The organism is Tahibacter aquaticus (genome assembly GCF_004363655.1).
GTDB lineage: Bacteria > Pseudomonadota > Gammaproteobacteria > Xanthomonadales > Rhodanobacteraceae > Tahibacter > Tahibacter aquaticus.
In genome coordinates this window covers 116,135-231,477 of the sequence record NZ_SNZH01000009.1, presented here as the reverse complement: position 1 = coordinate 231,477, position 115,343 = coordinate 116,135, and the positions used below count along the sequence as shown (strand labels likewise).

At 67.5% G+C, this 115,343-nt stretch carries 57 protein-coding genes (1 of these 57 cut by a window edge); 40 read left to right on the top strand and 17 right to left on the bottom strand.

Translation table 11 applies throughout. The annotated features are described in order from the left end of the window. Nucleotides 1-427: 427 nt before the first annotated feature. Complete coding sequence (locus DFR29_RS15815) at nucleotides 428-718, top strand: hypothetical protein (RefSeq protein WP_133819583.1); 291 nt, start codon at nucleotides 428-430, stop codon at nucleotides 716-718. After that, entirely contained in the window at nucleotides 678-2,168 is a 1,491-nt protein-coding gene (locus DFR29_RS15810) for a PA domain-containing protein (protein ID WP_133819582.1), read from the top strand. The genes DFR29_RS15815 and DFR29_RS15810 overlap by 41 nt, the downstream gene beginning before the upstream one ends. Nucleotides 2,169-2,591: 423 nt before the next feature. Here the strand turns inward: DFR29_RS15810 and DFR29_RS15805 are convergent, their stop codons facing one another. Next, nucleotides 2,592-7,154: a carboxypeptidase regulatory-like domain-containing protein gene (locus DFR29_RS15805; RefSeq protein ID WP_133819581.1), complete on the bottom strand. Its 4,563-nt coding sequence runs from the start codon at nucleotides 7,152-7,154 to the stop codon at nucleotides 2,592-2,594. 1,032 nt (nucleotides 7,155-8,186) lie between these two features. Here DFR29_RS15805 and DFR29_RS15800 point away from each other — a divergent pair. The 5 genes from DFR29_RS15800 to asnB all read left to right on the top strand — a co-directional run bounded on the left by DFR29_RS15800 (nucleotide 8,187) and on the right by asnB (nucleotide 32,360). Beyond that, nucleotides 8,187-8,522, top strand: a complete 336-nt coding sequence (locus tag DFR29_RS15800) for a hypothetical protein (protein WP_133819580.1) — start codon at nucleotides 8,187-8,189, stop codon at nucleotides 8,520-8,522. A 169-nt stretch (nucleotides 8,523-8,691) separates the two neighbouring features. Then, the gene (locus DFR29_RS15795) at nucleotides 8,692-24,114 is read left to right on the top strand and encodes a type I polyketide synthase (RefSeq protein ID WP_133819579.1); all 15,423 of its coding nucleotides are present in this window, start codon (nucleotides 8,692-8,694) and stop codon (nucleotides 24,112-24,114) included. After that, nucleotides 24,107-28,393: a non-ribosomal peptide synthetase gene (locus tag DFR29_RS15790; RefSeq protein WP_133819578.1), complete on the top strand. Its 4,287-nt coding sequence runs from the start codon at nucleotides 24,107-24,109 to the stop codon at nucleotides 28,391-28,393. The genes DFR29_RS15795 and DFR29_RS15790 overlap by 8 nt, the downstream gene beginning before the upstream one ends. Before the next feature lie 212 nt (nucleotides 28,394-28,605). Continuing rightward, nucleotides 28,606-30,279, top strand: coding sequence for a serine hydrolase domain-containing protein (locus DFR29_RS15785; protein WP_166654129.1), 1,674 nt, complete (start codon nucleotides 28,606-28,608; stop codon nucleotides 30,277-30,279). Nucleotides 30,280-30,503: 224 nt separating this feature from the next. Then, a complete protein-coding gene (gene asnB / locus DFR29_RS15780) occupies nucleotides 30,504-32,360 on the top strand; it encodes an asparagine synthase (glutamine-hydrolyzing) (RefSeq protein ID WP_133819576.1) in 1,857 nt (618 codons plus the stop codon). Here asnB and DFR29_RS15775 read toward each other — a convergent pair. Genes DFR29_RS15775 through DFR29_RS15760 form a run of 4 tightly spaced genes read right to left on the bottom strand, consistent with a single transcriptional unit; the run spans nucleotide 32,325 to nucleotide 43,510 of the window. Then, nucleotides 32,325-33,215 (bottom strand): prohibitin family protein, encoded by an 891-nt coding sequence (locus tag DFR29_RS15775; RefSeq protein WP_133819575.1) that lies wholly within the window; start codon nucleotides 33,213-33,215, stop codon nucleotides 32,325-32,327. The two genes, asnB and DFR29_RS15775, sit on opposite strands and share 36 nt — an antisense overlap. Before the next feature lie 51 nt (nucleotides 33,216-33,266). After that, on the bottom strand, nucleotides 33,267-34,910 hold the full coding sequence (locus DFR29_RS15770) for a cyclic peptide export ABC transporter (protein ID WP_133819574.1): 1,644 nt from the start codon (nucleotides 34,908-34,910) through the stop codon (nucleotides 33,267-33,269). Further along, complete coding sequence (locus DFR29_RS15765) at nucleotides 34,911-41,393, bottom strand: type I polyketide synthase (RefSeq protein WP_133819573.1); 6,483 nt, start codon at nucleotides 41,391-41,393, stop codon at nucleotides 34,911-34,913. After that, nucleotides 41,390-43,510: a beta-ketoacyl synthase N-terminal-like domain-containing protein gene (locus DFR29_RS15760; protein ID WP_133819572.1), complete on the bottom strand. Its 2,121-nt coding sequence runs from the start codon at nucleotides 43,508-43,510 to the stop codon at nucleotides 41,390-41,392. Before DFR29_RS15760 ends, DFR29_RS15765 begins: the two co-directional genes overlap by 4 nt. 1,158 nt (nucleotides 43,511-44,668) lie before the next feature. Here DFR29_RS15760 and DFR29_RS15755 point away from each other — a divergent pair. Beyond that, entirely contained in the window at nucleotides 44,669-46,267 is a 1,599-nt protein-coding gene (locus DFR29_RS15755) for an SDR family NAD(P)-dependent oxidoreductase (RefSeq protein ID WP_133819571.1), read from the top strand. A 14-nt stretch (nucleotides 46,268-46,281) separates the two neighbouring features. On the opposite strand, the gene DFR29_RS15750 is transcribed toward DFR29_RS15755, so the two are convergent. Further along, nucleotides 46,282-47,445, bottom strand: a complete 1,164-nt coding sequence (locus tag DFR29_RS15750) for a hypothetical protein (protein ID WP_133819570.1) — start codon at nucleotides 47,443-47,445, stop codon at nucleotides 46,282-46,284. Nucleotides 47,446-47,668: 223 nt separating this feature from the next. Here DFR29_RS15750 and DFR29_RS15745 point away from each other — a divergent pair, with 223 nt between their 5' ends. The 5 genes from DFR29_RS15745 to DFR29_RS15725 all read left to right on the top strand — a co-directional run bounded on the left by DFR29_RS15745 (nucleotide 47,669) and on the right by DFR29_RS15725 (nucleotide 59,734). Beyond that, entirely contained in the window at nucleotides 47,669-48,193 is a 525-nt protein-coding gene (locus DFR29_RS15745) for an ECF-type sigma factor (RefSeq protein ID WP_133819569.1), read from the top strand. After that, a complete protein-coding gene (locus DFR29_RS15740) occupies nucleotides 48,190-50,973 on the top strand; it encodes a serine/threonine-protein kinase (RefSeq protein ID WP_133819568.1) in 2,784 nt (927 codons plus the stop codon). The genes DFR29_RS15745 and DFR29_RS15740 overlap by 4 nt, the downstream gene beginning before the upstream one ends. 309 nt (nucleotides 50,974-51,282) lie before the next feature. Then, entirely contained in the window at nucleotides 51,283-51,738 is a 456-nt protein-coding gene (locus DFR29_RS15735) for a VOC family protein (RefSeq protein ID WP_133819567.1), read from the top strand. Between the two features lie 188 nt (nucleotides 51,739-51,926). Continuing rightward, nucleotides 51,927-52,508 (top strand): hypothetical protein, encoded by a 582-nt coding sequence (locus tag DFR29_RS15730; protein WP_133819566.1) that lies wholly within the window; start codon nucleotides 51,927-51,929, stop codon nucleotides 52,506-52,508. Next, nucleotides 52,505-59,734 carry an Ig-like domain repeat protein gene (locus DFR29_RS15725; protein ID WP_133819565.1) on the top strand — a complete coding sequence of 2,410 codons (7,230 nt, stop codon included), beginning with the start codon at nucleotides 52,505-52,507 and terminating at the stop codon, nucleotides 59,732-59,734. Before DFR29_RS15730 ends, DFR29_RS15725 begins: the two co-directional genes overlap by 4 nt. Nucleotides 59,735-60,089: 355 nt before the next feature. Here DFR29_RS15725 and DFR29_RS15720 read toward each other — a convergent pair whose 3' ends face one another. After that, entirely contained in the window at nucleotides 60,090-60,608 is a 519-nt protein-coding gene (locus DFR29_RS15720) for a hypothetical protein (RefSeq protein ID WP_133819564.1), read from the bottom strand. Nucleotides 60,609-60,714: 106 nt separating this feature from the next. Here DFR29_RS15720 and DFR29_RS15715 point away from each other — a divergent pair, with 106 nt between their 5' ends. From DFR29_RS15715 to DFR29_RS15705, 3 genes are all read left to right on the top strand, one after another. Then, nucleotides 60,715-61,302 (top strand): hypothetical protein, encoded by a 588-nt coding sequence (locus tag DFR29_RS15715; protein WP_133819563.1) that lies wholly within the window; start codon nucleotides 60,715-60,717, stop codon nucleotides 61,300-61,302. Then, on the top strand, nucleotides 61,299-68,831 hold the full coding sequence (locus DFR29_RS15710) for a fibronectin type III domain-containing protein (protein ID WP_133819562.1): 7,533 nt from the start codon (nucleotides 61,299-61,301) through the stop codon (nucleotides 68,829-68,831). The genes DFR29_RS15715 and DFR29_RS15710 overlap by 4 nt, the downstream gene beginning before the upstream one ends. Before the next feature lie 153 nt (nucleotides 68,832-68,984). Continuing rightward, a complete protein-coding gene (locus DFR29_RS15705; RefSeq protein ID WP_166654127.1) occupies nucleotides 68,985-70,553 on the top strand; it encodes an NHL repeat-containing protein in 1,569 nt (522 codons plus the stop codon). 95 nt (nucleotides 70,554-70,648) lie between these two features. Here the strand turns inward: DFR29_RS15705 and DFR29_RS15700 are convergent, their stop codons facing one another. Next, nucleotides 70,649-71,179: a dihydrofolate reductase family protein gene (locus DFR29_RS15700; protein ID WP_133819560.1), complete on the bottom strand. Its 531-nt coding sequence runs from the start codon at nucleotides 71,177-71,179 to the stop codon at nucleotides 70,649-70,651. A gap of 402 nt (nucleotides 71,180-71,581) precedes the next feature. Between DFR29_RS15700 and DFR29_RS15695 the strand changes: the two genes are divergently transcribed. Continuing rightward, nucleotides 71,582-74,035 carry a hypothetical protein gene (locus DFR29_RS15695; RefSeq protein ID WP_133819559.1) on the top strand — a complete coding sequence of 818 codons (2,454 nt, stop codon included), beginning with the start codon at nucleotides 71,582-71,584 and terminating at the stop codon, nucleotides 74,033-74,035. Between the two features lie 24 nt (nucleotides 74,036-74,059). Here the strand turns inward: DFR29_RS15695 and DFR29_RS15690 are convergent, their stop codons facing one another. Both DFR29_RS15690 and DFR29_RS15685 read right to left on the bottom strand, forming a co-directional pair. Then, nucleotides 74,060-78,442, bottom strand: coding sequence for a glycosyltransferase (locus DFR29_RS15690; RefSeq protein WP_166654126.1), 4,383 nt, complete (start codon nucleotides 78,440-78,442; stop codon nucleotides 74,060-74,062). A gap of 74 nt (nucleotides 78,443-78,516) precedes the next feature. Next, nucleotides 78,517-79,467, bottom strand: a complete 951-nt coding sequence (locus DFR29_RS15685; RefSeq protein ID WP_133819557.1) for a UDP-glucuronic acid decarboxylase family protein — start codon at nucleotides 79,465-79,467, stop codon at nucleotides 78,517-78,519. 100 nt (nucleotides 79,468-79,567) lie between these two features. Between DFR29_RS15685 and DFR29_RS15680 the strand changes: the two genes are divergently transcribed. Genes DFR29_RS15680 through DFR29_RS15670 form a run of 3 tightly spaced genes read left to right on the top strand, consistent with a single transcriptional unit; the run spans nucleotide 79,568 to nucleotide 83,992 of the window. Beyond that, nucleotides 79,568-82,324, top strand: coding sequence for a hypothetical protein (locus DFR29_RS15680; protein WP_133819556.1), 2,757 nt, complete (start codon nucleotides 79,568-79,570; stop codon nucleotides 82,322-82,324). Continuing rightward, complete coding sequence (locus DFR29_RS15675) at nucleotides 82,261-83,199, top strand: prenyltransferase (RefSeq protein ID WP_133819555.1); 939 nt, start codon at nucleotides 82,261-82,263, stop codon at nucleotides 83,197-83,199. The genes DFR29_RS15680 and DFR29_RS15675 overlap by 64 nt, the downstream gene beginning before the upstream one ends. A gap of 16 nt (nucleotides 83,200-83,215) precedes the next feature. Next, nucleotides 83,216-83,992 (top strand): glycosyltransferase family 2 protein, encoded by a 777-nt coding sequence (locus DFR29_RS15670; protein WP_208113613.1) that lies wholly within the window; start codon nucleotides 83,216-83,218, stop codon nucleotides 83,990-83,992. Between the two features lie 112 nt (nucleotides 83,993-84,104). Here DFR29_RS15670 and DFR29_RS15665 read toward each other — a convergent pair whose 3' ends face one another. Then, a complete protein-coding gene (locus DFR29_RS15665; RefSeq protein ID WP_133819554.1) occupies nucleotides 84,105-84,470 on the bottom strand; it encodes a hypothetical protein in 366 nt (121 codons plus the stop codon). A gap of 291 nt (nucleotides 84,471-84,761) precedes the next feature. Further along, nucleotides 84,762-85,103 (bottom strand): hypothetical protein, encoded by a 342-nt coding sequence (locus DFR29_RS15660; RefSeq protein WP_133819553.1) that lies wholly within the window; start codon nucleotides 85,101-85,103, stop codon nucleotides 84,762-84,764. Nucleotides 85,104-85,315: 212 nt separating this feature from the next. Between DFR29_RS15660 and DFR29_RS15655 the strand changes: the two genes are divergently transcribed. Beyond that, entirely contained in the window at nucleotides 85,316-86,182 is an 867-nt protein-coding gene (locus tag DFR29_RS15655; RefSeq protein ID WP_208113612.1) for an ATP-binding cassette domain-containing protein, read from the top strand. A 1-nt stretch (nucleotide 86,183) separates the two neighbouring features. Continuing rightward, nucleotides 86,184-87,737, top strand: coding sequence for a hypothetical protein (locus DFR29_RS15650; protein WP_133819551.1), 1,554 nt, complete (start codon nucleotides 86,184-86,186; stop codon nucleotides 87,735-87,737). Nucleotides 87,738-87,778: 41 nt separating this feature from the next. Here DFR29_RS15650 and DFR29_RS15645 read toward each other — a convergent pair whose 3' ends face one another. Then, nucleotides 87,779-88,408, bottom strand: coding sequence for a TetR/AcrR family transcriptional regulator (locus DFR29_RS15645; RefSeq protein ID WP_133819550.1), 630 nt, complete (start codon nucleotides 88,406-88,408; stop codon nucleotides 87,779-87,781). Between the two features lie 84 nt (nucleotides 88,409-88,492). Between DFR29_RS15645 and DFR29_RS15640 the strand changes: the two genes are divergently transcribed. Both DFR29_RS15640 and DFR29_RS15635 read left to right on the top strand, forming a co-directional pair. After that, nucleotides 88,493-89,158 carry an O-methyltransferase gene (locus DFR29_RS15640; RefSeq protein WP_133819549.1) on the top strand — a complete coding sequence of 222 codons (666 nt, stop codon included), beginning with the start codon at nucleotides 88,493-88,495 and terminating at the stop codon, nucleotides 89,156-89,158. Between the two features lie 104 nt (nucleotides 89,159-89,262). Beyond that, on the top strand, nucleotides 89,263-90,144 hold the full coding sequence (locus DFR29_RS15635) for an SDR family oxidoreductase (protein ID WP_133819548.1): 882 nt from the start codon (nucleotides 89,263-89,265) through the stop codon (nucleotides 90,142-90,144). A 172-nt stretch (nucleotides 90,145-90,316) separates the two neighbouring features. Here DFR29_RS15635 and DFR29_RS15630 read toward each other — a convergent pair whose 3' ends face one another. Then, on the bottom strand, nucleotides 90,317-92,305 hold the full coding sequence (locus tag DFR29_RS15630) for a matrixin family metalloprotease (RefSeq protein WP_166654125.1): 1,989 nt from the start codon (nucleotides 92,303-92,305) through the stop codon (nucleotides 90,317-90,319). A gap of 457 nt (nucleotides 92,306-92,762) precedes the next feature. Between DFR29_RS15630 and DFR29_RS15625 the strand changes: the two genes are divergently transcribed. Together DFR29_RS15625 and trmY are read left to right on the top strand one after the other, a co-directional pair. Further along, nucleotides 92,763-93,536, top strand: a complete 774-nt coding sequence (locus DFR29_RS15625; RefSeq protein ID WP_133819546.1) for a DUF11 domain-containing protein — start codon at nucleotides 92,763-92,765, stop codon at nucleotides 93,534-93,536. Between the two features lie 100 nt (nucleotides 93,537-93,636). Then, nucleotides 93,637-94,245 (top strand): tRNA (pseudouridine(54)-N(1))-methyltransferase TrmY, encoded by a 609-nt coding sequence (gene trmY, locus DFR29_RS15620; protein ID WP_243746074.1) that lies wholly within the window; start codon nucleotides 93,637-93,639, stop codon nucleotides 94,243-94,245. A gap of 142 nt (nucleotides 94,246-94,387) precedes the next feature. Here trmY and DFR29_RS15615 read toward each other — a convergent pair whose 3' ends face one another. Further along, the gene (locus tag DFR29_RS15615; protein WP_133819545.1) at nucleotides 94,388-94,771 is read right to left on the bottom strand and encodes a helix-turn-helix domain-containing protein; all 384 of its coding nucleotides are present in this window, start codon (nucleotides 94,769-94,771) and stop codon (nucleotides 94,388-94,390) included. A 105-nt stretch (nucleotides 94,772-94,876) separates the two neighbouring features. Here DFR29_RS15615 and DFR29_RS15610 point away from each other — a divergent pair, with 105 nt between their 5' ends. The 13 genes from DFR29_RS15610 (at nucleotide 94,877) to DFR29_RS15555 (ending at nucleotide 110,821) form a co-directional block, all read left to right on the top strand. Next, nucleotides 94,877-95,623 carry a glucose 1-dehydrogenase gene (locus DFR29_RS15610; protein ID WP_133819544.1) on the top strand — a complete coding sequence of 249 codons (747 nt, stop codon included), beginning with the start codon at nucleotides 94,877-94,879 and terminating at the stop codon, nucleotides 95,621-95,623. A gap of 299 nt (nucleotides 95,624-95,922) precedes the next feature. Next, nucleotides 95,923-96,315, top strand: coding sequence for a BlaI/MecI/CopY family transcriptional regulator (locus DFR29_RS15605; RefSeq protein ID WP_133819543.1), 393 nt, complete (start codon nucleotides 95,923-95,925; stop codon nucleotides 96,313-96,315). Continuing rightward, on the top strand, nucleotides 96,315-97,688 hold the full coding sequence (locus DFR29_RS15600) for a M56 family metallopeptidase (protein ID WP_243746078.1): 1,374 nt from the start codon (nucleotides 96,315-96,317) through the stop codon (nucleotides 97,686-97,688). The genes DFR29_RS15605 and DFR29_RS15600 overlap by 1 nt, the downstream gene beginning before the upstream one ends. Nucleotides 97,689-97,825: 137 nt before the next feature. Continuing rightward, nucleotides 97,826-99,688 (top strand): serine hydrolase domain-containing protein, encoded by a 1,863-nt coding sequence (locus DFR29_RS15595; RefSeq protein WP_208113611.1) that lies wholly within the window; start codon nucleotides 97,826-97,828, stop codon nucleotides 99,686-99,688. A gap of 35 nt (nucleotides 99,689-99,723) precedes the next feature. Next, nucleotides 99,724-99,882, top strand: coding sequence for a hypothetical protein (locus DFR29_RS29215; protein WP_166654124.1), 159 nt, complete (start codon nucleotides 99,724-99,726; stop codon nucleotides 99,880-99,882). A gap of 468 nt (nucleotides 99,883-100,350) precedes the next feature. After that, nucleotides 100,351-103,284 (top strand): TonB-dependent receptor, encoded by a 2,934-nt coding sequence (locus tag DFR29_RS15590; protein WP_166654123.1) that lies wholly within the window; start codon nucleotides 100,351-100,353, stop codon nucleotides 103,282-103,284. 66 nt (nucleotides 103,285-103,350) lie between these two features. Further along, complete coding sequence (locus DFR29_RS15585) at nucleotides 103,351-105,078, top strand: IlvD/Edd family dehydratase (protein WP_133819539.1); 1,728 nt, start codon at nucleotides 103,351-103,353, stop codon at nucleotides 105,076-105,078. Further along, nucleotides 105,078-106,019 (top strand): 2-dehydro-3-deoxygalactonokinase, encoded by a 942-nt coding sequence (locus DFR29_RS15580; protein ID WP_133819538.1) that lies wholly within the window; start codon nucleotides 105,078-105,080, stop codon nucleotides 106,017-106,019. Before DFR29_RS15585 ends, DFR29_RS15580 begins: the two co-directional genes overlap by 1 nt. After that, entirely contained in the window at nucleotides 106,012-106,665 is a 654-nt protein-coding gene (locus DFR29_RS15575) for a 2-dehydro-3-deoxy-6-phosphogalactonate aldolase (RefSeq protein ID WP_133819537.1), read from the top strand. Before DFR29_RS15580 ends, DFR29_RS15575 begins: the two co-directional genes overlap by 8 nt. Before the next feature lie 3 nt (nucleotides 106,666-106,668). Next, the gene (locus tag DFR29_RS15570; protein WP_133819536.1) at nucleotides 106,669-108,228 is read left to right on the top strand and encodes a sodium/sugar symporter; all 1,560 of its coding nucleotides are present in this window, start codon (nucleotides 106,669-106,671) and stop codon (nucleotides 108,226-108,228) included. Nucleotides 108,229-108,237: 9 nt separating this feature from the next. Further along, nucleotides 108,238-109,098, top strand: a complete 861-nt coding sequence (locus DFR29_RS15565) for an SMP-30/gluconolactonase/LRE family protein (protein WP_133819535.1) — start codon at nucleotides 108,238-108,240, stop codon at nucleotides 109,096-109,098. Continuing rightward, nucleotides 109,095-109,850 carry a FadR/GntR family transcriptional regulator gene (locus DFR29_RS15560; RefSeq protein WP_133819534.1) on the top strand — a complete coding sequence of 252 codons (756 nt, stop codon included), beginning with the start codon at nucleotides 109,095-109,097 and terminating at the stop codon, nucleotides 109,848-109,850. Before DFR29_RS15565 ends, DFR29_RS15560 begins: the two co-directional genes overlap by 4 nt. Continuing rightward, nucleotides 109,847-110,821, top strand: a complete 975-nt coding sequence (locus DFR29_RS15555) for a Gfo/Idh/MocA family protein (RefSeq protein WP_133819533.1) — start codon at nucleotides 109,847-109,849, stop codon at nucleotides 110,819-110,821. The genes DFR29_RS15560 and DFR29_RS15555 overlap by 4 nt, the downstream gene beginning before the upstream one ends. 189 nt (nucleotides 110,822-111,010) lie before the next feature. Here DFR29_RS15555 and DFR29_RS15550 read toward each other — a convergent pair whose 3' ends face one another. Both DFR29_RS15550 and DFR29_RS30110 read right to left on the bottom strand, forming a co-directional pair. Beyond that, nucleotides 111,011-112,369: an aminotransferase class III-fold pyridoxal phosphate-dependent enzyme gene (locus DFR29_RS15550; RefSeq protein WP_243746073.1), complete on the bottom strand. Its 1,359-nt coding sequence runs from the start codon at nucleotides 112,367-112,369 to the stop codon at nucleotides 111,011-111,013. Beyond that, nucleotides 112,362-113,372, bottom strand: coding sequence for a phosphotransferase (locus DFR29_RS30110; protein ID WP_243746072.1), 1,011 nt, complete (start codon nucleotides 113,370-113,372; stop codon nucleotides 112,362-112,364). Before DFR29_RS30110 ends, DFR29_RS15550 begins: the two co-directional genes overlap by 8 nt. A gap of 102 nt (nucleotides 113,373-113,474) precedes the next feature. Between DFR29_RS30110 and DFR29_RS15540 the strand changes: the two genes are divergently transcribed. Beyond that, on the top strand, nucleotides 113,475-115,343 hold the 5' portion of the coding sequence (locus DFR29_RS15540; protein ID WP_243746071.1) for a beta-galactosidase. The gene runs 255 nt beyond the window's last position; the window shows 1,869 of its 2,124 coding nt (coding positions 1-1,869); the start codon lies at nucleotides 113,475-113,477; its stop codon lies off the right edge, out of view.

The window sequence follows — 115,343 nt, the reverse complement described above, 5'->3', positions numbered from 1 at the left end:
CCTAGCGACCTGGCGCAATTGGCCGCGTTTGCGCGCACCGACATCCGGCCAGGTGCACCGGGCCTTGCAGGCCCCGGGTGATTGCGGCCACGAACCCTCTGCATCACGCACTGCGACACCCTGCGGTGGCTGCCAGACCGCTCACGCACTGGTGCGCGATCGGCCACCGAGCCGATGCGGTTGCGATGGAGCCCAAAATTTTCTTGGGCATAGGGGGCGCAATTCCGGTCGTTCTGTCGTTCAAGCCGATACAGACGCCGCGAATGGGAGTGCGTGATGAGTCCTCGAGCGCGAAGCGCCGCCGGGGAAGCCTTGAAACCCGTGCGAGGCATCACCGCTGACTGCGGTGGGAAGCACGCGGCCGTCTCAAGAAACGTGGACGAAGGTCTACGCCGGTTTTCCTACCTCACCCATCGTCGAGCCAACTATGTCCAGCCTCCTTCGAATCGTTGTCTGCTGCCTTTCGCTGAGTGCCGCCTGCGGCGTGCTGGCCGCGGATTCCGCGCCAGCCGCCGCGCCGGCGAATTCCCGCCCGCAGGCGCCCCTCCCTGCCGCAGCGGAGCGCGCGCCGCCGCTGCTGCAGCGGCCCAACGCCAGCAAGCTGAAACACGTGGATACGCGCTACGCCATGCCCACGGTTGCGCACCGCCGCGCCGACGGCAGCCTGGAAATTCGCAATGCAGGACCGCTGCAGACGGAGATGCAAAATGATCGCTAATGGCTTGCGTCGTTGGGCGGTGCTGATGCTGCTGTGTGCCGCGCTGCAGGCACACGCTGGCGCGAACTTCGTCATCGTTGCCGGCCAGGGTTTCGACGACGACACGCCAGCGGACCCCGTGGCGGGCAATCCCGGTACCACATTGGGTGCGCAGCGCCAGTACGTGTTTCAGAAAGCCACCGATCAATGGGGCGCTGTACTGAACTCCATCGTCCCCATTCGCGTCGAGGCAAGCATGGAACCCGACCAGTGCAGCGGCAACAGCGCCGTGCTGGGTTCGGGCTTTCCCCTCAGTCTCTACGCTGACTTCGCCCCCGAGGCCCTTGCCGACACCTGGTACGTCATCGCCCAGGCCAATGCCATGGCGTTCGGCGACCTGGATCCGACCCACAACGACATCACCATCAGCATGAACTCGGATATCGACAACGGCTGCCTGACGGGTACTACCGGCTGGTGGTACGGCGTGGATGCTGCCGTGCCTGTACCGGGCGACAAGATTCCGCTGTTACCGCTAGTGGTGAAACGGCTGGCGCATGGCCTGGGCTTCATTTCGCTGACCGATCCGAGCAGCGGCGAGTTTTGCTGCGATGACAATCAACGCCCGGATGTCTGGTCCTGGTACATGCGCGATGCCGCGACGGGCAAGCGCTGGGTCGAGATGGACGGCTCGGAGCGCTTCGACTCGGCGTCGAACGACCCGAATCTCACCTGGGTGGGGAAGAACGCCAATCGCATGCAAGGCGCCTATCTGGGCGCCGCGCTCTTGCTCACGGTGAATTCGCCGGCGGCTATCGCCGGCAGCAATCCGGTCGCCATGCCGGACTTCGGGCCAGGGCTGCCCAAGAGCGGCATAACAGGCAGCCTCGTGTTGGTGACGGACGGCGACACCAGTGGTGGCGGCACCATCAATGACGCTTGCCAGCCTTTGACCAACGCGGCGCAGGTGACCGGCAAGATCGCGCTCGTCGAACGCGGCGCTTGCCAATTTGTAATCAAAGTAAAGAATGCACAGAACGCGGGCGCACGAGCCGTGATCGTGCAGAACAATGTCGATCCCGACCTGCCCCCGCTGGGCGGCACCGATCCCACCATCACCATTGCGACCGTTGGCATCACCCAGGCGCTGGGCACGTCGCTTCGCGCCAATCTCGCCGGCGGCGTGAACCTCACGGTAGGCGATCCCACCAAGCTGGCGGGTACGCAGGGCGGTTTTCTGCGCCTGAACGCGCCGAATCCCGCAAACTTCAAATTGGTGAACTCGATGTTCACGGCCGACATGTTTCCCAATCTGCTGATGCAGGAAAACCGCTATATCAGCCGCAGAATGCTCACCGGTTTCGATATCACCCTGGACCTGCTCAAGGACATCGGCTGGAGTACCAACCCCGATCAGATCGTGCATGCCGACGGTTTCGACGCGAACCCTTGTCCTTTTGTAGTGCCCTAGCGTGGCTTGACGCCAGCCGCCACGGGCCGCAGGCCCGTGGCTTTGCCGGGGCGTAACAATGCCGTGAAATGCGTCGTTTCGACAACAAGCTGAGCTCTCTTTAAGTCAGGGAGCAGACTGCATCTTCTGTAAAAACAACCAGTCGCAGCATCCGAGCAACGATTCTTACTGATGCCTGGCGACAATTGCTGTTTTTTCCATACATCCGGATGCCGAGCCGGTACGATGCCGCGATGCGCGGGAACCAGGCAGGCCCCCACCGCTGAACCCGCACGGGACTGATGTACGAGGCGCCGGCGGCGGAAGCCGCTTGCTCGCCTGCGCTACAGACTGTTGATTCGTAAATCAGTGGGCGGCTTGAAAAAGAACGACGCCAGCGGGCCCGGCACATGCCGGACCCGCTGGCGCTACCCGCAATGACAATCAGTGGGCCAGCAAGACCAGCCAGGGCACGTCATTTTCTGCCGTTATCCAGAGTTCGGTCAGTGGCCGGGAAGCGCTGGCGTCCAGAACGAAGGCCGCATCGCCATTGATGGTCAGATAGGCGGCGTTTCCATCGGCAGCCAACTGCCAGGCGAACGACAGCAGACGCTGATCGAGATTGATCGTTCGCCATGCCGATCGTTCGCCTGCGCCGAGGCTGTCGGTGGTGGAGATGCGCAGGGCTATCTGGTTGCCCAGGCGCGCGAATTCCACCGTGAACAGCGCGCTGCCATCGGCAGCTCGCCCGCTGGCAATCACGCTCGGTGCGATGCTCAGTGCATGCAGCAGCCTCGCGTCGATGCGCAGCGTTGCCGCGACGAAATCGCTGCCCTCGCCGATGGCTTTCGGCTGCAGGGACGACGGACCATCGAAGCCGTCCCGGAAGATCGGCACGATGGTGGTATCGCTGGCCGAATTGTTGGCCGGTGCCGGGTCCGTGCCAACCAGCGGCGCGACCGATGCGGTGTTGACGATCTGGTCGTTGGCACCGCTCGCCACGAGCGTGGCCGAGTAGAGGTACGAGGCCTGGCCGCCCACCGGCAGGGTGACCGTGTCGCTGAGCGTATTGCCGGAGCCGCTGGCGCAGACTGCTCCGCCCGTGCCGACGCAGGTCCAGCTACCGCTATCCAGTTGCGGCGGCAGCGCATCGGTCACTGTGGCTGTCGCGTTGCTTGGTCCGGCGTTGGTGACGGTGATGACGTAGTTCAGCGTGGAGCCCAACTGCGCGAACTGCCGGTTGTCGGTGAGCGTCAGCGCGAGGTTGGCCACCGCCACGAGGCTGTCCGTGTCGGTCGCCGAATTGTTGCCCGGTGTCGGATCGGTCGCGCCGGCCGGCGCGCTTATCGTCGCGGTGTTGCTGAGCAAGCCCGAAGCAGAACCGGACACTGTACAAATTGCCGTATAAACCACAGTTGCACCAACCGGCAGATTGACGCTGTCGTTGATAGTGCCGGAACCGCTCGCCGTGCAACTGCCACCGCCCGCCCCCACGCAGGTCCAGGTGCAGGTCAGCGCAGCCGGGAAGGTGTCGGCTACCGTCGAGCCCGGAGCAGGACTCGGTCCGTTGTTGGATGCCTGGATCGTATACGTCGTGGTGCCGCCCGGGTTCACCTGGGTCACGCCATTGGTCAGGCTGATCGCGAGATCCGGCGGCGGCATAGCGGTGACCGCGATCGCAGCGGACGGCGTGCTCGAACAGCCGGAACTGCTGACCGTGACGCTGTAGTTGCCGCTCGCTGTGGCAACGTACTGCGTGTTGGTTGCGCCGCCGATCGGATTGCCGTCGAGATACCACTGGTTGCCGCTGGCGCTGGACGAAGTGAGCGTGACGCTGCCACCGGCATAGAACGTGGTCGGGCCGCCGGGCGTGATCGTCGGCGTGGGCGGTAACGCATTGACGGTCACCGTCGTGATCGCCGACGACGCGCTAGCACACAGGAAGGCATTGGTCGTCGTGGTCGTGTAGTCGCCCGACGCGGTGGCGATGTAGGTCTGCGACGTGGCGCCGCCGATCGGACTGCCGTTGAGGTTCCATTGGTTTCCGCTGGCGCTGGACGACGTCAGCGAAACGCTGCCACCGGCGCAGAACGTCGTCGGCCCGCCCGGCGTGACCGTCGGTGTCGGCGGCGGGATGCAGGGGTTGGTATGGCACATCGTGACGTCGTTGAGCGTCGGCGATACGGTGCTGTCGGTGGTCGCCAGGAATGCGCGATAGCGCAGGTAGCGGTTGTTGTCGAACTGACTCAGCGACGCACCGCTCGTGGTGAAGAACGTGGCGGCGGTGCCGTCCGGCCCGACGAATACAAACGGCCCCGAGAAGGAATTGCTCGCGGCAACCTGGAATCGCAGGCTGGTATTCGTCGGGACCGTCGCGTTCCAGGACAGTGTCGACCAGTTCGGCACGTGTCCCGGAGCGGGATTGGCGTCCTTGATCGACGAGATCAGGTCGCCCGACGCGCGATAGCCGGTATCGATGTAGACCTTGAATCCCGTATCGGTATTGATTCCCCCGGTCAGCGGTATCGACCAGACCGTTCCGCTCGTCGCGCCGGCGATGCGCGTGCCGCCGGCATAGACATCGGCGCCCGCGGTTGCCGTGCCGCTGCGCGTCAAGGCATAGGTGCCCGGCGACGGGTTGGCCGTCGGACGGACAATGAACGCGTACTGCGTCCCGGCGTTGAGTACGATGGGTGTCGCCAGATTCGCGGTGTAGTACGCACTGGCGCCGCCGTTGAATCCGGCGATCGTTCCGGAGGCGAGATCCGCGCCCGTCGGCAGGCCGCCACTGGTGGCGCGGATGCTCAGGGTGAGATTCGGCACGGTGCCGGTACAGCCGCTGCAGAACAGATTGACATCGACCCGTTTGATCAGGCCGGTGACCGACGGCGTGAACGTCTGCCCACCCCAGGTCGTCACGGTAATGCCGACGCCGCTCGTGCCCAATGACGCGTTCTGCTGGTCGACATTGGCCCCGCCGGCGAGAAGGAGATCGCCAGGGTTCGTGGCTGCATCGACGTTCGTGAGCACGCCCGCCTGGAAGTCGGACTGCGCCGTGTCGGTCAGGCAGGCGGTTTCGGCCGCCGCGCTCAGTGCGAAATCTTGCGTTGTGGTGTTTCCGTCGTTTACCACAATGTTGCTCGCCGCGCCCGTAACGCAACCGGGGAAGCTCGCGCTGATGCCCGGATAGGTTCCGGCCGGAATGGCTGCAAACGAATACCCACCGGCTGCATCGGTCGTCGTGGTGCGGCTGCCTAGCGAAACGGTCGCGCCATTCAGCGGAGCGCCGCCGATGGCGGCCGTCACGGTGCCGGATACGGTACCGCCCGCCCCAACCGGCGTGCACGACGGATAGGAAAACGATCCGATCCGCGTCTGATAGTTGAGTCCGTCGGCAGCGTAGTACTCGCCCGTCATCCAGAACGTACAGCCGTCCGGATCCAGCGCCATCGCGCTGTACTCGCCCCATCGCGTGCAGGTGCCGCCGGCGCAGGTGCCGGTCTGCGTGCCGGTGCCCTGAATCAGCAGCTGCTCGGTCTGGCTGAACGTATTGATCGGGTCTGCGGCGAGTCGGCCGGCGTAATTGAGCGCCGGCTTGGTCGTGCTGCTCGACGTGCTGTAACCGAGCGCCATGTCGCCCGCACGATTGATGGCAAGGCTCGGAATGAAGCGATGCATCACGTTGGCGCCGTCCGGATCCCAGGTCGCCGACTGCGGCAGGTTTGCCGCGACCGTGCCGCCGGTGACATTCACCTGATACCAGCGCGGCGCGGCGAAACCGGTCGTGTTGGCGCGCCGCACAGTGTGCGTCGCCCATACCGATTCGGCACCGCCCAGGTTGGTGTATTGCGCCTGCGCCATCGCGCGGATCTGTACCACATCGAGCGTGTTGCCGCCCAGCGACGGTGCATTGGCGACGCTGGCATTCGGCCAGCTCGTCGCCGCCAGCGGCACGTCGGGGCCGGTAAAGCTCGACAGGCCAATCCGGTCCCAGTCCACGTGGAATTTATAGACGGTCAAACCGTTGAGAAATTGCCATGTGGACACGTAGTAATTAGGCGTGCCGGCCGTTGGCGTGCCGGTCTGCAGCCGGGCGTTGCTCGGCAGCAGCGAGAAATCCGCCGACGGCGCGTCGAACGAGACGATCTGCACGGACGGCTGCCCGGCATACATCTGCGCCTTGTTCAGCGCGTAGACGCGCGGCGCGATGAACGCGTTCGGCGACTGAAGGTTGAGCAGGTTGGCCGACATGTAGATGCCGTCGGGCCAGATGCCGAGCTTTGGCGAGTCGTTGATGCCGCCCGCGATCGGGATCGAGTAGTAGTTCCAGCCGCCCGAGACCGGATCGCCGGTTTTCGACACCGCAAAACACTGGAAAGCCCCCGGCGGACTGATGACATTGCCCGAGCCGTCGAGCGTGAACGCGATGTCGGTAATGACCCAGCGGTCCTCGAACGTGTCGTAAAGCACGACCGCATCGCCCCGGTTGTTCGTGTCGCACAGATTGCCGAAGCTGCCCTGGCTCATGAACGTATCGAGGGTGAACGCCGCGACGCGAAAGCCATCCGACTTGCGGAAGATGCCGATCGACGCGTTGATGGCCTGGATATAGTGGACCGGGCCGACATCGCCGTTGGCGTCCGGCGGATAGGTCGCGCCGAAGTTCGCGAAATCCAGGCCGTCGAAGTTGGCGATCGGCGCGGGCGCTGCCGCGCCGACAACCGGTACGGCATTCGCGGGATCCGAGCTTACGGCGCCAGTCAGCTGGCGCGGCGCGAATTCGGGATCGTCAGGCTTTGCGGCATCGCGCCTGACCGGGGAGCCCTTGGCCAGGTTGCGCAGATCGATATTCGAGGTGCCGGACAGACGCATTCGCGTCTCGGTCGGCTTGCCTGCCGATGCCGAAGCCGGCCGGGTCGCATCGTGTTCCGAAAGGCCCTGCTCCGTCGCACCGACGGCAAAAGCGGACGACAGCGTAAGGAAGAGTGCTGCAAGCGTGCGGTTCATTGGATTTCTTTCCCCCTGAGAAAGAATGGACAGTCATGCATCAAAGGTGCCACTGAGGCGCAGAAAAGAGGAATTGGCCTGTGTTCGCGGACTTCGCCCGGCGAATTTCGTCTCCACCGCCTACGAGCCATCGCCGGGCGTCTGGCGCCCGACCCGCTGTGTTGCCTCTCGATTGCGGCATTCCGGCTAGCGCAATGCCGCGTCCTGGCACATCACTTCCGGCCTGACGACGCAGTCGGCGCATCGGCCTGACCCGAACGGCCCCGGGTTTGATGGCTGGCTGGCGTGAGCGCGGGGCGGGCCGCCCGGTGGCTCGGCGGGCCTGAAACGGTGCCGTCACCCCCCTGTGACAGCTTTGGCCCCCGGTTTCCGCTTTGTATCCCCTGCAGGCGTCATGCGTGGCTCCGGGACCTGATCGGGGCCACGCGCGTAGCCGGGGCAAGTCCGCCCACGGGAGGATTTCGCTCAATCCTGAGTTCAGGCAGCAACCTCACCCGGGCTTCTGGCTGACCGCGGGATTCCGTGGCGGCAAGGTTGCGCTTTCGGGAAGCTTCGCGGCACCCGGGGAGCAGCCCTGCAATGCGATGCGTCGGAATTACTTTTTATACTATGTATAGCATTGCCCCAGGGGTTCGCTGTTCGTTCCGAATCCCGGGCGGCATGACCAGACAACGCCCAGGCAGGCGTGGCGTGTCTTCTTGTCTGTTGAATGCCTGCGATCGCGTTTCCGGTACAAAAAACGCCTATTTTGCGGCCATTTGAAAGTCTTTTCGGCAACGGCCGCGCCACGAATCGACGGGCGAATCGCCATGCCGTCGCGGTTAGTGCGGCCTGTTGCCGGCGCGTTGCGGGATGGCGTCTCCGGCGTGATCTCCAAGCCGTCCTCGCGCCGGATACTTGTCTAAAATTGCTTGTTGCATTTTATCTTTATCCCGCTATTATCCACCACGAAAGTGTAGTGACTTCTACAGTTATCGTTGCGATTGCATGACTCCGCGAAAGACTCGTCGAACTCTTCGGAAAGGACAGCAGATGCAAACCACACAGACTACAGACGGCAATACCGCGCTCGCCAAGACCGCGCTGGTGGCAGCCGAGGTTCTGGTTCCCGGAGCTTCGAATATCGTTGCCGGCAACCTCGGCGTCGGCGTGGCCACGCTCGTCGGCACCTTTGCGGCAGTGGCGGTGCTTGCACCGACGATGCCGATCCTCGGCGCGCTCGCTGCAATCGGCCTGCGCGTCAATTCGTACAAGCTGGCGACCACCGGTTCGAGCCTGATGACCGATGCCAGCGCCGCGTTCAATGCGGCCAACGAAAGGATCAACAAGACGCCAGCGGCACCGCCGACCGCGTCGGGCAAGGCCTGAGGCTAAGCCTTTTCTCCAGCCGGTGCGCGCCGCGCGCCGGCTGGCCATTCAGAGACTAGGTTCCAGGTGCTGGGCCTGATCGCACGCGTTGTGATCCGGTATCGCGGCACGCTTTCGCGTGTCCGATGTACGCCATTTTCGACCTGGATGCTTGTCCGCCGGGGGCGCAGTGCGGATCGAAACCGAAACATCAGAGCAGAACCCCTATGTCGAAGCGCTGCGGCGCGCCTCGACTCAGATCCGCGCGCTGCGTGACGAGAATGCGGCACTGCGCGCGAGCAGTCCGATCGCGGTGGTGGGCATGGGCTGCCGCTATCCGGGCGGTGCCGACGATCCCGAGCGTTTCTGGCAGTTGCTCGCCGAAGGCCGCGACGCCGTCGCCCCTATCCCGCGCGAGCGTTTCGACATCGACCGCTGGTATAGCGCAAATCCCGCCGACCCCGGCCGCATCTATGTCCGCGAAGCCGCACTGATCGGCGACGTCCGTGGGTTCGATCCGGGCTTCTTCCGCATTACCCCCGCCGAAGCCGAGGCGCTGGACCCGCAGCAGCGCCTGCTGCTCGAAGTGAGCTGGGAGGCGTTCGAGGACGCGCGCATCGACACACGTCGCCTCGCCGGCACGCGTGCGGGCGTGTTCATCGGACTGTCGAACTACGACTACATCCAGGCGCACGTCCATTCGGGCGATCCGACGCGGATTACGCCTTATTCGGGCAGCGGCGTGATGTTCAGCACCGCGGCCGGGCGTCTTTCCTATTTCTACGATTTGCGTGGGCCGTGCGTCACGCTCGACACCGCCTGCTCGTCGTCGCTGGTCGCGCTCGATGCGGCGATCAAGGCGCTGCGCCGCCGCGACTGCGATGCGGCGCTGGCAGGCGGGATCAGCCTGATCCTCTCGCCCGACAGCACGGTCGCGCTGTGCAAGGTCCAGGCGCTCGCCGCCGACGGACGCAGCCGCGCGTTCGACGGCCGGGCCTCGGGCTATGGCCGCGGCGAAGGCTGCGGACTGCTGGTGCTCAAACGGCTCGACGATGCGCTGCGCGACGGCGATCCGGTGCATGCGCTGCTGGCCGGATCGGCCGTCAACCACGACGGGCGCAGCAACGGGCTTACCGCGCCCAACGGGCTGGCGCAGCAGGCGGTGATCCGCGCCGCGCTTGCCGACGCGCAGCTCGCGCCGGATGCCGTCGACTATATCGAGGCGCACGGCACCGGCACGCCGCTGGGCGATCCCATCGAGTTCGGCGCACTCGACGCGGTGTTCGGCAAGCGCTCCCCCGAGCGCACGCTGCTGCTGGGATCGGTCAAGACCAACATCGGTCATACCGAAGCCGCGGCCGGCGTGGCGAGTGTTATCAAGACGATACTGGCGATGCGCCACGCGACGCTGCCGGCAAGCCTGCACTTCGAAACGCCTAACGATCATATCGACTGGGCGGCGGCTTCGATCGAGGTCGTCGCGACGCCGCGCGCCTGGCCGGCGCAGGCGGCGGGTATCAGTTCGTTCGGCCTGAGCGGCACCAACGCGCACCTGATCGTGGCGGCAGCGCCGGCGTACGAAGCCGCCGGACAGACGCCTGCCCTGCCCCATGTCCTTGCGCTGTCGGCGGCGACGCCTGCGGCGCTCGCGGCGATGGCCGCGGCCTGGGAAGCGCGTCTGGCCGAAGCAACGCCTGTCGACATCGCCGCTCTCTGCGCCACCGCTGCGCGGCGGACACCGCTGGCCGAGCGCCGGGTCGCGGTCGGCGCCGACGCGGCGGAACTCGTGGCCGATCTTCGCGCCGCTGCGACGCGCACGAGCGCACCCGCGCGCCAGGCGGGCACGGCGTTCCTCTTCACCGGCCAGGGTGCGCACCATGCCGGAATGGGTCGTGCGCTGCTGGCGAGCGAGCCGGTGTTTCGCGCGGCGTTCGAGCGCTGTGCCGCAGTCGCGGGCGACGCGCTGGGCATGCCGCTCGCCGCATTGCTCGACGAAGGCGACGCGCTGGCACGCAGCGCGATCGCACAGCCGGTCACGTTTGCGCTGCAATGGGCGCTGAGCGAGCTTTGGGCCAGTCGCGGCGTGCTGCCCGACGCCGTGGCCGGGCACAGCGTCGGCGAGTTCGCTGCCGCTGCCGTCGCCGGTGCGTTGACGCCCGAGGCGGCGATGGCACTGGTGATCGAGCGCGGGCAGCGCATGCAGGCCTTGCCCGAAGGTGGTGCGATGGCGGCGGTGTACGCAGCGCGCGAGCGGGTGGAGCCCGTGGTGCGGGCGCATGCGGGCAAGCTGGCCATTGCCGCGGTCAACACGGCCGAGACGATCACGGTGTCGGGTGATGCGGCGTCGCTGGACGAAGCGCTGGCGACGCTGGCCAGGGACGGGGTCCAGGCCATCCGGCTGAAGGTTTCGCACGCGTTTCATTCGCCGCTGATGCAGCCGATGCTCGCGGGTTTCCGCGCCGTCTGCCAGGCCAGCCCGGCGGGGTCGCCTCGGCTGCCGTTCTATTCGACGGTGACGGGCGCGAGGCTGGCGACCGGGCGGCTGCTGACGCCGGACTACTGGATCGAGCAGATCAGCGCGCCCGTCCGCTTCGCCGATGCGCTCGCCGCGCTGCGTGCCGACGGATTCGAGCGATTCCTCGAAATCGGGCCTGGCGATGTACTCGCCGGCTTCGCGCGCAGCGGCGGCGCGCGGCTGGCCACGGCGTCGCTCAAGCGCGGCGTCGAAGAGCGCGTGCAGATCGCCCGGGCCAGCGCCGCCCTGTGGTGCGACGGCGCCGATGTCGATTGGGCCGCGATCATGCCCGCCCCCGGGCGCTTCGTCGCCGCACCGCACTACCCGTTCCAGCGCAAGCCTTATTGGCTGGAGGTGGCGCCCCTGCGTCCCACCGGCTGGTCCTCCCTTGACCCAATCCCCTCCGGCGCCGAGCCGGCCGAGAAAACCATCATGAACACTGCGGTAATCGTCGACCATCTGATCGAAACGCTGGCGTCGATCACGCGGCTCGAACCGGCCGAGATCAGCCCCGTGCAGCACCTCACCGACATGGGGCTGGATTCGCTGATGCTGCTCAAGCTCGGCCAGGCCGTCGAGCGCGACTATGGCGTCGAACTCAAGATGAGCCAGCTGTTCAAGGAGCTGGGCACGCTCGCCGAAATCGAGGTCTATCTGCAGACGCACGCCAGCCGCCGCCCCGGCGCGCCGGCGCCGCTTGCCGTGCTGCCCTCCCAACCCGTCGCTCCGCCCGCAGCACCCGCCGTGGCAATCGCTCCGCTGGCAATGGCCACGCTCGCGGCGGCACCCGTTGCATGGGTCAGCGACGGCGGTCTGTTCCAGCAGCAGCTCCAGGCGATGGCCGCGCTCGCGGCGCAGAATCTGGCCAGCCTCAATGAGCTGAGCCGGCTGCAGCTGTCCGTGGCGGGCCAGGCGCCTGCCGCACTCCCCGCTCCCGTCGCCGCCGCCGCGCCGGCGGTGCGCGCGGCGGAGGCTCCCGTGGCCAGGGCCGAGCAGCCCAAGGCGCCCGTCGCCGTGCCGGTGGCGCAGATCCGCGGCATCAACCTCGCCGGCGTCAAGCTCAATGCCGAGCAGCAGGCCTATGTCGACCAAGTGGTCGCTGTGCATGTCGCGCGCACCGGCGGCTCGAAGGTGCGCACGCGGGAAAGCCGCGCGGTGCTGGCCGACTGGAAACACACGCTGTCCTTCTGGGGCCAGCTCAAGGAAGCCAAATATCCGATCGTCTCGGCAGGTTCGGACGGCCCGTACGTCACCGATGTCGACGGCAACCGCTATATCGACATCGCCATGGGCATGGGCGTGCATTTCTTCGGCCACAAGCCCGCCTTCATCCATGACGCGCTCAAGACGCAGATGGACCGCGGCATCGAACTGGGCACGCAATCGCCGCGCGCGGCCGAGGCGGCGCAGCTGATCGCCGAGCTGACCGGCACCGAGCGCGTCGCTTTCAGCAACACGGGCTCCGAAGTGGTGATGGTCGCGTTGCGCCTCGCCCGCGCCGCGACGGGGCGCAAGACCATTGTGCTGTTCAAGAACAGCTATCACGGCATCTTCGACGGCGTGCTCGCGACCGAAGTCGACGGCGAGCGAGTGCCCATCGGGCTCGGCACGCCCGAGGGGATGATCGAAGACCTGGTGGTGCTGCCGTATGACTCGCCGGCGTCGCTGGCCTATATCCGCGCGCACGGCGACAGCCTGGCCGGGGTGCTGGTCGAGCCGGTGCAGAGCCGCGATCCCGACCTGCAGCCCCAGGGCTTCCTCAAGGCGCTGCGGCGCCTCACGCGCGCGTCGGGCACGGCGCTGATCTTCGACGAGATGATCAACGGCTTCCGCGCCGGACCGGGCGGCGCGCAGGCCTGGTTCGGCATCGATGCCGACATGGCGCTCTACGGCAAGATCGTCGGCGGCGGCATGCCGATCGGCGTGATCGCCGGCAAGGCGCGCTTCCTCGACTACATCGATGGCGGCGACTGGGACTACGGCGACCGGTCGGGCCCGCAGTCGGCCATGATCTATTTCGGCGGCACCTTCTGCCGCAACCCGGCGACCATGACGGCGGCGCATGCCGCGCTCACGTATATGAAGGCCGAGGGCGCGGCGCTGCAGGACCTGGTGACAACGCGCACCGAGGCATTCTGCGACCGCCTGAATTACTGGTTCGAGCGCGAGCGCGTGCCGCTGCGCGCCAAACATTTCTCGTCGCAGTGGCGCATCGTGCCGATCGGCGCGCAGGACCGCGAGCCGATCGAGCTGGAATTGCTCTACCTCTCGATGCTGGTCCGCGGCGTCTATACCTGGGAACGGCGCATCAACTTCTTCTCGACCGCGCACAGCCAGGCCGATGTCGACGCGGTGTTCGAGGCCATCACCGGCGCAATCGCCGACATTCGCGCTCACGGTTTCGACTGGTCGACCGACACCTATCCCGCTCCGCAATTCAGCGCGCTGAGTTCGCCCGAACGGCGGCTCTACGCGCTCGCGCAACGCGAAGGTGGCGAGGCGCCCTATCACCTGCCCCAGGCTTTCACCATCCAAGGGCCGCTCGACACCGACCGGCTTGAGGAAGCGTTCCGCGCAGTGATCCGCCGCCACCCGGCGCTGCGCACCGCCTTCGTCACCATCGATGGCGAGCCGCTGGCCAAGTGCATTGCCGAGCCGCGCTTCGCCGTCGAGCGCGTGGATGTCGCAGCCGGCGAGGAAGACGCGTTCATCGCGGGCTTCATCCGCCCGTTTGACCTGGCGCAGGCGCCGCTGATCCGCGTCGCGGTCGGCCGCCTCGCGCCCGAGCGGCACCTGCTGCTTGCCGACACGCACCACATCGCGGTGGACGGCCTGTCGTTCGACATCATCGCGGCCGAGCTGATGGCGCTCTACGCCGGCGAGACGCTGCCAGGCGTCGACTACGATCTTGCCGCGGCGCGGCGCGCGGCGGCGGCCGGCGGCGAAGGCGCGCGCGGCGAAGCCAACGCTACGTTCTGGCGCGAACAGCTCGCCGCCCTGCCCCAGCTCGACCTGGCCGGCGATCGGCCACGTCCGCTGCAGCGCGATTTCCGCGGCGATGCGGTCATTGCTCATGTGCCCAAGGCGCTGCTCGACCGGCTCAAGGCACTCGGCCGGGCACGCGGCGGCGCCTCGCTCTACATGGTGCTGCTTGCCGCCTGGAGCGGCTTCCTGCACCGGCTGAGCGGGCAGGACGATATCGTGATCGCGGGTGCCAGCTCGGGTCGCGAACACGTGGCGGTGGCGCGGGCAGTAGGCATGTTCGTCAACACGCTCGCGTTCCGCACGCGGCCGGGCGGGTCGCTGTCGTTCGCGGCGCATCTCGACGCGGTCGCGCAGGTGGCGCTCGCCGCCTATGACCACGGCGACTTCCCGTTCGAAGCCGCCGCGGCGCTGGCCGGACCGCCCGCGCCGGGGCGCAACGCGGTGTTCGACACGATGCTGTCGTACGAGAACGCCACCGCGCGCGCGTTCCGCATCGCCGATCTCGACTTCACCAGCCGCGAGATCGCCCTGCAGGCGGCGATGTTCGACCTGGCGCTCGACATCACCGAGATCGACGGCGCGCTGACCTTGCGCTTCGGCTTTGCCACGCAATTGTTCGACCGCGCCACCATCGAGCATTGGGCGGCGGCCTTCGGCCAGATGCTGGCGGCCATTGCCGACCATCCCGACGGCCCGATCGGCGGCATCGACCTGGTGACGCCGGGCCAGGCGGCCGTGATCGCCGCGCTCAATGACACCGCTGCCGACTATCCGCGCGAAGCCACGCTGGTCGACCTGTTCGACGAGGCTGCTGCGGCGCATGCCGGGCGCGTCGCAGTGGTGTCGGGTGACACCGCGCTCACCTATGCCGAACTCGCCGCCGCAGCCGATGCGCTGGCGGCGGCCATCGCCGGGCGCGCAGCGCCGGGCGCCTGCGTGGGCATGTTGCTGCCGCGCTCCGAACGGTGTGTCGTGGCCGAGCTGGCCATCCTCAAGGCGGGCTGCGTGTTCGTGCCGCTCGATGACGGGCAGCCACCGGCGGTGCTCGCGCATATCCTCAGCGACAGCGCCTGCGCGGCAGTGATCGTCGACGCCACGACAGCGGCGCTACTGCCCGAGTCGAGTCGCGAACTGGCGCTCGACGTAGGCGAACGCGCCGCAGCGCGGCCGGCTGTCGCACGCACGCCCGACGACATCGCCTACATCATCTACACCTCGGGCTCGACCGGCCTGCCCAAGGGCTGCCAGGTCAGCCACCGCAACGCGGTGCGGCTGCTCATCAACGACCGCATGCCCTTCGCGTTCGGACCGTCCGAGGTCTTCGTCTGCGCGCACAGCTTCGCGTTCGACTTCTCGATCTGGGAAATCTGGTGCGCGATCGCGAACGGCGGAACCGTGGTGATCGCCAGCGCCGCGACCGCGCGCGACCCGGCGGCGCTGCTCGCGCTGGTGCGCGCGCACCGCGTCACCGTGCTGAACCAGACGCCGGCCGCCTTCTACGGGCTGATCGACGCCGAACGCGCCGTCGCGACGCACGATCTGGCGGCTCACCTGCACACCGTGATCTTCGGCGGGGACCGGCTGGAACCCACCTATCTGCGTGCCTGGTCTGCGCTCTACCCGCTCGCGCTCGTCGCGCTGGTCAACATGTATGGCATCACCGAGACCACGGTACATGTCACCTGGCACCGCCTGGCCGAAGCCGACCTGGCGAGTGGGCGCAGCGCCATCGGCCGGCCGATTCCGGAGACGCAGGTGCTGCTGCTCGACGCGGCCGGCGCCACAGTGCCGCTGGGCGTGCCGGGCGAAATGTGGGTGGGCGGCAGTGGCGTCTGCGCGGGCTATCTCAACCGGCCCGAGCTGACCGGCCAGCGTTTCGTGGCGCGCGAAGGCCAACGCTACTACCGCAGCGGCGATATCGGCCGGCTCGGCGCGGACGGTGTCCTGACCTATCTCGGGCGCAACGACCATCAGGTGCAGGTGCGCGGACACCGCGTCGAGCTGGCGGCCATCCAGCATTGGCTGCTGGCTCACCCGGCGGTCGAAAAGGCTGTCGTGACGGCTACCGACGACGCGCTCGCTGCCTATGTGGTGAGTGAGAAAGCGCTGACGGCCGAGGCGCTGCAGGCGCATCTCGCGCGTTACCTGCCGATGCATGCGATCCCGTCGCGCTTCATTCGCCTCGCTGCGCTGCCGCTGACGGCCAATGGCAAGATCGATCGCGCCGCGCTGGCCGCCGCCGACGGGTCGGCGCTGCCCGCCAGCGCTGCCGCACTGGCGCCGCGCACAGCGGCCGAAGCGACGATCGCCGGCATCTGGGGCGATGTGCTGGGCGGCGGCGCACCCGGCGTGGAGCAGGATTATTTCGCCCTCGGTGGCGACTCGATCAAGGCGCTGCAGATTGTCAGCCGGCTGCACCGGGCGGGGATCAGGGTCAGTCTCGCGCAGATCCTCACGGCGCGCACGGTCGCCGCGCTGGCGGCGGTGGCGGGTGATGCCGAGGCGGCTGCCGGGTTGTCGAGAGCCGACACTGCGCCGCTCACGCCGATCCAGCGCTGGTTCGTCGAGACGCATGGCACGGCACCGGAACATTTCAACAATGCGGTACTGCTCGCCGCGGACGCTGTCGATACGGATGCGCTGGCTCGCGCCGTGGCGGCGCTGATCGAGCGGCATGACGGGCTGCGGCTGTCGCTGGACCTGGCGCACGGCGTGCAGCGCGTCGCCGCGACGCTGGCGGTCCCGGTCGAGACTATCGAACTCGCCAGTGCCGCGGCGCTGACGGCGCACGCCGCCACGCTGCAGGCGCGTTTCGACGTAGCGCGGCCGCCGCTGCTGCGCGTGGTGCATTACCGCCTGCCCGACGGCGAGCGCGTGCTGCTGCTTTGCCATCATCTGGTGATCGACGGCGTTTCGTGGCGCATCCTGCTGGAAGATCTGTTCGCCGCCTATGCCGCCGAATGCGCTGGCGAGGCCGCGACGCTGGCAGCCGCGGGATCGTGGCTGGACTGGCCGGCGGCGCTGGCCCAGGCCGCGCGCGATCCGGCGCTACTCGCCGAGATTCCCTATTGGCAGGGCATCGAAGCCGCCGAGGCGACGGCGCTGCCGCGCGACTACGACGACGAAATCAACGCCGTGGCCGATGCGCGCAGCATCGCGCTCGAACTCGATGCCGACGCGAGTGCGGCGCTGCTGCGCCGCGCCGGGGCGAACGAGGGCGGCATGGCGGCGCTGCTGCTCGGTGCACTGGCACTCGCCTTCCGCGAAGCCTTCGGCATGCCGCGCATCCGCATTCGCCTCGAAGGCCATGGCCGCGAAGAGCTGGTTCCCGGGCTCGACATCAGCCGGACGATCGGCTGGTTCACTTCGCTGTTCCCGGCTGTGATCGAGGTCGGCGCTGCGGTCGGACTCGACGCGGCGGCAGCGCGCGCCGGTGCGGCACTGGCGGCGATCCCGCGCAAGGGCGTGGGCTACGGCCTGCTGCGCTATGCGACCCCGCCCGCGCTGCGCCCCGGCCTGGTCTTTGCCGAGCCGCCCGAGATCGGCTTCAACTACATGGGCCAGTTCGACGCCGAGCTGGGCGGCGGCTTCCGCCTCGCCGACGAACCGATCGGACCGGTGCTGGGCGCGACGCTGCGCCGGCCCGAGCTGATCGACATCGAGTCGGCAATCGTCGGCGGCAAGCTGGCGCTGAGCATCGGCTACGGCGAACGCATCCATGCGCGCGCGACGGTGCAGAAGCTGGCGGATGCGCTGCGCAGCGCGCTGCTCGGCGCGTCCGCGCCGTCGCCCGGTGCAGCGAAAACCGATACGGTGCGCAACGCGCCCGCCGCATCGCCCGCGCCGTCGAACGATGCCACGGAAGTGAATGGTGCCGAAGTCGATGCGCCCGGCGTGGAGGCCGTGCTGCCGCTGTCGCCGCTGCAGCAAGGCATGGCCTTCCATGCGCTGAGCGGCGATCGTCAATCCTATCTGCAGCAATTCGCCTTCACGCTGCGCGGCAGGCTGGATCACGAACGGTTCGCCGCCGCCTGGCAGGCCGTGCTCGCGCGGCACCAGGCACTGCGCGCCGCAATCGTCGCGCCGCCGGGCGAAGCGCTGTACCAGATCGTGCTGGCCGAGCGGCCGGGTCCGGTCGCGGTCGCAGACCTGAGCACGCTCGCCGCCGGCCGCCACGCCGAGGCGGTCGAGCGCCACGCCGCGCAGGAGCGCGCGCAAGGCTTCGACCTGGCGCGCGATCCGCTGCTGCGGCTGTTGCTGCTGCGGCTGGGCAAGACGCAGACACGCGTGATCCTGACCCTGCATCACATCGTCGCCGACGGCTGGTCGCTGGGTATCGTCTTCGCCGAGCTGATGGCGCTGTATCGCGGCGCACAGCTGCCGCCCGCACCGCCCTTCTCCCGCCACCTGGAGTGGCTCGCCGCGCAGGATTCCGCCGCCGCGCGCCGCTACTGGATGGCGCGGCTGCGCGATGCGCCCGAGCCCGTCGCGTTGCCGGGCTTGCGCACCGTCGCGGACGGCGGCTATGCGATGCGCGAGCTGAGCTTCGCGTTCGACGGGGCGACGACGCAGGCACTGGCGGAGCTGGGCGTGCGGCTGGGCGTGACGCTCAACACGCTGGTGCAGGCGCAATGGGCCGTGCTGCTCGCCGGGTTCGCTGGCGGCGCGGATGTGATGTTCGGCGCGATCACCTCGGGCCGTCCCGCCGAGCTGGAGGGCGTCGAGGCGATGGTCGGGCTGTTCCTGCAGCCCGTGCCGGTGCGCGTGCGCGTCGCGGGCGAGCAGGGTTTCGCTGCGCTGGCGCGTTCGATCCAGCACGACGCCGGCGAGGCCGCCCCGTTCCACCATTTCCCGCTCGCCGAGATGCAGCGGCTGGCCGGCAAGCGCCGCACGCTGTTCGATCATGTCCTCGTCTTCGAAAACTATCCCTTCGCCAGCCTGGGCGACGCCGAACTGGCGATAGCCGACGTGCAGGCGATCGAACAAATGCATTTCCCGTTCAGCATCGTCGTCGAGCCCGGCGAGACGCTGGCGATCAAGTTCACTTTCAATGCATTGGCGATAAACGAGGCCGACCTGCGCGCGATCGAGGCGCAGTGGCGCCGGCTCGCCGAAGCCGTGCTCGCCGATGCGGACCGGCCGCTGGCAGAGATTGCGCTCGGTGCGCGCACGGCGCCCGTGGCCGGCAGCGCGATCGAAGGCACGGTGCTGGACCGGTTCGAGGCCCAGGTCGCTGCACGCCCCGATGCGATCGCGATCGAGGATGACGGCGAGGCGCTGAGCTACCGCACGCTGGACGCCCGCGCCGAGGCGCTGGCGCGCGCGCTGGTCGCGCTGGGCGTACGGCACGGCGACCGTGTCGCATCGTTCCAGCCTGCCGGGATCGGGCATGTCGCCACCCTGCTCGCGGCGTGGAAGGCGGGCGCGGTGTTCGTCCCGCTCGATATCGAGGCGCCCGCACGCCGGCTCGCGCTGCTCGCCACGTGCGTAGAGCCCAGGGCCTGGGTTGTCGCTGCCGCACTGCGCGACCGGCTGGCCGCGGCGGTCAGCCCGCCGGCGGAGCGCGTCGTGGCGTGGAACGCGTCAGGTGCGTTCGGCACCGCAGGCGTCGCGCTCGACACGCGCCGGCGCCCCGGCCCTGCCGACGCCGCCTATGTGATGTTCACGTCGGGATCGACCGGCACGCCGCGGCCCATCCTCGCCGGCCATGCGGGGCTGCGCCATTTCATCGATTGGGAAGCGCAGGAACTGGCCGTGCAGCCGGGCGTGCGCGTGAGCAACCTCGCGTTGCCGACCTTCGACGTTTCGCTGCGCGATATCTTCCTGCCCCTCGCGACCGGGGGCACGGCCTGCATCGCGCCGCTGGAAGTCCGGCGCGACGGTGCGCGGCTTGCGGCCTGGCTGGCGCAGGAGAACATCGCAGTCGCGCATGTCGTGCCCAGCATCTTTCGCCTCGCGCTCAAGGCGCTCGAAGAGCAGCCATGCCCGCTGCCCGCGCTCAGGCACCTGCTGTTCGCGGGAGAGATGCTGTGGAACACGGATGTCGCGCGCACGCGGGCCGCACTCGGCCCGGCGGTTGCGCTGCGCAATCTCTATGGTCCTTCGGAGACCTCGCTCGCCAAATGCTGCCACCGCATCGACGGCACGGGCGACCCGGCGCGCGCGGTGCCGGTCGGGCGGCCGCTGCCGGGCACCCAGGTGCTGGTGATCAAGGAAGGCCGGCTCGCCGCGCCCGGTGCGATCGGCGAGCTGCACATCGCCCCACCGTTCGCCATGCTCGGCTATCTGGGCGATGTGGAGGCAAACGCAGCGCGCTTCATCCAGGCCGAGCTCGAATGGGGCGTGGAAGGCATGGTCTATCGCACCGGCGACATGGGCCGGGCGCTCGCCGACGGCACGATTGAGCTGGGCGGGCGGCTCGACGGCCAGGTCAAGATCAACGGCGTGCGCGTCGAGCTGGGCGAAATCGAAGCCGCGGCGATGGCGCACGAGGCAATCGAAACCGCGGTCGCCATCGCGCACAAGCGCGCCGACGGCGAACTGGCCATCGCCTGCTATTTCACGGCGGCGCGCCCGATTTCGACCGATGAATTGCGCGCGCACCTCGCGCTCGATCTGGCGCGGACAGCGATGCCGCACTTCCTGATCGCGCTCGATGCGCTGCCGCTGGGACTCAATGGCAAGGTCGACCGCCGCGCCCTGCCCAAGCCCGAGGAGCTGGTGAGCGGCCGCTCCGCGTTCGTCGCGCCCGAGGGGCCGGTCGAGACGCGCATCGCCGCGATCTGGGGCGAGGTGCTGGGCATCAAGCGCGTCGGCGCCTGCACCGGGTTCTTCGACGTCGGCGGCGATTCGCTGCGCGCGATGCGCGTGCTTACCCGCGCCAACCCGGAGTTCGGCGGCAGCGTGACGATCGCCGATTTCTTTGCAGCACCGACGGTGCGCGCAATGGCCGCCGCACTCGCGCCCCGGCCGCAGCGCGCCCAGCGCATTCCTGCGGCGCCGCCCGCAGCCGACTATCCCGCCTCGCGTGCGCAGCGGCGGCTGTGGGTTCTCGACCAGCTCGGCGGCAATCCGGCGGCCTATGTACTCAGCGCCGCCTATCGGCTCGACGGCGTGCTCGACCCGGACGCGCTCGCCGCCGCGATCGAGGCACTGCCGGCGCGGCACGAGGCGCTGCGCACGGTGTTCGTGGAACGCAATGCCGACCTGCGCCAGCGCGTGCAGGTGCAGGCCGATTTCGCCGTCACGCGCATCGACCTGAGCGACGAGCCTGATCCCGACGCCGCGGCCCGGCACCGCGCAGAAATGCTGGCGCGCGACGGTTTCGACCTGGCGCAGGGCCCGCTGCTGCGCGCGAGCCTGCTGCGCCTTGGCGCCGACCGCCACGTGCTGCTGTTCGCTGTCCATCACATCGTCAGCGATGCCGAATCGGTGTCCGTGATGGTCGAGGAGATCCTGCGCGGCGCGCGCGGCGAGGCACCGCCGCCGCTACGCATCCACTACAAGGACCATGCCGTCGCTGAAGCTGCCTGGCTCGCTTCGCCTGCGGCGGCTGCGATGCGGCACTGGTGGCTGGCCCGACTCGCCGCACTGCCGCCGCGGCTGGACCTGCCGTTCGACCATGTCCCGGCCGGTCCGCCGAGCTACGACGGCGACCGCGTCTCGGCGACGCTGGACGCCGCGACCACACAGGGCCTGCGCGCGCTGGCGAGCGCCGCGGGCACGAGCTTCTTCGCCAGCCTGGTCGCGCTCACGGCGGCGCTGGTGCAGCGCCACACCGGCTGCGACGAGGCGGTGCTGGGCATGCCGGTCACTTGCCGCGACGATCCCGAGCTGGAGACGCAGCTGGGCTTCTACGTCAATCTCCTGCCGCTGCGCCTCGCGCTGGACGACGCCGACGATGTCGCGGCGCTGCTGCGCCGCACGGGCAGTGTCCTCGCCGAGGCGATGGACCATCGCGCCTATCCCTTCGATCTGCTGGTCGAGCAGTTGGACCTGCCGCGCGACGAGAGCCGCCCGCCGCTGTTCGATGTCGCGGTCGTATTCCAGGACCGGCGCCAGCGCAGCCTGACCCTGGACGGCGTCACGGTGTCGCGCTTCGGCGGCGAGCCGCGCGTTGCCAAATATCCGCTGACGTTCGAGTTCGTCGAAAGCGACGACGGCGTGACGCTCAACCTCGAATACGCGAGCGACCTGTTCGAACGCGAGCGCATCGCGCGCATGGCGGATCACTATGCCCGGCTTGCCGCGGCGGCCGTAACCGCACCGGATCGCGCCGTGGCGCGGCTGCCCCTGTTGGGTGCGCAGGAACTGGCGCTGGTCACGGCGCCGGGGCCGGTCATCGCCCTGCCCGGGCACGCGACCGTTCCCGCGATCTTCGCCACCTGGGCGCAGCAGCAGCCCGACGCCGATGCCGTGGTCTGCGCCGGCACGACGCTCAGCTACGCCGAACTCGACGCGCGCGCCCGGATGATCGCCGGCGCGCTGGCGTCCAGCGGCGTGGCGCCCGGCGCCGTGGTGGCCGTGCTGCTGGACCGCTCGGAGCGGCTCGTCGCGGCATTTCTCGGCGTACTGATGGCCGGTGCGGTCTATCTGCCGATCGACCCCGGCTATCCCGCCGAACGCATCGCGCTGATGCTGGCCGATTCGGGCGCGGCTGTGCTGCTGACCGAACCGGGGCACGGCGAGACGGAGCCGGCTGCCGCGCTGCGCAGCATCGACGTCACGGCACTGGTCGAAACAACCGGCTCGCTGCCGCCCGCGCCCGGCCCGGACGATGCTGCCTATCTGATCTACACATCCGGTTCTACCGGGCGGCCCAAGGGCGTGCTGCTCGATCATCGCGGTGCGGCGAACCTGGCGTTGGCGCAGCACCACGGCCTGGGCATCCGCTCGCATCACCGCATCGTCCAGTTCGCGCTGACCTCGTTCGACGCGTCGGTGTGGGAGATGGTGATGGCGCTGCTCAACGGCGCCTGCCTGCTGGTGGCCCAGCCCGATGACGTACGCGATCCCTCTGTCTTTGCGGCGCTGCTCGCGGCCGGGCGAGCCTCGGTCGCGACGCTGCCGCCGTCCTATCTCGCCGAGCTGAGCGACGACGCGCTCGCGCCGCTGGAAATCCTCGTGACGGCGGGGGAAGCGCCCGATGCGCCGCGCATGACCCGCCTCGCTGCGCGGCTGCGCGTGTTCAATGCCTATGGCCCGACCGAGACCACGGTCTGTGCGAGCTGGCACCGGGTCGATGCGCAGGCTGACGCGACGCAGGGCGTGCCGATCGGCCGCGCGATCGCCAATGGCGAGATATTCGTACTCGACCGCTGCGGCAATCCGGCGCCGATCGGCGTGCAGGGCGAGATCGTGATCGGCGGTGCCGGTCTTGCGCGCGGCTATCACGCGCGGCCCGAACTGACCGAGGCCGCCTTCGTGCCGCACCCCTGGCGCGACGGTGCGCGCGTCTATCGCAGCGGCGATCGCGGCGCGATGGGAACGGACGGCGCAATCCGCTTCGCTGGACGCCGCGACCGCCAGGTCAAGTTGCGCGGCTACCGCATCGAGCTGGGCGAAATCGAGCGCGCCATCGCCGCGTTGCCGGGGGTGCGCGACGTGGCCGTGACCGTGCACAAGGGGCCGTCCAGCGACGAACTGCTCGCCTATGTCGTCGGCTGCGCGCCCGATGCGCTCGCCGAGGCACTCGCGCGCACGCTGCCTGCGCACATGCTGCCTGCGCGCTGGATCACGCCCGCCACGCTGCCGCTGACGCCCAACGGCAAGACCGACTACGCCGCGCTGCCGCCGGTCGAGGCTGCGCCGGCGCAGGCACCGATCGACGATCCGCGCGAGGCGCTGGTCGCGCAGGCATGGCGCGCCGTACTCGGCCATGCCGGATTCGGCCGGCACGATCGCTTCTTCGCGGTCGGCGGCGATTCGATCCGCGCGATCCAGGTCGTGGGACGGCTGCGCACCGCCGGCCACCGGATCGAGATGCGTGCCTTCCTCGGCACGCCCACCGTTGCGGGCATCGCCGCGCTGCTGGTCGAGGCCGCGCCGGCACCCGACGCCCGCGGCGGCCGTGTCGCCCTGGCCGAACTCGAGGGGCTCTACGAAAATGGATAAGCCCAGCCTGTCCCGCGACGCCGTCGAGCGCGTCTATCGCCTGACTCCGCTGCAGGCGGGGATGCTGTTTCACGAGCTTGAGTCCCCCGGCGCCTCGCCCTACCACCGCCAGGTGCGCTTCGAGATCGACGGCGAGATCGACGCCACCGCCTGCGAGGCGGCGTGGAACGGCCTGCTCGTACGCCACGCCCTGCTGCGATCGGTGTTCGACTGGGAGCGCACCGCGCAGCCGCTGCAGATCGTGCTCAAGCAGCAGCGCGTCGCATTCGAGGCGCGCGACGCCGATGCCGCGGCCATCGCCGGCTGGTGCGCGGCCGATGCCGCGCGCGGCTTCGACCTGCGCCGGGACGCGTTGATCCGCGTCGCGCTGTTCCGCCTGGGCCCGGCGCGTTTCGAGCTGGTCTGGAGCCATCCGCACATCCTGCTCGACGGCTGGTCGGGCGCGGTGCTGATGGAGGAATTCACGGCGCTGTATGCCGCGGCGCTGCGCGGCGCACCCGCCGCGCTCGCAGCCGCGACCGATCCGGACGGCTTCATGGCCGAAGCGGCCTTGCGCGACGAAGCAACCGCCCTGCCGCACTGGCGCACGCTGCTGGCGGGCTATGACACGGTCGCCACGCTGCCCCGACTGGCGCGCGGCGGCGCGCCAGCGCAGATGGCCGAACAGGGCGTGCGGCTGCCCGCGCCCGACTCCAGCGCGCTGCGCGAACTGGCGCGGCGCAACGGCGCGACGCTGGGCGTGCTGCTGCAGGCGATCTGGGGGCTGATCCTCACGCGCTGGAGCGGGCGCGACGACGTGGTGTTCGGCATTGTCACGTCGGGACGCAACATCGCCACGCCGGGGATAGAGCGGCTGGTCGGCATGTTCGTCAACACGCTGCCGGTGCGCGTACAGCTGGAAGACGGCGACACGCTCGCCGCGCTGCTCGCCCGGCTGCAGCAGCAGTCCGACGCGGGCAGCGCGTACGACCATGTCGGGCTTGCGACGATCCAGGCGGCGTCGGCGCTGCCGGCCGGGCTGCTCGATCATCTGCTCGTACTGGAGAATTTCCCCGCCGGCGATACGGCGACCGACACCGGCTTCCAGGTGGTGGCGACGCATGCCGCCGAGCGCGCCAACTACGATTTCGGCATCCTCGTGCATGACGACGCGGAGCTGCGCGTCACGTTCCAATTCGATGCGAGCCGCATCGACGCCGCGCTGATGGCGCGCGTGGCGACGCACTGGCAAACACTGGTGGCGGCGCTGCTCGCTGCGCCCGACGCGCTGCTTTCCGACATCGACCTGCTGCCGGCCAGCGAGCGCGCGCAACTCGATGCCGCTGCGCGCGGCCCGGCCATCGCGCGGGATGCCGCGGCGACGCTGGTGTCGCTGTGGCACAGCCAGGTCGATCGCACGCCCGACGCCCCCGCGCTCGCCGATGCCAGCGTCGCGCTCAGTTTCCGCGCGCTCGACCGTGCCGCCGAAGGCGTGGCGGCGCGGTTGCGCGGCGACGGCATAGTCCGCGGCGACGTGGTCGGGCTGCTCTGCGCGCGCAGCGCGGCGCGGATCGTGGCCTTGCTCGGCATTCTCAAGGCCGGCGCGACCTATCTCCCGCTCAGCCCTGCGCTCCCCGATGCGCGGATCGCGATGATGCTGGCGGATTCGGGCTGCCGGCGCGTCCTCGCCGACGCGGCCGGCCTGGCGCGCGCCGAAGCGCTGGCGCCGGGTCTCGCCGCGCTCATTGCCCGCGCGGACACGTTGGCGGGTGCGGACGCGGTGGAGCGCGCGCCTTCACCGGCCGCGCCCGACGATGTGGCCTATGTCATCTACACCTCGGGCTCGACCGGACAGCCCAAGGGCGTGGCGGTGCCGCATCGCGGCTTCGTCAACATGATCCTTGCGCAGATCGACGGCTTCGGCGTGCAGCCCGGGGATTCGGTGGTGCAGTTCGCCTCCTGCACATTCGATGCATCGCTGTCCGAGATTTTCATGGCGCTGCTCGCCGGTGCGCGGCTGGTCATCGCCCCGGATGCGGCGATCCGCGATGGCGCGGCCTTGCTGGCCCTGCTCGAAGCCGAGCGGATCACGGTCGCGACGCTGCCGCCTTCGTATCTGCGTGCGCTCGACGGGGCCTCGCTGGGCCCGGTGCGCGTGCTGATCACCGCCGGCGAGCCACCCGACAGTGCCGACATGCGCCGCCTTGCGCGCACGCTGGCCGCGTTCAATGCCTATGGCCCGACCGAGGCGTCGGTCTGCGCGAGCTGGCACCGCATTGATGCGCAGGCCGGCTATGCCCAGGGCATTCCTGTCGGCCGCGCCATCGCCAATACAGCTATGTCGATCCGCGACCGCCGCGGCCGGCACATGCCGCTGGGCGCGCCCGGCGAAATCTGGCTGGCGGGCGACGGGCTTGCGCGCGGCTATGTCGGGCGGCCGGAACTGACCGCCGAGCGTTTCCCCGAGGTCGGCGGCGAGCGTTTCTACCGCACCGGCGACACGGGCGTGCTGCGCGGCGACGGCGAGGTCCTCTATGCCGGACGCATCGACGGGCAGATCAAGCTCAACGGACACCGAATCGAGCTGGGCGAAGTCGAGGCCATGCTGCGCGCACTGCCGGGTGTGGTGCAGGCGGCGGTGGCGGTCGTGCAGGGCCGGCTGATCGGCTTCGTCGTTGCCGCTGCACCGATCGATGGCGATGCGCTGCGCCGGCAGCTGGCGCAACTGCTGCCCGGCTGGATGGTCCCGGCCGCCGTCGTGCCAGTGCCGGAGCTGCCGACCACCATCGCAGGCAAGGTCGACCGGCGCGCGCTGGCCGCCCTGTACACCCGCCAGACACCGGCAGCGCGCGCGCTGACAGGCGAGGAAGCGCGTATCGCCGACGCCTTTGCCGCGATCCTGGGCGGTGGCCCTTATGCGCCGGACAGCGGCTTTGCGAGCAGCGGCGGCGATTCGCTGCGCGCGATCCGCCTGCTTGCGCGACTGCGGCGCGAGGGCATGGGACTGACGCTGCCCGCGCTGCTTGCAGCGGACAGCATCGCCGCAATTGCGCGACTGGGGAGCGGCACCGCCGCGGCGCCGGCCAGTTCGGTCGCGGGGCCGGTCCCGCTCACGCCGATCCAGCTTCGGCATTTCCAGTCCGATCCCGACGGCCGCGCGCGGCTGACGCACCAGGTGCTGCTGCGCATGGGCTCGGCCGAGGCGCTGGAAGAAGCGGTGACGGCACTCTGGCAGCGCCACGATGCCTTGCGGCTGCGCTTCGCGCACAGCGCAACCGGTTGGAGCGCCGAGATCCAGCCTGCCGCTACCCCGCTCGCCTGGCGCAGTGTCGATCTGCGCGGCGCTGGCAAGGCGGCACTTGCTGCCGATGCCCAGGCGCATGCACCGGGCGGTGCTGGCGGGGCCGCGCCGCTGTTCGTCGCGACGCAGTACCGGCTCGACGACGGCGACTATCTGCTGCTGGCGGCGCACCACCTGCTGGTCGATGCGATGAGCTGGCGCATCCTGCTGGAAGACCTGGCCGATGCGCTGGTCGGCGTCGCGCCGCCGGTCAGCGCCAGCTGGCGCGACTGGGCGCAGGCCCTGCCAGCGTCGGATGTCGGGCGGGAACGCGCCTATTGGAAATCCATCGCCCGCACACCGTCGTGGCCTGCGCCCGAACATGGCTATGACGAGACTGAAATCGTCACCCTCGACCTCGGTCCGATGCCAGCCGGCATGTCCGAACGCGGCGTGCTCGCAGCGCTGCTCGCGCGCCTGGGCCCGGCGCTGGCGGACCGCGATGACTGCGACGAGGCGTGCGTCACGCTGATGAGTCACGGCAGGCATGTGCCAGGCGGCACGCTCGACCTCAGCCGCACCGTCGGCTGGTTCACGGCCGAATATCCGTTCCGGCTCGCCTGCGGCGCTTCGCCCACGGCAATCGAGGCCGCGCTGCGCGACGTGCCGTCGCAGGGCGTGGGCTGGAGCGTGCTGCGCTGGCTCGCCACCGATCCGCTCGCGCCCGCCGAGCCCGCGATCGCCGTCAATTACCTCGGCGACGTCGATCCCGCCGCCGATGCCCCCTTCGCTCTCAGCGACCGCCTTGCCGGCGTCGTCGTCACGGGCCTGCGCCGCACCCGCGCGATCGAGATCGAAGCGTGGCGCAACAGCGGCCGGCTGGCCGCCGCCATCCGCTACACGCCGCGCTGCGATTCGCCTGCGGCGATCCGGCGCTTTGCCGAATTGATTTCGAGCACACCCGCAGCGCCATCGCCGCGGGTGCGTATTTCCCAACCGACAGAAGGACAGCACGCATGAACACCCGCTTCCGGAATCGACTCCGCCATCCCGTGCTTGTCACCCTGCCCCTGATTGCGCTGGGTGTGGCCGCGCCGCCAGCGCCTGCCCAGCACACCGTACCGCTGAGGCAGTTGAAACAAATCCCCGCGGCCGCGCCGCCACCGACGCTGACGGCCGCGATGCCTGCCCAGGAAGCTGCGCCGGCCCAGGAGGCAGCGCCGACGAGGCAGTTGAAACAGGTCCCGGCGGTCGCGCCACCGCCGACGCTGCCGACTCCCATCGGCTACCCGCCGGCGGTGTGCCAGCCGCCGCCGCCGACGAGCGCGAAGGCGCTGCTGCGCCGCAGCTCCAATGCCATTCCCTACAGCCCCTTCCCCGCGACCTGGCAGAAGACCATCGACACGCTGGTGGCCAATGGCGGAATCCCCGGCGCGGTGATCATCGTGCGCTCGCCCGACTGGGGCATACGGGTAGGCGTCGGCGGCGTCGCCAATCTCGCCACCAAGCAGCCGATGTCGCCCGACCTGCATTTCCGCGTCGGCAGCGTGAGCAAGGCGTTCCTGGCCCAGGCGATCCTGCGGCTGGAGCAGCAGGGCAAGATCCAGCTGACCGCGCCGGTGCTCACCTATCTCGGCGACAACGCCACGGTGAAGGGCATTCCCGGCATCGGCAGCCTGACTGTTTCCAACCTGCTGCAGATGACGTCCGGCGTGGCCAATTATCTGGGCTGGGACAATGTCGGCTTCTCGCCGCAGATCACGCCGCAGCGCAGTTTCAAACCCGAGGAGCTGATCGCGGCCGTCTCGACCACCGGCGTGCCCAAGGATCAGAAACCCTATGGCGTGCCGCCCGTGGCGCCGACGTTCGCACCCGGCGCGACCTACCCCAATCCGTATTGGATCTCGGTATTCGCGAGCGCGCCGCCGGCACCGCCGCAATATCCGGCCTGGGATTATTCGAACACCAATTACATCCTGCTCGGCCTGATCGCCGAAAAAGTCACCGGGCTGAGCGCAGAGGAAGTGATCAAGCGCGAAGTGTTCGACGTCGCCGGTCTCAAGGACACCTATTTCGCGACCGACACCAAGAATCTGCCGACCATGCACGGCTACACCAAATGGGGCTCCGTCCCCTATCCGGCGCAGGTCTACAGCGACTGGTGCGATGTCACCGACACCAACCCGACCTATGCCTGGACCGCCGGCGCGATCGTCTCCACGCCCTGGGACCTGCTCAAGTTCGAGGATGCGATGTTCCGCACCGACACGCTGCTCAACCAGGGCACCAAGAACAAGTGGTACACGTTCGTTTCGGCAGACATCCATATCGGCTGGCAGCCGATGCAATACGGCGTGGGCGGCCTGATGCAGCCTGAACGCAGCTATGGCACCGCGCGCGGCCACGGCGGCGCGTTCCCGGGCTACAAGACACTGCTGTATTACTTCTACGACCAGCAGACCTCGTTCGTACTGGCGACCAACACCTGGGACGACACCTGCGTGCTGCCGCGCGACCCGGCGATCTCCACCGCCGAGGCCGGCCAGTGCGAAGCGGTAATGCTCGACGCCATCATGCCGCAGGTCAGCTCAGCCGTTACCACGCCGTCGCCGGAGCGCGATGCCAAGGCGGCGCGCGTCGAAGGCGGCAAGGTCGCCGTCAAATGGCAGGCAGGCCGCATCTACGGCAAGAGCTACGATGTCTACTGGGGCACCGACCAGGCCGCGGTCGATAGTGCCAGCGCAGAACATCATCCGGGCACCGAGCGCAGCACGGTGAGTGGCGTCAGCGCCGAGCTGGCAGTCAAGCCCAACACGACCTACTACTGGCGCGTCGACACGGTCGCCCCGGACGAGAAGATCATGCCGCTGGTGATCGGACCCACCTGGAAATTCCAGACGAATTAGTAAAGGTATGTACAAGTATCCACATCACAGCTGCTGTGCCCAGCCGCATTTCTCCACAACCGCGCCAAATGCTTGCTGCGCAAGCATTTGGCCAACCGACCCGTCGGGCATCAGAACCTGCGGTTGTGAGCCGTCGCTCTTCACCCCCTAGTCTCAAGGGGGCTCAACCATCCAGATCCAGACTTCGATTTATTGACGGAACACAATACGAGGGTGACCCATAAGTGTGTGGCATTGCAGGAATCTTCAGCGCCGATCGTTCGCGACCGGCGCAAGTCGCAGCGTGCGCCGCCATGGCGGCGGCGCTGCGCCACCGCGGTCCCGACGAGGGCGGCAACTTCGCCGCCCCCGGCGTGGCGATGGGGTTCACGCGCCTGTCGATCATCGACCTGGCGACGGGCAACCAGCCGCACAGCAACGCCACGGGCGAGATCGTCTCGATCGTCAATGGCGAGATCTACAACTACCGCGAGCTGCGCGCGCAGCTGGAGGCGCGCGGCCATCGCTTCCGCACACGCTGCGATGTCGAAGTGGTGGTGCATCTGTACGAGGAATACGGGCTGGATTTCGCCAACCGGCTCAACGGCCAGTTCGCCTTCGCGCTGTATGACGCGCGCACGCACCGGCTGATTCTCGGTCGCGACCAGACGGGCATCGCGCCGCTGTTCCACGCGCGCGTCGGCGATGCGCTGCTGTTCGGCTCCGAAATCAAGGCGCTGCTCGCCCATCCGAAAATCGAGCGCCGCCTCAACCTGCGCGCGCTCGACCAGATCCTGACCTTTCCCGGCATGCGCAGCCCGACCACGATGTTCGAAGGCGTGGAGGCACTGCCGCCAGGCCATCTGCTGGTCGCCGACGCGTCGGGCACGCGGCTGCGCCAGTATTGGGACCTGGTCTATCCCACCGACCCGGCGCCCGCCCCCGCGGATGCCGGCGACCATGTCGAACAGGTCGACGCCTTGCTGCGCGCTGCGGTCGCGCGCCGGCTCGCGGCAGATGTTCCAGTCGGGCTCTATCTCAGCGGCGGGCTCGATTCGAGCCTGATCGGCGCGCTGGCGCGCAAGGCCGCGCCCGACCAAGTGTTCCACAGTTTCTCGATCACTTTCCCCGATGCGACGATCGACGAGCGCGCCCCGCAGCGGGCGATGGCGGCGGCACTCGGCACTGTCCATCACGAAATCGAATTCTCCGCCGACGAGATCGCGCGCCGGCTACGCGACGCGGTGGTCGCCGCCGAGGCGCCGCTGAAGGAGTCCTACGACACCTGCTCGCTCGCGCTCTCGCAGCTGGTGCGCGACAGCGGGCACAAGGTGGTGCTGACCGGCGAAGGTGCCGACGAATTGTTCGGCGGCTATGTCGGCTATCGCCTGGATGCCGCCGGCGAACCGCGGGGCGTGGCCGAGGGACTGGAAGCGATGCTCGAAGACGAGCTGCGCGCCGAACTCTGGGGCGATGCGGGCTTCTTCTACGAGCGCGACTATGCGCTGTTCCGCGAAACCAAGTCGGGCCTGTACAGCGCCGACGTCGCCGCGCGGCTCGCCGATTTCGACGCAACGCGCGAACCCGCGGTCGATCATGCACGGATGATCGGGCGCAACCGGCTGCACCAGCGCTCGTATGCCGATTTCAAGCTGCGCATGGCCGATCACCTGCTTGCCGATCATGGCGACCGTGTTGCCTATGCGCATTCGGTCGAGGCGCGCTATCCGTTCCTCGACGCCGAACTGATCGACTTCATGACGCGAGTTCCGCCCGGCCTGCTGGTGCGCGACGGTACCGAGAAATGGCTGCTGCGCCAGGTCGCACTGCGCCACTTGCCGCCGGAGCTGGCACGGCGCGAGAAGTTCGGCTTCGTGGCGCCTGGCGCCGCCTATCTGCTGCAGCAGCGCATTCCCTGGGTGGAAGAACTGCTTTCGCCCGAGACGATCCGCCGGCAGAACATCTTCGACGCGGATACGGTGCAGCGGCTGCGCGCGCAACAAATGCAGGGCGGCGCACGCCCCAACGCGACCTTCGACACCGATGTGCTGATGCTCGTGCTGACCTTAGGGCTGTTTCTCGACGCCTTTGGTTTCGACTGATCCGGCATCCAGAACGAAGGGCATCTCCTTGCCGCCGCCCAGCACCACCACCTTGGCGTTGGGCGATTGCGCGAGCTTTTCCAGCGCGTCGATGCTGCGCCATTTGACCAGCGGAGTACCGCTGCGGGCCTGGAATTCGCGCGCACCCTCGGCCTCGATCGACCAGGTCTGCCGCTTCAGGTTTGCAGAGAGCAGCTTCTGCTCGTCGGCCAGCTTCTCCTGGATCTGCACCTGTACGCGCTCTGGCAAGGTGACGCGCGTGATCAGCACGCGATCCAGATCGACCCAGCGCCGCTCGATCGAGCTGCGCGCCAGGGCCTCGACGCGCTGGGCCAGATCGGTCTCGCCAGACACGGTCAGCTCCTCGGGCTTGAAGCCGCCCACGATCTGCTGCAGTGCGGCGATCGTGTCGGGCCACAGCACGGTCTCGCGATAGCGCGGACCCACGGCCTGGTGCAGCATCGGCAGGTCGTCGGCGCGCGGGCGATAGCGAATGGTCACGTCCATTGCCACATGCAGCCCGTCGCTGGTCCGCACATCGGCCTTGCCATGCATTTCCTGGTAGCGCAGGTCGTAGACCGCCATCCGGTTCCAGGGCCAGATCATCCAATAGCCTTCGGTATAGCGCCGATCCATGATCGTGCCGTCGCCGAGGCGCGACCAAAGCACGCCCGATTCGCCCGAGCCGATCGGAATGAAGATGCGGTGCCACAGCAGCAGCAGCAGCAGCACGGCGAGCAATCCGCTCACCCAGAGGCGGAACCGGCGCTTGGAAACGCCCAGATAGGCAGCGACCCCTGTATCGACGCGGCTTTCGCGCGAGGCAGTGAGCGGCGGCAGCGTTTCGTCGGACACGTCAGTTCTCCGGGATCTGGAACGCGCGGGGCAATCGCGGCAAACGCTGTTTCATGACTTGGCCTCTCCTCGCCGCTGCGTCGAGACGAGACGGCCCAGCTCCATTTTCACCACCATGTCGGCGATGTCGAAATAACGGTCGTCGTGAGTGGCAACGAGCAGCGTCTTGCCCTTCGCCTTCAGCCTCGGCAGCAGTTCCTCGTAGAAATGCGCACGGAATTCGGGATCCTGCTCGGCGGCCCATTCGTCGAAGATCAGGATAGACCGGTTCTCCAGCATGGCGACGACCATCGCCACGCGCTTGCGCTGGCCGGTCGACAAGTCGCGCGTCGAGAAGCCCTCCTCGGAATAACTGAGCTTGTCGGTCAGGCGCATCGCCTCGAACTCGGCCGCGATCGCCGCATCGTCCGCCTCGATACCGTAGAGCTTCGGGAACAGGTGGAAATCGCTGAAGATCGCGCCGAACGTTTCGCGCTGGCGCTGCTGTCCGTCCGGCGGCACGGGCTTGCCATCGAACAGCAGCTGGCCTGCGCTGGGCTTGTACAGTCCCGCGATCACCTTGAGCAGCGTGGTCTTGCCGCTGCCGTTGCCGCCGACGAACATCACGATCTCGCCCTGGGGCAGCTTCAGGTCGATCGGTCCGATGCTGAAGGTCTCGCCCGCTTCACCGGGATAGTGGAATTGCAGCCCGCGGCACTCGATGGCCTGGGTCATGCCCAGCGGCCTGGGCACCGGCCCGGGCGCGGGCGGCGGTGTTCCGGCGCGCCCGATCTCGGCTTCGAGCTGGAGCAGCGACGCCGCCGCGCGGTCGGCGCGGCCGATCGATGGCACTGCCGTGATCAGCGTCGACAGCGGCCCGAAGATGAAAAGTACCGAGGAAAGCAGTTTCGGCGCCTGGGGCGCGAAACTGTCGATCAGCGCCGGCAGCACGAACACGATCACGGCGAGCAGGGCGTAGAAAAAGGACTGCGAGAAGATCGCATTGGCGTTGTACACGCTGGTGGTGCGCACCTTCACCTCGCACAACTCCTGGCCGACGCCATCGAGTTCGCCGAGCAGCGCCTCGCGCCGTGCGGTACTCAGTTTCACTTCCGGCAGCCCCTTGATCATGTCGCTCATCTTGCCGAGGAAACTGGCTTCCAGCCGCGAGCTGCGCGCGGCAAGCTGATCGAGTTCTTTGCTGCGGGCGAGATAGAGCACTGCGCCCGCAGCGATCACCACGACCACGATCAGGAAAGCCGGCCAGGACACGGTGAGTACGTAGACGCCGGTCATCGCCACCATCAGCGCCGAGTGCGCGGCCGCCACGAGCAGCCCCTGCGATTCGGAAATGACGATCGTGTCCTGCGAGATCGACTGCAGCAGGCGTCCTTCGCGCAGCCGGCGCAGCGCCAGCAGATCGGCATGCGCAATGCCCCGCATGAGACGCTGGCGAATCTGCGCGAGCATGCTCTCGACCGCCCGCGTGGCTACGCCGAAGGTAAAGCGCAGCCCGACCACGTAGAGCGCCATCGCCACGATGAACATGCCCAGCAGGCGCAGGTCGCCCACCCCTTCGGCGGCCGAGGCGGAAGCCTGGTTGATGATGACCAGGATTCCGGTGTTCGCTGCAGCCGAGATCAGCAGCGCGATGAGCAGATCGCGCCGGATGTCGCCGGTTTCGCGTGCGAGCAGCGATAGCAGTGTCTGTGGCACCTACGATTCCGCCGCGGTGTGCACGGACGATCGCCCGATCAGGCTCTCGATCTCGTCGAGGATGTCCGCCGCACTCGGCGCGGCGGCGGCCACCTCGGCTGGCAGCAGGCTGTCGAGCAGGTGCCGGCCGATGCGGTCCAGCGTCGGATAGTCGAACAGCAAGGATGCCGCAAGCTTGCGCCCCAATGCGCGATTGAGCCGATTGCGCATCTCCACCGACATCAGGCTGTCGAAGCCCTGCTCGGCGAGCGGCTTGTCCGGGGCGATCGTCTCGCCGCGGCCATAGCCAAGCGTCTGGCGCGCCAGTTCCTGCAGATAAGTGCGCATCACGCCCTCGCGCTGCGCGGGTAGCGCAGCCGCAAGCTCGGCCAGGATGTCGCGCGCGGCCGGCCCCTCGGCGGACGCGGTGGCAGCGGCGTCCGGTGCGTCCACCACGGCGGCGAAAAGTCCGCTGCCGCCGGCGATTCCCTGCGCCCTGCCATAGGCGGCCCAGTCGATTTCCGCCACCACGGCCTGCATCGGCGACTCGCCGATCAGCCGCAGCATCGTGCGCAGTCCCTGCGCCGGAGCGAGCTGGCGAATGCCCATCGCGGCGAAACGATCATTCTTGAGCGCCGCCGCCATGCCTGCTTCGGCCCAGGGCCCCCAATTGAGGCTGGTCGCCGCCAGCCCGCGCCGGCGGCGCCAGCTGGCGAGGCCGTCGAGAAAGGCGTTGCCTGCGGCATAGGCGCCCTGCCCCAGGTTGCCGATGATCGCCGCGACCGAGGAAAAGAGCAGGAAGAAATCGAGGTCCAGCGTCTCGGTCGCGCGATGCAGATTCCACCCGCCCGCCACCTTGGGCGCCAGGACGCGCGCCAGCCGGTCGGCATCGAGATCGGCAATCATGCCGTCTTCGAGCAGGCCTGCGGCGTGGATCACGCCGGCCAGCGGTGGGCTGGACGCCGCTGCGACCATGCGCGCCGCATCGTCCGCCACGGCGACATCGCCCTCGACGATGGTCACGCGCGCGCCGGCGGCTTCGAGTTCGGCGATTGCCGAACGCGCCGATTCGCCCGGGCCACGGCGGCCGCTGAGTACCAGGTGCCGTGCGCCCTCCTCCACCAGCCGCTGCGCCACGCGCAGCCCGAGCGCGCCTAGCCCGCCGGTGATCAGATAGTGCGCGTCGCCATGTACGCCCCGCGTTGCCAGGCGTGTGCGCCGCGATTCTTGCTCGCGGCTGAGGACGATCTTGCCGATATGCCGCGCCTGCGCCATGAAACGGAACGCCTGTTCGGCATCGGCCATGGGGAAGACCGTGACCGGCAGCGGCACCAGCCGGCCGGCCGCCACTTCCTCCAGCAGCCCGTCGAACATGGCCACCAGCGTCGCCGGATCTTCCAGTGCGACGGCGGCGAGGTCGAACGGGCGATAGACCCAGCTCGGATCCTGCGCCTGCACACGCGCCTCGTCCCAGATGCCGATCTTGCCCATTTCGAGGAAGCGCCCGCCCGCTGCGAGTACGCCGAAGCTTTCGGTAATGAAGTCGCCGCTGAGCGAATTGAGCACCATGTCGACGCCCCGGCCGCCGGTGATCGCGCGGATCCGATCGGCGAAGTCGAGCGTGCGGGAACTCATCACATGCGCAACGCCCATGTCGCGCACGAACTGCTGCTTCTCGGGCGCACCGGCAGTGGCAAACACTTCAGCACCCGCGGCGAGCGCGAGCTGCACCGCCGCCATGCCGACGCCGCCGGCCGCGGCGTGGATCAGCACCCGGTCGCCGGCCTTGATGCCGCCCAGATGATGCAGCGCGTAATAGGCAGTGAGCAGCGCCGCCGGCAGAGCCACGGCCTCGGCCGCGCTCAGCGCCTCGGGCTTGCGCACCACCAGCGCGCGCCTGACCGTCACATGGCTGCCGATGCAGCCTGGTGCGGCGAGCGCGATCACGCTGTCGCCGATCGCCAGCCCGGCGACATCGGGCCCCAGCGCGGTCACGCGTCCGACGGCCTCGAAGCCGAGCAACCCGGCTTCGCCCGGATATTGGCCGAGTGCGTTGAGTACGTCGCGGAAATTGAGCCCCGCCGCGAGCACTTCGATCTCGACTTCGCCGGAACGCGGCGCGCTGCGCGCAAGCCGTTCGAAGCGCAGATCGTCGAGGGTGCGCCGCGGTCCCTTGTCGAGCCGATAGCGCTCGCTTTCGCCCAGCTCGGGCAGCGCAGGCGCCGGTACGGCGGGTACCAGCCGCGCGGCGAAGCACTGGCCATGGCGGCGGATCGCCAGTTGATCCTCGCCCGCGGGACTCAGTGCCGCGGCGACGATCGCCGCGGCGCCGGCATCGCTGGGCTTCGCCTCGACATCGAGCAGCCCGCCCCAGATATGCGGCATTTCGTTGGCGATCGCGCGGCCCATGCCCCAGAGCGCCCCGCCGTCGAGCAGCGGCAGCGCAGCGCCGCCATCTTCGGGCACCACCTGCTGGACCTGCCGGCTGAGCAGCCACAGCCGCGCGCGCAGCGGCGTTGTGCCGCTGCCCAGCGCCTGCACCGCGGGTAGCAGCGCCGCAAGCGTCCCGCAGGTCTCGGCCTCGGGATCGGCGCCAGCGCCGCCCCAGGCAAACAGGATGTTGGCACGCTCGACGCCGTGCCCGGCCGCCCAGGCGGTCGCGACCTCGGCGAACCTGGCCGGTTCCGCCTCGCCGCGCCTCAGTTCGAGGCACGGCAGCGCCGACTGCAGCAGCCGTGCAGCGACGGCGCTGCCCCAGCCATCCTGGTCAGCGAACACGATCCAGCCGTCCGGCGCCGCTGCGGGCGCGGCCAGCGTGATGGGCTGCCAGTCGATGGCATGGACCAGTGCGCGATCGCCATCGCCCAGCTCCTGGTAGAGCGTCGCCCGGTCGGTGCGCTTGAGCAGGAAGTCGCCGATCGCGAGTACGGGCACGCCGGCTTCATCGCACACGGTGAGCTGCGCCTTGACGAGTTCGCCCGCGACCGCCACCCGGCTGTGGCACCACAGCGGCTGATCGAGGCTGCCGTGAATCGCCACCTGCGCCATGTGCAGCGGAATCAGCACACTCTCGCCGTCGAGCATGTGCGCGGCATCGCTCTCGCAGGCCGGCAGCACGGTCTGCAGCATCGAATCGATCAATCCGGGGTGGATCGCACCGGCATCGATCGCGTCGACCGCGACAATCCTGCACAAGGCCTCGCCCGCGCTCTTGGCGATCTCGCGGATGCACTGGAAATGCGCTCCGGTCCGGTAGCCGAGCGTCTCGATCAGCGCATAGAAATCGGCCGGAGCCATCGTGCCGGAGCAGCGCGCCCGGATGGCCGCCAGATCCAGCGCCTCGGGTGCAGTGGCGGGTGCGGCGATGCGCCCGGCAGAATGCACGGTCCAGACATCGCCGGGCTTGTCCACCGGCTGGCTCGCCAGGCTGTAGCCGACGCCGTCGCCTTCGATTGCGAGCTGCACGATGCGCGCGGCCTCGGCGTCGACCACCAGCGGTGCAGTGAACGACACATCTTCCAGACTCGCGCCGCCGCCCGCGGCAGCGAACGCCATCGACAGATGCGCTGCGGCCGGCGAGATGATCTTGCCGAAAATCTGGTGCTCGACGAGGAACGCGGGATTTTCCGCGGTGAACAGCGCCTGGTGCAGCGCCGCGCCCTTGGGCAGCAGGCGCGAATGGATGCGCTGGCCGAGATAGGGATGTCCGCCGCTTGCCGCGCCCGCGGCACCCGCATGGCGACCGGCATCGACGATGGGCGCGCGATAGTAGCGCTTGCGCTGGAACGGATAGGTCGGGATCGCGGCACGCCCGGCGCGCGCCGGTGTGACCACGGCCTTCCAGTGGGGATCGAGTCCTTGGGCATACAGCCGCGCAAGACTGCCGAGCATCGCGCGCCGCCCGTCGCCGCCGCGCTGCAGCGAGCCGAGGAACTGCAGCCCTTCGCCCTCGACCGACTGCCGCGCCAGCCCGGCGAGCACTGCCGCGGGGCCATATTCGAGGAAGACGGTCGCGCCTTCCGCCGCCATCGCCTGCGCCGTCGCCGCGAAACGCACCGGCGCTTCGATCTGCGCGCCCCAATACCGCGCGCCGAGCTTGTCCGGCGCCATGCGCGCCGCGGAAACGGTCGAGAAGAAAGGCAGTACTGCTTCTCCTGCCGGACGTTCGGCGAGTCTCGCGAACTCGGCCACGATCGGGCGCATCAGCGCCGAATGAAACGCGTGCGACACGCGCAGGGACTGCACGCCGATGCTGCTTGCCGCGAGCCGCGCTACCAGTTCGGCGACGGCCGTCTCGGGCCCGGAGACCACCACATCGTTGGGCGTGTTGACGGCCGCGATCGAGACGCCACTGCCGGGCGCGAGCATGCTCGCGACCACACTCTCGCTGGCGAAAACCGCCGCCATGGTCCCGCCTGCCGGCAGGCTCTGCATGAGCCGTCCGCGCGCGCAGACCAGGTCGATTGCGTCCTCGAAGCCGAGGATGCCCGCGACATGCGCCGCGGCAAATTCGCCGATGCTGTGCCCGCAGACGAGATCGGGCACTACGCCCCAGCTTTCCCACAGCCGATAGAGCGCCAGTTCGACCGCGAAAATCGCCGGCTGGGCGAAGCCGGTCTGCTGCAATTCGGCATCGCTGGTGTCTGCGCCGTAGAGCAGGTCGAGCAGCCGCTTGCCGAGCCGGTCACCGATCGCGCCATCGCAGGCATCGATCGTCGCGCGGAACACCGGCTCGCTGTCGTAGAGATCGCGGCCCATGCCTGGATATTGCGAACCCTGGCCGGTGAACAGGCCGGCGATCTTGGGCCTCGTACCGGCGCTGCCGCTCGCCAGGTTGCGCGCCGGCTTGCCGTCCAGGAACGCGGCGATTGCCGCCGCGACTTCCTGCGTATCCGCGCCGACCACTGCCAGCCGCTGCGCCAGATGGCTGCGCCCCGCCGCCGCGGTGGCCGCGGCATCGGCCAGCGGCGCATGACCTGCCGCAAGCCAGTCGCGCCAGCGCGCGGCCAGCTCGGCCAGCCCCTCTGCGGTGCGCGCGGAAAGCGGCAGCAGCACCGGTCCCGACTCGGCCACGGCAGGCGTGGCAACTGCCTGGGCGGCAACTGCAGGCGCGGCCTCGGGCGCCTGTTCCAGGATCACATGTGCATTTGTTCCGCTGAAGCCGAAAGAGCTGACGCCGGCGCGGCGCGGTCCTTCGCCGACCCATGCCTTGCGCTCGGTGCGGACCTCGAACGGATAGGCGCCCCAGGGGATGTGCGGGCTGGGATTGTCCAGATGCAGATGCGCCGGAATCTCGCCGCGGCGCAGAATCTCGACGGCGCGGATCAGGCCCGCGATGCCTGCCGCAGCCTCCAGATGTCCGATGTTCGACTTGACCGTGCCGAGCACGACCGGGCGATCGGCGGGGCGGCTGGCCTGGACACGGCCGATCGCCTCGACTTCTATCGGATCGCCGAGCGACGTGCCGGTGCCATGCACCTCGATATAGCCGATGTCTTCGGGCGCCAGCCCCGCGCGATCGAGCGCTTCGCGGATGACGCGCTCCTGCGCGAGGCCGTTGGGCGCGGTCAGGCCGTTGCTCTTGCCGTCCTGGTTGACGGCCGAACTGCGGATCACCGCGAGGATGCGGTCGCCATCGGTGCGAGCGTCGGCCAGCCGCTTGAGCACGATCACGCCGCAGCCTTCGCCGCGGCCATAGCCGTCCGCCGAGGCGTCGAAGGTCTTGCACAGTCCGTCCGGCGAGATGGTGCCGAGCTTGGAGGAGGCAATGTGGAATACCGGCGAAAGGATAAGGTTAACCCCTGCCGCCAGCGCGACGTCGGTCTCGCCGCTGCGCAAGCTCTGGCAGGCGAGATGCACGGCGACCAGCGATGAGCTGCATGCCGTGTCGATCGCCATGCTCGGCCCTTCGAAGCCGAAGGTGTAGGACATCCGCCCGGCCGCCGGCGCGAGGCAGGTGCCGGTGAGCGAATAGCCGTCGATCAGATCGAGCCGTCCCGAATGGCGGTGCGCCTGGGCGTAGTCGTCGCTCGAAATACCGACGAACACGCCCGTCGGCGTGCCGCGCAGCGAGGCCGGATCGATCCCGGCGTCCTCAAGGGCTTCCCAGCCCAGCTCCAGAAGCAGCCGCTGCTGCGGGTCCATCGCCACCGCTTCCTTGGCCGAGATGCCGAAGAAGGGAGCGTCGAACGCATCGACATGGCCATCGAGGAAATGCGCGCGCGCGGCGTGGGTGCGGCCCGAGGCATCGGCCGACTGGCTGTAGAAGCTCTGCTCCGGCCAGCGGTCGGCGGGGACAGCGCGCGCGGTGTCGGTCTCGCGGCATAGCAGGTCCCACAGCGCAGCGGGGCTGTCGGCGCCGCCCGGCAGCCGGCAGCCGATGCCGACAATCGCGATCGGTTCGGCGCGCCGCGCTTCGAGTGCCTCGACGCGCGCCTGCGCGCGCTTGAGTGCGATGAATGTCTTCTTGAGCGTGTCCGCAGGCTTTTCAGGCAGGTCGGTCATAAACGATCCACTTCGCGGTCAATGAGATCGGCGAGTTCTTCGGCGGACAATCCGTCGAGAAAGTCGAAGTCGCTTTCGCCCGCCGCGGGTTCGGCGACCGTCGCGGCGCGACGCGGTGCGGGCATGGGCGCGTCGCCGCAGAGAAGCCCGGCGATGCGGGCTGGTGTCGGATAGTCGTAGAGCAGCCCGGCCGGCAGGCTGCGGCCGGTGCGCGCCTCCAGCACGCGGCGCAGTTCGAGTCCGAGCAGCGACGTGAAGCCCTGGTCGACCAGCGCCACATCGGGCGCGAGCGGCGCGGACGAAGGCAGGCCCAGCACCGTGCGTGCGTGCTCGGCAACGAGCGCCAGCCAGGCCGGGCGTGCCACCGGCAGCGGCGCCTCGACGCGGACGCCTTCGGCGCTGCCGACGGGCATCGCCGTATCGGGCCAGTAGCGCTGCGGATGAAACGGATGGCCGGGAAGTGCCGTCAGCCGGGCCGTGCCGTCGCGGAACAGCCGGCTCCAGTCGACCGGCTCGCCCGCCTCCCAGCGGCGCGCGAGTTCAACCAGCCGCTCGTTCTGCGTTTGCACCGGCTCGCCACGCAGCGCGCGGGCGAGCGCGGCGCAATCGTCGCCGGTCACGGCGCGCCGGTGGCCGAAGGCATTGCGCCCGACACAGAGCGTGAACGCCACGTCGCGCAGGTCGCGCGGCTCGGCCTCCAGCCAATCCGCCAGCATGGCGCAGCTTTCCGCCAGCGCCACCGCGCTGCGCGCCGAAACCGGCAGCACAACGCTACTCGTCGCTTCGGTGCCCATCGCCTCGGCACGCGGCGGCGGCTCGGGTGCGGCTTCCAGGATCACATGCGCGTTGGTCCCGCTGAACCCGAACGAGCTTACGCCGGCGCGGCGCACGCGCCCGGTCGCGGGCCAGCGCGTCGCGACGGTCGGCACGGCGAGGCCCGCGCTTGCCCAATCGAGATGCGGCGTCGGCGCCGAGAAACGCGGATGGCCCGGCACCATTGCCTGTTCGAGCGCCAGCAGCGTCTTGATCACGCCCGCAAGCCCTGCCCCGGCCTCGAGATGGCCGATGTTGACCTTGACCGACCCGATCAGCAGCGGTGCCACGCGGTCTGCGCCATAGCTGTCCGCAAGTGCGTTGAGTTCGATTGCATCACCCAGCGGCGTGCCGGTGCCATGTGCCTCGACATAGTCGATATCCGCGGGCGTCAGTCCGGCATCGGCCAGCGCGGCAGCGATCACCTTGCGCTGCGCCACGCCGCTGGGTGCCGTGAGGCTTGCGCTACGCCCGTCCTGGTTGACCGCAGAGCCGCGCAGCAGCGCGACGACGCGATTGCCGTCGCGCAGCGCCGCCGAATACGGCTTGAGTACCACCGCGCCGCAGCCTTCGGCGCGGACATAGCCGTTTGCCGCGCCATCGAAAGCGCGGCAAACGCCGTCCGGCGAAAGCAGGTTGAGCGAGCCCAGGCAGCCGAACAGATTGGGCGTGAGCAAGGCGTTCACCCCAGCGACCAAAGCCGCCTCGCATTCGCCATTCAGTATGGCGCGGCGCGCCTGATGCAGCGCCACCAGCGAGGAGGAACACGCCGTGTCGATCGCCATGCTCGGCCCGGTGAAGCCGAAGCTGTAGGAAAGCCGCCCGGCCGCAGCGGCGAACGACAGACCGGTCGCGGTGAACGGATCTACCCTGCCCGCACCGGGATTCCACAATTGCGCCCATTGATAGTCGGTGGTGCTGATGGCGACAAAGACGCCGATCGGCTTGCCCGCTTCGGGCTCGGTCGATATTCCGGCATCTTCCAGCGCACGCCAGCCGGTTTCGAGCAGCAGCCGCTGCTGCGGATCGAGCGCCAGCGCCTCGGCTGGAGAAAGGTCGAAGAACGGCGCGTCGAACGCCTGCGGATAGGCACCATCGACAAAACCACCGCGCGGCGGTACTGCGAACCAGCGCCCTGCCGGAGCGGGCCCGAGCGCGCTGCGGCCATCGATCGCCAGTCGCCAAAGCGACGCGATGTCGGGCGCGCCAGGATAGTTGCAGGCCAGTGCGACGATCGCGACGGGATCATCCTGCACTTGCGGCGTAGCCGACACCCGCCCGGCGATTGACTGAGTCTGTGTCATTGTCCCCCGGCGGAAATCAGGCCGAATCCTGCGCTGAGCGGCGGATCATCGCACGCGGAAAATATGTCGCCAAGTATTTTTTATTCACCTAGCCAATAGTAGTCTTTTGCCTTTCTCTACCGCTGAAAAAACCGGCAAGAAAGAACCGCCAGGCTCTGTTGTCAAGAAGCGGATCGGCACCATCGCGTGATTCCGGCCCGCTCCAAGAGGCAGCGATCACGCGGCGAAAGACACGCGTACGCGGCAACAGCACGCGCTGGATCGCGCGCGGCCGCCGGCACAATGACACTTCCTACCGCGACCTACCGCGGCTGATGGATGCGGCGGTATTCGGCGTACCCCTCGACACGTGCTGTGCTCAGCGTACAAACGGCCATTGCCCTATCAGTTCCCGCAGTGGACTGGGACGTGCCTGCGGATCGCCTGCTGCCGTCCATCGGCGGGCAAGCACAGGTGCCGGCTCCACTGCAGGCCTCGCTGGAATGAAGGGGTTACTCGACGACATGCGGGCTTCTTGGCTATCCGAGCACTGGAGCCGGGCCGAGCCAGCCCCCTGTCCCATGGGCGAGCGGAATCAGCCGCCGCCGTTGTGCTCGGCCTGGTCCATCTCAGGCGCCAGAGCGCCTTGCCATCAACACGTTCTTTGGCGTGCCGGCGCCGCGCGACGAATATCGATATCCCCTCCGGGGAGCGCAGTCCGGCCGCCCTCCCCTCGCGTTGAACGAGGCCTGTCGCCAACCGCCCGTTCTGGAATCGCGGCGGCCCGCACCGGAGCCGACGTTCGTGACATTCCCCCGGGCGCCGACATCATTTCGCAACAATGCTGCAGCCTGGGTATCGAGATTCAGACCGCGGCGGCACCCTGGCACGGTGCCGTGCGGCCCTTGCGGCGGCTCTCTGGCGAGTCGATACCGGTACGGCGGAACATGATCGACAGCGCCACCGGCGCAGGCCTGGTGGTACTTGCCGGCCAACACCTTGGGCCCATCTGTCCAGCAGTGACGGCCTGCAGCGGGCTCTCTTTTTGCTGCATCGCCAGGTTTTCCGTCAGACTATCGGGCTTGACCCTCGGCCACGGTGGCAGCTCGCCAGGCAGGGTAACCCGCCCTGCAGGCGGCGCCCCGACGGCCGCGCCTCTCTCACTACGGATCACCCGCTTTGAATACGACTGCTCCATCTCCCACCGCGGATATCGACGACCTTGCCCTACTGGACCGCGTGCGCTCGGCGGTGGCTGTGCTCGAACAGATTGCGACCGACGCTACGCTATTGAACAGGCTGCCGGCCGAAGATCAGCGGCGCCTGCACCAGGTTGCCGGACAGATATTTCTTCCCGATCCCGTCGCGCGCCGGCAGCGTCGCAAGACAGCGGCACGGGAACGCAGCAAAGCCGAGATTCGCAACGACGATGCCGTTCTGCATGAAACCGGCATCCGGGTGCTGCGGCGCAAGCCGGTATTCACGACGCCTAACGTGTTTCCACCGGACGATTTCTCGCCACAGGATGTTCACGGCGATGCCGCCGAATCGCGCGAGTCGATCAAGCCGCAGCATTGCTATGTGTGCAAAGAGAAGTACTCGCTGATCCACCATTTCTACGACCAGCTTTGTCCGGCATGTGCCGCATTCAATTTTTCCAAGCGCACCGAACTGGCCGATCTGCATGGACGCGTTGCGCTGTTGACCGGCGGCCGCGTGAAGATCGGCTACCAGGCAGGCCTCAAGTTGTTGCGTGCCGGCGCCGAACTCATCGTTACCACGCGTTTTCCGCGTGATTCGGCGGCACGCTACGCGCAAGAGCCCGACTTCGCGCACTGGGGGCACCGCCTCGAAATATTCGGCCTGGATCTGCGCCACACGCCCAGTGTCGAGGCGTTCTGCCAGCACGTGCTTGCAACGCGCCAGCGCCTGGATTTCATCATCAACAATGCCTGCCAGACCGTGCGCCGCCCGCCGGAGTTCTATGCGCACATGATGGCCAGCGAGACCTCCGCATTGCACGACGCACCGGCGCACGTGGGCAAACTGCTGGGCAGCTACGCCGGCCTGCGCAGCTACGGCATCCTGCCTGAGCACGGCGAGGCGGCTATCGGCAACGGCGCTGCCGCGCTGGCGGGCTTGAATCCTTCCCTGCACAACCGCGAAGTGACCGTCCTCGACTCGGCAAAACTGTCCCAAGTCCCCCTGTTGCCAGACGAGTTCATTGCACAGTCGCATTTGTTCCCGGAAGGACGCCTGGATCAGGATCTGCAGCAGATCGACCTGCGCGGGCGCAATTCGTGGCGCCTGCAGATGGCCGAAGTGCCGTCGGTGGAACTGCTCGAGGTGCAGCTGATCAACGCCATCGCCCCGTTCATCATCAATGCGCGGCTCAAGCCGTTGATGCTGCGCACGCCCGAGCGCGACAAGCACATCGTCAATGTGTCCGCCGTCGAGGGCCAGTTCTACCGCAACTTCAAGACAACCCGTCATCCGCACACGAACATGGCCAAGGCGGCGCTCAACATGATGACGCGCACCGCTGCAACCGACTACCACAACGACGGTATCCACATGAACAGCGTGGACACCGGCTGGGTGACTGACGAGGATCCGGTCGAGATCGCCGCACGCAAGACGATCGAGGAGCGCTTTCATCCGCCGCTGGATATCGTCGACGGCGCCGCGCGCATCGTCGACCCCATCATCGCCGGCATCAACAGCGGCGAACATCTGTGGGGCCAGTTCCTGAAGGATTATCGGCCCACCGACTGGTAAGTCAGTTGGCCCGGCTATTCGACCGGCACATTGCGGCGCAGATGATCTGCCAGCTGCACGATCGGCGTCTCGCCCTCGACATAGCGCCGGTCGTAGCGCGAGTCGGCGTACGCCACCATGGTCTCGAAGTTCGGATTGCCCGCGAGCCAGGCCAGCACGATCGGCCCTTCGGCGGACAGAAAATCGATGCCGTCGATGCGGCTGCGGTCCGCGTTCACGATGCGATCCAGCTCGCGGACGCGGCCGCAGCGCTCAATCAGCGCCGGCACTTTTTTGCCGAGGAACTTGATGAACGCCTCGATATGCCTGATCGACTTGATGTCGAAACCGTCGTGGCCTTCCAGCTTCGCCAATCGCAGATCGCAAGTCGACGAACGCGTGTGCTGCGGAATAACGCTCGCGATCAGCTGCTCGACGGTGTTCTGGCGTACGGAAATGAAAATGTCACAGGTATAGAAAGGATGATCGTCGTATCCGACGCCGTACACCGTCAGCGTCGTGTCGTCGCGGGTTCTGAAGAATTCGTCGCCACGGGGGTCGCGCCGCACGTCGAAGCCCAGCGGAACCAGTATCGCTTCCAGTGCGCGACCCAGCATGGCGGTCAGCTCGTCCCGTTGGTTTGGCCACTCGATGGCGATCTGTGCACTTCCGGCGACAATCGTTGCCTTGCGCGGCACCAGCCGCGTGAAGCGCAATCGGCGATCCTCGCCGTAGCGGAAGCCGGTGCACGACTTCGCCACGGCCGCGGCAACGCCGTACACGGCGTCGTAGCCCTCGGTGCGATGCCGCGCGATCGCCTGTTCGAGCAGCGACGCCGTTTGCGCGGGCGCGTCGCCTTCGATCTCGAGGTGCCCGGCGCCCTCGTCGAGCAGATGCGTGAGCTGCCAGATCCGCTCGCCGTCGCGCCAGAGAAACGCGGTCGACGCGTTGACGTTCTCGCTTTCGGCACAGCCGGCCACGGTCGCTTTGAGCGACAGCGCCGCCAGTTTCGCCGGGTGGATCAGCGCATGCCAGAACGCGTTGGCCACAACGACATAGCCGCCTTGCGGCAAAGCCGCGCCGGCAATCTCGCATTCGCCCGCGCCCACGGCAGCGCCGGTGTCTTCGAGATTCAATGCCGCAAGTACTTCCGCCGGCGGCAGCGTGGCCGTCGACACCCATGAAAACGCCGTCCCCATCCGGGTTGCTCCGTCCCACGCGGCGCGCGCCGCCGGAGAAGCCTAGCGCATCCGGGTGGCGCGGCCGACATCGGCCCCTTGGCCTGGACGACCAAGCCGGCGCGGCATTGCCGCCGGCTTTCGATGCAGCTGCAAACGCCGGGGCTAACCTGCTACCGACTCGGTGGAAAAACCGCGGCCTTGTCTGTACCGTGAGTTTTCCTTGCGCCCGAGCCCTCGATCCATGCGGCAAGTAGTCAATGCCAGCGGCGTGGATGAATGGGTCGATGGTCTGTACCTGCAGCTCCGCGCGCTGGCGCGTAGCGAGCGCCGCCGCAGCGGTGCGCCCGACACCCTGCACACGACCGCCCTGGTCAACGAGCTGTACCTGAAACTGGCAGATGCCGAGCGCCTGCGCTTCGGCGAAGCCCGGCAGTTTTTTTCCTATGCCGCGAAAGCCATGCGCCACATCCTGCTCGATCGCGCGAAGCTGCAAATGCGCCTGAAGCGCGAAGACCCGCGCCTGCGGGTAGCCCTCACCGATCCCGACGTGGAAACGCTCACGATCGATCCGGCACAAGCGCTCGAACTGGACGCAGCACTCGATGCCCTGCTGCTGCGCGACCCGCGTGCCGCCGAAGTGGTGGATCTGCATTTTTTTGCCGGCCTGGGACTGGATCAGGTGGCCGCGCTGCTGGGCGTGGCACCGCGCACGGTGGCGCGCGACTGGCGCTTCGCTTCCGCCTTCCTCAAAGCACGGCTGACGTGAGTGCCGCCTCACTGGGCTTGCGCGAGTGTTTCGATCAACTGATCGACCTGACGCCGCCGCAACGCGAAGCGTGGCTTGCAGCGCACGTCCTCGACGCGGAACTGCGCCAGGAATTGCTGGCCATGCTGGCTGCCGATCTCGACGACGCGCCGCTGCTGGCCACATCGGCCGCCGCGCTGGCCCAACAGTACACGCCGCCGCACGAAGACGGCGCCGGACTGGTGGGCAGCTGCATCGGGCCGTACCGGCTCACCGAAGTGCTGGGCCAGGGCGGCACGTCCGTGGTGTTCCGCGCGCAGCGCGCCAGCGGCGCAGGCATGCAGACGGTGGCACTGAAGCTGCTGCGCACCGGGCTGTTTTCTGCCGAGGGACAGCGTCGTTTCCGGCGCGAACAAGGGGTGCTGGCGCAGTTGTCGCACCCGCATATCTCCGGCCTCATCGAGGGCGGCATCAGCGATGCCGGCATACCGTACATCGCCATGGAATTCGTCGATGGCCTGCCGATCACCGAGTACGCCACTGCGCGCGCGCTGGGCCTGCGCGCGCGGCTGCAGTTGCTGGTCACTGTCTGCCGCGCCATCGACAGTGCGCACCGCACCCTGGTGGTACATCGCGACCTGAAACCGTCCAACGTACTGGTCAATACCGCGGGTGACATCAAGGTGCTCGATTTCGGCATCGCCCGCCTGCTCGATGACGACGACCATCACGCCACCCAGACCAACGCGATCTCGCTCACACCCGGCTACGCAGCGCCAGAGCAATACCTGCCCGGGCCGGTGACCACGGCAACCGACATCTACGCGCTCGGCATCCTGATGGGCGAGCTGCTCACCGGGCAACTGCTGCGGCGCGGCCATGGCCACGCCAATCTTTCGCGGGCCTGTGCCGGTGCCGCCGCGGCACCCGCCGGAATGCCTGCCGGAGTTGCCTTGACGCGCTTGCTGCGCGGCGACCTGGATGCGATCTACGACACCGCGAATGCGCCGGACCCGGGCCGTCGCTATCTCTCGGCGGCCCTGCTGGCCGACGATCTCGAACGCTATCTGCACAACCAGCCCGTCACCGCGCGCACGCCCTCGGCCTGGTATCGCCTGCGCAAAAGCATGCAGCGCAATCGCACCGCGTCGACGGCCGCGATGCTCGCCCTGTTCGCGATCGTGCTGGGTGTATCGCTGGCGCTGTGGCAGGCCCATGTCGCACGCGAACAGGCGCAGCGTGCCACCGCGGTACGCGATTTCCTGATCGAGCTGTTCGATGCATCGAAAGCCGGACAATTGCCGGACCAGCGATTGACCCTGGATCAACTCGTGCAGCGTGCCGGCAAACGCCTGCAGACACAGACCGACCTGTCCGTCGCCACGCGCGTGGAGTTGTTGCGCACACTGGGCGAAGTGCGGATGGCGGGCAGCGACTACATTCAGGCCGGGCAGTTTTACGACCAGGCCCTGCACCTGGCGCAAACGTTCTACGCACCGTCCGACACGGCCGTGACCCAGATTCGCCTGCTGCAGGCCAGCCTTCTGATCCATCAGTCGCGCTACGCCGATGCCAGCACTGCTTATGCCGCCCTGCTGCCGCAGATGCGCAAGGACAACAACGCCGCCAGCGTGGATGGATTGCAGAACTACGCCAGCGCGCTGATGTATTCGGCGCGCACCGAGCAGGCGCTGGCCATTTCCGCCGAAGCCGCGCAGCACGCCGCCGCCCTGTATGGCGCCGGCTCCATGGGCGCGGTACAGGCGGACCTGGTGCGCGGCAATCTGCTGGTGGGCTCGGGCCGCCATGCCGATGCTGCCCAGCTGCTGGAATCTGCCCTGCAGACCTGGCGCAGCAGCGGACGCGCGCCGACCCAGGATTTTCTGCAGGGCCTCACCGACTTGTCGCGCGTTCGCCAGACCCTGGGCGAGAGCGCCGCGGCCGAATCCTTGTTGCGCGAAACGCTGGCCACGGCCGAACGGATCTACGATGCGCCGCACGACCGCATCGCGCTGGCCTTGCTCAATCTCGGCGATGCGTTGAGCCTGCAGGCACGCCTGGACGAGGCGGAACCCGTGCTGGTCCGCGCACTGGCCATGATGCGGGCGGTCTACGGCGATGGCCATCTGCGCGTCGCCAATACCCTGAGCAGCCTGGGCAAACTGGAACTGCGCCGACGCGATCTGGCGGCGGCAACGCAGCACATCCGCGCCGCAGTGCAATGGTGCGAACGCCCCGACCTGCACGCCACGCGTTCCTGCACCGATATCTTTGCGAACCAGGCCGACCTCGCACTCGCCACCGGCGATCTGGCGCAGGCCGATGCCAGCAGCACACGCGCGCTGGCAATGGCGCAGGAAATCTTTCCCCAGGGCCACCACTGGATGGCCTATTTATGGCAGCTGCGCGCGGAGCTGAGCCTGCGCCGCAACGACGCAGCAGCGGCCCTGGCCCTGTGCGATCAGGCGCGCGAGCTGTTGCTGCGCCTGGACAAGCAGCATGGCACCACCGCCGAGATGGTGCTGGCACGGCGCGCCAGCGCCCTGACAGCGCTGGGCCGCCCTGCCGAGGCGCTGGTGGATATCCATCGCGCGCTGGCAATGTGGCAGCAGCTCGCGCCTGCGGGGTATTTGCATCAGATCGAGTTGCTCGATGTACTGGCGTCGATACAGACACGCCTGGGCGATGGTCGTGCAGCCCGCGATACGGCGCGCCGCGCGGTCGCGCTGGTGAAAGATCGCAGTTGGGTCGAGCCGGCGTTGTTGGCGCGGATCGACGCCCTGGCCGAATCGGGCCGCTAGCAGCCTGTCTCGCCATGGTGAAGAAATTCCGGATGGATTTCGCCGGGAGACCAGGCGCGATGAAGAGGTGTAGCAACGCTGCGGCGACGTATCGCAACGACGTATCGCGGCGGTTTTCAACAGCGAAGCTGGTCAAGACACCGGAATTGTTCACTGGTATTGGCGAGACAGGACACTCGTAGCCGGCGACATCGCGAACGAGTAGTCCGCCAAAGCCCGATTTCGCCTGCGCATCGAAAGACAAGGCGAGAAGCTGGCCGGCTCCGCTACTATCGACAGCGACGCCACCGCCAGAGAACAGCCGGAATCATGAGCAAAAGTCAATTGCTACGAATGGACAATGTGGGAATCGTGGTGGAATCCCTCGACCATGCCATCGCTTTTTTCACCGAGCTTGGCCTGAGGTTCGAGGGGCGTGCAACGATCGAAGGAGAGTGGGCCGGACGCGTCACCGGGCTGGGCAATCAGCGTGTCGAGATCGCCATGATGGTCACGCCCGACGGCCATAGCCGCCTTGAGCTTTCGCGTTTTCTCGCTCCGGCTGTCGTCGCCGATCACCGCGACAGTCCGGTAAACGCCCTGGGCTACCTGCGGGCGATGTTCACCGTGAGCGACATCGACGAAACACTCGCCAGGCTGCGCAAGCACGGAGCGCAGCTGGTCGGCGACGTGGTGCAGTACGAGGATTCGTATCGGCTCTGCTACCTCCGCGGCCCGGAAGGACTGCTGATCGGACTGGCAGAACCACTCGGTAGCAATCGGTAGCACAGCAGTCGGCGATGGCTGTGGGAGAGCCCTGCCCATGCCCGTGGACAGGGCTGCGCGCGGGCAAGGGATAGTCAGGTCGACCAGCAGGCAGGCGGCGAACATTTTCTGCCGGGATGACAGTCGCCACTGTCGAAATACGAAAGAGACACCGACGCCGTTCTCCTGCGGCGATTCCGGAGTCACTCATGTCCCGCCGCCCGACTTTCCCCTGGTGCCGACACGCCGCCGCCATCGTCCTGCTGCTGCCGCTCGCCGCCCCGGCCGCGACTGTCGCCTGCGCGGACTCGCCGCCGGCGGTATTCGAACTGTCCATCGACAGCGGGGTGATGCGCGACGGCAAGGAAAGCCGCATCGAAGTCCGCGCGCATGCCGATGGCTGTGTCGCTGTGCATCGGCCTTGGTTTCTGCGCGGCGCGGGCGACTACGAACTGCGCCTTGGCGCACAGGAATGGGCGGCCCTGCAAAGCGCAGTCGCGCCCCATGAGCTGGGCAAGGTCGATCAGCAGCGCCTTGGCGCGCAGACAGAGGGCGTGTGGAAAGAAGCGCCGACGGCTGCGGTCGTGTTTGCTGACACCGATGGCGACGTGTTCACACTGCGCTGGCGCGACGGCGATGCATCGCATCGGCTGGTCGCGCGCAATCCACAGCAGGCATCGGCACGCCAGCCCAAGTCCGCCGAGCTGAGTCGCGTCGCCACAGCGATCGGCGCCTTGCGTGCCCTCGCCACGCGCGCGGGCAAACGCGTCGGAACGGAGGGCGCGCCATGAAGCGCCTGCACCTGACCGCATTCGTCGCCTGCGCCGTGGCCATGCTGCCGCAGGTGGGCGGCGCCGGTGGCTTCGTGACCGTCAGCCAGGACGAGCCCGATCGCGTCGCGCACCAGAACTACTACGGCACCGGCGGCGAACTGCCGTCGATCCGCGTCTGCCTCGACAACTCGATCAATCCCGACCTTGCGACCGCTGCGGAGCCGGCCGTGCGCAACGTGATCGCCACCTATAACCGTTTCCGTTCGCTGCCGGACAACACCTTCGCCGCCGGCACCGATACCAGTGCTCCGGCCGACCAGGTCGATTTCGAAACCGTGCTGCTGCACGAGTTCATGCACGCGCTTGGCCTGGACCATCCCAATCAGGCCAACAACCCCGCCGGCGACGGCAGCTATTCCTATTACGACACCCGCAGCAGCGGCGGCGCGAATGGCGTGCTCGATCATCTCGGCGACGCCGACGGCATTCCCGGTTCGGCGGACGACCAGCGCGGCGACGATGTGAACCTGCTCTGGTACGCGCGCGGATCGAACGATCCCGCCGTCCTGCCTGCCGTCGTGGACACCACGACCATGGCGCGCACGCTCGACGCCTTGCCGCCGGGCCAGCACTTCGCCGCCAACGGCAATGCCGACGCGATGGCCGCGCTCGGCCATGCGAACAGCAAGGCGGTAGCCGTCCAGGGCTACGTGCAGGGCCGCGTCGGCCGCCACCTGCACAACGACGACATGGCAATGCTGCGACTGGCGCGGGCCGGCATCGACGGCATCGCCGGCACCGCCGACGACTATCGCAGCAGCGCGGTCTTCGCCGGCTATTACAACGACCCGCAAGGCGGCGAATGCTCGACCGTGGTGCGCTTCAGCGACGAAGTCGCCCTGGCCGCCACCCTTGTCGGCCTCACGCCGCTGGCCCCGAATCACTGGCGGCTGATCTATCCGACGCGGATGCGCTTCAACGCGGCCGTGAACTGGTATTTCACCCCGGGCGCTAACACGGTCATGCAGATCGATCCGGCCACGCCGGGCACCACGGTCGGCCTTGCGCCCTATGCCGTGCAGGTGACAGTAGGCAAGGCCGGCTACAACCCGATGAGCGGTACGCCGCGCGGCACCGTCGTCGTGCGCGACGGCGATCGCGGCGATCCGCAGACGGCGACCTGTTCCATCGAACTCGCCGCGCAATCCGGCGGCAGCGGCAGTTGCACCTTGACGCCGCTGGCAGCCGGCCACAAGACGCTGACTGCCGACTATCTCGGCTGGGGTGGCTGGGACGGCAACACGGCGACGGTGACGCACGAATCGAGCGGCGTGGTCGCGTTCTCCAACGTGACGTCCACGCCCTCCCCGTCCGCCATCGGCGTGGACGTTATGTTCGACTGGACGCTGGCACCAGCGCACAACGCCGCACCCGTGCAGGCCAGCGGCAACGTGGTGGTGAAGGCGGCCGCGGATTGCGCGTCCACACCGGCCGATCCTTCGCAGCAATGCTCGGTGACACTGCCGGTACACGCCTGTTCCATGCGCTTTTCCGGCGCCGGCACGCACACACTGCAACTGTGCTACAGCGGCGACAGCGCGGTGGCAGCTGCGCAGGCGAGCGTGACGCATGTGGTGCTCGCCGGCCACGCGACCACGACCAGCATCGTCGCGCAGTCGCCGGCGCAGACCCGGCCGTTCGAGCCGTACACCGTGCAGGTGCAGGTGCGCGAGACACCCGGCCAGGGCGGCCTTGTCCAGGGCGCCGTGATCGTGCGCGATGGCGACGAGAATGACCCGCTCAGCGCGCGCTGCACGGCGCTGCTGGCCGGCACGCCGAACGAGACCGCGTCCTGCCAGATCGCGTCGAACCGCGCCGGCACGCATCTGCTGACGGCCTCCTTCGCCGACCAGGGAATGTGGACGGGCAGCCATTCGGCCCAGGTCGCGCATGCGGTGCGCCACTTCGCCATCGTCAGCAACACCCCATCCAGCGTGCCGCTCGGACACGCAGCGAGCGTGGTGGTTGCACTGGAAGTCGCACCTTTCGGCGGCACGCCTGCGCCGACAGGAACCATCGTCGTCGGCAACGGCACCGACACCTGCGAGATCGTGCTGCCGGCCAGCCAATGCTTCTGGCATGGCAGCAGTGCCGGTACGCATCAGCTCACGGCAACCTGGAGCGGCGACGCGAACTATCCGGCCATGACCACGGCCGCGGTGACACAGACGGTTTCGCTGGCGGCGCCGTATCCGCGCTGGGTGTCGCAGGCGCGCAGCGGCTACCCGGAAAGCAACGATGCGTCGAGCGGGTCGAACCAGGGCCTCTCCGCGGACGGCCGCTTTCTGGTGTTCTCTTCCAGCGCGAACGATCTCGTCAGCGACGACAGCAACGGCGTCGAGGATGTATTCGTGCGCGACCAGCTCAGCGGCGCAGTGCGCCGCGCCAGCGTCGCCGCCGACGGCAGCCAGGGCAACGACGCAAGCCGCTTCGCCTCGATCAGCGCCAATGGCCGCTACGTGTCGTTCCAGTCGCAGGCAGGCAATTTCTTTCCGGGCGACAGCAACGACAGGGACATCTTCGTCAAGGATCTCTACAGCGGCGCGATCGTGCGCGCGACCACGCGCGCCGACGGCAGCGCAGCCAGCAGCCCCGAGCTTGCGCTGGCCGGCACGGCGCTGCGTTCGTCGCTGAGCGCCGACGGGCGCCATGTCGCTTTCTCCACTTATCGCACATTGGTGCCGGGCGATACCAATGGCCGCATCGATGTCTACGTCAAGGATCTCGCCAACGGTGCGCTGGATCTGGTCAGCAGCAACAGTGCCGACCAGCCGGGCGACAACCACAGCCAGTTTCCGGCCATCAGCGCGGATGGCCGCTACGTCGTCTACAACTCGACAGCCGGCAATCTCGTGCCGGGTTTCACGCCCAGCGCAGCCAGCAATCGCGTTTTCCTCAAGGACCGCCTGACGCGCGTCTCCTCGCTGGCCAGCGCAGCGGCGGACGGCACGCCGGCCAACGGCGCTTGCAACGACTACCCGGCCATCAGCGCCGACGGTCGCTTCGTCGCCTTCCAGTGCAGCTCGACCAACCTGCCCAGCAACGGCTGGAGCGGCAGCCGCGTTTTCGTCAAGGACTTGACGAACGGCGCGATCGAACTGGCCGCTACGGGCAGCCCGTACACCAGCAGCCTGACGCCTGCGCTCAGCGCCGACGGGCGCTACCTGGCATTCCAGGCCGGGGTCAACGCGACACCGGGCTACGTCGCCGTGTTCGTCAAGGATCGCCAGACTGGCCAGATAGTGAACCAGCACGTGACGCCGGGCGGCGTCGCTGCGCTCGACGAGCAGGTGTCGTGGGAGCCGCGCATGTGGCCTTCGCTCAGCGCCGACGGGCGCTTCGCCGCCTTCCAGTCAGTGTCGTCGGCGATTGCGCCGCCCGACCACAATGCCGCCGCCGACGTGTTCGTGCGCGACCGCACGCTCGGCCTCACTCAGCGCGCGAGCGGCGCCTACTCCGGTCTGCGCAACGACGGCGACAGCGAGACTATCGCGATCTCGCGCGACGGCAGCCTGGCCTTCTACGACTCCTGGAGCTCGCGCCTGATCGACGGCGACGCCAACGGCACGCGCGACGTGTTCGTCTACCGCGCCGGCAGCGGCGCGACGACGCGCATCAGCGCCGCCGCCGATGGCACGCCCGGCAACGGCGCGAGCTTCGCGCCGGCGCTGGCCGAAAGCACGGGCGACGTGTACTTCCTGTCGGCCGCGAGCAACCTCGTCGCTGGCGACACGAACGGCAGGATCGACGTCTTCCGCAAGCGTCTCGCCAACGCTGCCGTCGAGCGCGTGAACCTGTTCTTCGGCGCGCAGGCTACCGCCGATGCACAGGCACCGCTCGCGGTCAGCGGCGACGGCCGGCTCGTCGCCTTCGCTTCGCCCGACGGCGGCATTTCCGGCGACCGCAACGGATTCACCGACATCGTCGTCTACCGCGCTGACGGCAGCGGCGCTGCCGATCCGCTTACGGTGGCCGCCAACGGCAACAGCCTGCAACCGTCGATTTCCGACGACGGCCGCATCCTCGCGTTCGCCTCGGACGCCACCAACCTCGGCGTCAGCGGCAATCCGGTGCGCAACGTGTTCGCGCGGAACATGCGCGAGTACTTCAACGTGCCGCAGCCGATGCAACTGGTCAGCGCCGACACCGCCGGCGTGGCCGCCAATGGCAACAGCGAGCAGCCCGCCGTAAGCGCCGACGGACGCTACGTCGCCTTCGTGTCATGGGCGACCAATCTCGTGCCAGGCGACGACAACGGCGTTGCCGACATCTTCGTCAAGGACCTGCAGTCCGGCGCGATCGAGCGCGTCAACGCCAGCACGTCCGGCACGCAAGGCAGCGGCGGCGACTGCGCCTCGCCGTCGTTCAGTGCCGGCGCGCGCTTCGTCGGCTTCGTCTGCGCGCAGGGCAATCTCGTGGCCGGCGGCGCCAGCACGCCCGCGTTCTACGTGAAGGACCGGAGCAGCGGAACCCTCGTGCGTGTTTCGCAGACCGACACCGCAGTCGCCGCCGACGCCGCCAGCAGCGCGGGGGCGCATGCGCTCGCCGACAACGGCACGGCCGTATTCGCATCCGATGCCGGCAATCTGGCCGCACTCGATTCGCCGCTCGTCTCCAACGTGTTCCTGAACCGGTATGCGGCCACGTTCGCCGCAAGCACAGTCAGCATCGTGTCGACGTCGCCGGCACAGCCGCAGGCCGGCGGCGGCTATGCAGTCAGCGTGAGCGTGACAGGCTCGGGCGCGAATCCACCCACCGGCCGCGTGCGCGTATTCGATGGCACCGATCTCTACCCCACCTGCGTCGCCACGCTGACGCCCGGCATGCCCTCGACCGGCAGCTGCAACATGGCCACCGGCGTCAGCGGCAACGCAACGCTCACGGCCTACTACGGCGGCGACGACAGCAACGGCACGGCGAACTCGCAGCCCTATGCACTGGCCGTGCAGGATCCGACTGCGCCGGCCAAACCGGTCATCACCAGCGCCACACCCGGCAATGGCAGCGTCACGCTGCAGATCGGCTTCAGCAACATCGGTTCGCCGTTCACCGGCTATACCGCTACCTGCGGCACGCGCAGTCAGACCAGTACCAGCCTGCCGGTCAGCGTGACCGGACTGCAGAACGGCGTGGCGGTGGACTGCCGCGTCGTCGTGCACAACAGCATCGGCAACAGCCCGCCCTCGGACCCGCTCGCCGCGACGCCGAAAGCCGGCACGGTCACGAGCATCGTCGCGCAGGCACCCAACCCGTCGCGCGTGAACACCGCGTACAGCGTGAGCGTGGCGGTGTCCGGCGAAGGTACGCCGGTACCCGGCGGACAGGTCATCATCGCCGACGGCGCGGTGACGTGCGTGGCGGCATTGACGCCGGGCGCGCCCTCGAGCGGAAGCTGCGCGCTGGTTGCCACGGCACGGGGCAACAGGACGCTTACTGCAAGCTACGCCGGCGACGCCGCCAACACCGGCTCCAGCGGCACGGCCGTGCACGCGGTCGCCGACGTGCCTGCCGCGCCTGTGCTGACCCAGGCGACGCCGGGCAACGGCCGCGCCACGTTGATCTTCGGCGCGCCCGCTGACGACGGCGGCAGCGCGGTGCTCGACTACACCGCCACCTGCGGCGCGAACACCGCCGTCGGCACGGCTTCGCCGCTGATCGTGACAGGCCTGGCCAACGGCACAGCGGAGAACTGCACGGTGACCGCACGCAATGTTCTCGGCGCGGGTGCAGCGTCGAACGCGCTTGGCGTGACGCCGGCGACCACGCCGGGCGCGCCGGCCATCACCGGCGTGCAGCCCGGCGACGGCAGCGCCACGCTGTCGTTCACCGCACCCGCGAATGATGGTGGCAGCCCTATCGACTACTACCGCGCGGTCTGCTTCGGCAAGGTCGCGACCGGGCCGGCATCGCCGCTGATGGTGACCGGCCTGACCAATGGCAGCACCGTCGCGTGCAGCCTGTTCGCCCACAATGCCATGGGCCTCAGTGCGCTCGGCGGGCCGGTGTCAGTCACGCCCGCGGCCGCACCCGGTGCGCCCGTGCTGACCGCTGCACAACCCGGCGATACACGCGTCACGCTGGTCTTCGACGCGCCGGCCAGCAACGGTGGCAGCGCGATCCTCGACTACGCGGCGACCTGCGGCAGCCAGTCGGCCACTGCCGCGGCTTCGCCCGTGAGCGTGACCGGCCTGGCCAACGACGTCGAAGTGAGCTGCCACGTCAGCGCCCGCAACGCCGCGTCCACGGGCGCCGCATCGAACGCCCTGAGCGCGACACCGGCGCCGGCGCGGGTGCGCAGCACGCTGGCCCTGACCAGCGGCGTGCAGCCGAGCAGTTGGGGCCAGCCGCTGACCTTCACCGTTACGCTGGAACCCATTGCACCGGCGAACGCGACGCCGACCGGCACGATCACGTTCAAGGACGGCGACACAGCGATCGCCACCTGCAGCCAGCTTGCGCTGACGACGGCCGCGCCGGCCACGGCCGCCTGCACCGTTGCCGCGTTGAGCGTCGGCGACCACGTCATCACTGCGCGCTATGGCGGCGATGCGACCTATGCGGTGGACCAGCAGCCGGTGTCGAACGCCCTGAGTCACACCGTACGCCGCGTCGAAAGCACGGTGGACTTCGACACACTGGCTTTCGTCTACGACGGCAACGCCAAGACCATCGGCGCGCATATCCACCACGAACCGGGCACGACTTGCACCGTCGTGCCAGCCAGCATCGGCCCAAATGCCGGCAGCACGACGGTGTCAGCCAGCTGCGACGGCATCCACTACACCGCCAGCGGCAATGCCACTGCCGTCATCGCCAAGACCGCCACCACGCTCATGCTGTCGAGCAACTGCCTGCGCACCTTCGTCGAAGGCCAGCCGTACACGCTCGTCGCGAGGCTGAGCGGCGGCGTGAACGCGACCGGCAGCGTCGATTTCGACGACGGACAAAGTGCACTATGCGGCAAGGTTCCCTTTGACAAGGGTGCGGCCACCTGCCTGACGACGCTGTCGGCCTACCAGCAGCCGGCGGCGGCGCTCCTGCTCGGCGCCAGCTACGGCGGCGACAGCAACCATCAGTCGAGCCAGGCGAGTCCGTTCGCGGTCACCGTGCTGGCACTGATCGAGGCGGTCTTCCGCAACGGCTTCGACGCTGCGGGCAATCCGGATGCCTGCCCGATCGAGTGACGCGGCCAGCACCCGGACGCGCGCGCAATCCGCCAGTTTCCGCAACAGGGGCCAATGCAGCGCATCGCTTGGCTTATCGGTTCCTTCTCTCCCGATTGCAGCGGGGGAGAAGGTCGGCCGTTCGCGCACAGCCCGCGTGCGCGGCATTGCTGCGTCGCTGCCTATCAGCCGGAGCGCCGGCTGCACTCAGTTCGCGGGCTTCACGCGCGCCGCGGTGTTGTAGCCCTCGACGCGCAGCCAACAGCTGCCGAACGATCCGGCTTCGATGGTCACGGCGGGACTGTCCAGCGAGCGCGGGATCGACAGCGCGCTGTCGTCGCTGACGCGCCATGCTGTCCGTTCGCCAACGTCAGGGTCATGCCGGGGCGCCAGCACCGGCGATGCGGCTGGACACCGGTTCCGCGCTGGCTGCGGATTTCGTCCCGGCGCGTCGCTCGCGCGCCGATTCCGCGGCGACGACGGCGACCGCCGACGTGGCATCGGGTGCCGGCATCAACGCGCGAAGCTCGCCGGCATGCTCGATCATGAATTGCTCAAGGAGCGCGATCCCGGCCGGCGTAGCACGATCGAGTGCTGCCTCGCGGAATTTTGGACCCATCAGCGGTTCGAAGCGCGATTTCGCGGCATCGCCGACGGCAGTGCCGGCCAGGACGAGCACGCCCAGCACGATGCCGGCGGCGGAACGGACCAGGGCGCGGCGCCTCGTTTTTTCTTCGTGGGCCGCGTTGGCGCGGCGTGCGGATTCTTTGCCAAAGCGTGGCCGATCACCAGCCCCCTGGAGCGGCGCCGTGCTCATCGGCTGCCCGCGCAGATTCTCCCCGCCGCCTGACAGTTGCCCTGCTGCAAAAACGGTAATGGTTTCGACACTCCCCACGATGCTTCGCCGCGCGGGCTCGAGTGCTCATGGGGTGATTGCAAGAACTGTTGTGCTGCTCACCGGACGGGCGTTGCGCCTGTCCGCCAGCCGTGTCGGAGGGGTTATGTCTGTGAAAAGTGTTCGCTGCCTGGTTGCCGGGCTGCTGCTGTCGTATCTGGGCGGCGCGCTTGCCGCGAATGCCGCGCCAACCTGCGGGGCCGGCGACGGGCCGGCCATGGAGTTGCGCGTGCTCGCCGCGGCGCTGGCCGCCGACAGCGACCGCAGCCTGGTGGTCAGCGTGTTCGACGATGGCTGCGTGCAGCTGCACCGGCCGGCCTACCGGCGCGACGCCGGCGATTTCCGCCTGCAGCTGGCCCCGGCCGCGCTGGATACCTTGCGCCGCACGGTTGACCATCCGGCGCTGCGCACCTTCGATGCCAAGCGCGTAAAGGCCGACATCGCCGCAGCCCAACGCAAGTATGTCGGCGCCGACGGCAGGGCGGAACGCTACAGCGAGCTGGATGCGGACCGCTACGAAATCCACTGGCGCAGTGCGGGCAAGCGCGGCGTCGCGGCCTGGACCGGGTTGCCGGGCCCGGCGCAGACGTATTCGGACAACGAATCGCTGCAGGCCTTCCACAAGGCGGCCAGCGCACTGCAGGCGCTGGCCGAGCGCAGCGACGCCGTCCGCCTCGATGGAGGCCGGCCATGAGGCGCGCGATCCGTCTGCCGGTGCTCTGCCCCGCCCTGCTGGCCACGCTGTGCGCGCAGCTGTTCTGCGCGCAGGCCCAGGCCGGTGCCTACATCGTCGCCGACGAGAGCAATCTCGACGTGCGCAGCCACGCACGCAATTTCAACGGATGGGGCGGCGATCTGGAACCGATCCGCGTCTGCGTCGATATCGAGGTGAATGCGGCGCTGGCGATCCAGGCTGAGCCGGCCGTACAGAATGTCATTGCCACCTTCAACCGCTTCCGCTCGCTGGCGCGCAACACCTATGCCAGCGGTGCAGACGCCGATGTGCCGGCGGCCCAGTACGATTTCGAGAGCACGCTGCTGCACGAGATGCTGCACGCACACGGCGTTGCGCATCCGAACCACGCCGATGAATCGGGACTCAGCGGCAACGCGTATTTCGGTACCAAGAGTGCCGACGGTCCGAACAACAGCTGGAACCAGGGCGCGGGCGCGGACGGTGTACACGGTTCGGCCGACGACGTGCGCGGCGACGACATCAACCTGCACTGGTACCAGCGTGGCGTGAACGACCCGGGCGCCCTGCCCGGCGTGGTCGACGAAACCACCATGGCCCGCACGCTGGGCGCGCTGCCGGCCGGCGCGCTGTTCGCCGCCAATGCCAACCGCCAGGTGCTGGCCGGCCTTGGCTATGCCGATGCCGAAGCCGCCGCCGTGCAGGGCGCGCGTGCCGGCGAGGCGCAGCGCCATCTGCAGCATGACGACATTGCCACCCTGCGCCTGGCACGCGCCGGCCTGGACGGCATCCAGGGCACGCCGGACGACTACCGCAGCTCGCTGGTCTACGTGGGCCGCCAGAGCAATCCGCAGGGCGAGTCCTGCCAGATCGCGGTGCGCTTCGACAGCAGCACCGCCTTCGCCAGTTCGAGCATCGGCAGCTACCGCATAACCCCGAACCACTGGGGCATCATGTCGGCGCGCATGCGTTTCAACGCGGCGGTGAACTGGTACATGGCCACAGGGGCGAACACGGTCACGACCATCGTCTCCGACCTGCCGGATGCAAGCACCGGCACGCAGCCGATCACCGTGCGCGTGAACGTGGCCAAGGCTGCCGGCAATCCCGTCGCCGGCAATCCGCTGGGCGTGATCGAAGTGCGCGACGGCTTGCGCCAGGACCCGACGACGGCCTATTGCACCATCGCCCTGGCCGGCACGGCGAACGAGACGGGCGAATGCCTGCTCGCGCCGAACGCCGGCGGGCATAAAACCATCACTGCCGAATACCTCGGCTACGCCGGCTTCGACGGCAGCAGCGACACCGAGCAGCACACGGTCGCAGGCGCCGTGGAATTCAGCGCGATCGGCAGCAGCAGCGACCCGGTGGCAGTCGGCGCACCGCTGGCCCTGCAGTGGACGCTGGCTGCGCCGTTCGGCGCACCGCCGCTGGCGCTGACGGGGTCCGTCGTGGTGAAGGACGCGCCCGACTGCGCCTCGCCACCGTCCGATCCTGCACACCAGTGCAGCGTCGCGCTGCCCGGCAATTCCTGCAGCATCACCTTCAGCACGCCGGGCCAGCGCACGCTCAGGCTTTGCTATGCCGGCGACGGCGCCGCCGCGCCTGCGAGCGCGAGCTTCGCGCAGAACGTCAGCGCAGGCCGTCCGACCACCACCAGCATCGTCGAGGTGACGCCTGCCAACGCGGCGCCATTCGAACCGGTGACGGTCAGGGTCAGTGTCGACGAAACGCCGGCACAAGGCGGCCAGCCCAAAGGCGTGGTCGAAGTGCTCGACGGCCCGCCGGACGATCTGTACACATCGCGCTGCACCATCGTGCTGGAAGGCACGCCGGGCGAAACGGGCCAGTGCACGCTGACCCCGACCGACGCGGGCCTGCACAACCTGAGCGCGAATTTCGCGGTGCAAGGGCCCTGGAACGCGAGTACCGCCACTACCGCGGTCAGCGTGACGCAACTGCGCATCGCACGCGCGTCGCCGAGCGTGGCACGCATCGGCCAGGGCATATCGGTCATCGTCGATTTCGAGACGACGCGCTTCCTCGACCCGCCGCCCGGCGGCTATATCGACGTCAGCGACGGCACCGATTTCTGCCGTGTCTATACCTCAGGCAACGAATGCACCTGGACCAGCAATACGCCGGGCCTGCACACGCTGGTCGCGACATGGACCGGCGTCGCCGGCCAGCCTCCCCGCAGCAGTCCGCCGTTCGCCGTGCAGGTGGTCGATCCGAAGATCACGCTGGCCAGCGCGGGCAAGCGCGCCTACCCGGACAGTAACGGCGTGTCAGAAAGCAACCGATCGTCGCTGAGCGCGAACGGGCGCTGGCTGCTGTTCAAATCGCTGGCGACCAACCTCGTGCCGGACGACAGCAACGGCATCGCCGACCTGTTCGTGCGCGATGCCAGGACATCGCTGATCCGTCGCGTCAACACGTCGAGCACAGGCGAGCAGGCGAACGGCGAGTCCGGCGACTATTCCCTCAGCGCCGACGGCCGCTATGTCGTCTTCAGCTCGCTCGCAACGAATCTCGTGCCGAACGACACCAACGCGGTGCGCGACGTATTCGTGAAGGATCTCGTCAGCAACAGCACCGTGCGCGTGTCGATGAACAGTGACGGCACGCAGCCGACGACGAACAACGAGTTCGAAGGCATGCCGACGTCGATTTCCGCAGACGGCCGCCATGTGGCCTTCCTGACATTTTCCCGCCTGCTGCCGCGCGATACGAACATTCACAACGACGTCTACGTGAAGGACATGCTCACGGGTGAACTCGACCTCGTCAGCACGGCCAGCGACGAGACACTGGCCAATTTCCGCAACCACACGCCCTACATCAGCGCAAACGGCCGCTACGTCGTGTTCAGCTCGCAGGCATCGAACTTCGTGCCGGAAGACACCGATATCGGGCCGGACATCTACATCAAGGACCGCGTGACGCGGCAGATCCGCCTGGCCAGCGCGAACGCGGCCGGCGTACGCGCGAGCGAATCCAGCCTGAATCCCGTCGTCAGCGCCGACGGCCGCTTCGTCGCCTTCATGTCGTACTCGCGCGACCTGGCCCTGCCTGCCAACCCCGCCAACCCCGACGTCTACATCAAAGATATGCAGACCGGCGCGGTGGAGCGCGCCCAGGCGAATGCGGCAGGCACGCTGATCGGCGGCACCGCCGGCGCGCCGGCCATCACGCCGGACGGGCGCTACGTGGCGTTCCAGTTGAATTTCTATTCGGCATCGACGGGAACGATGACGCGCCTCTATCTGAAGGACCGCAGCACGGGAGAACCCATCCGCATCGACCGCACCAGCGGCGGCGTGCTGCAGACCACTGGCGCGGCCATCACGCCCGCGATCAGCGCCGACGGCCGCTTCGTCAGCTTCGCCTCGAACAACAGCAATGTGACGCTGTCCGACTTCAACGGCCTGCAGGACGTGTTCGTCTTCGACCGCAACTGGGTCACGGCGCAGCGCGCCGCCGTCACCAGTGGCACACGCTCCAACGGCGACAGCGGCGAGGGAATGATCTCGCGCGACGGCAGCCGCGTGATGTACACGTCGGATGCGAGCAACGTGGTCGACGGCGACAGCGATGGCAACCTCGTGCGCGACGCTTTCGTCTTCTACAACGGCAGCACGAACTTCGCCCTGCGCGCCGGCCCCACCCTCTCGCTGAGCCAGCGCGCCGATTCGCCGTTCATCAGCGCCGACAACGCCTGGGTCGCGTTCCGCTCGACGGCGACGAACATCGTCACGGGCGATACGAACGGCAAGCCCGACGTCTACGTCGGCAACCAGGAAAACTTCATCCTGTACCGCGCCAGCACTGCCTCGGGCGGCGCGCAGGTGACCGCCGGCACCGTGCTCGGGCCGGTGACGCTCAACTACGACGGCAGCCTCATCGTCTTCCGCGCCACCGACACCACGCTCACGGCCGGCGACAGCAACGGCTTCGAGGACGTGTTCCTGAAGAACCGCACCACCAACGTGACCACGCTGGTGAGCGCGACATCGGCCGGCACGCCCGGCAACGGCGACAGCACGCAGTCGATCATCAGCGACGACGGCTCGCGCGTGGCCTTCACCAGCCTCGCCACGAATTTCGCCGCCGACGACAGCAACGCCGTGAGCGACATCTATGTGAAGTGGCTCGGCGACGGCAGCATCGTGCGCGCCAGCAGCGCTGCGGACGGCACGCAAGGCAATGGTGCCAGCAGCGCGCCCTCGCTGAGCGCCGACGGACGCTACGTCGCCTTCGTCTCGGCCGCGAGCAATCTCGTTGCCGGCGACGACAATGGCCGCATCGACGTGTTCGTGAAAGACCTCGTCAGCGGCGCAGTCACGCGCGCCAACCTCAGCAGCACAGGCCAGCAAGGCAGCGGCGGTGATTGCAGCAGCGCGGCACTCAGCGGCGATGCCAGTTGGATAGGTTTCGTCTGCGCCCAGGCCGGACTCATTGACGGCGCCGGCGCGGACACCGCGCTGGCCTACGTGAAGAACCGGCAGAGCGGCAGCCTGCACCGGGTCTCCGTCGACTCGACAGGTGCGCCGGCCAATTTGCCGGTCACGGCCGGACCGCGCGCGGTGGCGAACGATGGCCGCATGACGTTCAACACCGCCGCCGGCAACCTCGTGCCCAACGACACGCAAGGCTTCCTGGACGTGTTCCGCACGCTGGTGCCCTCGGTGCCGTTGATCGCGACCTCGACGCGCATCGACTCGCACGCGCCAGCCCCTTCGCTGCCCGGCCAGGCGTATAGCGTGGCCGTCACGGTCACGCGCAGCAGTGGCAGCGCGGACATCAACGGCAGCGTCGCCGTCGGCGACGGCAGCGCCGTGTGCAATGCAGTGCTTTCAGGCAGCGGCACCAGCGCGAGCGGCAGCTGCGCACTGACCTCGGCTTCGCCCGGCACGAAACAGCTCACGGCGAGCTACGGCGGCAACACGATCTACGCCGCATCCATCGCGACGCCGGTCGCCCACGGCGTGCTCACGCCCGCCACGCCGACGGCCCCTTTCATCGGCGACGCCGTGCGCGGCAGCGGCCAGGTAAGCGTGAACTTCCTGCCGCCGGCCGATCCCGGCACCAGCCCCGTGGACGGCTATACGGCCGAATGCGGCAGCCAGAGCATGGCCGGCACTGCTTCGCCGATCGTCGTGAGCGGGCTCGCCAACGGCGTGGCAGTAAGTTGCCGCGTGCGGGCGCACAACAGCATCGGCTACAGCCCCTGGTCGGCGGCGTCGGCGAGTGTCACGCCGGCCGCACGCCCGGGCCAGACGCGCACTATCGTACTGACACCGGGCAACGCGTCGATCAGCGTGGCATTCGAGCCGCCCGCCAGCGACGGCGGCTCGCCGATCGTCGGTTACATCGCACGCTGCAGCACCTTCAGCGCCAACGGCACGGCTTCGCCGATCGTGGTGACGGGGCTTGCCAATGGCACGGCGTATCTCTGCAGCGTCGTCGCAGTGAACGACATTGGGCAGGGCATGCCCGACCTGATCGGACCAGTCACGCCGTCCACCGTGCCCGACCCGCCGACGAACGTAGCCGCCACGCGCGGCAACGGCCAGGTCAGCGTGATGTTCGCCGCGCCGGCCGGCAACGGCGGCAGTGCCATCACCGGCTACACCGCCGCCTGCGGCGGTCACAGTCAGAACGCGGCGGCACCGCCCATCGTGGTGGCCGGCCTCGCCAACGGCACGGCGGTGAGCTGTGTCGTCAGCGCCGCCAACGCGCGCGGCAACAGCGCGCCGTCGACGCCGTCGAACAGCGTGACCCCGGCCACCGTGCCCGATGCGCCGACGGGCCTTGTCGCCACGCGCGGCAATGCGCAGGTCAGCGTCGCCTTCGTGCCGTCAGGCGACGGCGGCAGCAGTGTCACGAGCTACAGCGCCACCTGCGGCAGCACGACGCAAAGCGGCGCGGCGTCGCCAGTCGTGGTGACCGGCCTGGCCAACGGCACGCCGGTGAGCTGCAGCGTGAAGGCAAGCAACGACGTCGGCGAGGGCGCCAGCTCCGCGCTTTCCAACACGGTGACGCCGGCGACGCTGCCCGGCGCGCCGACGGCGGTTGTGGCAACCCGCGGTAACGCCCAGGCCAGCGTGGCTTTCGTACCGCCGGCGGTCGACGGCGGCAGCGCAGTGACCGGCTATACCGCGCGCTGCGGCAGTGCCAGCCAGGCCGGCACGGCGTCGCCGCTGGTCGTGAGCGGACTGGTCAACGGAGTGCCAGTCACTTGCACCGTCGCCGCAACGAATGAAGTCGGCGAAGGCGCAGCCTCTGCCGCCAGCACCAGTATCACGCCGGCTACCGTGCCCGACGCGCCCACGGCTGTCGTGGCCACGCGCGGCAACGGCCAGATCAGCGTCGCGTTCACGCCACCGGCGGTTGACGGCGGCAGTGTGGTGACCGGCTATACGGTGCGCTGCGGCAGCGCCAGTACCAGCGGTGCGGCTTCACCGCTGGTCGTGAGCGGACTGACCAACGGCGTCGCGCTGACCTGTACCGTTGCCGCGGTCAACGCGGTCGGCGAAGGGGCCGCTTCCGCGCCCAGCGCCAGTGTCACACCGGCCGCCGTACCGGACGCGCCGACCGCCGTCGTCGCGACGCGCGGCAATGCCCAGGTCAGCGTGGCGTTCACGCCGCCGGCGGCCAACGGCGGCAGCGCAGTCACCGACTATACGGCGCGCTGCGGCAGCGCCAGCCAGACCGGCGCTGCCTCGCCCGTCGTCGTGACCGGCTTGAGCAACGGCGTCGCAGTAACCTGCACCGTGGCCGCGATCAACAAGGTCGGCGAAGGCACGGCATCCGTTCCCAGCGCCAGCGTCACGCCCGCCACGGTGCCCGCCGCGCCGGCGCTGAGCAGCGCCGTGGCGACCAGCAACGGCAGTGGTGTCACGCTGAGCTTCAGCACGCCGGACAACGGCGGCAGCGCCGTCACCGGCTACGAGGCCAGCTGCACACCGGGCACGCATGTCGCCAGCGGCACGGCTTCGCCGCTGACGGTGAGCGGGCTCAGCGCCGGCACGGTCTACGCCTGCACGGTCAGCGCGCGCAATGACCTGGGGCTGGGCACCGCGTCCAACAGCCTCAACGTCACGCCGCGCATTCAGGCCGATGTCGCCATCAGCAACGACAACGGCGTGGATTTCGTCCACGGCGGCAGCCGGCCGGGCTGGCTGATCGAGGTAGAGAACACCAGCGGCAATCCGGTCAGCGCGGCGCGTGTGCAGGCTGTGCTGCCGGCGCATCTGACCGACCTGGCCTGGGTCTGCAGCGCGGCAGGCGGCGCCAGCTGCCCCGCGCCCGCCGGCAGCGGCGCACTCGACGCCCTGGTCAACCTGACCGCCGGCAGCCGCGTGAGCTTCCTGCTCAATGCCAGCGTGCCGCACACACCGGAGCTGCCACTGCAGGTGTCAGTCTCGGTCGGCCTGCCTGCGGCGTACAGCGATCCGCAGACCGGCAACAACACCGCGGTCGACGGGCCCGATGCGGTAGGCATCTTCCGCGACGGCTTCCAGTGAACCTCGGGCAGTGCCGGACCGCGGGGTCCGGCACTGCCCGCCAGCTTTTCGGCCCGTTCCGATGAGGTGGCACAAAAAACCGGCCGGGGCAGCGTGTCAGGTATGCGGCGCAGTGGCGTACGTCCGGATACCGCCTCCTTGCGAAAATCCGCCATGCGCCATTTCTGCGTTCGTTCGTTTCTCGCCGCCAGGCGCGATGGGCATTGCCTGGCGGTTCGTCCACGGCCATGTCTCGCCGCGTACGCCCTCGCCGCCCACCTGCTCACTGTCGCCACCGCTGCCACATCTGCAGCGCCCGACAACGGCGACTTCGACCGAAGCTACGCCGGCCGTGGCTGGAACACGATCTTTGTCGATCCGCCCGGCCGCTCGCGCTACGACAGCGCCAGGATGCTGGTCGTGCAGTACGACGGCAGCATCGTGGTGGCGGGCCTGGCCGGCCGCGACCCGCAGTACAACGGCAATGGCCTGCTGGCCGCCGCGCGGCTCAATCCCGATGGCTCGCGCCATGTCCAGTGGGCCAGCGCCGAGGACACCTTCGGCGGCGTCTATCCGGGCCTGATCGTATGGCCTTACGAGTTCGATTTCGTCGCCTGGGCGGCCGCCGGTAACAATCCCAGCGGCAACCAGGGCATCGGTTTCGCCGGCTCCGGGCGCGTCGTCACAGGCACCTCGGTGAACTACGCCAAGCTGTTCGCCGTATCGCCCGCCGGCACCACGCTGAACGGAGGTCTGGGCAAGTGCGAAGTGATCGCCGGCGGCGCGCTGCGGGACTTTTACGCACTGGGCGCAGGCTCATACTCGGCCGATCAGGCCCACATCACCGGCTACGTGCGCCGCTACAGCGACCAGGCCTACGTCGCGGCTACCTGTGCCATCCAGCGCAACGAGCAAAAAACGGTGACGGTATCCGACAGCCTGCCCGCGGATCCGCCCGGCGTTATCGGCACGGTGGGCATTGCGCCGCATTTCTTCCGCGACGGCAGCACCAACTACAACCTGTCGCAGCGCGTATACCGCAACTTCAACAGCGCTGCCGACAACGATGTGAAGCTGTGCGATCCCGGCCGTGACTTCCGCACGAACCCGCCCGGCGTGTACACCAATTGCAAAGTGTTCGAACCCAACCTGGGCGGCCATCTCGACGACCAGCTGTGGAGCATCCTGCCCAACTACTACAGCATACGCACCACCGGTTTCAGCATGTCGCAGGTGCAGAACGCCGCTGGCGGCGGCGACGACCGCCGTGTGCTCACCGCCTCGCGGCCGTATTTCTACCAGGTGAACGACAGCGGTCAGTCGTATTCCGACCCGGAGGTATCGCGCAGCTACGTCCTTGGCGATGCCACCAGTCCATCGACCGCACTGTCGTTTCATTTCCCGCAAGGTGTGTACGACCCCAGGGGCGCCGGGCGCATCTGGGTAGTAATGGCGCTGCGTAACTATCCCGGCCCCGACGAGTACCGCGAAATCGCCGTTGTGCGCCTCAAATTCAGCGACCTCAGCCTCGATACCACCTTCGGCAATGGCACTGGCTGGCGCCGATACAGTCTCGACGGCGCCGAGGTGCGGCCTCACGCCATCGCCATCGACCAGCAAGGCCGCGTGCTCGTCGCCGGCGAGCGCCGCTACAACCCGGATAGCGACGACTGGGATTTCTTCGTCATGCGCCTCAACGACGATGTGCTGTTCCGCGATGACTTTGGGCAGGACACACCGTGATGCACCTGGCCCATCGCCCCGGATTTCAGCCAGCACGGCTGACGGCATAAAGAAAAATCTGGATAAACAGACAAAGCAGGTGGCAAGTCGCGGGATCAGGCAGGAACGTAAGTGAGCCTGATCACATCCTCGCCAATCCGGTCATGGGCGATCAGGCGCAATGGCGGCCGGGGCCCGGCGAAATAGGGCGTGCCGCGACCCAGCACGACCGGGTGCAGGTAGATTCGATATTCGTCGATCAGGCCGAGTTCGGTCAGGCTTTGCGCCAAGTCCGGGCCGGCCACTTCGATCTCCCCGTCGCGCTCGGCCTTCAGCTTGCGCATGGCACCCTCAAGATCGCCGTCGACCAGGCTGGCGTTGGGGCCGACCGGCGGCAACGAGCGCGAGACGACCCATTTCGGCTGCTTCCGCCACGCCGCCGCGAAGGCACGACGGTCTGCATCCCACTCGGGGTGATCGTCGTCCCAGTAACGCATCAGCTCGTAGATCTTGCGGCCGTACACACTGCCCGCCTGCCCCTGCGCCTCCTGGACGAAGTGGCGGAAGAGCGTGGGGCTTGGTACAAACTTCGTATGGTCGACGTAGCCGTCGAGGGACTGGTTCATTCCGAACACGAGCTTGGCCATATCCACCTCCTTATCCTTGCGCGGCACATCCACGCGGTTCTGGTTGCATTGTGCAAACGGCTAGTGTCCTGTCTCGTAACTACGGTAAAGAAATTCCGGATGGATTTCGCCGGGAGACCAGGCGCGGTGAGGAAGCGTAGCAGCGCTACGGCGACGAATCGCAACGACGTATCGCGGCGGTTTTCAACAGCGAAGCTGGTCAAGACAGCGGAATTCGTGAATGGTATTGGCGAGACAGGACACCCGATCGACTGATCTTGTAGCGCACTATTTTTTTGGCGTGCGCAGGAATGCAACACATCCGGCTAGCCAGCACGCCGCATGGCGGGCAACGGCGCTACGTCACGCCGTGGCCGGTCCCCGCTGCAGACGTCGTCGCAGTGCCTGCTCGAGGCTTCCGGCATGAGCGCGAAGAATCCTCGACCGACACCACATGCCCGCCCGGTCACGGCCGTGGACCTGGCAGCAGCGGCGCTCGCCGGCCTGCTGTTCCTCGTCGCGAGCGTGCGTTTCGGCGGCTCGGTCGCGGGTGACGAGCTGGACCCGTCCTGGACCATGGTGCTGCGCTGGGCGAGCATGCACGGCCTGCGCTGGGGCAGCGATATCGCGTTCACCTACGGCCCGCTCGGCTACCTCTCGCCGCTGAACGCCTGCGATCCGAACAGCTACGGCACCTTCGTCGCGACGCAGATTGCGCTCGCCGTTGCAGCCGCCTTCCTGTTCGCCAACGCGTGGCTGGTGCAGCGCTGGCCAGAACGCATTGTCCTGGCGGCGGCCGCCGTCTTCGCGGCGCCGCTGCTGGCCGCCGATCCGGTATGGCTGGCCATGCCGGTATTCGCCCTCGCCGGCATGCACGCACACGCCGCCGCCGGACGCCGGCGCGCGCTCTGGCTGCTGCTCGTCGTCGCGGCGCTGTACGCGTCCACCATCCTGCTGATCAAGATGAGCACCTTGCTGCTCATCGTGGCCTGGTGGCTGGCGGCAACCGTCGTACTGCTGCGGGCGCGCCTGCAGCGCCACGCGGCCGCCTGGCTGCTGCTCGTTCCGGCCTGTTCCCTGTCGCTGTGGATAGCGAGCGGCCAGCGCTTCAGCGACCTGCTTTCCTTCGTCGCCACGGTGTACGAAATCTCCCGCGGCTACAGCGGGGCGATGGGCTTTTTCCCGCCGCTGCGATTCGATCTCTACGGCCTGGCGGTGCTGGGCTGTATCGGCGGCATCGGTCTATGGGCGGCCTGGCGCGCCCGCCACGACCTCGCCCGGCTGGCCTGCATCGCGCTCTGCGGCCTCGCGATCTTCGTCGCCTGGCGTGCCGGCTTCACTCGCGCCGACACGCATATCGCCATCTTCGCCGTGACAGCCTGGCTGGTGCTGCCGCTGCTGCCGGCGATGACGACAGCCGCACCGCCGTGGCTGCGCGCGATGAGCCTGGGCCTGGCCCTGGCGGTTGTGCCGCTGGCCGACCGGACCGTCAATGCCGGCGCGAGTCACAAGCCCGGCGACATGGCCGTTGCCAGCCTGGGGGTTCTGGCGCACAACGCTTTCCTGCTCGTGCATCCGCTCACCTATCGGCCAGCCCTCGATGCAGAGCTGGACCGGCAGCGCATGCGGCTCGATCTGCCGCAGACGCGTGCCATCGTCGGCAAGCGCAGCGTCGATCTCGCCGGCACGCAGCAAGGCGTCGTCATCATCAACGGCTTCGCCTACCGGCCCTCGCCCGTGTTCCAGGGCTACGGCGCCTACACGCCGCGCCTGCAGCAGCTGAACGCCGCCGCTTACAGCGGCCCGCAGCGGACGGATTTCGTGCTGCTGGCGTACTCGCCGATCGACAGCAACCTGCCCAGCAGCGAAAACGCGCTCGCTTTCACCACGCTGTACAGGAATTACCATCCGGTACTCGTGGAAAAATCCTATCTGCTACTGGAGAAGGACGCCGCCTCCACGCCGCCGCAGCCCCCGGCGCAGGCCGGCTGGCAGCAAACGACCTGGGGCGAATGGATAGCGCTGCCAAGCACAGCGGAATCCGTAGCAGTGCTGGCAGTGCGTTCCGAACTCTCCCTGGCAGGCAAGGCCATGGCAATCCTGCTGCGCGAGCCGGGGCAGTTCATCGAGCTGGAACTCGCCGACGGCACGGTCCAGCGCTTCCGGCTGGTACGCGGCGCGGCAAGCGGCAGCTTCCTCGTATCGCCGCTGGTGCAGTCGCTGGACGACTACGTGCGCCTGTTCGTCGGTGCCGACCTGCCTGCCGTGCGGCGTTTTCGCCTGCTGCCGCAGAGCGAGGCGCTGGGCGCCCTGTTCGCCAGCGATATCCAGTGGAACCTCACGCAGCTGCCGCGACGGCCCCGCGTCGAACTGCCGCCGGAGATGACCGAAGCGCTGTTTCCCGGCTTCTCGCACCGGCCGCAAGCCTGGAGCGCCGGCGTCCGCACCATGGACGTAGACGGGCGTCGCGTCCTGTTCATGCACAGCCCTGCGCAGCTCACCTTCAAGCCCGGCCCCGGCGGCTATATCGTCTCGGGCGAGATCGGCATCGTCCCCAACGCGTTCACCAGTGCCGGCTGCAGCGGCAGCGATGGTGTGGAGGCCAGGGTGTCGGGCAGTACGGGCAGGACCTTCGCGTATTCGTACAACCCGTTCGCCGACGCTGCGCTGCGCCCCGCGCGGCCGTTCGAACTCGGTCCTGTCGATGTCGGCGCCGACGGCATCCTGCGGATCGACATGGCGCCCGGTCCGGCAAGCAACAGCGATTGCGACTGGTCGTACCTGCGCGACGTGAAGATCCGCGCAGTCGAGGGCGCCAATCCCCTGCCTGCCGATCTTCCGTCTGGCGGCAGCAAGGAGGATAGCCGCCAGTTCTGAGTAGCGACGCTACACGCCGCGATATCAGCCAGGCTGTAACGGGGGAATTTCGGCAAGCCGCGCCGTCACCGCCGCCAGACTCGCCGCAGCCGAAAGGCGCTGGCTCACGCTCGCCTTGGCGTTTTCCCCGATCTGGCGTGCATATAGCGGGTCGTCGGCCAGCCGCCTGAGGTAGGCCGCGGCCTGGTCGACGTCGGGCTCGGCCCAGTGCTGGCCTTGCCAGGCCGGGTATTCGCCCTCCTCCACCGCAACCAGCGAGTAGCCGACGAGGCAGCTGTTGTCCGCGTCCATGAAGGCGAGGTTGCCGGAATACGCCGTCGCGACGACCGGCTTGCCCAGCAGCATGCATTCGGCCATGCCCAGGCCCAGGCCTTCGGAGCGGTGCAGCGAGACATAGCAGTCGCAGCAGGCCTGCAGGGCCCACATGCCGCGGCGGTCGAGAAATCCGTCGCGCACCTCGATGCGGTCGTCGCCTGCGGCGGCGTCGATCAGACGGCGCAGCGCATCGGGGCGACGCTCGCCATTGGTGGTCTTGATCACCAGGCGCACGTCGCGGCGGCCGTCGGCGAACGCCCGGCGGAATGCGGCGATCACGCCCTCCGCGTTCTTGCGTACCGCGAAGGAATTGAAGTCGAAGCTGAAGAGGCAGAGGAAGACCGCCTCGGGCAAGCGGAATTCGCTGCGCGAATAGCGCTGGGGCAGATTCACGCCGAGCGCCACCGGCACGATGTGTACGGGCTTGGCCGTGCAGGCGGCAATCGCGTCGCGCACGAACGGCGAACTCACCCATATCTCGTCGACCAGGTCGATCGCGCCATGCCATTCCGCCGGGAATTTTTCCAGTTCCCAGAACCAGCATGCGATGTTGTAGCGCCCGGCGAACACCGCATCGCCCAGCTGCTCGCGCGCGATCGGCATCTGGTCGGCATTGATGCAGAACAGGTTCACCGCGTAGCGGCATTCGTCCGACAGGAAACGCTGCATGCTGCGATCGCTCTGGCGGCTGGCGACGCCCGTATCGAAATTGCGTACGACGAACGGCACTCCCCCGCCGTGCAGCGCATGCGCATAGCGGCGCAGCACCTCGGCAACGCCGAATTCGCCGTGGGCGTAGCCGACCAGATTGATACCCGTCGGCTTGATACCCGTCGGCTGGTGCGGGCTCGCTGCCGGAATGGCTATCGCAGATCTTCCTGCGATGCGCTCCAGCCGGCGACGGACGCGATTTCGCGTCGTTTCCGGAATCGTGGCGTAGAAACGCCGCGCCGGCCGAAAGCGGTAGCTCCAATTGACGACGTCCAGGCAGACGGCAGCGGCATGGCTTGCCAGCCCCGGCGCGGAATGCCGTTGTTGCAATGTGGAATCCTGTCCATCGTCGACCACGCACACCGCCAGTGCGCGGCGCGCCGGATCGAGATGCCGCTCGGGAATGCCCATCTCCTGCTGCGCGGCGCGGGCAAACCAGCGGATGAACCCGCGCCTGCCGGCGGCCTGGCCTATGTCGAATGCCTGCTGCAGGTCGGCGCGCATTTTCCACACGGCGTACATCAGCCGTGTCATCGGCGCGTCGGCGCGCATGGGCTGCTCGTCGCAGGGCAGATCGTACAGGCGCCGGTCCATGGAGAACGGATCAGCTTGCGGCTGCGCCGCTCCTTTGTCGAAATAACGCCGGTAGACGGCACGCACGGGATCGCAGATCGGCTCGCCGTCGACGAACCTGCCGAATGCATAGGGTTTGCGGCGGTGTTCGACATGGCCGTTGGCGGCCAGACGATCGAGGTATTCCGCGTACAGCGGCTGCAGCTTGCCGATCGTTGCCTGGGTATGGCGATTCTGGTGCTTGGAGAACTGCGCAGGGCGATCGAGATCGACGCCGCTGAAATGGACGAAAGCGAGCCGCTGGTTTCCTGCATACCAGTGCGGCCCGCGCCGCGACACCGGGCGTTGCGACAAATTCCAGTAAGCGAGGTTATATCCTTTGTCGCGCAGGATATGTACGTCCGGAAACAGGCCCGGCACCAGGTCGACCCATTTCTGGTCGGTGAACAGGCCCGCCGCAATGTCGCTGAAGGCACCGAATTCGAGGCGATCAGACCACCAGGCGATCAGGCGGCCGGCTTCGGCGTGGGCACCGATCGCGACGAATCCGCAATTGTAGGTACCGCTGGCCAGGATTTCGCGCTCGCCAGGCTGACGACCGTCGTCGACGGGTTCGACGAGATGCGGCGTCAGCACTGCCAGCGCACCATCGGCGAATGCGGCTTCGACTTCGGTGAGCGGCTCGACCACGAGAATATCGGGATCGAGGTAGACGATGCCGTCGCCCGGATGGCGCCGGCGCAGATGGGCGAAGGCAAACGGTTTGATCGCCGTATTGAATTCCATGATGGTGTAGCGAAACGCGAACGCATCGAAATCCGGCAGGTCGAGTGCCTCGGCGGCAATGGTGGTGAACGGGGCAGCGGCGAGCGCGCCATCGTCCTCGCCATCGGCGCGGTCGGCGAGTATCAGGTAGCGCGGCGCATCGGGATACTGCGCCGCCACCGACTGCATCAAGGTCGTCGCGTAAGCCAGGTAGTTGCGCGAGGCAATCGTGAAAAATACCGGCAGTCCCTGGCGCGCCAGCAGTTCCGAGCGTTTTTGCTGCGTCGCCTCGCTGCGCACTTGTTCGAGTGTCTGCGCGTACTCCAGCGCCTCATCGCGGCTGTCTTTGAGCGACTGGGCGTATTCGACAGCGCGGTCGCGATCCTGCGCCAGCGACCTGGCATAGTCGGAGGCATTGCCGTGTTCGCGCTCCAGCAGTTCGACGGTTTCTTGCATACGCCGTGCGTGCACGGCCGCCTGCGCGATGCGCGCGTCGCGCTGCTCGATGTCGGCGGCAAACTGCGCATGCAGGGCCGCGCGTTCGTGCTCGCGCGTTTCCTCGCTTGCACGGACGCGGTCGCGGTCCTGCTCCAGCGATCTGGCGTAGTCCAGGGCGTTGCCGCGTTCCTGCTGCAGCGTTTCGATGGTTTGTTCCATCCGCCGGGCGTGTACGCCTGCTTCCGCAATGCGCGTATCGCGTAGATCGATCTCGATGGCAAAGCTGCTGCGTTCCTGCTGCAGAGTTTCTAGCGTTTCTTGCATCTGCCGCGCATGCACGCCTGCTTCCGCGATGCGTGCATCGCGCAGGCCGATCTCGACGGCGAAATTGCTGCTTTCCCTCTGCAGCGTGTCGACCGTTTCCTGCAATTGCCGCGCATGCACGCCTGCTTCCGCGATGCGTGCATCGCGCAGGCCGATTTCGACGGCGAAATTGCTGCGCTCGCGCTGCAGCGTGTCGACCGTTTCCTGCAATTGCCGCGCATGCACGCCTGCTTCCGCGATGCGTGCATCGCGCAGGCCGATCTCGACGGCGAAATTGCTGCGCTCACGCTGCAGCGTGTCGACCGTTTCCTGCAATTGCCGCGCATGCACGCCTGCTTCTGCGACGCGTGCATCGCGCAGGCCGATTTCGACGGCAAAGCGGGCATGCATGTCGGCGCGTTCGCTGTCATGCCGCTGCGCGGCGCTGTCGGCGCGCTGGCGCAGGTCGCCGAAAACGCGTTCCCTGGCGATGAGACAGGGGCCGAGCAGGCCTTCGGCCGCCGCGACGGCCTGTGCCGCCGCGTCGAATGCCGGCCACGCCGTTTGCGGCGACTGTACCGACTGCACCAGGCCGGCGTAGATGCCCTGGCAGATTCCCGCCAGCGCATCTGACGCCACGGTATCTGCAGGATGGCCTGCTCCGTGGCCGCCGGCACCGGCATCGAGGAAATCGTCAATCGCCGTATCCACGCGCTGCCAGTTCGGCCAGTCGATGCCAAGCTGCCGGCCCATGCGCGCGAATTCCCCACGCCAGTTGGCAAGCACCTGGTCGAATTCGACGAAGGTGCGTGCCTGGCCGCGCGTGAATTTTTCCGCCGCCAGCACATAACGAAGCCATACGGCGACTCCCTGCGCATGCGGCAGCACGTTGCCGCTGGACAGCCTGCGCTCGCGCACTTCCAGCGAGGCAGCGACTGCATCGGGGTGCCGGAAGGGCAGCACGAATCGCGGCACGATGGCTGACTGGCGCAGCGCTTCCGACCAGAGCGGAAGAAACAGCGCAATGCGCGGATCTTTCAGCACGAACACGTTCGACGAGGGGTATTCGTCGGCAACGAGATCGCGCAGGCGGCCTGTCCATTGCTGCGCAGCGGCGCTGCCGAACCAGCCAGGCGGGAAGTTCACCGGCGAATACAGGTCGGAACCCAGCTCTGCGAGCATGCCGTTGTGCAGATCCTGCACGGCGCGCGATTCCCAATGGCCGCGCTCGTTGCCGATGGCGGCGGGAATCAGATCGTGGGCGAGATCTGCCCCGAGGAGATTGACGATGCGCGTCGTCATCGAGGTGCCACTGCGATGCATGCCCGCGACGATGATTGCCGTTCTTTCCGCTCCCCTCATCTGCTGTTCTTGCCTCATGCGTTCAGGAGCAGGCGAAAATAGGCGATCGTTTTCCTGAGCCCTTCGTCGAGAGATACCGTGGGTTGCCAGCCCAGCGCCTGCCTGGCCAGATCGATGTCCGGCCTGCGCACTTTCGGATCGTCCGGCGGCAGCGGGCGGTGGACGATCCGCGACGGGCTGCCGCTGAGCCGCAGCACGCATTCGGCCAGCTCGCGCATGCTCAGTTCGGCGGGATTGCCCACGTTGACCGGGCCGGTGAATCCGGCGGGCGTTTCCATCGCCGCCAGCAGCGCCCCGACCAGATCATCGACATAGCAGAACGAACGCGTCTGGCTGCCGTCGCCGTACAGCGTGACGTCGTCGCCGCGCAGCGCCTGGACGATGAAATTGCTGACGACGCGGCCGTCGTCGGCATACATGCGCGGGCCGTAGGTGTTGAAGATCCGCACGACCTTGATCGGCAGGCCGTATTGGCGGTGATAGTCGAAAAACAGCGTTTCGGCGCAACGCTTGCCTTCGTTGTAGCAGCTGCGCAGGCCGATCGGATTGACCCGGCCCCAATAGCTTTCCGGCTGCGGATGCACTTCCGGATCGCCGTAGACCTCGCTGGTCGACGCCTGCAGGATGCGGGCGCCCCGCCGCTCGGCCAGCGCGAGCATGTTCATCGCGCCATGCACGCAGGTTCTCGTCGTACGCACCGGATCGTGCTGGTAGTGAACCGGCGATGCCGGACAGGCGAGATTGAAGATGCGGTCGACCTCGACATCCAGCGGCAAGGTGATGTCGTGCTGCAGCAGCTCGAAGCGCGGATGCCCCAGCAGCGGCGCGATGTTGTCGCGCGTACCAGTGTGGAAATTGTCCACGCAAAGGACGTCGTCGCCACGCCGTATCAGCGCATCGCACAAGTGGGACCCGAGAAAGCCGGCACCGCCCGTCACCAGTGTTCTCTGCCCGCTTGGCTGCATCTAGATAGGGTTTCCGTATCACGCCTGAGCAATCAACATAGCAAGGGCACCCGACGCTGTCGATCCGCTAAGCTTGCGCGCCCATGCTGCCTCGCCACCCATGACCACCAGCCCGAGACACCCGCGCCGCTCGCGCCTGCGCTCCCTGCTGGCGCCGCTGATGCTGGCCCTGGCCTGCCTGCTGGTCTACAACGCCAACCTGCGGCAGATCGGCGCCGGGGACACCGTGTCCGCCCGCTACCTGCCGCTGATGCTGTGGCACGACGGCACGTTGGCGCCAGGTGCGCAGGCACGCCTGTTCGCGCACGGTCATCCCCTGGCCCTGCCGCGGTTCCGGCCGGACAACGCCGACGGCAAGGCCGTCTACTTCGAGCCGACGGCCTACTGGCTGGTGCGCACGCGCGAGCACGAGCTGGCTTCGTTTTATCCCGTGGTGACGCCGCTGATCGTGGCGCCGCTATACCTGCCCGCGGTGCTCTGGCTCGACGCCCGGGGATGGGAGCAGCCGCATGTCGACCGGGTGGCGGAATGGATGGAGAAGCTCGCGGCGTCCATTCTTGCCGCAGCCGCCAGCGTCGTCGTATTCCTGCTGTTGCGCCGCGAGGGCAACCGCTGGAGTCTGCCGCTCGCGCTCGCGTTCGCTTTCGGCACCAATACCTGGATGATTTCCAGCCAGGCACTGTGGCAACACGGTAGCGGCGAATTGCTGATCGCCCTGGCCCTGCTGCTGGCCCTGGCTCCGGCGAATATCGCGCGCACGGCGCTGCTGGGCGCCGTCTGCGTGCTGATGGCGGCCAACCGCCCGCCGGATGGGCTGGTTGCCGCGGCCATCGGACTTTTCGTCGTATACCGGGACTGGCGCAGCGCGGCGTGGCTGACGGCCGGCGCCGTCGTGCCGCTGGCGGCGCTTGTGTACTACAACCTGGGTTTCATGGGCCATCTCGCCGGTGGCTACGGCGTGGTGAAGCCGCCGGTCAATTTCTTCCAGAGCAACTGGACGGGACTGGCAGGCTTGCTGGTCAGCCCGGGGCGCGGGCTGCTGGTCTTTTCGCCCTTCCTCGCCTTCGTCGTCGTGGGACTGGTCCAGCGCCTGCGCTCGCCCGACACGAGAGCGCTGGCCGTGGCGCTGGCTCTTGCCGTCGTCGGCCAGCTGCTGCTCTACGCCCAGGGCGACTGGCGTGCGGGCACGGCCTGGGGGCCGCGCTGGCTGACCGATGTACTGCCTATCCTGCTGTGGATGCTCGCGCCAGCGCCGCTGGTTCTGCGCCCTGTGGCACGCAGCCTGTTCGTCGCGGCGATCGTGGTGTCGGTCGGCGTGCAGACGGTGGGCGCGTTCTGGTACACGAAGACGAGCGACGAGCTGATCTATGCCGGAGACCCCGCCTCCATGCACGGCGCATGGAATCCGCAAAATATCCCGTTCGTTACCGAGCTGCGCCATCCGCCGGCACCGGGCGAGCTTCTTTGCGACGCGATGGGCACGATCGACCGGATCGGGCAGACGCGGCTGCCCGCGGCCGGAAAACTGCCGGAGCTGGAACCCGGCGCGCTGCTCGAAGGTTGGGCACTCGCCTGCGGGCGCTCGCCCGCCCAGTTGTTGTTGCTGGTGAATGGCGTCGTCGTCGGCACGACGACGCAGTTCCTGCCGCGCGCCGATGTCGACGCGGCCATGCACACGCGGGCGCCGGCCGGCTGGCAGATCAGCGCAAACCTGTGGGGTGTTGCGGCCGGCGAGCAGGTGCTTCAGCTCGCGGTGCGGGTCGAACCGCGCAGCGATTTCCGCATCGTCCGCGAGCAGCGCGTGATGGTACGCGCGCAAGCGCTCGCGGCGAGCCTCGCGACGAGCGATGTGCCGCCACCACTGCCGGCGGCGGCGCTGGATACGCTGGCCACCCGCGCGACAGCGCTGCTGCGCGAGCACCAGACCGAGTACGGCGCCTGGCTCACCGCGCATACCAGCAGTCTTGGCTACCAGGCGCCGCAGCCGGAACTGAATACATTCCTGACCTCGACCCTGGTCGACCTGCTCTCGCCGCTGGCGCCATCGCACGGTCTCGATACGGCGCTGGTACGCGCGCGTGCACACCTGGCAGCGCAGATCGAAAGCAACGGACTGGTGCGCTATCACGGACTGCCGGACGGCCCCGCGATCGGCACGCTGGGCTGCGCCATCACGCCGGACGCCGACGACACGGCCCTGGTGTGGAGAATCGCCGGCCCCGGCGCCGACGATGCCCGCCGGCAGCCGATGCTCGACGAACTCGCGCGCTACCGCGACGCGAGGGGCTTGTACCGCACCTGGCTGGCGCCGCGAAAGCACTATCGCTGCCTCGACCCCGGCAGCGACCCGAACCCGACCGACATTGCCATCCAGCTGCATGTCTACCTGATGCTGCGCGAACTCGATCCGCCGTCGGCGCAGAAACTCTGCGGCAACCTGCAGCATGCGTTTCGCGACGAAGACATCTGGGTCTACTACGCCAAGTCGTCGCTGCTGCCGTATCTGCGCGTGGCCGAACTGCAGCAGCGCGGCTGTCCGCTGCCGCTGCCGGCGGAGCGGCTGGCCCTGCCCGTCGGCGGACAGGCGATCTGGAGCGAGGCAGTGCACTGGCTGGTCGCCGCTACCCCATCGCCGCAGGACGCGCAGGCGCAGCACGCCGCGCGCCGCGTGCTAGCGCAGCTCGCTGCCGACGACTTCGCCCTGGTCCGCCAGTCGCCCCCGCTGCTGTACCACAACGATCTCAGCGCGACGGTACGACGCTTCTACTGGTCGGAGGATGTCGGCTACGCACTGTGGTTGCGACTCTACCAAGCCGCCGGCGGCGACGCCGAACCGCCTCCGCAAGCCGCGCCATGACCGCAAAGACTGTCCGCCAGTACGGGCGCATCATCCGGCACTTCGCGTCCACCCGGGCGCTGGAAGTGCTCGCGCTGCAGGCCTCGCCGATCCTCGGCATCTTCCTCGGCGGCTACCGCATCGAACGCGACGGCGTCGTCGCGCCCGGCTTGCTCGCGCTCGGCAGCTGCGCGCTCACGGCGCATATCTTCGTCTTCAACGATTGGGCCGGGTACGCCAGCGATCTGCGCGATCCGCTACGGGCACCGCATGTCTTCAGCCGCCAGGGCATCCGCCGACGCGAGGTCGCGTGGAGCGCGATCGCCCTCCTCGTCCTCGCCATCGTTGCGTTCGCCGCCGTCGGTATGCCGGCGTTGCTGTTCGGCGCCGCGATCGCCGCGCTCGGTTTTCTGTACTCAGGCTCGCCAGTACTCGGCAAGAGCACACCCATCGCGGCATCGCTCAATCATCTGCTCGGCGGCACGCTGCACTTCCTGCTCGGCTATACGCTGTCCCACACGCTCGATGCGAACGGTGCCTGGATCGGCCTCTTCTTTGGCCTGGTGTTTGCCGCAGGCCATCTGAATCAGGAAGTGCGCGACTACGACGGCGATCTCGTCAACGGGATACGCACGAACGCCGTCGTATTCGGCCGCCGGCAGGCGTTCCTCGCCAGTCTGTTCACGTTCACGGCGGCCTATGCGATGCTCACCGGTCTGGCAGCCTTCGGCATCCTGCCGAGGCTGTTGCTGTGGAGTTCCGTCGCCTGGCTGCTGCACCTCGCCTGGTCCCTGCACGCACTCCGGCGCGGACTGGATTTCGAAACCGCGCAGTGGATGCAGCGACGCTATCGTTGGCTGTTCGCGCTGGTCGGCCTGGTGATGCTGGCCGGATGAACGCGGTGCTGATCGGATGAAAGCCGACCTGATGAAAGCAGATGGGGATGCTTCGCGCGGCGTCGGGGAAATGATGCCGATGAAACTGTCCGTGGTGATTCCCTGCTACAACGAGGAGCGAACCATCCGTGCCCTCGTCGACGCCGTGCGCCTGTCGCCCTACGCGCCGAAGGAAATCATCATCGTCGACGACTGCTCGCGCGACGGGACGCGAGCGATCCTGCAAACGCAGATCGCACCACTGGTGCAGCAGATCCTCTATCACGAGGTCAACCAGGGCAAAGGCGCGGCGCTGCGCACCGGCATCCAGGCCGCGACCGGCGACATCGTGATCATCCAGGACGCCGACCTGGAATACGATCCGAACGACTATCCGCTGCTGCTGGAACCCATACTGGCGGACCGCGCTGACGTCGTGTTCGGCTCGCGCTTCAGGAATGCGCGGCCGCCTCGCATGCTGTTTCGGCAATGGCTCGGCAACACCGTGCTCACGCGCCTGTCGAACCTGTTCACCGGGCTGCAGCTGACGGATATGGAAACCTGCTACAAGGTTTTCCGTCGCGAGATCATCCAGGCAATCCGCATCGAGGAAGACCGCTTCGGCTTCGAGCCGGAAGTCACTGCCAAGGTCGCCAGGACCGGCTGCCGTATTGAAGAAGTCGGCATCTCGTACCACGGCCGCAACTATGCGGAAGGCAAGAAAATCGGCTGGAAAGACGGCCTACGGGCACTGTGGTGCATCGCGAAATACAGCCCGTCGATTCGCGAAAGGCTACGTAGGCGCCGGCGCTGACGGCGCGGCACCGACGAACCGGTAGCCGCCGGCCGGCGGCACTGCCGGTCGATAGCGACAATTTCCACAAAGTTTCGTCAGCGGCGGCGCGCGGCAGATCGCCGGAGCCCGATCATTGCGCCGGCAGCAGCCGGTCGCCCTGCTCTGCCGCGTGACGCCACCGGTCGGCCCAGTGTTCGCAAAGATCGGCCATGACATTCAGCTCGCTGGCCAGCGCGTGCGCGCGCAGCGCGTCGTCGATGTCCGCAGACCATTCCGCCAGCCGCGGTGCCGCGCTGGCGAGCAGCGCCTCGCCGTGGGCTTGCACGATCGCCTGCACATCGGCTTTCCAGTAGACCGGCGCGGCGGCGGTCGTTTCGAGCTTGCGCTGCAGGCTGTTCACGCTCCCGGCGTGAACGAAGCGGCGGTATTCCCGCAGATGCGCCACACGTTGCTTCGGGGCGGCAGCCGCGAGATCGCGCATCGCGTGCGCGAGCAAGGCGAGACGCTGCCCTGCCTCTGCGGATTTGCCCGCGCCGAACTGTTGCGTGACGAAGCCGCACTCGCCCGATGCGCATTCGGTTGCCTGAATGTATCAGCCGGATACCGATCGGCCTGTCGTAGCCGCGGTACCTCAAGCGGATCGCCCGGCACAGCGTTGGCCTGCCGATCCGCTCGCGCGGACTTGCCGAGGTATCCACCAGACGCGACAACGTCGGAGACCGCACGGGCGTGGTCGACATCTCGCGGCGTCGGCGACGTCATCATCGCGGGCGCGGCAATCGATGGTTCAGCGTCCGGGACTTGTCCGATCGGATAGCCAGCTACCCGCGCATTGATGCGCCGAGGCTGTCAGTTTCCAGGGCACGCGGATTTTTTTGTGTAACAAGTAAATAGTATTAATTGTTTTAGCAATCGAGTGGCCGAGCCGAATCCCGATATCGGCGCACAACGCGCCGGCCCGCTCGCGCAGCGCCGCCTCGTCGACGACACCGGCCATGCCGCATGCGCTTGCCGTTGCCCGCGCGCAAGCCCGCAGGATCTGCTCGCGGCGCGCCGCCGATGCAGGAAGCCTGCCTGCGCGGACAGCGCCGCCCGATGGCGCGCAGCCCGGCGGTTCGCCGTCCAGCAATGCCCTCAGCGGATCCCCAGTCGCATCTCTGCGGCACCAACACGCGTTTTCGGCACAGAACGAAATGCGTCGATGCGGACAGGGCCATATGTCTTATGACCCATGTGGTTTAGTGTTATAGGTAACTACACTACCAGCACAAGGGACGATTTCAGCACATCGCGGAGCGCCCTTCCTCAAGGGGCGTTGCCGTGACGAATTGCGAACTTGTAGTGGACTCAGTGGGTTATCGCTATCCCGGCGGGCATCTCGCGGTATCGGACCTGAGTCTCACGCTCGGACCAGGCATCCTTGGCCTGCTGGGTCCCAATGGTGCCGGCAAGTCGACGCTGATGCGGATCCTGGCGACGCTGACCCGGCCTTCGGCGGGCAAGGTCACCTGGAACGGGGCAGATATCGCCACCGATCCGAACGCTTTACGCGTCGCCTTGGGCTACCTGCCGCAGGACTTCGGCGTCTATGCGGCACTCAGCGCCCGCGAATTCCTCGCTTTCCTGGCGGCGGTCAAGGGACTGTCCGGCGCCCTGGCGCGCGAGCGTGTCGACAGCTGCCTGAGTCTGGTCGGCCTCAACGAGGCGGCGGATCGTCGCCTGGGCGAGTTTTCCGGCGGCATGCGCCAGCGTGTCGGCATCGCGCAGGCGCTGCTGAATGACCCGACGTTGCTCATCGTGGACGAACCGACCGTCGGCCTGGACCCGGAAGAACGCATGCGGTTCCGGCATTTGCTCACCGATCTGGCCGGCCAGCGTCTGGTCATTCTCTCCACCCACATCGTGTCGGATGTGGAAGCCAGCGCGACGGCGCTTGCCGTGATGTCGGGCGGGTGCCTGCGTTTCCACGGCACGCCCGAACAACTGCTGGCTCAGGCCGATGGTCACGTATGGGAATGGACGCTGGCGCCGGAACAGCTGGCGGAGGCGCGCGCAAAATTCGCCGTATGCGCTTCCTTGCGCCGACCGGATGGCATCCGTGTGCGCGTGGTCAGCGCCGAGTCACCGCACGCCGAGGCACAAGCGGTCACGCCAGCGCTGGAAGACGCCTATACCTGGCTGCTCGGCGCCGACGCAGGGCGCCACTGAGATGGCCGCACTGCAGCGTTTCCTCGCCATCTTGCTGGCCGATCTGCGCGAACGCACGCGTAGCGCGCGGTTCTGGGTGATCCTGGCCGGGATGATCCTGTCCATCAGCCAGTGCTTTCCGCCGCTGGATGCGCACTACCTGGTCGTCGCCCTGCACGGCGGCGAACGCGGCTACTACTCCAGCGCCTGGGTCGGCATGGTCGTGGCGATGATGTTCAATACCCTGTTCAGCCTGGGCGGGTTCTATCTGGTGCGCGGCACGCTGGTGCGCGACATCGATACCCGTGTCTGGCAACTCCTGGTGGCCACGCCGATGACGCGCGGCGGCTACCTGCTGGCGAAATGGGCCAGTCACATGGTGATCTTCGGCGTTGTCGTCGCGGCCGGGCTTGGCGTGGCCCTGGTCGCGCAATGGGTCCGCGCAGAAGACCGTTCCATCGACGTGCTGGAACTGGTCAAGCCGGTGCTGGTGCTGAACCTGCCGGGCCTGGCGATCACGGCGATGTTCGCCATCTGGTTCGATCTGCTGCCGTGGTTGCGGCGCACCGCGGGCAATGTGCTGTTCTTCTTCGTGTGGATCGCCATTACGTCGGTATCCGTGGCGCAGCTCGAAAACCCCGATAGTCGCTTCGTTCGCGACGGCTGGGTCAGCGACCCCAACGGCATGGTTCTGGTCGGGCGCGATTTCAATCGGATACGCGAGCAACAGACCGGCAAGCCGCAAGAGTTCGGCTATACCGTCGGCCATGTAGGTACCAAGAAGGAACCGGTACGGTTCGACTGGAAATCGTGGCCGGTGCAGGCGATGGATGTGTTCGGTCGTGCGCTGTGGGTGCTGTTCGCGCTGGCTGGCGTACTCGCCGCCGCGCCATGCCTGGACTGGGCCGCGGCGCGCGGCGCCGGCTCTGCCAGGACGCGATCCGTGGCCGGTTCACGTCTGCGCTGGCTGGACCGGCTGCTCGATTGTTTTGCCCGCGGCCGGGTCGGCATTCTCGCCGCGGCGGAACTGAAATCCGCGTTGCGCAGACGCCGTATCTGGTGGTGGTTGGCGGCTCTGGTCGCATTCGGCCTGCAGGCCTTCGCCAGTGGCCTGGCGATGCAGGTCGGCATGCTGCTGGCGTGGGTACTGCCGCTGGATATCCTCGCGCGCAGCATTCTGCAGGAGAAGGAACACGGCACCGGCGGACTCGTGTTCGTCGCACCCGGGATCCTGCGTCGCCTGCTGGCCGCGCGCTTCGTGGCAGGCTTTGCCTTGCTTCTGGTTCTGACCTTGCCGGGTGTGCTGCGCTTGCTCGCGACCGCTCCGGTCGCGGCGCTGGCGGCCATTGCGGTCAGTGCGTCTATCGTCAGTTGGGGCCTGTGCCTGGGTGCGCTCTGCCGCCACGCCCGGCCATTCGAGCTGGTGCTGATCGTTGCGACCTATGCCGCGCTGCAGGGCGTGCCGGTGTTCGATCTGCAACTAAATCCACAAGTTACTCTGATCTGGCATGCACTGGCGTTGCTGCCGGCATGGTTGGCGCTGGCCTGGACCTGGCCACGGCTAGCGCGCCAGTGATGGCCAGATCGGCAAAGCGATAAAAATACAGTAGGCCATTGTCAGCCGCCCAGGCTCTGGAGGTAAGCACAAAACATTTCTCCCATCGCCGCCGCAAATGCTTCGATCTCCTGTTCCGTCCGCGGGCTTTCCGAAAAGCTCTTGCCCGCCGAACTCAGCGTGGTCGTGATCAGATCGCCGACTACCGCGCGTGCCGCCTCCGGCACCGCCGGCAGCAGTTCTTCCAGGTACATCGTGAAAGCCCCGTCCGCGGCCGACCGGGCTGCTTGCGCTTCCGGCGCATCGCGATACAGCGGCGCGGCATCGTCGAGCGCCACGCGCATCTGCGCTTCATCGCATTCGGAGCGAATGAACACGCGCACCAGCAGGCGCAGCCGTTGTAGTGGCGGATTTTCCACATCTGCAAGAATACCGCTCAACAGCTGCGACGTTTGCCGCCATTCGTCGCTCTGCAGCCGAAACAGGATCGCCGCCTTGTTCGGGAAATACTGATACAGCGAGCCCACGCTGACGCCCGCCTTCTCGGCTACGCGCGCCGTCGTGAAACGCTGCGCGCCTTCCTTCGCCAGAACCTGAGCAGCCGCTTCGAGGATCACGCCCATCAGTTCGTTCGAGCGCGCCTGCTTTGGTTTTTTTCGCAGCGAAATCAGTGGTTTCTGGCGGTCACTCATGAGGTTTCCCGAATGCGAATAGCGAATATGACGAATTCGTCGCATTCTAATTCGAACCCGAAACCCCTGCACCGGAGACCCCGCATGACCACCCTCACCGCCCCCCCTGTCACTGCGTTGCTCGACCGCCTTTTCGACGAAGCCTCTGCAGCGTCGCCGGCGTCGAGTGCCGCCTTCGCTGCGCTGACGCGCGAAGACCGCGAGCGCCTGATGCGCAGCAAGACCGACTATCTCGACTACTACGCCAGGATGAAGGATTTGCCACTGCCCGTATCGCGCGAAACGGGAGTGCTGCTTTACATGCTGGCACGCAGCAGCCGCGCACGCACGATCGTCGAGTTCGACACTTCGTTCGGCATTTCCACGCTGCACCTCGCGGCGGCACTGCGCGACAACGGCGGCGGCCGCCTGATCACCACGGAATTCGAGCCGTCGAAAATTCTCCGGGCGCGCGAAAACCTGGCGGCCGGCGGCCTCGCCGACCTGGTGGAAATCCGCGCAGGCGACGCGCTGCAAACGCTGCGCAGCGACCTGCCCGATACGATCGACCTGTTGCTGCTCGATGGCGCCAAGGCGCTCTATCCCGAGATCCTGAGCCTCGTGCAAAGCCGCCTGCGGCCTGGCGCGCTCATCGTCGCCGACAACGCCGACTACAGCCCCGACTACCTCGCGCACGTGCGTCTGCCGGCGAACGGCTATCTGTCCACGCCGTTCGGCGAAGACGTCGAACTGTCGCTGCGCCTCGGTTGAAACGACGGCATCTGCAGGCATACGTCGCCCCGACAGTCCGGCGGCATGGCCGAAACCGAACAGCTTGCGCGGCAACCGTGAATATCCATATAGAGGGTTCAACAATGCATATATTCGTCACCGGCGCCACCGGTTGGGTCGGTTCGGCCGTGATCGAGGACCTGCTGCGTGCGGGTCACACTGTCACGGGTCTCTCTCGCAGCGACGACAAGGCGGCCGTTCTCGCCGCGACCGGTGCGCGTGTCGTTCGCGGCACGCTCGACGACCTCGACCTGTTGCGTAACACCGCATCGACGGCCGATGCCGTGATCCATACCGCGTTCAACCACGACTTTTCGAAATTTGCCGCCAATGCCGCGCAAGACCGTCTCGCCATCGAGACATTGGGCGGCGCTCTCGAAGGATCGCAACGTCCGCTGCTGGTCACCTCAGGCCTCGCACGGCTCGCACAGGGCCGTGCCGCCACCGAGGCCGACGTACCTGGCCCGTTGTCGCCGCGACAGTCCGAAGCGGCGGCGAAAACGCTGGCCGAGCGCGGCGTGCGCGTCGCGACGGTCCGGCTGGCGCCGTCGGTCCACGGCCTCGGCGACTACGGATTCGTAGCGTTGATCGCGCGCCTGGCACGCGAGAAAGGCGTGTCGGCCTACATCGGCGAGGGGCAGAACCGCTGGGCCGGCGTGCATCGGTCGGATGCCGCGCGCGTCTACCGGCTTGCGCTGGAACACGGCGTTACCGAACCGGTCTATCACGCCGTCGCAGACGAAGGCGTTGCGTTCAGACGCATTGCCGAGACGATCGGCCGCCAGCTCGGACTGCCGGTCGAATCGCGCGCGCGGGAGCATTTCGGATGGTTCGCGGATTTCGCGGCGGCGGACATGTGGGCGTCGAGCGCGCACACGCGCGCCCGATTGGGCTGGGAGCCGGTCGGACCGGGCCTGCTGGCCGATCTGGATCAGGCGGGCTACTACGCAGACGCTTCGTCTTGAGTGACTTGTACAGCCAAGCAGCGTCCGGCGCGGATCGGCAAGGACCCGCGCCGGACGGATTCGGACTTCACTTCGGCAGACAGCGCCTCAGCGTTGCGCGCGAAACGGATTGCGCTCCAGGGGAGCGAGCGCCGCGCACGCGGTAGCGCCAAGGTGCGGCCGGCGAAGTGTTTTACTCGAAGGCGCCGTTGAAGATCAGGTTCGGATCGATCCGGTGTTCCAGCTGGAAATTGCCCTGCTGGTTGCGATCGAAGCCGCTGACGACGACAGTGACCAGCTGATTCGACGGCGCGGTCCATGCAATACGCGACTGCTGGCCGCATTCGTCGTCGCCGATCAGGGTGTGCGTGCCCTGTACCGTAGTGACGGTGTCGAACGCGGCGAGTCCACAGGTGGAAAAGCGATACGTCTTGCCGATCTGCGCGTTGAAGCGGAATGTCCACACGCCACCGGGGCCGATGCGGCCGACGCTGCTGTTCTGCGCCGAGGTGGTCGGCGTCAGCATGACTGGCAGATTGGTGATGGCGACAGGATTCTCCAGCGTGCCCCAGGCGGAGTCGTTGCCGGGTACGACATCTACGCCGCCGCTCGACGCCAGCGCGATCGCGGTGAAGTAGACACCGGTCGGCACGGTGTTGGCCACGGCAAAACTGCCGAGGTTGAGCGCACGGATACTGTTGGGATAGGTGCCGACGGTAGTGACGAAATTGGCCCGGCCGAGATTGACTGCAGCGGTGTAGGTGAAGCGGTTCTGCACCAGATAGAGATCGACCGCCGGGTTGACGATGGTCGTCGTGCCGAGATTTTCCAGCGTGACCGGCGTGGCCAGGCTCAGGTTCTGGCCGTGCTGGAAGCTCGGCGCAGCCGGCACGCTGGCGGTATAGGCAGCGTCGTTGGCCAGCGGATCGTCGGCCGTGGTGTACATCGACAGAGTGGCGTCATGAATGGCGATGCCCGGATACACACTACGGATGCCGGCGGTGTCGTCGCTGTGGATGCGCGGGTTGCGCGCCCATTTCGGGCCGTAGTTCATGGTCGACGGCCAGAACACATTCTGCGTTTCCCAGGGATGCTGCAGGCCCCAGGAATGGCCGAGCTCGTGCTCGATGGTCTGGCGGAAGGCCCAGGCCGCGGATGCATTCTCGGTGCCGAAGGCGTCGTCCAGGGTCCATTGGAAGGCCGGATTGGCGGCGATGTCGGATTCCACGATGGGACCGCTGCCGAACCAGCGCGAGAAGCAGATCGCCAGCGTCGTCGCGCCCCAGGGCGCACCGAACTGCGCCTGCATGTCGGCGTTGCCGGGAAAGCCGGCCAGGTCGTAGACATTGTTGGTCCAGGCCCAGGTGCCGGTGGGATTGACCGACACGCGGAAGATGTCGCCGTAGCGGTTCCACTCCGCCATCATCTGCTGGTCGACCGGGCTCCACACCCAACTGCTCGGGAAGTTGTTGAAGGTGATGAACGGTGCCGGCGCGTGCTGCACCACGTATTCGGGCAGGAACGGCAGCGGTGCGTCGGCGAAGCGCGTGCTGACGAAGGTGCTTTCGTCCTGACGGCCCGGCGGCAGCACCACGTCCTGGTTTTCCAGCGGACGCTGCGACAGCGACGACGCAGGTTTGATGTCACGACGGTATTGCGCAGCCGGATAGGCCTCGCGGCTGCGACCACGCAACATGTCGTCGTCGATCACAGCAGCCTTTTTCACCGCGTCGCGGAACACGGACAGGTCGCCGCCGCCGAGCAGGCGTCCCGTCGACGCCTCCACTTCGCGTGCGCCGGCCGCGCCGTAGCGGACGGAGGAGAACACCGGGTTGTCCTCGCGGTTGAGGATCAGCAGGTAGCGCGCACCGGCCCGCAGCACGGGCAGATCGCTGAGCTGGTGGGTTTCCTCGCCGACCGTGCCGCCGCCCTGGGTCAGCACGAACCTGGCATCGAAATCGCCGCGCAGCGCTTCGACGCGGCGCAAGGTGTAGTCGGTGACAATCAGCGTGCCCTGTGGATTCCAGCGCGATTGCGCTTTTTCCACTTCTGCAACGACGATGCGCGGTGCGCTGGCCAGCTCTTGCAGCGAGGACGGCACCAGCTGCGCCGCCATCGCCGGCAGCGCGAAAGCGGAAATACCCGCGGCGACGAGCGCTGCGGCGATCAGGTTCCTGTACATGCATTTTCTCCTTTTCCGAAAGTGAGCGGCGAACCGGCATGGCCGGTATGGATCCGCTGTCGGGAAGAGAGAACGAACGGGAAGCGAAAACCGAAGCAAAGTCGTGCGCGGCAACGGCGGAGGTGCGCCGGCCACGGCGGAACACTTCGCCATGCCCCGCGTTTGCAGTCTCCACTACGCGGCTTTCGCCACGTTTTCTACCTTGCAACCACACTGCGCAGTTGCCAAGACGGGCTGCACTTCGCGCCGGCCTGTTCGCCTCAGGCATGGCGGCGGCCACACCGGCGGCCGGTTTGGGCACGACCGGAACGCCCCCCCGGCCGGCGCATCACACTTCTGAGCCCCCAACTACGCTGGCAGCTGGTGCTATCCGGATCAGGCTGGCACCCGACCATGGGCTGACGTATTTTGCGTCGGAAAAAACCATTGCTGCTGGGGCAGTCGCAAGGGTCGACGAGTGAGGCACCACCTTGATCGAGTTCGACGACGACGACGGTTCCCAGGGCAGCCTGGCGCCAACCATCGCCGGCGCGACGCTTATACAGCAGTCTGCGCCATCGACGCCGCAGCCACCGGCACGCTGAGCAACACGGCCAGCGTCGCTGCACCGGCCGCTACCAACGACACGAACCCGGCCAACAACAGCGCAACCGACACCAGAACGATACTCGCGCCTGCCGTCATCACCGGCAGAAAGACGGCGAGCGGCACCTTCCTGCCCGGCGGCGCGGTGACCTATACCGTCACGCTGAGCAATGCGGGCGGCAACCAGGGCGACAATCCCGGCGACGAGTTCGTCGACACGCTGCCGCCGCAGCTGACCCTGGTCTCGGCCACGGCAAGCAGCGGCACGTCCGTCGCCAGCGTCGGCACCAATTCAGTGAGCTGGAACGGTGCCATCCCGGCCGGCGGCAGTATCACCGCAACTATCGCCGCGACGATCAATGCCGGTGCCAGTGGCCCCATCAGCAACCAGGGACAGATCTTCTTCGACAATGATGCCAACGGCAGCCACAACGCCACCGTCGTCACCGACGACCCGGCAGCGGGCGGTACAGCGGATGCCACGGTGTTCCTGGGACTCGGCGGACCCGTCACGCCACCGGTGCCGGTGCCGATCCTGAGGCCGTTCGGCATGGCGCCGCTCACCGGCCTTGCCCTGGCCGGTCTGCGCTGGCGGGTGAGCTGCAGGACGGGCCCGCGATGCGGGTGTATCGAGCCGGCGTATTGACGCGGCGAAGCGTCCATGTCCTGATCGCCGGCCTTTTCCTGATCCGGTGCGGACGCCTGGTGCTTGCCGGCTATCCCCGATCCGCTGCCGGGACAAATTCATGGTCACTCCCATCATGCGAACCTTTGTACTCAGAGCGCGTGCAGCACCTACCGACAGCGCGAAGCTGCTGGCTTCCGTGGGAAAGGAGGCGCATACCGAAATCCTCGCGCATACCCTGATGAACGCAATCTTCGTGGCGCAGTCGCATCGGGCGGATGTAGTGGTCTACCTGGTGCTGGAGAGCACCCAGGATTTTTCACGAACGATTCGTTTCGACGCCAACGCGATGCAGGACATCGGCGGCTTTCACGAGCAGGCCCTGCTTGGCAAGGTCGCCAAGGCGCTAGATACCTCCAAAGGCATGGGCAAGGAAGAAATGCGGCCGGTAGAGACCGGCGTTACGGTACGCACCGTCAGCTTCGAGCGGCTGGTCGGCGAACTGGCCGAACAGTGCCAGCTGTACGTCATGGACCGGAAGGGCACATCGATTCGCGAGCAGGCCTTCGAGGCCAATCCCTGCTTCCTGCTGACCGACCATATCCCGATGCCGAAAAAGGCCTTTCACAGTCTTGAACGCCAGGGTGCCAGGAAGATCTCGCTGGGATCGAAAATGCTGTTCGCCTCGCAGTGCGTGGTGCTGATCCACCATGAGCTGGATCGCAGCTGACCCTTCGCCTGGGCCGCTGCTCTTGACGCCGGCAGTTTCTACGCGGATCGATGAACGCGCTGCCTGCGCCGCGGCAGCCAACCGCCCTGCCCCGCTCAGTCCCGGACAACGTGGCCGGTCGCACTATCGCAGCAAGCCGCCGTCAGGTCGGCTTGGCCTTGCCAGCTGCCGGCTTGCGCCGCGCAGAGCGTGCACGCTCGGCCGCCTGCGTACCGTGCGCCGTCAAGATGGCGCTGATCAGGCCCGGGAAACGCTGCTGAATTTCCTGGCAACGGGTTGTATTGCGCATCTCCACGCCGTGCCGCTCGCTGCGGATCAGGCCGGCTTCGCGCAGGGCGCGAAAGTGCTGGGATAGCGTGGACTTGGGAATGTTCCGGTCGCAGACCTGGAGAAAGTTCGAACAGCTCAGGGCGCCGTCGGCGGCGGCAATGCCGGCATAGATCGCGGCGCGCACGGGGTCGGACAGGGCGTGGAGCAGGCCTTCCACGGTCACGTCCTCTATCGATGGGTGGGTCAGCGGTTTCATGCGGCCATCTTATCGGCACTTGATAATCGCCTGTATAGTTCATAATTTACGAACTACGGAACTTAAGAACTTCCGTCTCCACCCAACTGACAGGATTTCCCGCTCATGAGCAAACTCGATTCCAAGGTCGCCCTGGTCACCGGCGCCTCCAAAGGCATAGGCGCCGCCATCGCCAAGGCACTGGCCGCCGCCGGTGCAGCGGTAGTGGTCAACTATGCGTCCGACAAGGCCGGTGCCGATACCGTCGTGGCCGCCATCACTGCCGCTGGCGGCAAGGCATTGGCCGTACAGGCCGACGTGACCAAGGCAGCCGATGGCCAGGCCCTGGTCGAAGCGGCGATCCAGCAGTTCGGCCGGCTGGACATCCTGGTCAACAACTCCGGCGTCTACAAATTCGGCGCCCTGGAAGACATCACCGAAGCCGACTTCCACCAGCAGTTCAACGTGAATGTGCTGGGCCTGCTGCTCACCACGCAGGCGGCGGCCAAGCACCTGGGCGAAGGCGCCAGCATCATCAATATCGGTTCCGTGGTCGCGCGCATCACGCCGGCAGGCAGTGCGGTCTACACAGGCACCAAAGGCGCCGTCGATGCGATCACCGGCGTGCTGTCGCGCGAACTCGGCCCACGCAAGATCCGGGTAAATGCCCTCAATCCGGGCATGATCGAGACCGAAGGCGCCCACAGCGCCGGCTTCATCGGCTCGGACTTCCAGTCCTGGGCGGTCAGCCAGACCCCGCTGGGCCGCATAGGCCAGCCGCAGGACATCGCCAGCATCGCCGTATTCCTGGCCTCGGACGATTCCTACTGGCTGACCGGCGAGCAGTTGCTGGCGGGCGGCGGCACGCGTTGAGCCATCCTCCCGCGGCGCGGCCACGGCCGTGCCGCGGGCAGTTGCTGCAGACTTCGGCCACGGCTGAAGCACTACGCCGCCTTACCTGAAACCCTGTTTCCGGGGAGGGTGCCGCGAGCGATGCGACATGCCTGCGTGCCAGCGCAACGAACCACCAGTCGCGCCGATCTCTGTTCCGGCCTGCGCATACGACGACGGCGCAGCCGCCGGCCATCACCGCATCTATGAATTCGTTAGTTGACAGCCGCCCGGTAGACGGACCATGCTGTCGTCAACTAAGGAATTAGGTGTTGTTCCGAATGGCCAGACCGCCCTCCGCGACCGTGACCGACGCCGAACAGGCCATCCTCGAAGTGCTATGGGAACTGGGCGAAGCCTCGGTACGCGAAGTCGCCGACCGCCTCTCGCTGCACAAGCCCGTGGCGTATACCACCGTCCTCACCATGCTCGGCGTGCTGCACAAGAAGGATCTCGTCACCTTCCGCCAGGAAGGGCGTGCGTTCATCTACAAGCCGGCCCTCACCAAGGACGACGTGCGCGACCGCGCCCTCGGCAACCTCGTGACGCAGCTGTTCGACGGCTCGCCCGAGATGCTGGCGCTGCATCTGTTCAAGCACCACGGCGTCGACGCGCAGAAGGTGCAGGCGCTGCGCGAGAAAGTAAAAGCCGCCAAGAACAAGAAGGGGGCGTGATGTCCGAACTGCCCTTCCTCGTGCTGGACTATGCGCTGCAGCACCTGCTGGCCAGCAGCCTGATCGCCCTTGTTGCTCTGCTGCTCTGCCGGACCACAGCCCTCTCCCCCGCGGCCAGGGCCAGGGTTCTGGCCGGCGCGCTGATGCTCTGCGTGCTCGGGCCGGCGCTTTTCCTTGCCCAGAGGCCAGGTGCGGCGGCTGTTGCGGTCTCCGCCACTGCTTCCGCCTCTGCTGACAGCGACGTCCCGGCAAAGGCGACCTGGCTTCCGCGCAGCATCGCGATCAGCCAGTCGACGGCTACGCTGCTGGTCGCGCTCTGGTTTGCCGGCGTGACATGGCAGCTGGGCCGGCGTGCCAAGGCCTACCTGGGTCTTCATCGGCTCATCGCCACATCGGTGCGGTCTCGCCGGCTGGAGCGCGACTATCGCCAGATGCTGCCCAAGGGCGTGGCCATCCATCTGTGTGCTTCGTTCGGTCCTGCAGTCGCAGGCACCCTGCGGCCGAAGATACTGCTGCCCGAACAGTTGGCCGCTACGCTGCCGGACGAGGCCTTGCGCGCGGTGCTGCTGCACGAAATCGCCCACATCCGCCGGCACGATCCGCTTGCACATGCTCTGCAGAAGATCGCCGAAGCGCTGTTCTGGTGGAATCCATTGATGCGCCGCTTGGGAGCGGCACTCGACACCGTCCGCGAGATCGCCTGCGATGTCGAGGCGTCGCGTTCGTGCGACACACCGACCGACTATGCGGACGCGCTGCTGACCGCCATCGAACACCTCGTGCCGCTGCGGGAGGCGCGCCTGGTTGCAACGCTCGGCGTCTCCGATGCCCTGCAGGCACTGGATCAGCGCATCAGCGGCATCATCGAAGAAAGACCGAAGCCCGGCCCCGCCGCCACGTTCGCGTGGGTAGTAGCGCTATTGCCGATGTATGCCGCCTGCATGGCCGTCGCCGCCGTCGCACCGGCGCTGACGCGCACGATGGCAGTCACCGCTGCGGCAGGACCGGCAACAACAGATGTCGCGGCAAGGCCCGCAACCGCTGCCGCGGCGGAACCGGCAACAACAGCCGCCACGGAAACGACCAGCGGGCTGTCCGGGGACCGCTACCAGCGCTCTGCCGCGAGGGCCAGTCATGACTACGACCTGGGCGCGACGGCGGCGAGCATCGCCTACCAGCGCCGGATTGCACAGCTCGATGGCATTGTGTCGAGCGATGTATACGACGAGCGCTTGTCGCAAATTCGCCAGGACTACGACGAGGCGATGTCCGCCACCCAGGCGAGATACACGCAAGCGATAACGCGGGCGGCAGAACGATTCGAGTCCGCACGACAGCCCGGCGACGCCGGCGCAAGCCCACTCCAGGAGTAAAGATCATGACATGTAGACGCCGGTGGCCAATGGCCGCCACGGGATTGCTTTGCCTTGCGCTTGCCGCAGCCGCAAGCGGCCAGTCCACACCGCCTGCCGCCAGCCTCGGCGAAACGGCATTGTCGGATAGCGCGCGCGTGCTGCAGAACGGAACGCGATTCGTGGTACCGAAAGGCTGGTCGATTCGCAACCAGGACGGCGCGGCCATCCTCGGCGCGCCGGAAGGCGATGCGCATATCGTGATCCGCGAAGGCGGTAGCGACGGCGCCGACGCGGCAGTCGCCGCCACCTGGGCAGCCTACCGGCCGGGTTTTGCGGCGACGGCGCAGGCAGCCGACCGGCCGGCCCGGGAAGGCTGGGACCAGACCCGCCGCTATCGCTACGAAAGCCCGGACGGCACGCGCAACCTGTTCGCCCTCGCCCTGCGCAAGGGCGAGCACTGGACAGTCGTGATCAGCGACCTCAGCGCAGCCGTCGCCGAACGCCGCGATGCGCAACTGGAGGTGATCTTCAACACGCTGCTGCCGCAGGGCTATACACGCGAGACCTTTGCCGGCCGGCCGGCACACCGCCTGGATGCCGCGCGCATCGCTCTGCTGACCGAACTGATCGAAACCGCGCGCAAGACGCTCGACATTCCCGGCGTCGCCCTGGGCCTGGTGCAGGACGGCAAGGTCGTCTTCGAAGGCGGCTTCGGTGTCCGCCAGATCGGCCGCGCCGCGCCGGTCGATGCCCGCACCCTGTTCAACATCGCCTCGAACGGCAAGGCGCTGACCACGCTGATGCTGGCCAGGCAAGTCGAAGCGGGACGCTTCGACTGGAATACGCCTGTAGCGTCGATCTGGCGCGAATTCCGCGTCGGCGATGCGGAAACGACCCGGCGTGTCGCAGTAAAGCACCTGATCTGCGCCTGCACAGGCATGCCGCGGCAGGACTACGAGTGGATGTTCGAAGGCGACCATTCGACCGCCGCATCGATGATGCAGCTGCTGTCCACGGCACAACCGACCAGCGAGTTCGGCGATATCTACCAGTACTCCAACCTGATGGCCGCGGCGGCCGGCTTTTTCGGCGGACACGTCCTCTATCCGCGGCGCGAGCTGGGCGCGGCCTACGACGCCGCGATGCAGCAGCTGGTTTTCGGTCCGCTGGGCATGAGCGCGACGACAGCGGATTTTCGCCGCGCGCTGGCGGGCAATCATGCCGCGGGACACGCTCCAGATATTCAGGGAAATGTGCGCATCGCGGGCCAGGGGCTCAATCGCGCGGCGATCTCGACGCGCCCTTCCGGCAACCATTGGAGCAACGTGCGCGACCTGCTGCGCTATGTGCGCATGGAACTCGCCAACGGACTGCTGCCCGACGGCCGGCGCTACATCGGCGAAGACGTCCTGCTGGCCCGGCGCGAACCGCAGGTGACGGAAGGACGCGACGAGTACTACGGCATGGGGCTGAAGATCGACCGGCAATGGGGCGTGCCGGTCATCCATCACGGCGGCACCGCGATCGGCTATCGCTCCGACATGATCTGGCTGCCGGACCACGGCGTCGGCGCCGTCATCCTGATCAATTCGGATAGCGGCTCCTTGCTGCGCTCGCTATTCCGCCGCCGCCTGCTCGAAGTGCTGTTCGACGGCCAGCCAGTGGCCTTGCAAGAACTGCTTTCCCAGGCCGGGAAAACGCAAAGCGCCGTGGCCGGACAGCGTGAGCAGCTGAGCATACCCGCCGATGCCGCTGCCGCAGGAAGACTCGCGCCGAGCTACCGCAGTGCTGAACTGGGCAGGCTCGACGTACGCCGCAAGAACGGCGTGACCCGTTTCGACTTCGGCGGCTGGAGCAGCGAAGTCGCGACACGGCCGAGCAAGGACGGCCGACTGACTTTCGTCACCATCGCGCCCGGCGAGGACGGTTTCGAGTTCGACGTCGCCGAGCGCGATGGCAAGCGCCGGCTGGTGGTCCGCGATGCGCAGCACGAGTACGAGTTCGTCGAAGGCCGCTGACTGCCTCGATTGCGACGGGCAGCGCCATCGAGACCTTGATCGTTGCCAGCACGGGCGGCCTTTCGGCCAACGCCAGCGAGCGCCTCGAACTGATGATCTCGCGCGACGGCTTCGAGGCCAATGGCGCTCAAGCGCAAGACGCTGCGGCCGAAGACGAGACCACGGCAGTGCGCAGCGCCTCAGGCAACGAATAACAAACCGCTGCTGCGTGTGCGCTGTACCAGAAACGCTGGCGCAGCGCACTTTTTCCACAAGAGCGGCAGGCCCCTCGTTGACGCGGCTGCTGCCCGCAATTCCGGCAACATCGCTGCGGCCATGACGCGCCGACACCGCGGACACCGGACAAGCGCAAGCCGCGACGTACAGCAGCGCTTGCGCGCCTGTCTGCCCAGTTGGCGAATTCGGCGAATCAGGCCGGCATGCCGCCGGATTCGGCCAATACATATATATGATTAATCGACGAGCATGCCCGGCACTGGGTGTGCAATCGCATCGCTGCCCGGCCGCTTCCGTCGACAGGAGCGAGCCGGCAGTCTCCGGCTGGCGTCGCAGCAGTCCTTGCCGGCCGCTACGCCAAAGCACCGCACACCCTCGATGCGCACTGCAGCACTCGCTGAAGACAGCGCGCCACCATGTGCAACACACCATCAGGGGATAGCTGTGTGAAAAACCTGCGCCAGAAATTCGCCATTACATCGCCTCGCCGCCTTCTCTTCCTGGCCCTGGGCCTGGGCCTGTCGTCCCTGGCCTATGCGCAGAGCAATACCGTCGGCTCCATCTACGGCTCGGCAAAAGCCGGCGCGACGATCAATGTGGAAAGTGTGGACACGGGGCAGAAACGCGAGGTGTCGGTGGATGCCAACGGCCGCTATCGCGTCAATTCGCTGCCTGCCGGCAAGTACCGCGTGTCCGGTTCCGCCGGCGGCGGCAGCGAAGACCAGGTGGTCACGGTCAGCCCCGGCGTCGGCACGGAACTGAACCTCGCCGCCGGCAGCCAGGAACTGGAAACCATCCAGGTGACTGCCGCCGCGGCAGCCAATCCCGTCGACGTGAGCAGCGTGGAACTGGTCAGCGTGATCCGTGCCGACATGGTCAACAAGCTGCCGGTGGCGCGAGATATCTCGTCGACCGCACTGCTCACGCCAGGCACCGTGCAGGGCGATTCCACGTTCGGCAACCTCGCCTCGTTCGGCGGCGCCTCGGTCGCCGAGAACGTCTACTACATCAACGGTTTCAACGTCACGAATATCCGCAACGGCATCCAGTTCACCCAGGTGCCGTACGAAGCCGTCGAATCGACCACGATCAAGAACGGCGGCTACGGCGCCGAGTTCGGCCGCTCCACCGGCGGCGTGATCGACATCACCACGCGGCACGGCACCAATCGCTGGGAATTCGGCGCGAACACCTACTGGCAGCCGAAGCAGCTCAGGGAAAGTTCGCCCAATGTATACTTTCCCGACGGACGCATCTACATCTACAACGAAGACGACGAGTCTTCCGAGCTGTACTACAACGCCTTCGCCAGCGGCCCGCTGATCAAGGACCGGCTGTTCATCTATGCCCTGTACCAGGGCAACACTGTCGAGACCAGCAACTACGCCAACGGCAGCGTGTCGCCGAACAAGCGCAAAGATCCGCTGGGGCTGTTCAAGCTCGACTGGATCATCGCCGACCGGCACCGCTTCGAACTGACCGCGCTGACCGACGAGCGCACGACCGACTACACCGCCTACAAGACCGCCGGCTACAGCACCCAGATCACCGGCAAGACCGGCACCGGCAGCACGACGCGCGGCGGCGAAAACTACATCGGCAAGTACACGGCCAACCTGACCGACGACTTCTCGCTGTCGGCTTCCTACGGCTACGGAAAATACAGCCAGGCAGATGCCTCTTCCGGCGGCAACTGCCCGTACGTAATCGATGCCCGCGGCGGCACTACGCAGAACCTCGGCTGCTGGGTCAGTTCCACCGCACCGAGCAGCGAAAATGCCGACACGCGCAAGGCCAGCCGCATCGATCTCGAATGGCATCTGGGCGATCATAGCCTGCGCGGCGGCCTGGACAACGAAACCATCCTCACGGTCAATGAAGTCGCGTTGTCCGGCGGCATCGGCTGGCGCTACATCGACGTGGTACCCGGTGCCATTTTGCAGAATGGCACGGCGGTACCCGTCGGCGTCACCCAGGCCGTGCGCACGCGCGTGCGCATCGAAGGCGGTTCGTTCGAATCGCAGAACACCGCGCAATACCTCGAAGACAACTGGCAGGTCACCGATCGCCTGCTGGCCTATATCGGCGTACGCAACGAGACCTTCGACAATCGCAACGACCTGGGCCAGTCCTTCATCAAGGCCGACCGGCAGATTGCACCGCGCCTGGGCCTGAGCTGGGACGTGAACGGCGACAGCAGCGCCAAGATCTACGGCACGCTGGGCCGCTATCACCTGCCCATTCCGACCAACATCAACTATCGCGTCGCCGGCTCGCTGACCGACCGGGCCAACTGGTACGTGTTCGACCCGGCCACCTCGCGCATCGACCCGGTGACCGGCGTGCCGACCAGCCTCGGCGCGCAGATCGGCGGAACCTATGCGTTCGCCAACGGCATCGCGCCCGATCCGCGCACGGTGGCGGCACAGAACATCCGCCCCATGTACCAGGACGAGCTGACCCTGGGCTACCAGCAGATGCTGTCGGACAACTGGTCGTTAGGCCTGCGCGGCGTGCACCGCCGCCTCAAGTCGATGATCGAGGATACCTGCCAGAGCGCCGGCATCGCGCGCTGGGCCGAGGACAACGGCTATACGAATTTCTCGCCCGACAGCCTGCCGCCCTGCATCCTGATCAATCCGGGTTTCGATGCCAGCCTGTATCTGGACATCAACGGCGACGGCAATCTCAGCGAGCACCTGGTACCGGCGCGGTACTTCGGCCTGCCCCGCGCCAAGCGCAACTACAACGCCCTGGAAGTTTCGGCGGAGCACGCCTACGCAGACAATTGGTACTTGCAGGCTTCGTATACCTGGTCGCGCAGCTACGGCAACACCGAAGGTTTCGTCCGCACCGACAACGGCCAGATCGACGCCGGCAACACCACGTCCTTCGACCGGCCCGGCCTGATGGACGGCGGCTACGGCGTACTGCCCAACGACCACCGCCATCTGCTCAAGGCACACGGCTTTCGCGATCTCAGCGACGAATGGCGCCTGGGCTTCAACTGGCGCTCGCAGTCGGGACGACCGCTCAACTGCTTTGGCGTGTACCCGGAAGACGGTGCCGATCCGGAAGCCGCCGGCTACGGCGCAGCATCGTTCTACTGCGGCGGCAAGCTGCAGCCGCGCGGCTCCAAGGGACGCATAGGCTGGACGCATAACCTGGACCTTGGCCTGCAGTACACACCGCGCTGGGGCGACGGCCGCCTGACCTTGTCAGCCGATGTGTTCAACGTGTTCAACTGGAACAAGGAGCTGGAGCGCCAGGAGACGGCCGAGACCGACGACCGCACGCCCAATCCCAGCTACATGCTGCCGCTCACCTACCAGGCGCCGCGCATGATCCGTTTCTCGGCCCGCTACCTGTTCTCGCTGTAACACGCGCTGCCAACGCGGCAATCCGGCAGGCACTGCCTGGCCGGATTGCCGTCCAACGGGATGGGTATGAGCGAAAAGAAGCAGCGGCGCAGCCAGCTCAGCTACGGCCCGCGCAACAAGGACGGCTTCATCCATCGCAGCTGGATGAAAAGCGAAGGGCTGCCCGACGATGTCTTCGACGGACGGCCGGTCATCGGCATCTGCAATACCTGGTCGGAACTGACGCCGTGCAATGCGGGCTTGCGCGAGATCGCCGATCACGTCAAGCGCGGCGTCTGGGAGGCTGGCGGCCTGCCGCTGGAATTCCCGGTAATGTCGCTGGGCGAGACGCAGATGCGTCCGACCGCGATGCTGTTCCGCAACCTGCTGGCCATGGACGTGGAGGAATCGCTGCGCGGCAACCCAGTCGACGGTGTCGTGCTGCTGGGCGGCTGCGACAAGACCACGCCGGCGCAGCTGATGGGCGCGGCCAGCGTAGACCTGCCGACCCTGGTGGTCTCGGCCGGGCCCATGCTCAACGGCAAATACCGCGGCCGCAATATCGGCTCGGGCACCGACGTCTGGAAGTTCAGCGAGGCCGTGCGCGCCGGCAGCATGCCGCTGCGCGATTTTCTTGCCGCCGAGCGCGGCATGTCGCGCAGCCCGGGGACCTGCATGACCATGGGCAGTGCTTCCACCATGGCCTGCCTGGCCGAGGCCATGGGTATCGCCCTGCCGTACAACGGTACGGCACCGGCAGTGGATGCACGCCGCCGTGTGATCGCCCACGAAAGCGGACGCCTGATCGTCGACCTGGTACAGCGCGACGTGCGCCTGTCGCACTTGCTCACGCGTGCCGCGTTCGAGAACGCGATCCGCGTGCTGGCCGCCATCGGCGGCTCCAGCAACGCCGTGCTGCACCTGCTGGCCATCGCCGGCCGCCTCGGCGTTGCCCTGCGCCTGCAGGACTTCGACGACCTGACCGCCACGGTGCCCCTGCTCGTCGACCTGCAGCCTTCCGGCCGCTTCCTGATGGAAGAATTGCACTATGCCGGCGGCCTGCCGGCGGTGATGCAGCAGCTGGCTCCGCTGCTCGATGCCGGCGCACCCGCGGCCGCCACCACGACCATCGAAGGCCACTACCGCGACGCCGAATGCTTCGACAGCGACGTGGTGCGTACCCTGGCCGAGCCGGTAAAACCGGTTGCCGGCATCTGGGTGCTGCGCGGCAATCTGTGTCCTGGCGGCGCGGTGATGAAGCCCAGCGCTGCCAGCGCCGCCTTGTTCCGGCATCGGGGGCGCGCCGTGGTCTTCGCCTCGATCGAGGATCTGCGTGCCCGCATCGACTCGCCCGATCTTGCCGTCGACGAACACAGCGTGCTGGTGCTGCAGGGCTGCGGACCACGCGGCTATCCCGGCATGCCCGAGGTCGGCAATATGCCGCTGCCGCGCAAGCTGCTGGAACGCGGCATCAGCGACATGCTGCGCCTGTCCGATGCGCGCATGAGCGGCACGGCCTTCGGCAGCGTCATTCTGCATGTGGCACCGGAATCTGCCATCGGCGGGCCGCTGGCCCTGGTGCGCGACGGCGACGAAATCGTGTTCGACGGCCCGGCGCGCCGGTTGGACCTGCTGGTTTCGCCCGAGGAAATGGCCGCCCGCGCCGCGCAATGGCAGGCGGCCAGCACAGACGCCGCGCCTGCCCGCGGTTATGCCCGGCTGTACGTAGACCATGTGCTGCAGGCAGACCAGGGCTGCGATTTCGATTTCCTGGTCGGCGGCAGCGGCAGCGCTGTCGCGCGGGAATCGCACTGATGGCCGCCGCGCGTTTTATCGCCGGCGACTGGGGCACCAGCCACCTGCGCCTGGCCCTGTGCGACGAGGACGGGCAGGTGCTGGCCGAAGCCGCCGGCCCCGGCGCGGCAGCCAGCAGCGGCCGTTTCGCCGCCGTCTTCGCCCAGGCCACTGCGCCCTGGGCGGAGTACGGGCCGCTGCCGGCGCTGCTGTGCGGCATGGCGGGCTCGCGCCAGGGCTGGGCCGAAGCGCCTTATCTGCGCTGCCCAGCCACTTTGCACTCTATTGCACAAACTAGCATTGTTGCGGATGCGCAAGGTCCGCGCATCCTGCCCGGACTGGCCTGTACGAATCGCCTGGACGCTGCAGATTTCCTGCGCGGCGAGGAAACCCAGCTGCTCGGTGCGCTCGCGCTGGAGGCAGACTTGCGCCAGGGAGAGCATCTCGTCGTAATGCCCGGCACACACAGCAAATGGCTGCAGCTGGCTGAGGCCCGGGTACACCACTTCCAGACCCTGGTCACCGGCGAAGTCTATGCAGCGTTGCACGGCCACAGCGTACTGCTAGATCCCGCGGCCGTTGCCGTCGACGACGGCCCGCTCGACAGCGGCTTCCTCTGCGGTCTGGAGCGGGCCAGGAGCACAGCGCAAGGCAGCCTGCTGGCGCAGCTGTTCGAATGCCGCGCGCGACGCCTCAGCGGCGAACTGGCCGACAGCGAAGCCGCAGCGTTCCTGTCGGGACTTCTGATCGGGCATGAACTCAGCCACGGTCTTGCCCAGTTCGCAGCGGCGCCGCACACGCCCCTCTGGCTTGTCGGCACAGCTGCACTCACCCGGCGCTACGCCTACGCGCTGTCAGTGTTCGGCATCGACGCCCGCTGCATCGACGGGAGCCAGGCCGCCATCGCCGGGCTGGCAACGGTGTTTCGCCAGCTTCGTGCGCAGGACTGCGGACATGGCTAATGCGATCGAGCGCGGCGTCATCGCCATCCTGCGCGGCGTTCGCCCCGAACGGGTGATACAGGCCGCCGAACTGTGCTATCGGCACGGCATCCGCGCGATCGAGGTTCCGCTGAATTCGCCGCAGGCCTTGACCAGCATCGAGCGTCTCGCCAGTCATGCCCTGCCCCGCTGCCGCATTGGGGCAGGCACCGTGTTGAACGTCGGCGAGGTGACCCAGGTACGCGCGGCGGGTGCCACCTTCATCGTCGCGCCCAACGTGAACAGCGCGGTGATTCGCGCGGCACTGGACCAGGGCCTGGGCGCCGTTCCCGGCTTTGCCACGGCCAGCGAGGCGTTCGCCGCCATCGCCGCCGGCGCCACACAGCTCAAGCTTTTCCCTGCGTCGAGCTACGGCCCGGCTCACCTCAGGGCACTGCAGGCAGTACTGCCGGCAGCGGTGAGGGTCTTTCCCGTCGGCGGCATCGGCGCTGCGGATTGTGCCCGCTGGCTCGACGCCGGCGCCGCCGGCCTTGGCTTCGGCTCGGAACTGTTCCGTCCTGGCGACGACGACGCGCAGCTGGAACAGCGCATCGGCACACTGATGCAGGCCTATCGCACCGCGCTGGGCATTCCCGGCGATCTCCCCCACCCTTTCGCTGCGGAGTAGGACATGCGCCTCTCGACCCTGGACGCCGTCATACTCGGCACATATGTAGTGACGATCTTCAGCCTCGCGCAGTGGGTTTCGCGGGAAAAGGCCGGGCACCGCAAAGATGCGCAGGACTACTTCCTGGCGGGCCGCAGCCTGCGCTGGTGGGCCATAGGCACCTCGCTGATCGCCGCCAACATCTCTGCGGAACAGATCATCGGCATGTCCGGCGCCGGCTATGTCATCGGGCTGGGCATCGCCTCCTATGAATGGATGGCGGCGCTGACCCTGATCCTGGTCGGCAAGTACTTCCTGCCGATTTTTCTAAATAACCACATATATACCATGCCGGAGTTCCTGCAGCGGCGCTACAGCCCCGCGGTGCGCACGGTGATGGCCGTGTTCTGGCTCGGGGTCTACGTATTCGTCAATCTGACGGCGATACTCTGGCTGGGCGCTACCGCCGTGCATACGGTGACTGGCCTGGACGTTACCTGGGCACTGCTGCTGCTCGGTGCGTTCTCCGGTGCGTATACGCTGTACGGCGGCCTCAAGGCCGTGGCGCTGACCGATATTGTCCAGGTCTGCCTGCTTATCGTCGGCGGTCTCGTCATCACCTGGCTGGCGCTGGACAAGGTGGCCGACGGCGCCGGCGTCATCGCCGGCCTGCAGCGCCTGTTCGAGCAGCATCCGGAAAAATTCCACATGATCCTGCCGTCCGACAGTCCCCACTACAAGGATCTGCCGGGACTCTCGGTACTGCTCGGCGGCCTCTGGGTGATGAATGTGTCCTACTGGGGGTTCAACCAGTACATCATCCAGCGCACGCTGGCGGCGCAAGACCTGCGCCAGGCCCAGAGCGGCATACTGCTGGCGGCGTTCCTCAAGCTGCTGATGCCGGTCATCATCGTGCTGCCCGGCATTGCCGCCGTCGCCCTGGCACCGCAGCTGGCCCGCCCGGACGAAGCCTATCCACACCTGATGGCGATGCTGCCGCCGGGCGTGCTCGGCTTGGTGTTTGCCGCCCTGGTCGCGGCCATCGTCGCGTCCACTGCCTCCAAGGTGAATTCGGTGGCGACGATATTCACCATGGACCTGTACCGGCCCTGGCGTCCGGCAACCTCGCCCGACCGCCTGGTCAACATCGGCCGCGGCTGCGCCATCGTGTCGCTGCTTATCGCCATGGCCAGCGCCCGGCCGCTGCTGGGCAGCTTCGATCAGGCCTTCCAGTACATCCAGGAGTTCACCGGATTCTTCACGCCGGGCATCTGCGTCATCTTCGTGCTGGGACTGTTCTGGAAGCGTGCCAGCGCTGCCGGTGCCCTGGCTGCGGCGATCGCCTCCGCGGTACTTTCCCTCGCCCTGAAAGTGCTCTGGCCGGCACTGCCGTTCATGGACCGGGTCGGCCTGGTATTCGTGGCCTGCACCGCCGTGGCGGTGCTGCTGTCCCTGCTGCGGCCGCAGGCCAGTGTCGCCCTGGTCGCGTATGGCGCCGGCGATTTCGCCACCTCGCGTTCCTACAATGCCGGCGCGGCCGTCGTGGTGGCGATCCTGCTCGCCTTGTATACGGTGTTCTGGTAGCGCCGGCCCATGCAGCCTGCCGGCATTCTTGCGGTCGGAAACAGCCTGGGGGAAGGCATTCTCTGGGACAGCCGCCGCCGCTGCCTGTGGTGGACCGACATCGCCGAACGCCGGCTCTACTGCCACGACAGCAGCGACAGGACAGCGGTTCTCGCACTGCCGGACCGTGCCGCCTCGCTGGCCCTGGTGCAAGGCAGTGGGCAACTGCTCGTCGCCTTCGCCCGCAGCCTGGCCCTGTTCGATCCCGCGGCGGGGCATATTGATACATTGTGGAATTTGCCAGGTTCTTCCGCGGGCGTGCGCCTCAACGACGGCCGCGTCGACCGCTCGGGACGCTTCTGGTGCAGCAGCATGGTGGAAGACGGCAGCGGCCTGGCCAAGGCCTGCCTGTACAGCGTCGAGCGCGGAATGGTGCGGCCGGTGCGTGACGGCGTGCATATCGGCAATGGCCTCGCCTTCAGCCTGGACGGCAGCACGCTGTACTTCGCCGACTCGGCCCGCCACACGCTATGGCGCTACCCGCTCGCCGACGGCGTGCTGGGCAAAGGCCAGGTATTCGCGCAGACGCCCGGCCACATCTTTCCCGACGGAGCCACCGTGGACAGCGAAGACTGTCTCTGGGTGGCGCACTGGGGCGGCGCCCAGGTCGTGCGCTATACGCCGGCCGGACGCATCGATCGCGTACTGGCGCTGCCGGTCACCCAGCCCAGCTGCGTCTGTTTCGGCGGCGCGCAGCGCGACCTGCTCTTCGTCACCAGCGCAGCGGCAGGACTGGCAGCGGACGTTCGCGCGCGGGAACCCCATGCCGGCGATGTTTTCGTCTATCGTGTCGGCGTTTCCGGTGTGGATGAACCCGAGTACCGCCGATGACCGACCGCCGCGACGGCAAGAACCTCACCCACAGCATCGTGCACGACCTGGGCACGGCCATCGTCACCGGCGTGTATTCAGACAAGCGCCCGTTTCCCACGGAGTCCGAGCTGTGCGGCGAATACCAGGCCAGCCGGCCGGTACTGCGCGAAGCAGTGAAGATGCTCACCTCGAAAGGACTGCTGGCCGCACTGCCGCGCCGCGGTACCTGGGTGCAGCCCGAAGCGCAGTGGAACCTGCTCGATCCGGATATTCTGGGCTGGATACTGGAGCGGAAGTTCTCCGCGCGCCTGCTGCAGGAATTCACCCAGGTCCGCGCCGCGGTGGAACCCGCCGCCGCGGCGCTGGCGGCACAGGTGCGCGACGACAGCCAGCTGCGTCCCATCGCGCAGGCCATCGAACGCATGCGTGCGGCAGCGCGCGGCGAAGACGATCCGCTGGAATCCGACATCGCCTTTCACGTCGCCATCCTGCGGGCGACGAACAACCGCTTCTACGCCCAGTTCACCGATCTGATCACCACGGCGCTGCGCTTCAGCATCCGCGCGACCAATCGCTACAAAGGCGTGCGCCAGGCCAGCATCCCCGATCACAAGTCCGTTGCCGACGCGATCATGGCGCACCGGCCCGAGGCCGCCGCCAAGGCCATGCGCAAACTGATACAGGAAGTGCTCGACCTTACCGCCGCGGCCCAGTCAAAACCTGCCGCAGCGCTGCGGCCTGCGCGGCGCCCGGCGCGCAGCACACGATGAACCGCATTGGCCTGGCCCTGGCCGGCGTGGGCAAGATCGCCCGCGACCAGCACCTGCCCAGCCTCGCCGCCAGCGATGCCTTCGCCCTCGTCGCCACGATCGACCCTGCCGCTGGCGTGGACGGTATTCCCGCCTATGCCGATCTCGATGCGGCACTGGACGCGCATGCACAAATCCAGGCTGTTGCTTTGTGCACACCACCCGCCGTCCGCGCGCCGCTGGCGCGGCAGGCCCTGCTGCGCGGCTGCCATGTACTGCTGGAAAAGCCGCCCTGCGTGCAGCCGCAGGAACTCGACGACCTGCGCCAGCTCGCGCTGCGCCAGGGCGTCAGCCTGTTTGCCGCCTGGCATTCGCGGTTTGCGCCGGCCGTGGACAGCGTCCGCGCGGCCTTGCGCCGGCAGACCGTCACCCGCGTGCAGGTGAGCTGGAAGGAAGACCACCGCATCTGGCATCCCGGCCAGGAATGGCTGTGGCGAGACGGCGGATTCGGCGTGCTCGACCCGGGCATCAATGCGCTGTCGATACTCACGCATATCCTGCCTGCACCGCTGGTCTTCGGGGACGCCGAGCTGGATTGCCCGCTGGACAGCCCCATGCCGGCAGCGGCACGCATCGGCCTGCGCTGCGCCGCCGCGCCTGTCGCGATGGAACTGGACTTCCTGCATGCCGGTGCGGCGTGCTGGAACATCGTCATCGATACGGCCCAGGCGCAACTGGTGCTGAGTCACGGCGGTGCCCGCCTGAGCATCGACGGACAGCCCTGCCCTGTGCCGCAACAAGGGGAATATGCGGCGCTTTATACCCATTTCGCCGCACTGATCCGCAGCGGCGCACACGACGTCGACGCAGCGCCGCTGGCCCTCGCCTGGGCAGCACTGCAGCAGGGCCAGCGCCGCACGCTGCAGATGCAGGTGCTGGTGAGCGTGGGTGGCAGCAGCGCGCCTGCTGTGCTGGACCTCGAACAGGCCTGAGGCCTGGGCAGGGGTGCGTTCCTGCGCAAGCCTCTTCGGCAGAATTGGGTGTTGCCCCGATGTCTGAATTTTTGCCCAAGTAGGCCGGGATAAGCTGCAGGCGCACTCCAGCCTACGTGGTTCCCAGGTGGCCTGTTGGCCTGTTGGCCTGTACGCAGCGGCCGAGGCGGGCAAGTGCGCCTGCTGGCGTCAGGCCGCCGCCGGCAGCCGGGCGAGCACTTCGGCCAGCTTGTGCAGAAACTCCGCAGCGTTGTCGCGGCTGAAAACCAGCGGTGGCTTGATCTTCAGCACGTTGTCGTCCGGCCCGTCGGTGGACAGCAGGATCTGCCGCTGTTTCATGGCTTCCACGATGGTTCTGGCGACGGCACTGTCAGGCGTTCGTGCGGCGCGATCCTTGACGATTTCCACGCCCAGGAACAGGCCGCAGCCGCGTACATCGCCGATCGGCTCGTAGTCCTGCTGCAGCGTACGCAGCCCTGCCTGCAGGAATTCTCCCACGCTGGCCGCCTGCTGCTGCAGCTGTTCGTCGGCGATCACGTCCAGCACCGCCAGCGCGATGGCGCATGACACCGGGTTGCCGCCGTAGGTGTTGAAGTATTCCATGCCGCTGACGAAGCTCGCGGCGATCTCCGGCGTGGTGACCACAGCACCCATGGGATGGCCGTTGGCGATGGGTTTGCCCAGGGTCAGGATATCGGGCACCACGCCTTGCCGCTGGAAGGCCCAGAAATGCTCGCCTGCGCGGCCGAAGCCAACCTGTACCTCGTCGGCCAGGCACAGGCCGCCGCTGGCGCGCACCGCAGCATAGGCCGCCGCAAGATAGCCGTCGGGGAGCACGATCTGGCCGCCGCAGCCCAGCAGCGATTCGCAGAGGAATACGCCGGTGCGCAGATCGCGCCCGGCCAGGCGCGCGACGGCCCCGGCGACGCCGCGCGCATAGTGCGCGCCGGCAGCCGCCGCATCGCGGCAGGGGCCGCGATAGGTGTCGGGCATCGGTGCAACTTCCACATGTGAAGGTTTTCCCGGCCCGCCTTTGCCGTTGAACTTGTACGGGCTCAGGTCGATCAGCGAGGACAGGTTGCCATGGTAGGCATGGTCGACGACGACGGTGCCCCGTGCACACACATGGGCCTGTACCAGCCGCAGCGCCAGGTCGTTGGCTTCGGAGCCGGAATTGGTCAGGAACACGACGGACAGTGCCGGCGGCAGGGTCGCGGTCAGGCGCAGCGCGTATTCGACCAGGTTGTCGTGCAGGTAGCGCGTGTTGGTATTGAGCAGCGCCATCTGGCGCTGGCCGGCCGCCACCACGCGGGGATGGCAATGTCCGACGTGGCAGACATTGTTCACCATGTCCAGATAGGCGCGACCATCGGCATCGAACAGCCAGGCGCCCTCGCCGCGCACAATCTTCAGCGGCTCGCGGTAGGACACGCTCAGCGTCGGGTTCAGATGACGCGCGCGCAGGCGCAGCAGTTCGTCGCTGCCGCGCGCAGGCACACTGTCCAGTACATTCGGCGTCAGCGGGCGGGAACGGCTAAGGTCACTCACTCGGTATCTCCGTCGCAGCCATGAGAAGTTCGCCCGCAGGCACGCTGTCGAGCTTGCGCAGCAGGGCGCGCACGCCGTCCTGCGAAACGAGGATATGCGGGTTGTCCGGCTGCTGGCGCAAGGCACGCGTAGCCATAAGGATGCTGTGGCACAGCCGCGCGACGATGAAAGCGTGCAGCGACTCACGCTCCGCAGGCAGCAGTTCGCCCTGCGACAGGTAACCGCGCAGAATATGCTGCGCGCACTCGACCGGGTCTTCTTCGTGCTGCATGGCATAGGTGCAGGCGATGGCCAGCTCGGCCAGGCGGAAGCCCGTACACATGTCGCCGAAGTCGATGACAGCAGTCACTTCGGCCTGTTCGCCGACGATGACATTCAGGTCGTTGGCATCGTTGTGCAGCACGCACAGCGGCAGGCGCCCCGCCAGCGACGGCAGCGCCGCGCAGAAGGCTGTCGCATGCCGCCCGACCATCTCGCGCAGCGGCGCATCGCCGATATGCACGACCTCGTCCAGCAGCGCCGGCAGGTTCAGCAGATTCCATTCCTGCGCGCGCTGCGCAGCGGGATGGTGCAGCGCGGCCAGCCCACGGTTCATGCAGGCCACCGCCCGGCCCAGGCTGGCCTGCAGCGCGCTGCGCTGTGCCCTGGGCAGGCCGGCGACTGCGTCGGCATAGGTTCTGCCGGGCACGTAGCTGAGCAGGCGAAGCTGGCGGCGCTCGCCATCGATGTCCACGCTGAGGATATGGCGCCCGTCCACGGCGGTCTGTACGCGCGGCCAGGCATAGCCGGGCTCGCTGCGCGCCAGCAGCATCATCGCCTGGTTTTCCAGGTCCAGATCGGCATGGCTCCAGCCGGCATTGGCCAGCTTCAGCACAAAGTCACCGTCGCTGCTGCGGATCAGGAAATTCTGGTCGGCATAGGAAGGAAGCGGCTTGATCGTGCCGCGGACCTGCCAATGCTGCCCGGCCAGATCGCCGGCTGCCTGAATGGCCAAAAGCTTCATGCCAACGATGCCAAATGCATAGAGGCGCGCAGGCGCGCCGGGGTATGTTGATTGGGTCGATTGCGCTGGGAGTGGAGATTCATGCGGGTTTTCTCGGGGGTCGTGCGTTTTATCATACATATGTTCCTGCTTGCCGCAGCCGCTTGCGCAGCAGCCGGCACAGCACCGCAGGGCAACACGCAAGGCCCGGCTGCCAACCGTATCGACCTCGACACCGCGCTGCCGGCATCGCACATGAGCGTCGGCGTGTTCTACTACCCCGAGCAGTGGCCGCAACAGCAATGGTCGCGCGATCTCGGCAACATCGCCAAGCTCGGCTTCGAGTTCACGCATTTCGGCGAATTCGCCTGGACCTATTTCGAGCCAGAGGAAGGCCGCTTCGATTTCGCCTGGCTGGACAAAGCCATCGACCTGGCCCATCGCGCCGGCCTGAAGGTGATTCTGTGCACGCCTTCCGCCGCGGTGCCGGCCTGGATGGGCGAACGCTATCCTGAGGTGTATCGCGTCGACGAACGGGGCCAGCGCCACGAGCACGGCATCCGCGCCGATCTGTCGCTGGCCAATCCACGCTACCGCGACTTTGTGAACCGCATGGTCAAGGCACTGGGCGAGCGCTACGGACACGACAAGCGCGTCTGGGGCTGGCAGCTGGACAACGAGCCGGGCAGCTTCGCCGACTACAGTCCGAGTGCGCAGCAGGCCTTCCGCCGCTGGCTCAGGCAGCGCTATGCCAGCATCGATGCCTTGAACGAGGCCTGGGCCGGTTCATTCTGGAGCACGCGCTACGCGCACTTCGACCAAGTGCGCCTGCCGAATCCGACCCTGGCCGCCGAAGACAAGCTCAGCCCGCACGCCCTGCTCGACCTGGCCCGCTTCCAGGCCGATACCACGGCGCAGTTTCTCGACGGGCAGGCCGCCCTGCTGCGCGAACGCAGCCGCGACCAGTGGATCACCACCAACTACACCAACGTCACCACGGGCACCGATCCGCGCCGGGCCAAAGAACTGGATTTCTCCACGTTTACCCTCTACCCCGTCGCCGGCGCGAATATCCTCGGCGGCGACAGCTACAAGATCGGCAACCCGACGCGGCTGATGGAAGCCATCGGCTACTACGGCAGCCTGGGCCGGCGCTTCGGCCTGATGGAACTGCAGCCCGGCCAGGTCAACTGGTCGGAAATCACGCCGCAGCCGGCGCGGGGCGCGATCCGCATGTGGATGTGGCATGCCTATGCCGGCGGCGTTTCCCTGCTCGGCACCTACCGCTATCGCCACCCGCTGCGCGGCAGCGAGATGTATCACGAGGGCATCGTCGGTACCGACGGCGTGACCTTGTCGCGCAGCGGCAAGGAATTCACCGATGCCTTGCGCGAGGTCGGCAAGCTCACGACGAAAGCCGCACCGCGCCCCCTGCCCGCCCGGCTGGCCGCACGCAAGACCGGCCTGCTCTGGAGCCACGACGTGTACTGGGATCTGGAAATCCAGCGCCAGACGACCAAATGGCAGACCTGGGCGCATCGCAACCTGTACAGCCAGGCGATCAAGAGCACCGGCGCACCGCTGCAGTTCGTCAGCGAAACCGACCGCTTCGCCGACTACCCGTTTCTGGTGGCGCCGGCCTACCAGATGGTGAGCACGGAACTGGTGCAGAAGTGGCGCAGCTACGTCGAGGGTGGCGGCCATCTGATCCTGACGCCGCGCAGCGGACACAAGGACGCCAAGGGGCATTTTCCCGAGGCGCCGTTGGGCAGCCTGGTGGCCGGGCTTGTCGGCGCCGACATCGAAGGTTTCGATGTATTGCCCGACGGCGTCGCCGCAACGGTGACGATGGGCGGACGGTCGCATACCTGGCAGCGCTGGGCCGATCTGCTGGCGCCGCGGCAAGGCAGCGAAGTGCTGGCGCGCTATGCCGGTGGCGATCACGCCGGCAAGGCTGCAGCGGTCACGCGCAGGCTCGGCCGTGGCAGCGTC

Bases quoted from the DNA above. Each gene is read 5' to 3' on its own strand.
- DFR29_RS15815 (WP_133819583.1), top strand. From the start codon at position 428: ATGTCCAGCCTCCTTCGAATCGTTGTCTGCTGCCTTTCGCTGAGTGCC.
- DFR29_RS15810 (WP_133819582.1), top strand. From the start codon at position 678: ATGCAGGACCGCTGCAGACGGAGATGCAAAATGATCGCTAATGGCTTG.
- DFR29_RS15805 (WP_133819581.1), bottom strand. From the start codon at position 7,154: ATGAACCGCACGCTTGCAGCACTCTTCCTTACGCTGTCGTCCGCTTTT.
- DFR29_RS15800 (WP_133819580.1), top strand. From the start codon at position 8,187: ATGCAAACCACACAGACTACAGACGGCAATACCGCGCTCGCCAAGACC.
- DFR29_RS15790 (WP_133819578.1), top strand. From the start codon at position 24,107: ATGGATAAGCCCAGCCTGTCCCGCGACGCCGTCGAGCGCGTCTATCGC.
- DFR29_RS15765 (WP_133819573.1), bottom strand. From the start codon at position 41,393: ATGACCGACCTGCCTGAAAAGCCTGCGGACACGCTCAAGAAGACATTC.
- DFR29_RS15760 (WP_133819572.1), bottom strand. From the start codon at position 43,510: ATGACACAGACTCAGTCAATCGCCGGGCGGGTGTCGGCTACGCCGCAA.
- DFR29_RS15750 (WP_133819570.1), bottom strand. From the start codon at position 47,445: ATGGGGACGGCGTTTTCATGGGTGTCGACGGCCACGCTGCCGCCGGCG.
- DFR29_RS15745 (WP_133819569.1), top strand. From the start codon at position 47,669: ATGCGGCAAGTAGTCAATGCCAGCGGCGTGGATGAATGGGTCGATGGT.
- DFR29_RS15735 (WP_133819567.1), top strand. From the start codon at position 51,283: ATGAGCAAAAGTCAATTGCTACGAATGGACAATGTGGGAATCGTGGTG.
- DFR29_RS15730 (WP_133819566.1), top strand. From the start codon at position 51,927: ATGTCCCGCCGCCCGACTTTCCCCTGGTGCCGACACGCCGCCGCCATC.
- DFR29_RS15725 (WP_133819565.1), top strand. From the start codon at position 52,505: ATGAAGCGCCTGCACCTGACCGCATTCGTCGCCTGCGCCGTGGCCATG.
- DFR29_RS15715 (WP_133819563.1), top strand. From the start codon at position 60,715: ATGTCTGTGAAAAGTGTTCGCTGCCTGGTTGCCGGGCTGCTGCTGTCG.
- DFR29_RS15710 (WP_133819562.1), top strand. From the start codon at position 61,299: ATGAGGCGCGCGATCCGTCTGCCGGTGCTCTGCCCCGCCCTGCTGGCC.
- DFR29_RS15705 (WP_166654127.1), top strand. From the start codon at position 68,985: ATGCGCCATTTCTGCGTTCGTTCGTTTCTCGCCGCCAGGCGCGATGGG.
- DFR29_RS15700 (WP_133819560.1), bottom strand. From the start codon at position 71,179: ATGGCCAAGCTCGTGTTCGGAATGAACCAGTCCCTCGACGGCTACGTC.
- DFR29_RS15695 (WP_133819559.1), top strand. From the start codon at position 71,582: ATGAGCGCGAAGAATCCTCGACCGACACCACATGCCCGCCCGGTCACG.
- DFR29_RS15690 (WP_166654126.1), bottom strand. From the start codon at position 78,442: ATGACGACGCGCATCGTCAATCTCCTCGGGGCAGATCTCGCCCACGAT.
- DFR29_RS15685 (WP_133819557.1), bottom strand. From the start codon at position 79,467: ATGCAGCCAAGCGGGCAGAGAACACTGGTGACGGGCGGTGCCGGCTTT.
- DFR29_RS15680 (WP_133819556.1), top strand. From the start codon at position 79,568: ATGACCACCAGCCCGAGACACCCGCGCCGCTCGCGCCTGCGCTCCCTG.
- DFR29_RS15670 (WP_208113613.1), top strand. From the start codon at position 83,216: ATGAAAGCCGACCTGATGAAAGCAGATGGGGATGCTTCGCGCGGCGTC.
- DFR29_RS15650 (WP_133819551.1), top strand. From the start codon at position 86,184: ATGGCCGCACTGCAGCGTTTCCTCGCCATCTTGCTGGCCGATCTGCGC.
- DFR29_RS15645 (WP_133819550.1), bottom strand. From the start codon at position 88,408: ATGAGTGACCGCCAGAAACCACTGATTTCGCTGCGAAAAAAACCAAAG.
- DFR29_RS15640 (WP_133819549.1), top strand. From the start codon at position 88,493: ATGACCACCCTCACCGCCCCCCCTGTCACTGCGTTGCTCGACCGCCTT.
- DFR29_RS15635 (WP_133819548.1), top strand. From the start codon at position 89,263: ATGCATATATTCGTCACCGGCGCCACCGGTTGGGTCGGTTCGGCCGTG.
- DFR29_RS15630 (WP_166654125.1), bottom strand. From the start codon at position 92,305: ATGTACAGGAACCTGATCGCCGCAGCGCTCGTCGCCGCGGGTATTTCC.
- trmY (WP_243746074.1), top strand. From the start codon at position 93,637: ATGGTCACTCCCATCATGCGAACCTTTGTACTCAGAGCGCGTGCAGCA.
- DFR29_RS15615 (WP_133819545.1), bottom strand. From the start codon at position 94,771: ATGAAACCGCTGACCCACCCATCGATAGAGGACGTGACCGTGGAAGGC.
- DFR29_RS15610 (WP_133819544.1), top strand. From the start codon at position 94,877: ATGAGCAAACTCGATTCCAAGGTCGCCCTGGTCACCGGCGCCTCCAAA.
- DFR29_RS15605 (WP_133819543.1), top strand. From the start codon at position 95,923: ATGGCCAGACCGCCCTCCGCGACCGTGACCGACGCCGAACAGGCCATC.
- DFR29_RS15600 (WP_243746078.1), top strand. From the start codon at position 96,315: ATGTCCGAACTGCCCTTCCTCGTGCTGGACTATGCGCTGCAGCACCTG.
- DFR29_RS15585 (WP_133819539.1), top strand. From the start codon at position 103,351: ATGAGCGAAAAGAAGCAGCGGCGCAGCCAGCTCAGCTACGGCCCGCGC.
- DFR29_RS15580 (WP_133819538.1), top strand. From the start codon at position 105,078: ATGGCCGCCGCGCGTTTTATCGCCGGCGACTGGGGCACCAGCCACCTG.
- DFR29_RS15575 (WP_133819537.1), top strand. From the start codon at position 106,012: ATGGCTAATGCGATCGAGCGCGGCGTCATCGCCATCCTGCGCGGCGTT.
- DFR29_RS15570 (WP_133819536.1), top strand. From the start codon at position 106,669: ATGCGCCTCTCGACCCTGGACGCCGTCATACTCGGCACATATGTAGTG.
- DFR29_RS15565 (WP_133819535.1), top strand. From the start codon at position 108,238: ATGCAGCCTGCCGGCATTCTTGCGGTCGGAAACAGCCTGGGGGAAGGC.
- DFR29_RS15560 (WP_133819534.1), top strand. From the start codon at position 109,095: ATGACCGACCGCCGCGACGGCAAGAACCTCACCCACAGCATCGTGCAC.
- DFR29_RS15555 (WP_133819533.1), top strand. From the start codon at position 109,847: ATGAACCGCATTGGCCTGGCCCTGGCCGGCGTGGGCAAGATCGCCCGC.
- DFR29_RS30110 (WP_243746072.1), bottom strand. From the start codon at position 113,372: ATGAAGCTTTTGGCCATTCAGGCAGCCGGCGATCTGGCCGGGCAGCAT.